Annotated in this window: 99 protein-coding genes, 3 pseudogenes and 1 riboswitch (1 of these 103 running past the window's edge); of the genes and pseudogenes, 63 read left to right on the plus strand and 39 right to left on the minus strand. The window is 63.4% G+C overall.

All coding sequences use genetic code 11. The annotated features are described in order from the left end of the window. On the minus strand, window positions 1-724 hold a 724-nt coding region (locus tag NKI31_RS07700; RefSeq protein WP_352651065.1), incomplete at its 3' end, for an IS256 family transposase. A 271-nt stretch (window positions 725-995) separates the two neighbouring features. Between NKI31_RS07700 and NKI31_RS07705 the strand changes: the two genes are divergently transcribed. Genes NKI31_RS07705 through NKI31_RS07715 form a run of 3 tightly spaced genes read left to right on the plus strand, consistent with a single transcriptional unit; the run spans window position 996 to window position 3,647 of the window. Beyond that, the gene (locus tag NKI31_RS07705) at window positions 996-1,562 is read left to right on the plus strand and encodes a sigma-70 family RNA polymerase sigma factor (RefSeq protein WP_023725917.1); all 567 of its coding nucleotides are present in this window, start codon (window positions 996-998) and stop codon (window positions 1,560-1,562) included. A gap of 14 nt (window positions 1,563-1,576) precedes the next feature. Next, complete coding sequence (locus tag NKI31_RS07710; RefSeq protein WP_023715514.1) at window positions 1,577-2,245, plus strand: hypothetical protein; 669 nt, start codon at window positions 1,577-1,579, stop codon at window positions 2,243-2,245. Continuing rightward, window positions 2,235-3,647 carry a S8 family serine peptidase gene (locus NKI31_RS07715; protein WP_352651067.1) on the plus strand — a complete coding sequence of 471 codons (1,413 nt, stop codon included), beginning with the start codon at window positions 2,235-2,237 and terminating at the stop codon, window positions 3,645-3,647. Before NKI31_RS07710 ends, NKI31_RS07715 begins: the two co-directional genes overlap by 11 nt. A gap of 26 nt (window positions 3,648-3,673) precedes the next feature. On the opposite strand, the gene NKI31_RS07720 is transcribed toward NKI31_RS07715, so the two are convergent. Continuing rightward, window positions 3,674-5,020: an NAD(P)/FAD-dependent oxidoreductase gene (locus NKI31_RS07720; RefSeq protein ID WP_352651069.1), complete on the minus strand. Its 1,347-nt coding sequence runs from the start codon at window positions 5,018-5,020 to the stop codon at window positions 3,674-3,676. A 165-nt stretch (window positions 5,021-5,185) separates the two neighbouring features. Beyond that, entirely contained in the window at window positions 5,186-6,208 is a 1,023-nt protein-coding gene (locus NKI31_RS07725; protein WP_023684299.1) for a substrate-binding domain-containing protein, read from the minus strand. 364 nt (window positions 6,209-6,572) lie between these two features. Here NKI31_RS07725 and NKI31_RS07730 point away from each other — a divergent pair, with 364 nt between their 5' ends. The 5 genes from NKI31_RS07730 (at window position 6,573) to NKI31_RS07750 (ending at window position 13,197) form a co-directional block, all read left to right on the plus strand. Beyond that, the gene (locus NKI31_RS07730) at window positions 6,573-7,928 is read left to right on the plus strand and encodes an ABC transporter substrate-binding protein (RefSeq protein WP_023690253.1); all 1,356 of its coding nucleotides are present in this window, start codon (window positions 6,573-6,575) and stop codon (window positions 7,926-7,928) included. Window positions 7,929-8,178: 250 nt separating this feature from the next. Further along, complete coding sequence (locus tag NKI31_RS07735; protein ID WP_023668891.1) at window positions 8,179-9,192, plus strand: carbohydrate ABC transporter permease; 1,014 nt, start codon at window positions 8,179-8,181, stop codon at window positions 9,190-9,192. 1 nt (window position 9,193) lies between these two features. Next, the gene (locus NKI31_RS07740; protein WP_023668890.1) at window positions 9,194-10,348 is read left to right on the plus strand and encodes a carbohydrate ABC transporter permease; all 1,155 of its coding nucleotides are present in this window, start codon (window positions 9,194-9,196) and stop codon (window positions 10,346-10,348) included. Between the two features lie 5 nt (window positions 10,349-10,353). Next, the gene (gene bglA / locus NKI31_RS07745; RefSeq protein ID WP_352651071.1) at window positions 10,354-12,018 is read left to right on the plus strand and encodes a beta-galactosidase BglA; all 1,665 of its coding nucleotides are present in this window, start codon (window positions 10,354-10,356) and stop codon (window positions 12,016-12,018) included. A 66-nt stretch (window positions 12,019-12,084) separates the two neighbouring features. Then, window positions 12,085-13,197, plus strand: coding sequence for an ABC transporter ATP-binding protein (locus tag NKI31_RS07750; RefSeq protein WP_352651073.1), 1,113 nt, complete (start codon window positions 12,085-12,087; stop codon window positions 13,195-13,197). Between the two features lie 71 nt (window positions 13,198-13,268). On the opposite strand, the gene NKI31_RS07755 is transcribed toward NKI31_RS07750, so the two are convergent. The 3 genes from NKI31_RS07755 to NKI31_RS07765 form a co-directional block, all read right to left on the minus strand. Further along, entirely contained in the window at window positions 13,269-13,502 is a 234-nt protein-coding gene (locus NKI31_RS07755; RefSeq protein WP_023703630.1) for a DUF680 domain-containing protein, read from the minus strand. A gap of 71 nt (window positions 13,503-13,573) precedes the next feature. After that, on the minus strand, window positions 13,574-13,777 hold the full coding sequence (locus tag NKI31_RS07760) for a DUF680 domain-containing protein (protein WP_023703629.1): 204 nt from the start codon (window positions 13,775-13,777) through the stop codon (window positions 13,574-13,576). A gap of 66 nt (window positions 13,778-13,843) precedes the next feature. Then, window positions 13,844-14,050: a DUF680 domain-containing protein gene (locus tag NKI31_RS07765; RefSeq protein ID WP_023703628.1), complete on the minus strand. Its 207-nt coding sequence runs from the start codon at window positions 14,048-14,050 to the stop codon at window positions 13,844-13,846. A gap of 497 nt (window positions 14,051-14,547) precedes the next feature. Next, a riboswitch (cobalamin riboswitch) is annotated at window positions 14,548-14,749 on the plus strand. Between the two features lie 117 nt (window positions 14,750-14,866). Here NKI31_RS07765 and NKI31_RS07770 point away from each other — a divergent pair. From NKI31_RS07770 to NKI31_RS07805, 8 genes are all read left to right on the plus strand, one after another. Continuing rightward, the gene (locus tag NKI31_RS07770; RefSeq protein WP_023703627.1) at window positions 14,867-16,114 is read left to right on the plus strand and encodes an aromatic ring-hydroxylating oxygenase subunit alpha; all 1,248 of its coding nucleotides are present in this window, start codon (window positions 14,867-14,869) and stop codon (window positions 16,112-16,114) included. Between the two features lie 37 nt (window positions 16,115-16,151). Further along, a complete protein-coding gene (locus NKI31_RS07775; protein ID WP_023703626.1) occupies window positions 16,152-17,252 on the plus strand; it encodes an FAD-binding oxidoreductase in 1,101 nt (366 codons plus the stop codon). Window positions 17,253-17,413: 161 nt separating this feature from the next. Beyond that, window positions 17,414-17,836 carry a PqqD family peptide modification chaperone gene (locus tag NKI31_RS07780; RefSeq protein ID WP_023703625.1) on the plus strand — a complete coding sequence of 141 codons (423 nt, stop codon included), beginning with the start codon at window positions 17,414-17,416 and terminating at the stop codon, window positions 17,834-17,836. 153 nt (window positions 17,837-17,989) lie between these two features. Then, window positions 17,990-19,039 carry a hypothetical protein gene (locus tag NKI31_RS07785; RefSeq protein ID WP_023703624.1) on the plus strand — a complete coding sequence of 350 codons (1,050 nt, stop codon included), beginning with the start codon at window positions 17,990-17,992 and terminating at the stop codon, window positions 19,037-19,039. Then, on the plus strand, window positions 19,036-19,779 hold the full coding sequence (locus NKI31_RS07790) for a glycosyltransferase family 2 protein (protein WP_023703623.1): 744 nt from the start codon (window positions 19,036-19,038) through the stop codon (window positions 19,777-19,779). Before NKI31_RS07785 ends, NKI31_RS07790 begins: the two co-directional genes overlap by 4 nt. A gap of 33 nt (window positions 19,780-19,812) precedes the next feature. Next, entirely contained in the window at window positions 19,813-20,565 is a 753-nt protein-coding gene (locus NKI31_RS07795) for a glycosyltransferase family 2 protein (RefSeq protein ID WP_352651077.1), read from the plus strand. Next, the gene (locus tag NKI31_RS07800; protein WP_245260271.1) at window positions 20,550-21,242 is read left to right on the plus strand and encodes a glycosyltransferase family 2 protein; all 693 of its coding nucleotides are present in this window, start codon (window positions 20,550-20,552) and stop codon (window positions 21,240-21,242) included. Before NKI31_RS07795 ends, NKI31_RS07800 begins: the two co-directional genes overlap by 16 nt. Next, window positions 21,242-22,708 carry a nucleotidyltransferase family protein gene (locus tag NKI31_RS07805; RefSeq protein WP_352651079.1) on the plus strand — a complete coding sequence of 489 codons (1,467 nt, stop codon included), beginning with the start codon at window positions 21,242-21,244 and terminating at the stop codon, window positions 22,706-22,708. Before NKI31_RS07800 ends, NKI31_RS07805 begins: the two co-directional genes overlap by 1 nt. A gap of 45 nt (window positions 22,709-22,753) precedes the next feature. Here NKI31_RS07805 and NKI31_RS07810 read toward each other — a convergent pair whose 3' ends face one another. From NKI31_RS07810 to NKI31_RS07835, 6 genes and pseudogenes are all read right to left on the minus strand, one after another. Beyond that, entirely contained in the window at window positions 22,754-23,494 is a 741-nt protein-coding gene (locus NKI31_RS07810; protein ID WP_352651081.1) for an FAD-binding oxidoreductase, read from the minus strand. Beyond that, window positions 23,491-24,102: a molybdopterin-dependent oxidoreductase gene (locus tag NKI31_RS07815; RefSeq protein WP_352651083.1), complete on the minus strand. Its 612-nt coding sequence runs from the start codon at window positions 24,100-24,102 to the stop codon at window positions 23,491-23,493. Before NKI31_RS07815 ends, NKI31_RS07810 begins: the two co-directional genes overlap by 4 nt. Window positions 24,103-24,232: 130 nt before the next feature. Further along, window positions 24,233-24,454, minus strand: a pseudogene (locus tag NKI31_RS07820) (PDZ domain-containing protein); the annotation flags it as partial. A 24-nt stretch (window positions 24,455-24,478) separates the two neighbouring features. Beyond that, complete coding sequence (locus tag NKI31_RS07825) at window positions 24,479-25,243, minus strand: MBL fold metallo-hydrolase (protein WP_352651085.1); 765 nt, start codon at window positions 25,241-25,243, stop codon at window positions 24,479-24,481. Then, window positions 25,243-26,409, minus strand: a complete 1,167-nt coding sequence (locus tag NKI31_RS07830; protein ID WP_352651086.1) for a diphosphate--fructose-6-phosphate 1-phosphotransferase — start codon at window positions 26,407-26,409, stop codon at window positions 25,243-25,245. Before NKI31_RS07830 ends, NKI31_RS07825 begins: the two co-directional genes overlap by 1 nt. A gap of 99 nt (window positions 26,410-26,508) precedes the next feature. Then, window positions 26,509-27,276 carry a L,D-transpeptidase gene (locus tag NKI31_RS07835; protein WP_023668871.1) on the minus strand — a complete coding sequence of 256 codons (768 nt, stop codon included), beginning with the start codon at window positions 27,274-27,276 and terminating at the stop codon, window positions 26,509-26,511. Window positions 27,277-27,505: 229 nt separating this feature from the next. Here NKI31_RS07835 and NKI31_RS07840 point away from each other — a divergent pair, with 229 nt between their 5' ends. The 3 genes from NKI31_RS07840 to xylB all read left to right on the plus strand — a co-directional run bounded on the left by NKI31_RS07840 (window position 27,506) and on the right by xylB (window position 31,015). Then, window positions 27,506-28,129, plus strand: coding sequence for a LysE family translocator (locus NKI31_RS07840; protein WP_352651088.1), 624 nt, complete (start codon window positions 27,506-27,508; stop codon window positions 28,127-28,129). Between the two features lie 24 nt (window positions 28,130-28,153). Beyond that, complete coding sequence (locus tag NKI31_RS07845) at window positions 28,154-29,479, plus strand: tetratricopeptide repeat protein (RefSeq protein WP_352651090.1); 1,326 nt, start codon at window positions 28,154-28,156, stop codon at window positions 29,477-29,479. Between the two features lie 81 nt (window positions 29,480-29,560). Then, entirely contained in the window at window positions 29,561-31,015 is a 1,455-nt protein-coding gene (xylB, locus tag NKI31_RS07850) for a xylulokinase (RefSeq protein ID WP_352651091.1), read from the plus strand. 191 nt (window positions 31,016-31,206) lie between these two features. Here xylB and NKI31_RS07855 read toward each other — a convergent pair whose 3' ends face one another. Further along, window positions 31,207-31,569, minus strand: coding sequence for a nuclear transport factor 2 family protein (locus NKI31_RS07855; RefSeq protein WP_023715528.1), 363 nt, complete (start codon window positions 31,567-31,569; stop codon window positions 31,207-31,209). Between the two features lie 112 nt (window positions 31,570-31,681). Between NKI31_RS07855 and xylA the strand changes: the two genes are divergently transcribed. Together xylA and NKI31_RS07865 are read left to right on the plus strand one after the other, a co-directional pair. Further along, window positions 31,682-33,007 carry a xylose isomerase gene (gene xylA / locus NKI31_RS07860; protein WP_023684279.1) on the plus strand — a complete coding sequence of 442 codons (1,326 nt, stop codon included), beginning with the start codon at window positions 31,682-31,684 and terminating at the stop codon, window positions 33,005-33,007. Window positions 33,008-33,213: 206 nt separating this feature from the next. Further along, a complete protein-coding gene (locus NKI31_RS07865; RefSeq protein WP_023668865.1) occupies window positions 33,214-33,417 on the plus strand; it encodes a hypothetical protein in 204 nt (67 codons plus the stop codon). A 61-nt stretch (window positions 33,418-33,478) separates the two neighbouring features. Here NKI31_RS07865 and NKI31_RS07870 read toward each other — a convergent pair whose 3' ends face one another. Then, window positions 33,479-34,459 (minus strand): GlxA family transcriptional regulator, encoded by a 981-nt coding sequence (locus tag NKI31_RS07870; RefSeq protein WP_023668864.1) that lies wholly within the window; start codon window positions 34,457-34,459, stop codon window positions 33,479-33,481. A gap of 78 nt (window positions 34,460-34,537) precedes the next feature. Between NKI31_RS07870 and bcoG the strand changes: the two genes are divergently transcribed. The 7 genes from bcoG (at window position 34,538) to NKI31_RS07905 (ending at window position 42,393) form a co-directional block, all read left to right on the plus strand. Further along, window positions 34,538-35,461, plus strand: a complete 924-nt coding sequence (bcoG, locus tag NKI31_RS07875) for a 3-dehydrocarnitine:acetyl-CoA trimethylamine transferase BcoG (RefSeq protein WP_023668863.1) — start codon at window positions 34,538-34,540, stop codon at window positions 35,459-35,461. Between the two features lie 14 nt (window positions 35,462-35,475). Then, window positions 35,476-36,099, plus strand: coding sequence for an HD domain-containing protein (locus NKI31_RS07880; protein ID WP_352651093.1), 624 nt, complete (start codon window positions 35,476-35,478; stop codon window positions 36,097-36,099). Window positions 36,100-36,101: 2 nt separating this feature from the next. After that, window positions 36,102-37,196 carry a carnitine 3-dehydrogenase gene (locus NKI31_RS07885; protein WP_352651095.1) on the plus strand — a complete coding sequence of 365 codons (1,095 nt, stop codon included), beginning with the start codon at window positions 36,102-36,104 and terminating at the stop codon, window positions 37,194-37,196. A gap of 5 nt (window positions 37,197-37,201) precedes the next feature. Then, entirely contained in the window at window positions 37,202-38,365 is a 1,164-nt protein-coding gene (locus NKI31_RS07890; RefSeq protein WP_023694246.1) for an acyl-CoA dehydrogenase family protein, read from the plus strand. Window positions 38,366-38,383: 18 nt separating this feature from the next. Further along, window positions 38,384-40,462 (plus strand): acetate--CoA ligase family protein, encoded by a 2,079-nt coding sequence (locus tag NKI31_RS07895; protein WP_352651097.1) that lies wholly within the window; start codon window positions 38,384-38,386, stop codon window positions 40,460-40,462. Further along, window positions 40,455-41,237 carry a carnitinyl-CoA dehydratase gene (locus NKI31_RS07900; RefSeq protein ID WP_352651099.1) on the plus strand — a complete coding sequence of 261 codons (783 nt, stop codon included), beginning with the start codon at window positions 40,455-40,457 and terminating at the stop codon, window positions 41,235-41,237. Before NKI31_RS07895 ends, NKI31_RS07900 begins: the two co-directional genes overlap by 8 nt. A 214-nt stretch (window positions 41,238-41,451) precedes the next feature. Continuing rightward, entirely contained in the window at window positions 41,452-42,393 is a 942-nt protein-coding gene (locus tag NKI31_RS07905; protein WP_352651100.1) for an alpha/beta hydrolase, read from the plus strand. 6 nt (window positions 42,394-42,399) lie between these two features. On the opposite strand, the gene NKI31_RS07910 is transcribed toward NKI31_RS07905, so the two are convergent. Both NKI31_RS07910 and NKI31_RS07915 read right to left on the minus strand, forming a co-directional pair. Beyond that, window positions 42,400-43,263 carry a hypothetical protein gene (locus NKI31_RS07910; RefSeq protein ID WP_352651102.1) on the minus strand — a complete coding sequence of 288 codons (864 nt, stop codon included), beginning with the start codon at window positions 43,261-43,263 and terminating at the stop codon, window positions 42,400-42,402. A 6-nt stretch (window positions 43,264-43,269) separates the two neighbouring features. Then, window positions 43,270-44,862, minus strand: coding sequence for an ABC transporter substrate-binding protein (locus tag NKI31_RS07915; RefSeq protein WP_352651104.1), 1,593 nt, complete (start codon window positions 44,860-44,862; stop codon window positions 43,270-43,272). A 477-nt stretch (window positions 44,863-45,339) separates the two neighbouring features. Between NKI31_RS07915 and NKI31_RS07920 the strand changes: the two genes are divergently transcribed. The 5 genes from NKI31_RS07920 to NKI31_RS07940 all read left to right on the plus strand — a co-directional run bounded on the left by NKI31_RS07920 (window position 45,340) and on the right by NKI31_RS07940 (window position 55,139). After that, the gene (locus NKI31_RS07920; RefSeq protein WP_502899106.1) at window positions 45,340-47,334 is read left to right on the plus strand and encodes a hypothetical protein; all 1,995 of its coding nucleotides are present in this window, start codon (window positions 45,340-45,342) and stop codon (window positions 47,332-47,334) included. Window positions 47,335-47,344: 10 nt separating this feature from the next. Further along, on the plus strand, window positions 47,345-51,202 hold the full coding sequence (locus NKI31_RS07925; RefSeq protein ID WP_352651106.1) for a DUF7929 domain-containing protein: 3,858 nt from the start codon (window positions 47,345-47,347) through the stop codon (window positions 51,200-51,202). Window positions 51,203-51,505: 303 nt separating this feature from the next. After that, entirely contained in the window at window positions 51,506-52,183 is a 678-nt protein-coding gene (rpe, locus tag NKI31_RS07930) for a ribulose-phosphate 3-epimerase (RefSeq protein ID WP_023689949.1), read from the plus strand. A 494-nt stretch (window positions 52,184-52,677) separates the two neighbouring features. After that, window positions 52,678-53,415 (plus strand): GntR family transcriptional regulator, encoded by a 738-nt coding sequence (locus NKI31_RS07935; RefSeq protein ID WP_352651393.1) that lies wholly within the window; start codon window positions 52,678-52,680, stop codon window positions 53,413-53,415. A 212-nt stretch (window positions 53,416-53,627) separates the two neighbouring features. Next, on the plus strand, window positions 53,628-55,139 hold the full coding sequence (locus NKI31_RS07940; protein WP_352651108.1) for a malonate--CoA ligase: 1,512 nt from the start codon (window positions 53,628-53,630) through the stop codon (window positions 55,137-55,139). Between the two features lie 74 nt (window positions 55,140-55,213). Here NKI31_RS07940 and NKI31_RS07945 read toward each other — a convergent pair whose 3' ends face one another. The 6 genes from NKI31_RS07945 to NKI31_RS07970 all read right to left on the minus strand — a co-directional run bounded on the left by NKI31_RS07945 (window position 55,214) and on the right by NKI31_RS07970 (window position 62,320). After that, complete coding sequence (locus NKI31_RS07945; protein WP_023816378.1) at window positions 55,214-57,268, minus strand: ABC transporter ATP-binding protein/permease; 2,055 nt, start codon at window positions 57,266-57,268, stop codon at window positions 55,214-55,216. 72 nt (window positions 57,269-57,340) lie between these two features. After that, the gene (locus NKI31_RS07950; RefSeq protein WP_023746600.1) at window positions 57,341-58,453 is read right to left on the minus strand and encodes an NAD(P)/FAD-dependent oxidoreductase; all 1,113 of its coding nucleotides are present in this window, start codon (window positions 58,451-58,453) and stop codon (window positions 57,341-57,343) included. A 9-nt stretch (window positions 58,454-58,462) separates the two neighbouring features. Next, on the minus strand, window positions 58,463-59,638 hold the full coding sequence (gene nagA, locus NKI31_RS07955; RefSeq protein ID WP_023746601.1) for an N-acetylglucosamine-6-phosphate deacetylase: 1,176 nt from the start codon (window positions 59,636-59,638) through the stop codon (window positions 58,463-58,465). After that, a complete protein-coding gene (locus tag NKI31_RS07960) occupies window positions 59,635-60,666 on the minus strand; it encodes an SIS domain-containing protein (protein ID WP_023746602.1) in 1,032 nt (343 codons plus the stop codon). Before NKI31_RS07960 ends, nagA begins: the two co-directional genes overlap by 4 nt. Continuing rightward, on the minus strand, window positions 60,663-61,445 hold the full coding sequence (locus NKI31_RS07965; RefSeq protein WP_023746603.1) for a GntR family transcriptional regulator: 783 nt from the start codon (window positions 61,443-61,445) through the stop codon (window positions 60,663-60,665). The genes NKI31_RS07960 and NKI31_RS07965 overlap by 4 nt, the downstream gene beginning before the upstream one ends. Next, the gene (locus NKI31_RS07970) at window positions 61,442-62,320 is read right to left on the minus strand and encodes a glucosamine kinase nucleotide-binding domain-containing protein (protein WP_352651112.1); all 879 of its coding nucleotides are present in this window, start codon (window positions 62,318-62,320) and stop codon (window positions 61,442-61,444) included. The genes NKI31_RS07965 and NKI31_RS07970 overlap by 4 nt, the downstream gene beginning before the upstream one ends. A gap of 199 nt (window positions 62,321-62,519) precedes the next feature. Here NKI31_RS07970 and NKI31_RS07975 point away from each other — a divergent pair, with 199 nt between their 5' ends. The 6 genes from NKI31_RS07975 to NKI31_RS08000 all read left to right on the plus strand — a co-directional run bounded on the left by NKI31_RS07975 (window position 62,520) and on the right by NKI31_RS08000 (window position 69,307). Beyond that, window positions 62,520-63,476 carry an N-acetylmuramic acid 6-phosphate etherase gene (locus NKI31_RS07975; protein ID WP_352651114.1) on the plus strand — a complete coding sequence of 319 codons (957 nt, stop codon included), beginning with the start codon at window positions 62,520-62,522 and terminating at the stop codon, window positions 63,474-63,476. Window position 63,477: 1 nt separating this feature from the next. After that, complete coding sequence (locus NKI31_RS07980; protein ID WP_023668844.1) at window positions 63,478-64,737, plus strand: ABC transporter substrate-binding protein; 1,260 nt, start codon at window positions 63,478-63,480, stop codon at window positions 64,735-64,737. Window positions 64,738-64,968: 231 nt separating this feature from the next. Beyond that, window positions 64,969-65,898: a carbohydrate ABC transporter permease gene (locus NKI31_RS07985; RefSeq protein WP_023696936.1), complete on the plus strand. Its 930-nt coding sequence runs from the start codon at window positions 64,969-64,971 to the stop codon at window positions 65,896-65,898. Window positions 65,899-66,126: 228 nt separating this feature from the next. Further along, window positions 66,127-66,966, plus strand: a complete 840-nt coding sequence (locus tag NKI31_RS07990; protein WP_023819485.1) for a carbohydrate ABC transporter permease — start codon at window positions 66,127-66,129, stop codon at window positions 66,964-66,966. A 250-nt stretch (window positions 66,967-67,216) separates the two neighbouring features. Next, window positions 67,217-68,278 carry a Gfo/Idh/MocA family protein gene (locus tag NKI31_RS07995; protein ID WP_352651116.1) on the plus strand — a complete coding sequence of 354 codons (1,062 nt, stop codon included), beginning with the start codon at window positions 67,217-67,219 and terminating at the stop codon, window positions 68,276-68,278. A 30-nt stretch (window positions 68,279-68,308) separates the two neighbouring features. Continuing rightward, entirely contained in the window at window positions 68,309-69,307 is a 999-nt protein-coding gene (locus NKI31_RS08000) for an ABC transporter ATP-binding protein (protein ID WP_023715542.1), read from the plus strand. A 26-nt stretch (window positions 69,308-69,333) separates the two neighbouring features. Here the strand turns inward: NKI31_RS08000 and NKI31_RS08005 are convergent, their stop codons facing one another. The 5 genes from NKI31_RS08005 to NKI31_RS08025 are packed head-to-tail and all read right to left on the minus strand — an operon-like array spanning window position 69,334 to window position 74,189. After that, entirely contained in the window at window positions 69,334-70,227 is an 894-nt protein-coding gene (locus tag NKI31_RS08005; protein ID WP_352651118.1) for an ROK family protein, read from the minus strand. Continuing rightward, window positions 70,224-71,027 (minus strand): alpha/beta fold hydrolase, encoded by an 804-nt coding sequence (locus tag NKI31_RS08010; protein ID WP_352651120.1) that lies wholly within the window; start codon window positions 71,025-71,027, stop codon window positions 70,224-70,226. Before NKI31_RS08010 ends, NKI31_RS08005 begins: the two co-directional genes overlap by 4 nt. Then, complete coding sequence (locus NKI31_RS08015) at window positions 71,024-71,860, minus strand: sugar phosphate isomerase/epimerase family protein (RefSeq protein ID WP_352651121.1); 837 nt, start codon at window positions 71,858-71,860, stop codon at window positions 71,024-71,026. Before NKI31_RS08015 ends, NKI31_RS08010 begins: the two co-directional genes overlap by 4 nt. Beyond that, window positions 71,860-72,939, minus strand: a complete 1,080-nt coding sequence (locus NKI31_RS08020; RefSeq protein WP_352651123.1) for a Gfo/Idh/MocA family protein — start codon at window positions 72,937-72,939, stop codon at window positions 71,860-71,862. The genes NKI31_RS08015 and NKI31_RS08020 overlap by 1 nt, the downstream gene beginning before the upstream one ends. Before the next feature lie 14 nt (window positions 72,940-72,953). Then, window positions 72,954-74,189, minus strand: coding sequence for an ROK family transcriptional regulator (locus NKI31_RS08025; protein WP_352651125.1), 1,236 nt, complete (start codon window positions 74,187-74,189; stop codon window positions 72,954-72,956). 139 nt (window positions 74,190-74,328) lie between these two features. Between NKI31_RS08025 and NKI31_RS08030 the strand changes: the two are divergent. Next, window positions 74,329-74,508, plus strand: a pseudogene (locus NKI31_RS08030) (ATP-binding cassette domain-containing protein); the annotation flags it as partial. Between the two features lie 77 nt (window positions 74,509-74,585). On the opposite strand, the gene NKI31_RS08035 reads toward NKI31_RS08030, so the two are convergent. Beyond that, a complete protein-coding gene (locus NKI31_RS08035) occupies window positions 74,586-76,388 on the minus strand; it encodes a dipeptide ABC transporter ATP-binding protein (protein ID WP_352514596.1) in 1,803 nt (600 codons plus the stop codon). Between the two features lie 191 nt (window positions 76,389-76,579). Here NKI31_RS08035 and NKI31_RS08040 point away from each other — a divergent pair, with 191 nt between their 5' ends. The 8 genes from NKI31_RS08040 to NKI31_RS08075 all read left to right on the plus strand — a co-directional run bounded on the left by NKI31_RS08040 (window position 76,580) and on the right by NKI31_RS08075 (window position 85,071). After that, complete coding sequence (locus tag NKI31_RS08040; RefSeq protein WP_352624065.1) at window positions 76,580-77,938, plus strand: LLM class flavin-dependent oxidoreductase; 1,359 nt, start codon at window positions 76,580-76,582, stop codon at window positions 77,936-77,938. Window positions 77,939-77,953: 15 nt separating this feature from the next. Then, window positions 77,954-78,730 carry a DUF427 domain-containing protein gene (locus NKI31_RS08045; RefSeq protein WP_352651127.1) on the plus strand — a complete coding sequence of 259 codons (777 nt, stop codon included), beginning with the start codon at window positions 77,954-77,956 and terminating at the stop codon, window positions 78,728-78,730. A gap of 35 nt (window positions 78,731-78,765) precedes the next feature. After that, window positions 78,766-80,409 (plus strand): ABC transporter substrate-binding protein, encoded by a 1,644-nt coding sequence (locus NKI31_RS08050; protein ID WP_352651129.1) that lies wholly within the window; start codon window positions 78,766-78,768, stop codon window positions 80,407-80,409. 37 nt (window positions 80,410-80,446) lie between these two features. Continuing rightward, window positions 80,447-81,406 (plus strand): ABC transporter permease, encoded by a 960-nt coding sequence (locus tag NKI31_RS08055; protein ID WP_031204151.1) that lies wholly within the window; start codon window positions 80,447-80,449, stop codon window positions 81,404-81,406. Further along, window positions 81,403-82,284, plus strand: coding sequence for an ABC transporter permease (locus NKI31_RS08060; RefSeq protein ID WP_352651131.1), 882 nt, complete (start codon window positions 81,403-81,405; stop codon window positions 82,282-82,284). Before NKI31_RS08055 ends, NKI31_RS08060 begins: the two co-directional genes overlap by 4 nt. Before the next feature lie 100 nt (window positions 82,285-82,384). Beyond that, on the plus strand, window positions 82,385-82,870 hold the full coding sequence (locus NKI31_RS08065; RefSeq protein WP_023694218.1) for a hypothetical protein: 486 nt from the start codon (window positions 82,385-82,387) through the stop codon (window positions 82,868-82,870). A 165-nt stretch (window positions 82,871-83,035) separates the two neighbouring features. Then, window positions 83,036-84,475, plus strand: a complete 1,440-nt coding sequence (locus tag NKI31_RS08070; protein WP_023684246.1) for an aldehyde dehydrogenase family protein — start codon at window positions 83,036-83,038, stop codon at window positions 84,473-84,475. 14 nt (window positions 84,476-84,489) lie between these two features. Further along, window positions 84,490-85,071, plus strand: coding sequence for a DUF1349 domain-containing protein (locus NKI31_RS08075; RefSeq protein ID WP_352651134.1), 582 nt, complete (start codon window positions 84,490-84,492; stop codon window positions 85,069-85,071). 19 nt (window positions 85,072-85,090) lie between these two features. On the opposite strand, the gene NKI31_RS08080 is transcribed toward NKI31_RS08075, so the two are convergent. Continuing rightward, a complete protein-coding gene (locus tag NKI31_RS08080; RefSeq protein ID WP_352580438.1) occupies window positions 85,091-85,870 on the minus strand; it encodes a helix-turn-helix transcriptional regulator in 780 nt (259 codons plus the stop codon). A gap of 110 nt (window positions 85,871-85,980) precedes the next feature. Here NKI31_RS08080 and NKI31_RS08085 point away from each other — a divergent pair, with 110 nt between their 5' ends. From NKI31_RS08085 to NKI31_RS08105, 5 genes are all read left to right on the plus strand, one after another. Beyond that, a complete protein-coding gene (locus NKI31_RS08085) occupies window positions 85,981-88,140 on the plus strand; it encodes a hydantoinase/oxoprolinase family protein (RefSeq protein WP_023745192.1) in 2,160 nt (719 codons plus the stop codon). Between the two features lie 12 nt (window positions 88,141-88,152). Continuing rightward, window positions 88,153-90,357, plus strand: coding sequence for a hydantoinase B/oxoprolinase family protein (locus NKI31_RS08090; RefSeq protein ID WP_352651137.1), 2,205 nt, complete (start codon window positions 88,153-88,155; stop codon window positions 90,355-90,357). Then, window positions 90,354-90,839: an acetone carboxylase subunit gamma gene (locus NKI31_RS08095; RefSeq protein ID WP_023668821.1), complete on the plus strand. Its 486-nt coding sequence runs from the start codon at window positions 90,354-90,356 to the stop codon at window positions 90,837-90,839. Before NKI31_RS08090 ends, NKI31_RS08095 begins: the two co-directional genes overlap by 4 nt. 101 nt (window positions 90,840-90,940) lie before the next feature. After that, the gene (locus tag NKI31_RS08100; RefSeq protein ID WP_023668820.1) at window positions 90,941-91,768 is read left to right on the plus strand and encodes an SDR family NAD(P)-dependent oxidoreductase; all 828 of its coding nucleotides are present in this window, start codon (window positions 90,941-90,943) and stop codon (window positions 91,766-91,768) included. 275 nt (window positions 91,769-92,043) lie between these two features. Beyond that, window positions 92,044-93,327: an O-antigen ligase family protein gene (locus NKI31_RS08105; RefSeq protein ID WP_023806171.1), complete on the plus strand. Its 1,284-nt coding sequence runs from the start codon at window positions 92,044-92,046 to the stop codon at window positions 93,325-93,327. A gap of 10 nt (window positions 93,328-93,337) precedes the next feature. On the opposite strand, the gene NKI31_RS08110 is transcribed toward NKI31_RS08105, so the two are convergent. The 3 genes from NKI31_RS08110 to NKI31_RS08120 all read right to left on the minus strand — a co-directional run bounded on the left by NKI31_RS08110 (window position 93,338) and on the right by NKI31_RS08120 (window position 96,662). Next, window positions 93,338-94,429 carry an acyltransferase family protein gene (locus NKI31_RS08110; RefSeq protein ID WP_352651140.1) on the minus strand — a complete coding sequence of 364 codons (1,092 nt, stop codon included), beginning with the start codon at window positions 94,427-94,429 and terminating at the stop codon, window positions 93,338-93,340. Between the two features lie 113 nt (window positions 94,430-94,542). Further along, complete coding sequence (locus tag NKI31_RS08115) at window positions 94,543-95,766, minus strand: polysaccharide biosynthesis/export family protein (RefSeq protein WP_352651395.1); 1,224 nt, start codon at window positions 95,764-95,766, stop codon at window positions 94,543-94,545. 218 nt (window positions 95,767-95,984) lie between these two features. Continuing rightward, window positions 95,985-96,662, minus strand: a complete 678-nt coding sequence (locus NKI31_RS08120; RefSeq protein WP_023668816.1) for a sugar transferase — start codon at window positions 96,660-96,662, stop codon at window positions 95,985-95,987. Between the two features lie 634 nt (window positions 96,663-97,296). Here NKI31_RS08120 and NKI31_RS08125 point away from each other — a divergent pair. Next, entirely contained in the window at window positions 97,297-97,542 is a 246-nt protein-coding gene (locus NKI31_RS08125) for an exopolysaccharide production repressor protein (protein ID WP_352651142.1), read from the plus strand. A gap of 47 nt (window positions 97,543-97,589) precedes the next feature. Here NKI31_RS08125 and NKI31_RS08130 read toward each other — a convergent pair whose 3' ends face one another. From NKI31_RS08130 to NKI31_RS08155, 6 genes are all read right to left on the minus strand, one after another. Further along, window positions 97,590-99,425: an ABC transporter ATP-binding protein gene (locus tag NKI31_RS08130; protein WP_023711265.1), complete on the minus strand. Its 1,836-nt coding sequence runs from the start codon at window positions 99,423-99,425 to the stop codon at window positions 97,590-97,592. A 5-nt stretch (window positions 99,426-99,430) separates the two neighbouring features. After that, window positions 99,431-100,408 carry a phosphoenolpyruvate carboxykinase (ATP) gene (locus NKI31_RS08135; RefSeq protein WP_023738088.1) on the minus strand — a complete coding sequence of 326 codons (978 nt, stop codon included), beginning with the start codon at window positions 100,406-100,408 and terminating at the stop codon, window positions 99,431-99,433. After that, a complete protein-coding gene (locus tag NKI31_RS08140) occupies window positions 100,405-102,324 on the minus strand; it encodes a lasso peptide isopeptide bond-forming cyclase (RefSeq protein ID WP_023738089.1) in 1,920 nt (639 codons plus the stop codon). Before NKI31_RS08140 ends, NKI31_RS08135 begins: the two co-directional genes overlap by 4 nt. 3 nt (window positions 102,325-102,327) lie before the next feature. Next, window positions 102,328-102,702 (minus strand): lasso peptide biosynthesis B2 protein, encoded by a 375-nt coding sequence (locus tag NKI31_RS08145; protein WP_023689984.1) that lies wholly within the window; start codon window positions 102,700-102,702, stop codon window positions 102,328-102,330. A 25-nt stretch (window positions 102,703-102,727) separates the two neighbouring features. Then, a complete protein-coding gene (locus tag NKI31_RS08150) occupies window positions 102,728-102,997 on the minus strand; it encodes a PqqD family protein (protein ID WP_245259933.1) in 270 nt (89 codons plus the stop codon). 164 nt (window positions 102,998-103,161) lie between these two features. Next, window positions 103,162-103,314 (minus strand): lasso RiPP family leader peptide-containing protein, encoded by a 153-nt coding sequence (locus tag NKI31_RS08155; protein ID WP_023684233.1) that lies wholly within the window; start codon window positions 103,312-103,314, stop codon window positions 103,162-103,164. Window positions 103,315-103,800: 486 nt separating this feature from the next. Here NKI31_RS08155 and NKI31_RS08160 point away from each other — a divergent pair, with 486 nt between their 5' ends. The 9 genes from NKI31_RS08160 to NKI31_RS08200 all read left to right on the plus strand — a co-directional run bounded on the left by NKI31_RS08160 (window position 103,801) and on the right by NKI31_RS08200 (window position 114,445). Beyond that, window positions 103,801-104,925 (plus strand): nucleotidyltransferase family protein, encoded by a 1,125-nt coding sequence (locus NKI31_RS08160; RefSeq protein ID WP_023738090.1) that lies wholly within the window; start codon window positions 103,801-103,803, stop codon window positions 104,923-104,925. Window positions 104,926-105,070: 145 nt separating this feature from the next. Further along, on the plus strand, window positions 105,071-106,093 hold the full coding sequence (locus NKI31_RS08165; protein ID WP_023738091.1) for a glycosyltransferase family 2 protein: 1,023 nt from the start codon (window positions 105,071-105,073) through the stop codon (window positions 106,091-106,093). 127 nt (window positions 106,094-106,220) lie between these two features. After that, entirely contained in the window at window positions 106,221-106,616 is a 396-nt protein-coding gene (locus tag NKI31_RS08170) for a cytochrome P450 family protein (protein ID WP_023738092.1), read from the plus strand. 115 nt (window positions 106,617-106,731) lie between these two features. Beyond that, window positions 106,732-107,631: an endo-1,3-1,4-beta-glycanase ExoK gene (gene exoK, locus NKI31_RS08175; protein WP_023738093.1), complete on the plus strand. Its 900-nt coding sequence runs from the start codon at window positions 106,732-106,734 to the stop codon at window positions 107,629-107,631. 55 nt (window positions 107,632-107,686) lie between these two features. Beyond that, window positions 107,687-109,018, plus strand: a complete 1,332-nt coding sequence (locus NKI31_RS08180; protein WP_023668805.1) for a UDP-glucose dehydrogenase family protein — start codon at window positions 107,687-107,689, stop codon at window positions 109,016-109,018. 31 nt (window positions 109,019-109,049) lie between these two features. Further along, window positions 109,050-110,129, plus strand: coding sequence for a glycosyltransferase (locus NKI31_RS08185; protein ID WP_023738094.1), 1,080 nt, complete (start codon window positions 109,050-109,052; stop codon window positions 110,127-110,129). A 223-nt stretch (window positions 110,130-110,352) separates the two neighbouring features. After that, complete coding sequence (locus NKI31_RS08190) at window positions 110,353-111,594, plus strand: glycosyltransferase (RefSeq protein ID WP_023736210.1); 1,242 nt, start codon at window positions 110,353-110,355, stop codon at window positions 111,592-111,594. Between the two features lie 221 nt (window positions 111,595-111,815). Further along, complete coding sequence (locus NKI31_RS08195) at window positions 111,816-112,985, plus strand: glycosyltransferase (protein ID WP_023736209.1); 1,170 nt, start codon at window positions 111,816-111,818, stop codon at window positions 112,983-112,985. Beyond that, complete coding sequence (locus NKI31_RS08200; protein ID WP_023684224.1) at window positions 112,982-114,445, plus strand: lipopolysaccharide biosynthesis protein; 1,464 nt, start codon at window positions 112,982-112,984, stop codon at window positions 114,443-114,445. Before NKI31_RS08195 ends, NKI31_RS08200 begins: the two co-directional genes overlap by 4 nt. A 225-nt stretch (window positions 114,446-114,670) precedes the next feature. On the opposite strand, the pseudogene NKI31_RS08205 reads toward NKI31_RS08200, so the two are convergent. After that, a pseudogene (locus tag NKI31_RS08205) lies at window positions 114,671-115,343 on the minus strand (polysaccharide pyruvyl transferase family protein); its annotated part runs 494 nt beyond the window's last position; the annotation flags it as partial.

Consider the following 115,343-nt stretch of genomic DNA (forward strand, 5'->3'; position numbering starts at 1 on the left):
CCTCGCCGATCGCTGCCACCAGGCCGGCGTGATCGTCGGACACAACCAACTCGACGCCCTTGAGGCCGCGCGCCTTGAGGCCGACGAGGAAGTCCCTCCAGGCCGAGCGGCTCTCGCGATTGGCCATCTCCACGGCCAGGATCTGGCGCCTTCCGTCCCAGTCGATACCGACCGCGATCAGCACCGCCTGGCTCATGACAACACCGGCTTCACGCACCTTCTCGTAGCGCGCATCGAGGATGAGGTAAGGAAACGGCTCTTGAAGGGGGCGCCTGGCAAAGGCAGCGAGGCTCTCGTCCAGCCGCTTGTTGATGGCCGAGATCGACGAGGCCGAGAAGGCATGGCCGCACAGTTCTTCCGTGATCGCCTTCACCTTGCGGGTCGACACGCCCTGCACATACATCTCCGCCAGTGTCGCCACCAAGGCCCGCTCGGAACGCTGGTAGCGCTCGAACAGCTCGGTGGAGAAGCGCCCGGCCCGGTCCTGCGGAACCCGCAGCTCGAGCTTGCCGACCCGCGTCACAAGGGTACGGCCGTAATAGCCCGAGCGATAGCCAAGCCGTTCGGGCGTGCGCTCGCTCTTCGAGGCACCCAGCGCCTCGTCCATCTCGGCCTCAAGCACCTCCTGCATCACCGCACGGAGCACTTCGTGCAATCCATCCGGGTTCGAAAGCAGAATGTCTTTGACGGCAGCGCTGGCGGTCTTAACTTCAGTCTTGGTCATGGTGGCGTTCCTTCGCGGGAATCAGGTGACGTGAACAATCACCAGCCTGCCATGACCGCCCCCTCTCAGCGAATTTGCAGAACTCTCAGCACACTACCGCCCCTCATCCGGCTGCCGCCACCTTCTCCCCGTATAGTGACGGGGAGAAGGGAGACACTCTGGCAACACTCACCTTCTTCGGTTAGCTTCGCCAAAATTCCTTGGCGGAAGGATGAACCTTTTTGAACCGATCGGCGACAGAGCAGACAGGAGCCAGGCGGCTCGACCGGCCATGACGGCAGCGACCGAGACTGATCGCGCGCTTGTCGACCGGGTCGCGAAGGGCGACCGTGCCGCTGTTCGGCTGCTGTTCATGCGTCACCACGCGCGGGTCTACCGCTTCGTGGTGCGCCAGACGGGATCGGAAATGATGGCCGACGATATCGCAAACGAGGTCTTTCTTGAGCTGTGGCGCCAGGCGCCCGGTTTCGAAGGGCGCTCGGAAGTCTCGACATGGCTGCTCGGCATCGCCCGCTTCAAGGCGCTGTCGATGCTGCGCAAGAAAAAAGAAGACTGGATCGATGACGACGATGCGGCGCAGGTTCCCGATGGCGCCGACACGCCGGAAGTCGCCACCATGAAGGAAGACAAGGGCGCCGCCTTGCGGCGCTTCGTCGATGCCTTGCCGGAGGAACACCGCTCGGTGGTCGACCTTGCCTATTACCATGGACAGTCGGTGACGGAGATCGGCGAGGTGCTCGGCATCCCGGTCGCCACCGTCAAGACCCGAATGTTCTACGCCCGCAAGAAACTCGGCGAAGCCCTCAAGGCCGCCGGTTACGACAGGGGGTGGCCATGAGCAATCCTGAAGATATGAGCGCCGCTGAAAAAATGTCACGCCGTGACGAAATGGAAACGCTGCTGCCGTTCTACCTGAACGGCTCGCTGGAAGGCTCGGACCTCGAAGCCGTCGAGGAATGGCTGGCGAGCGATCCGGCGGCGATGGCGGCGCTTGGCGAGGCTGAGGCGGAATTCTCCGGCGCCACCGCCGCCAACGAGGCGATCCGGCCACCGGCCGATGCGCTCAGCCGCTTTGCCAGGGCGCTCGACGCCGAAGCCGGACCGGTCCGCGCTCCCGCGGGCCGTTCCTGGCTGGCGCAGGCACTCGGCCGGTTCACGGCGATGCCGGCCACGGTCGCCTGGGCGGCAGCGGCGGTGCTGCTGGCGTTGGTCGTGGTGCAGTCCTACGTGCAGACCGGCGGCAAGAGCCATGATTTCGAGATTGCCGGCGCCGAGGATGATCTGGCGAAACTGCCGTTCGCGCTGGTCAAGTTCAAGCCGGATGCGAAGATGTCCGACATCGCTGTCTTCCTCGACCAGAACGCGCTGAAGATCGCCGGCGGGCCGGCCGCCTCGGGCGTCTTCCGCATTGCCATCCCGGTCAAGACCGGAGGAGACTACACCAGGCTCGTCGGCCTTATTGCCGCCCAGCCGTTCGCGGAGACTGTGATCGAGGGAAGGAAACCGGTTGATGGCAGCTAGGGCGGTCATTCGATTTGCGGCGATCCTGGTGGCGGCGACGACAATCGTCGCCGTGCCGGCGTCGGCGCAGACCAATGATCCCAATGCCGGCCGGGCCGACTGCACCGACGCGGCCGGAGCGGCGGCTGCCGACTGCCCGAAAGACGGCAATGAGGCCAACGTCGGCGGCGAACCAGGCGCAGTTACCCTTCCGGCCCTGATCGTCGACCTGTTTCCCAGCCCACCGGCTCCCGTAGCGCCCGTGCCGACGCCGCGGCCGTCAGCGCCGCCTGCCGACACGCAGGCCGGGCCACCCGCCGGCGGGGCGATCGTTTCGCCGACCGATCTTGTCGCGACCGCGCCGCGCCGTGCCATCGCCGGCGAGTTCGTGCCCGACGAGGTGCTGGTGACCGTCGACGGCGATGCCGGCGCCGTCCAGCAGATCGCCGCCTCCTTCGGCCTTGAAGTGCGCTCGCAGCGCCAGTCGCGGCTGCTCGGCACCACGCTGGTGCGCTTCGGCATTCCCGACGGCCGCCCGGTCGGCGCCGTGCTGGCGCAGCTGGCCGCCGATGGCCGCACCCTGCGGCGCGAGCCAAACCATATCTATTCGCTGCAGCAGGCGGCCGGCATCGTCAACTATGCCTTCGAGCGCATTCAGCTCGACAACAAGCAAGCCAGTGGCGAAAACGTGCGCATCGCCGTCATCGACACCGGCATAGACGACACCAATCCGGCGCTGTCCGGCGTCATTGCCGACCAGTTCGACGCCATGCCCAACGTGCCGGTCGAAAAGCGTGACCACGGTACCTCGGTCGACGGGCTGATCGCCGGCGTCGGCGCGCTCGAAGGCATGGCGCCCGGCGCCAGGATCTATCACGCCCGCGCCTTCGAGGACGGCAGGTCGACCATGGATGTCATCCTGTCGGCGCTCGACTGGGCGGCGGACCAGAATGTCAGCATCATCAATATGAGTTTCGTCGGCCCCAAGAACGATCTGCTCGCCACCGCCTGCCGCAATGCGCGCGGGCTCGGCATCATCCTGGTCGCTGCTGCCGGCAACAACGGGCCGAAAGCGCCCTATGGCTACCCCGCCGCCTATGACGGCGTGATCGCGGTCACCGCCACCGACGCCAAGGACGGGCTGATGCAGCAGGCCAATCGCGGCGCTTATGTCTTCATCTCGGCGCCCGGCGTCGAGATGGTGGCGCCGAGCGGCGCCGGCTCTGACGTCGTCACCGGCACCTCGTTTGCCGCCGCGATCGTGTCCGGCGCTATCGCCAATTTGATCCACGCTTCACCCGAGCGCTCCGCCGACGACATCGAAAAGGCGCTGGCCGCCACCGCCAGGGATCTCGGTCCGAAGGGACGGGACAATGATTTCGGTTATGGGCTGCTGGATACGAAGGCGGCGGCGAACAAGTAAACCGGGCGAATTTCGCGCCACCCAATTCAGAGCGCCGGACCCAGCCGGACAGGGCTGCCATCATGGAAGCGTGACAGCCGGAAGCGGCTGAGGTCGTGCCCCGTCTGGTTTCCCTGGATCAGGTCGGCAACGACACGGCCTATGCCAGGCCCGATGCCGAAGCCGTGACCGCTCATTCCCGTCGCGACGAAAAGGCCGCCGACTGCCTCAACCCGATCCACGACAGGGACGACGTCCGGCATGGCGTCGATCATGCCGCCCCAGCCTGCCTTCAGGCGAACTGCTTCGAACTGTGGAAAAAGACACCCGAAGTTACGTTCTATCGAACGCAGACCGGCTCGTTCAGGGGGCGGGTTCAGCACTCGCATTTTTTCGAAAGGACTGACGGAATCCGGCGCCCAATCGCGCGGCGTCGACCAGGCGTCAGGGTAGCCTGACGGGGCGAACGGAAAGTAGCGCGTCCCGAACGGATTGTCCCTGAGGGCGGGAAGGTATTTGGTGGCGTGCCGGAATGCGTCGGGCCCCAAATAAAGCAAATGGCTGCCGCCCGCGGCGAGCGTATATCCGCCATCCTGCCTGCGCCGGAACGCGATGTGTTCGTCGGCTGCCGCACCTGCATAGACCTCAGGCATGGGCTCCGTTGCGGCCACGGTTACCCTGACGCTGAGCTGGGGGATGGAGACGCCGTGTCTTCTCAGGAACAGGGATGACCAGGCGCCGCCCGCGACCAGCACGCTGGAGGCCTCGACATACCCCGCCTCGGTCCACACGCCCTTGACCTTGCCGGCCGAGATTTCGAGGGCTCGCGCCGCACAATTCTCGACAATTTTGACGCCTTTTCGCACGGCAAGCCGGGCAAGCGCCGGCACGGCCAACCAAGGCTCCGCCCGCATGTCGGAGGGCGTCGTCATCGCGCCCTTGAATTTGCGTGACATGCCTTTGATGAGCTTCGCGGTTTCATCTGCGTCCAGCAGGCGCGTGTCGAGCGCATGGATCGCTGCGATCTTCATGAACGCTCCGAAGCCGGCCATGTCCTTGTCCGAGTTCGCCAGGTAGGTCACGCCCGTCTGGGTCAGCCCGATGTCTTCGCCGCACTCCTCGGCCAACTGCCGCCACAGGCGAATAGCCTCGATGACGACAGGCAGTTCATCCGCGTCTCGCCCCTGCTTTCGGATCCAGCCCCAATTGCGCGACGACTGTTCGGCCGCAACGCGTCCTTTTTCCAGCAGCGTCACCGCAATGTTCCGCTGCGCCAGGAAAAGCGCCGTCGTCACGCCGATGATGCCGCCACCAATTATGACCACCCCCGACGTTTTCGGCGGTGGGCCAGGATGCCGGATTGGATCCGTTTCGGAGAACGGGAATATGGGCAAGTGGCGCACCCTGAGGACTGGTTGATGGCTCTGGCTTACTGGTTGCCACCCACTCGAAGCCAAATCAAGGACAGGTCCAGGCAGACCGTTGTCCCAACAAAGTCAATCTATCTGCGGGCAACATCCACAAGGGTGAACTTGCCCAGCGGAGCGATGGATTAATCCCTAGACGGGGGCGCCTGCGACCGAACCCCTCACCACCAGATCGACTGGCCAGACCTCGCCTCGCGCCCCTTCTTCCAAGCCGGAAATGCGCGCTGCCAGGCGTTCGGCGATGCGGGCGCCGGCGAGGCGGATCGACGAGCGCGTCGTCGACAGCGGCACGGAAAAATTCTCCGGCTTCAGCCATGGAAAGACGTCGTCATGGGCAATCAACGACAGGTCGCCGGGAATGGTCAGGCCAAGGTCGCGCACCGCGCGCACGACGCCGAGCGACATGATCAGGCTGGAGCAGGCGATCGCCGTCGGCCGCTCGCTCTGTTCGAGCAGGCGCCTGGCGGCGCGGTAGCCGTTCTCCTCGGTCATGGTGAGTGAACAGACATGGCGCTCGCCGAGCGTCAGGCCGCTCGCGGCCAGCGCCCTGCGCATGCCGCGCTCGCGGTGGATGGCGAAGGTCTCGCGGTCGTCGCCATTGATCAGCGCCAGCCGGCGGTGGCCGAGCTGAACCAGCAGCCGGGCGGCGTCGTGGAAGCCGCCCTCATTGTCGATGTCGGTGAAGGGGTAGTCGAAATCGAAGCCTTCGCTGCGGCCATGGACGATGAAGGGAATGCCGAGCGTGTTGACCAGCGCCACTCGCCGGTCGGCCGGGCGCGGCGAGGAGATGTAGACGGCGTCGACCTGGCGGTTGGCGACGATGCGGCGATAGGTGGTTTCCTGGTCGTCGGCATCGGCCGGCGACAGCACTAGGTCGAGCTCGTGCGAGCGGGCATAGTCGCCGAGACCCGACAGGAACTCGACGAAATGCGGGTCGATGTCGACGGAGGCGCCCGTCGGCAGCACATACCCGATCATGCCCGTCTTGCCGGTCGCCAGCCGGCGCGCGCTCGGGTTGGGCCGGTAGCCGTGGCGCTTGGCGGCATCCACCACGCGCCGGCGGGTTTCCTCGTTGACCTCGGGATAGCCGTTGAGCGCACGGCTTACCGTTGTCTGCGACAGGGCCAGCATATGAGAGAGCTGCTTCAGGTTCACTGGGAGGCCTCCAAGCCTCAAAGCGCTTTTAATTTTGAAGCCACGCGGCGCCACAATGGGCGCGGCCGAGCTGGTCGACCATACGCACTGGTCCGGCCAGTTTGAAGCTTAATACGGTGCTGCACCGCCGTAAAACTGTGCTGCAGTGCACTTTACCAAGTCTTGCGGCCCGCAATTAAATCGATTAGCCCACCGCCCTCTTGTCTTCCAGCCGATTCAATGGCCAGATCAAAAAGACCAAAGCGCTTTGGAAGACTCTTCGAAAGGTTGCGGTTCCTTTCTGAACGAGTCACAGTCCTGCAGCGTCGGCGGGCGGAATGGAGGTTCCGCCCGGGTGTATGTGTCCACACTGGGAGGAATACCGATGAAGAAGATGCTTCTGCTTGGCGCAGCGTTTGCCACACTCGCCTTGTCCCTGCCGGCGCAAGCCGAACTGAAGTTCAAGCCCGGGGAAGACAAGCGCTTCAACTGGGCCAATTACGAAGAGCTGAAGAAGGTCGATCTCAAGGGCGAGACGCTGACCATCTTCGGGCCCTGGCGCGGCGAGGACGAAGGCCTCATCCGCACTGTTCTCGAATATTTTCAGGAAGCCACCGGCGCCGAGATCAAATACTCCTCGTCGGAAAATTACGAACAGCAGATCGTCATCGATACCCAGGCCGGCAGCCCGCCCAATATCGCCGTACTGCCGCAGCCGGGCCTGATCCAGGATCTGGCGTCCAAGGGCCTTTTGACGCCGCTGGGCGACGACACCGCCAAATGGATCAAGGACAATTACGGCGCCGGCCAGTCATGGGTCGATCTCGGCACCTTCAAGGACAAGGACGGCAAGCCGGGCTTCTTCGCCTTCCCCTACAAGGCCGACGTGAAATCGCTGGTCTGGTATTCGCCCGACAATTTCGAGGAAGCCGGCTACAAGGTTCCCAAGACCCAGGAAGAGCTCGCCGACCTCGAGAAGAAGATCATCGCCGACGGCGGCACGCCGTGGTGCATCGGCCTCGGCTCAGGCGGCGCTACCGGCTGGCCGGCGACCGACTGGGTCGAAGACATCATGCTGCGCACCCAGACGCCCGACGTGTATGACAAGTGGGTAAAGAACGAGATCCCGTTCAACGATCCGGCGGTGGTCAACGCCATCGACATTTTCGGCAAGATCGCGACCGACGACAAGATGGTCGACGGTGGGGCCAAGGCGGTTGCCGCGACCGACTTCCGCGACAGCCCGAAGGGCCTCTTCTCGGTGCCGCCGAAATGCTACCTGCACCATCAGGCATCGTTCATCCCGACCTTCTTCCCGGAAGGCACAAAGGTTGGACAGGACGCCGACTTCTTCTACTTCCCGCCCTATGCATCCAAGCCCGAGCTCGGCACGCCTGTGCTCGGCGCCGGCACGCTGGCCATGATCACCAAGGACTCGAAGGGTGCACGCGCGTTCATCGAATTCCTGAAAATGCCGCTGGCGCATGAAATCTGGATGGCCCAGGGCGGCTTCGTCACGCCGCTCAAGTCGGTCAACAAGGATGCCTATGCCAGCGACGCGCTGAAGAAGCAGGGCGATATCCTCGCCAATGCCTCGACCTTCCGCTTCGACGGTTCGGACCTGATGCCGGGCAAGATCGGCGCCGGCGCCTTCTGGACCGGCATGATTGATCTGGTCGGCGGCAAGTCGGCGCAGGATGTCGCCACCGACATCCAGAAGAGCTGGGACGCTATCAAGTAGTCAGCTGGCAAGCAGTCAGCTGGCAAGCAGTCAGCTGGCAAGTAACCACTGCCAAGTAATCAGCCGCTTTGGCGGCAAATTCAGGACTTCCTCCACAGACTGGGTCCGGGCCGCTATGGCCCGGATCCGACCGGCGCCTTACGCCGGACCGATTTGCGTTCGTTCGTTTCAGAATAACTTAAATCGGCGCAGAGCCACATCGCCAGGGCTGTTCAAGGCCCGGCCGATCATGCGCAGGGAAGAGGGACCCATGGCTGCTCAGATCTTATCGGCCATTTTTGTCATCATCATCGGCGTCGGCGGCTGCGTCGCCTATTTCTGGGGCGCCAACAAGCTGGTCGACCTGATATTCCCGTCGCGCGGCGTGGCCGGGGCTGCGGCCATCGACAATCTGCGCCGGCAAGGACTGGTCCGTCCGTGGCTGTTCGTCGGCCCGGCGATGATCATCCTCACCGTCTACCTGATCTATCCGGTGGTGGCGACGCTCTGGCTGTCCTTCCTCGACCGCGGCGGCCAGCATTTTGTCGGCTTCGCCAACTATGAATGGGCGTTCGGCGACCGCGAGTTCCGCAACTCGATCCTGAATAACATCATCTGGCTGGCGGTGGTGCCCGCCGCCTGCACCTTTCTAGGGCTGATAATCGCCGTGCTCACGGACAAGATCTGGTGGGGCACAATCGCCAAGAGCCTGATCTTCCTGCCGCTGGCGATCTCCTTCGTCGGCGCCAGCGTGATCTGGAAATTCATCTACGAATATCGCGGCGAGGGCCAGACGCAGATCGGCCTGCTCAACGCCATCATCCAGTATTTCGGCGGCCAGCCGCAGGTCTGGATATCGCTGCCGTTCTGGAACAATTTCTTCCTGATGATCATCCTGATCTGGATCCAGACCGGCTTTGCCATGGTCATCCTGTCTTCGGCGTTGCGCGGCATCCCCGAAGAGACGCTTGAAGCCGCGGTCATCGACGGCGCCAATCCGTTCCAGATCTTCTGGAAGATCATGGTGCCGCAGATCTGGGGCACCATCGCCGTGGTCTGGACGACGATCACCATCCTGGTGCTGAAAGTGTTCGACATCGTGCTGACCATGACCAACGGCCAATGGAACAGCCAGGTGCTGGCCAATCTGATGTTCGACTGGATGTTCCGCGGCGGCGGCGATTTCGGCCGCGGCGCCACCATCGCCATCATCATCATGATCGCGGTCATCCCGATCATGGTCTGGAACATCCGCCAGGCGAACAAAGAGACGGGAGGACATTGAGATGGCCGTCGCGACCGGAAAGTCCTTTGCCAGCCGCTTCGGCGTCCACATCGCCGTGCTTGTCTTCGTCGCCGTCTGGACCGTGCCGACGCTCGGCATCCTGGTCTCGTCGCTGCGCGACAAGGACCAGATCATCGCCTCGGGCTGGTGGAACTCGTTCTCCAGCTCCAGCCAGACTGAAGCCGGCCGCCTGCCGCCGGCCTCGGCGCAGGTCGAGAAGGACGGCAAGTTCGTGCTTGCCGGCAATATCTTCGGCGACGGTGCTGCGCGCAACATCAGCGCCTTCGGCGTCAAGTCGGCGGCACCGACGCAATATCCGGCCGGCACCACTGCCGATCTCGGCGACGGCGTGACCTTGCAGCTCAATGCCGACGGCACGTTCGTCATGAGTTCGCCCAAGGCTTTCGAAGGCGACCGTGGCCAGCGCGTCTATTACGCCTCGTCGGCGCCACCGAAATTCACCACCGACAATTACAAGACCGTGCTGTTTTCGGAGGGCATCGGCCGCTCGTTCATAAACTCGCTGACCGTTACCATCCCGGCGACGGTCATCCCGATCCTGATCGCCGCCTTCGCCGCCTATGCATTGGCGTGGATGCGTTTTCCCGGCCGCGCCTTGCTGATCGCCACCATCATCGGCCTGCTGGTGGTGCCGTTGCAGATGTCCTTGATCCCGCTTTTGAAAATCTACAACGGCGTCGGCATATTCTTCGGTGTGCCGTCGAAAACCTATCTTGGCATCTGGCTGGCGCATACCGGCTTCGGCCTGCCCTTCGCCATCTATCTCCTGCGCAGCTATATTGCCGGCCTGCCGCGCGAGATCATGGAATCGGCGCGCATAGACGGCGCCAGCGATTTCGAAATCTTCGTCAAGATCGTGCTGCCGCTGTCCTTCCCGGTGCTGGCGTCCTTTGCAATCTTCCAGTTCCTGTGGGTGTGGAACGATTTGTTGGTGGCAATGGTTTTCCTCGGTACCGAAGGGGACCAGATCGTGCTGACCGCGAAGCTCAACGCGCTGCTCGGCTCGCGCGGCGGCGACTGGGAAATCCTGACGACATCGGCCTTCGTCACCATTATCGTGCCGCTGATCGTGTTCTTCTCGCTGCAGCGCTATTTCGTCCGCGGGCTGCTGGCCGGCTCGGTCAAAGGAGGTTGAGACTTATGCAAGCCGCTTTGAAGGCGACCTCGAAGCCCGATCTCGCCGTCGATCGCGACTGGTGGCGGGGCGCGGTGATCTACCAGATCTATCCGCGCTCCTATCAGGACTCCAATGGCGACGGCATCGGCGACCTCAAGGGCATCATCCGCAGGCTGCCCTACATCGCCTCGCTCGGCGTCGACGCCATCTGGATTTCGCCCTTCTTCAAGTCGCCGATGAAGGATTTCGGCTACGACGTCTCGGACTATTGCGACGTCGACCCGATGTTCGGGACGCTCGCCGATTTCGACGCGCTGGTTGCGGAAGCCCATCACCTCGGCCTCAAGGTGATGATCGACGAGGTGCTGTCGCACACCGCCGACAACCATCCATGGTTCAAGGAGAGCCGCGCCAGCCGTAGCAATCCCAAGGCCGACTGGTATGTCTGGGCCGACGCCAGGCCGGACGGCACGCCGCCCAACAACTGGCTGTCGATCTTCGGCGGCTCGGCCTGGCAGTGGGACACCAGCCGCCAGCAATATTATCTGCATAATTTCCTGTCCGAGCAGCCGGACCTCAACTTCCACAATCTGGAAGTCCAGGACGCGCTGCTCGACGTCACCCGCTTCTGGCTGGAGCGCGGCGTCGACGGCTTCCGCCTCGACACCATCAATTTCTACTTCCACAGCCAGGGGCTGGAGAACAATCCGCCGCTGCCGCCCGAAGAGCGCAACGACCAGACAGCACCTGCGGTCAATCCCTACAACTACCAGGACCATATCTACGACAAGAGCCGGCCGGAAAACCTTGCCTTCCTCGAACGGTTCCGGGCGCTGCTCGACGAATATCCGGCGGCCGCCGCGGTCGGCGAAGTCGGCGATTCGCAGCGTGGGCTGGAAGTGGTCGCCGCCTACACCGCCGGCGGCAAACGCGTCCACATGTGCTATTCCTTCGATTTCCTGGCGCCGGAAAAGATCAGCGCCGCCAAGGTGCGCCAGGTGCTGGAAGCCTTCGGCAAGGTCGCCAGCGACGGCTGGTCGTGCTGGGCCTTTTCCAACCACGACGTGATGCGTCCGGCCTCGCGCTGGGCCGCCGACGAGGCCGACCCGGCCGCCTATCTGAAGGTTATCTCGGCGCTGCTGATGTCGCTGCGCGGTTCGGTCTGCCTCTATCAGGGAGAGGAGCTTGGGCTGGGCGAAGCCGAGTTGCGGTTCGAGGATCTGCAGGACCCCTACGGCATTCGCTTCTGGCCCGAATTCAAGGGCCGCGACGGCTGCCGCACGCCGATGGTGTGGGATGCAACCGCCAGCAATGCCGGCTTTTCGACGGCCAAGCCCTGGCTGCCGGTGCCGGGCAAGCATTTGTCGCAAGCGGTCAATGTTCAGCAGGGCGACGCGGCCTCGCTGCTCGAGCACTACCGGCGCTTTCTCGGTTTCCGCCGCCAGCATCCGGCCTTGGCCAAAGGCGAAATCGAGTTCATCGAAAGCGAGGGCGACACCGTCGCCTTCACCCGCCGTGAGGGCAATGAGCAGATCGTCTGCATCTTCAATCTGGCCAGCAAGCCGGCCGAGGTCGATCTCGGTGGTCAGGCGCTGCTGCCCTTGGCCGGGCACGGTTTTTCGGGACAATCCGGCACAGGTTCCATCCGCCTCGGCGGCTACGGCGCCTGGTTCGGGCGCATCGACTGAGTTTTTGACGAAACTGGATTTTTTGAGGAAATCCAGGTTCTCTAGGGAAATCACTGGGAGGAAATTATGGCCGATGTCACGCTGAGACAGGTGAAGAAATCATACGGCAATCTGCACATTCTCCACGGCATCGACCTCGACATAAAGTCGGGCGAGTTCATCGTCTTCGTCGGCCCGTCGGGTTGCGGCAAGTCGACCTTGCTGCGGTCCATCGCCGGGCTTGAGGAGATCACCTCCGGCGAGCTGAAGATCGCCGGCGAGGTGGTGAACGACGTGCCGCCTTCCAAGCGCGGCATCGCCATGGTGTTCCAGTCCTATGCGCTCTATCCGCACATGACCGTCTACGACAACATGGCCTTCTCGATGAAGATCGGCAAGGAAAGCAAGGCCGAGATCGACAAGCGGGTGCGGCAGGCCGCCGAGATCCTGCAGCTGACCAAATATCTCGACCGTCTGCCCAAGGCGATGTCGGGCGGCCAGCGCCAGCGTGTCGCCATCGGCCGCGCCATCGTGCGCAATCCGAAAGTGTTCCTGTTCGACGAGCCGCTGTCGAATCTCGACGCGGCGCTGCGCGTCGCGACCCGCATCGAGATCGCCAAGCTCAAGGAATCGATGCCTGCCACGACCATGATCTACGTCACCCACGATCAGGTCGAAGCGATGACGCTCGCCGACCGCATCGTCGTGCTGAAGGATGGCCATATCGAGCAGGTCGGCACGCCGATGGACCTCTACAAGAAGCCCGGCAATCTGTTCGTTGCCCAGTTCATCGGCTCGCCGGCCATGAACATCCTGCCGGCGACAATCGACAGGACGGGCAACCCGACAATCGTCAGCCATGTCGGCGGCCGCAAGGCAACGGTGCCGATCGCAACGCCGGCGTCAGCAAAGGGTGCGGCAGTCAGCTTCGGCGTGCGGCCGGAGGATCTGTCGGCCGCCACCGGCGCGGAATATCTTTTCGAGGGCGTGGTGGACTATGTCGAGCAACTCGGCGAGGTGCAGCTTGTCTATGTCGATATCGGCCGCGCTGACCTGCCGTTGGTGACCAAGCTGCCCGGCAATGTCGAGGTCAAGCGCGGGGCAAAGCTGCGACTGACCGCGGATGCCGGGGACCTGCACATCTTCGACGCCGATGGGCACTCCTTCTCGCTCAAGCCGGTGGATGTGAAGGCGGCTTGAGATAGCTGCGTCGTACAGGCATGAAAAAAGAGCGGCGGGCCAGGCCCGCCGCTCTTTTTAAGCTTCGGCTGTTAGTTGTTGCCGAACCGATCCCTGTCGCTGCTCGGCGGGACGAACTTCTGTTGGTCGTTCGACGAGTTCAGCAGCTTGTAGACCGCCGAGTTGGTGCCGGTCGACGAAGTGCGAGTGGTGTCGACGGCAGCGGCCGGCTGGTTGGCGCCATTGGAGCCATAATTGTCGCTGCCGGCAAAGGCAGCGCTCGAAACAGCCAGAACGGCTGCGGTGGCAAGAACGATCTTCTTCATTTTAGTCTCCTGAATTTTTCTGATGCCGCCAGCTGCAGCGGATAAGCCCGCCACGTGCTGGAAACCGGCTTTTAGCGGCCGAAAAGGTTACGGTCGGCACCGTGGGCAGGCGCCTGCTCGGCTGGAGCCGACTTCTCAACCGAAGCCGTATGGCCACTATCGGTCGACGTAATCGCAGGCTGGTTGGCGCCGTTCGAACCGTAGTTGTCGCTGCCGGCGAAAGCGCTGCCGGAGATGGCCAAAACGGCGGCGGCAGCAAGGATGATCCTTTTCATTTCAAATACTCCTGAATTTTTTGGGATCCCGAGAGCGACGGGTTAGCCGCCCTTCTTTGGTCGGGATCAGCGATTGCCGTAGAGGTCGCGGTCGGCGCCCTGAATGACAGGCTGCTTGTCAGCGTGCGCCGGCTTCTGAATGGAAGCCGTATACGAGCTGTCGACCGAGACGGCTGGCTGGTTCGCACCATTGGAACCGTAATTGTCGCTACCGGCGAAGGCGCTGCCGGTGATCGCCAAAACGGCTGCGGCAGTGAGGATGATCTTTTTCATTTTTAGTACTCCAGTTTGTCTGTCCGTCTAGCGGCGTGTCTTGGGAGGAATTCGCGTCGTTCGGACAGCCCCGATGTGGGAAAGCCATAGGCTGGTTTCCAATCACGAAGTTGTTCCGTGTGGACCACGGTCCTGCACCTTGAAATTGTGCCAGGAAGTTCCTCTATGGTCATTTATCGCATTGTTTTCAGTTGCTTATGTCGAACCGAGTGGTTCGCTCCCGTGTCGGTTTCCGGGCCGTCGTTCACACCGCCTGCACGCATTGTCAACAGAAACGAACCGTTCGGTTCGATTAGAGATTGCTAATAGTAACTTTTCGATACCGTTGAGCCCTTTTTGCCCCCGATCGAACTGGATCCGCAGCGATTCGAAACGGCGATGATGGCGTCCAAGAAACGTCTCAGCTCTTTGACCGGCGGCGGGGGGCGTATGCCGCGCGTGTCGCGCCGCATGGATACGATGTCGCTTTCATGCCGACGTCGCGATCGCTGCCGTGATTAGATGATCGCATCTCAGGTGCCGCTTCGTGACGACGCAGCGGAGAATTGGGAAGCCGGTCAGAATCCGGCGCTGCCCCCGCAACGGTGGTGGAGTTGAAGTCGCAACGGGAGACCACTGGGCAAGAGCCTGGGAAGGTGTCGCGATGGTCCGCAAGGACAACTCCAGAGCCCGGAAACCAGCCCGAGATGCATAGACTCGACTGATCGCGGTGGGCGGTCAAGAGGTGGATAGTGCATGTCCGGCGCCGCGCCGGCCTGCGTCCGATCCTTCCTCCATCACCACCAAGTTCAGTCCTTAAACCACGAGGACAGAACTATGGATACGCGCAACGACATGCTGAGGCTCCTGAACGGCCGCAAGCAAGGCTTTTCGCTGGAACAGCCCTTCTACACCGACCCGGACTATTTCAAGCTCGACATGGAGCTCATCTGGTATCGCGACTGGCTGTTCATCGGCCATGATTGCGAACTGCCGAAGCCCGGCAGCTATATCACCGTGCAGATCGGCGATTATCCGGTGGTGCTGGTCCGCGACCAGAAGGGCAACATCAACGCCTTTCACAATTCCTGCCGCCATCGCGGCAGCCGTGTCTGCAACACTGAGAAGGGCATGGCGGCAAAGCTTGTCTGCCCCTATCACCAGTGGACCTACGAGCTTGACGGCCGGCTGCTGTTTGCCCGCCAGATGGCCGACGGTTTCGACAAGAGCCAGTTCGGCCTGAAGCCCGTCGCCTGCGAGAGCGTCGGCGGCTACATCTTCATCTGCCTGGCAAAAGAACCTGCCGACTTTGCCCCGATGCGCGCCATGATAGAGCCCTACCTCAAGCCGCACCGGCTGAATGAAGCCAAGGTCGCCTTCGAGAGCACCATCATCGAGAAGGGCAATTGGAAGCTGGTCTGGGAAAACAACCGCGAATGCTATCACTGCGCCGGCAATCATCCGGAGCTGTGCAAGACATTCCCCGAAGCGCCGACGGTGACCGGCGTGCAGGGCGCCGACAGCGATCCGGAGATGCTTGCGCACTGGGCGAAATGCGAGGCGGCGGGCCTGCCGAGCAAGTTCCGCATCGATCCGGCCGGGCAATACCGCGCCACCCGCGCGCCGCTGCTGCGCGATGCCGTCAGCTACACGATGTCGGGAAAGCGCGCGGTGACGAAGGACCTGTCCGACACTGTTGCCGCCGACCGCATCGGCACCTTGATGCACTACCACTATCCGACGACCTGGAACCACATCCTGATCGACCATGCGGTCACCTTCCGGGTGCTACCGATCAGCGCCACCGAAACCGCGGTGACGACCAAGTGGCTGGTGCACAAGGATGCGGTCGAGGGCGTCGACTACAACCTTGAAGAGCTCACCCACGTCTGGACCGAGACCAACGACCAGGACCGCCGCATCGTCGAGGAAAACGCCTTCGGCATCCTGTCGCCGGCCTATGAGCCCGGCCCCTATTCGGAGCTGCACGAGGGCGGCGTGATCCAGTTCGTCGAATGGTACGCGGCCTTCATCGGCCCGCGCCTTGCCGAAGGCGGCCGGCCGGCGCTGCGCAGCGTCGCGTGAGCTGGAGCAGGCGAAGAGGGACCAGAGGATGAATGCGATGACGGATCTTGGGCTCTATCGCCATCTCGACCAGATGGCGCCGTGGAACGATAGGCTGCAGGTGCTGGAAGTGATCGGCGTCAGCGACGAGGCGCCCGACGTCAAGACCTTCACCTTCCGCTCCGACAACCAGACCTGGTTCCGCTACAAGCCGGGCCAGTTCCTGACGCTGGAACTGCCGACACCGGACGGGCCGCTGATGCGCACCTACACGCTGTCGTCGTCGCCATCGCGGCCGTTTTCGATCGCGGTGACAGTGAAGGCGCAACCGGGCAGCATCGGCACACGCTGGATGTTCGACCAACTGGTGCCCGGCTCGCACGTCAAGGCCTATGGACCGGCGGGCGACTTCTCGTTGCACAGCCACCCGGCGGCCAAATATCTGTTCATTTCGGCTGGCTCCGGCGTGACACCGATGATGTCGATGCTGCGCTGGCTGAACGACTGCGCGCCATGGACCGATGTCGGTTTCGTCAACTGCGCGCGGCGTGCCGAAGAGATCATCTTCCGCAAGGAACTCGAACTGCTCGGCGGCCATATGCCCGGCCTGTCGCTCGGCTTCATGATCGAGGAACGTTCCAGCCGCGAAGGCTGGTACGGCCATATGGGGCGCATCGATGCGATCCGGCTGCCCTTGCTGGCTCCGGATTTCCGCGAGCGCGAAATCTTCTGCTGCGGCCCCGATCCGTTCATGCGCGCCGTGCGCGGCATGCTGGATGCCGCCGGCTTCGACATGACGAAATACCATCAGGAGAGCTTTGCCGCGCCTGTGATGGAGGAAATTCCGGCGCCGTTTGCCTCCCCGGTCGAGGACGGCATCGCTGCACCTGTCGAAGCCGTGACGCCGATCCGCTTCTCGCTTTCGGAGGTCGATGCCGGCTGCGTCGCCGGCCAGACCGTGCTGCAGACCGCGCGCAGCTCGGGCGTGCGGATTCCCGCCGCCTGCGAGTTCGGCCTGTGCGGCACCTGCAAGGTGAAGAAGGTCTCCGGCGAAGTCGAGATGAGCCACAATGGCGGCATCCTCGACCACGAGATCGATGACGGTTTCATCCTTGCCTGCTGCTCGAAACCGTTGTCGGCGCTCGAAATCGAGGCTTGAGCCGGTCGACTTCGCCGCAACGGTCGCCGACGCAGGCGTTGTGTTCGCGGGTCTTTGTCTTGCCAAGCATAGGCCGAGTGATTTAGACGCACTTAGGAAGGGCTGGCAGACCGTGAAACCGGCGCATCCCTTCATGGGCGCATGGAACGGGGGACAGAGCGATGCAACAGCGGGTCTATGGGGTCGCAAGCAAGGACATCGTTTTCGAATCATTCGATGGCGAAGCCGTCGTTCTCGATCTTTCGAACGGTAAGTATTTCGGCTTTTCCGATTCCGGCAGCCGGGTCTGGCAGGCTCTGTCGTCCGGCGTCGCCACTGAAGCGCTGGTCGGAGTTGCCGCGGGCGCCGCAAAAATAAGCCTGGCCGACCTCGAAAGCTTCATTGCCCGACTGCTCGATTTCGGGTTGCTTGCGCCAGCCGAAACACCGGCACAACCGCTTTCGGGCGAGCTGTCGTCTGCGCTTGCTGCCAGCAATGAGCCGCTCAAGGTCGATGTCCACGACGACCTTGCCGATCTCATCATTGTCGACCCGATCCATGAGGTCGAGGAACCTCTCGGCTGGCCGGCGGTGAAACAGGCATAATCGTTTCCCTAAAGCGCGTCGCGTTTGAACGGACTCAGGCGACGCGGTTTAGATCTTTGATTTTATGCATGTCGTCGTCTCAAAACCGGGGCCACCCCGAGCGACATGCATCAGGCGACCCGGCGCAATTCTGGACGCTGGAACAACGAACACATGCCTTTGATCACGCTGCAAACCCTGCCGGATTATGCCCGCCATGTGCTGGCGGCCGCGGAAAGCGCCGCCGCCTTCTATCCCGTTACCGCCAGCGTGCGGTTGCCGGGGCTGGACCTGAGTGTCCACCTCGACCATGGCACGCTGGCGGAAGCCATGAGCCATGCCTTCATACCGGCCCCGGAAAATCCGTCTGCATCTGACGGCTGCCGCATTTTCGTCGCCCACCCGGCCATCGATGGCGTCCCCGCCCCGGCCACCTGGGGCCGAGGCGATTACAACCATCATGCCTTTGCCAACCGGCTGGAAGAGGCCGGATTGCGCGGCAGCTACTATCATGACCTCGACTTTTGGCAGTTCCATGATCCGCAACGCCATGTCGGGGCGCAGCTGATGATGTCGGCCGACGCCTTTCCGCCATGGGAACAAGGGGCGCCGCTGCGCGCCTTCCTGCATTGGGAATATGCGGCGCGCGGCATGCGGCTCACCCATGCCGGCACGCTGGGCATCGATGGCAAGGGCGTCCTGCTGGCGGGCTCCGGCGGTGCCGGCAAATCGGGAACGGTCGTCGCCGGCCTGCTCAATGGGCTCGATAGCGTCGGCGACGACTATGTGCTGATCGACCGGACCGAGGGGGTGACGGCCTATCCGCTGTTTGCCACGCTCAAGCAGGATCCGGAGGGCTTCAAGCGGCTGAAGCTGGAGGGTCGGCTAAATTCGTACCAACCGCTGAACTGGCAAGGCAAGCATGCCTTTCACATCAACGAGGTCGCGCCTCGACCAACTCCTGCAAGTCTGGACATTATTGCTTTGATAGTGCCCCATATCAGGGGAGGTGCGAGAAGCTCGGTCATGCCCATATCGCGCAAGGATGCCATGATCGCCTTGGCGCCGTCAGGAATCGTGCAGATGCCGGGCGAGCGGGAAGCGGGCTTTCGCTTTTTCAGCGAGCTTACCCGCGATCTGCCATGCTACCGGCTGTCGCTGGGGACCGAGCCGCGCGAGATCGCCGGCACGATTGCGGATTTCGTCCTTCGGGGCGCTGCATGAAGTTGAGCATCATTGTGCCGGTCTACAATCGGGAGATCTATGTCGTTTCGACGTTGCGGTCCCTGCTCAGGCAACGCGACGATGCCGATCTCGATATCATCGTTGTCGACGACGGCTCGACGGACAGCTCCGTTGAAGCAGTCCGCGCCATCATGCGGGAAGCGTCGTGCATCCGCCTGTTCCAGCAGGCAAACCAGGGCGTGGCCAACGCGCGCAACACAGGGCTGAGGCAGTTGCTGCCGCAAACCGAACTGGTGTCGTTCCTGGATTCGGACGACGTCTCGCCGGCTGGACGATTCAAGGCTGGCCTACCCCTGTTCGCGGCCGACCCTGCGCTCGAGCTGACCTACTCGCTGATGACGCGCGTCGATCTCATGGACGACGAAACCCTGCAGCCGGCACGGGGCGGCGCAGGTCCCACCGTGCGCGGCGTCAGCCTTAGCGCCGGGATATTCCGCAGGGCACTCATCGACCGTACAGGTGCTTTCGACGAGGAGTTCCGGCAGGGCGAAGACGCCGACTATCTGCTGCGCATTTTCGAAACCAGCCCAAAGCACATTTTTCCCGACACCGTCGCGGTATACTACCGGCGCCACCCCGGCAATTTGACCAAGCAAAGGGATGTGGCGGTGCGCGAATATCTACGTGTAATTCAGAAATCCTTGCGGCGGCGCAAGGCCGATCCGTCGCGGCGCCCGGTCGAGGGGCTTTTCGAGATCAAGCGCCCGGCAGAGTGGTGAAAGAATGAACAGATCACAGCCTGGAATGCGTGCGTGAAGCTGAGCGTGATCATGCCGGTCTACAACCGCGAACGCCATGTCGGCTTGGCGCTGCGCTCGCTGCTGAGGCAGCGCGATGCCGCCGATCTCGACATCATCGTTATCGATGACGGTTCGACCGACAGTTCGGCGGCGGTCGTGCGCTCGCTGATCGCGGAGGCGCCGTGCATTCGCCTTTTCCAGCAGGAGAATGCCGGGGTGACGCGGGCGCGCAACGCGGGCTTGCGGCAGTTGCTGCCGCAGACCGGGCTGATATCGTTTCTCGATTCGGACGACATTTCCCCGCCGGGCCGCTTCAAGGCGGATCTGGCCTGTTTCGACGCAGACCCCACCCTCGAGCTCACCTATTCGCGCATGACGCTGGTCGACGACATAGATGACGATACGCTGGAGCCGACAGCCGACAGCCACTCGATGACGGTTCGCGGCATTCACCTGTCTCCCGCTATCTTCGTCCGGCGGTTGGTCGAACGCATCGGCAGCTTCGACGAGGATTTCCACCAGGCCGAGGACACCGACTATCTGCTGCGCACTTTCGAAAGCGGGCCGAAATTCACGATGCCCGACACTGTTGCGCTCTATTACCGGCGCCATCCCGGCAACATGACCAGGCAGGCCGATGTTCCTTTTCGCGAATTCATGCGCGCCGTCTACAAGTCGATGAAACGGCGCGAGGCCGACCGCTCCTTGCACCCTGTCGACGGCATCTTCGATTTCAAGGAACTTGCGAATTGGCGTTTCCTGTGATGGCCAGCTACGGCGTCGTCATTCCGGCCTTCAACGCGACCGCCACCATCGCCGAGACGCTGCGATCGGTCGCGGCCCAGACGGTCCAGCCCGACGCCATAATCGTCGTCGATGACGGCTCGACCGACGATACGGTCGCGGTGGTCAATTCGCTGGGCATGCCGGTGCAGGTGTTGCGCCAGGACAATGCCGGACCAGGCAGCGCCACCACCAGGGGCATCGCCGCGCTGGCGACGCCCTTCGTCGCCACGCTCGATGCGGACGATCTGTGGCTGCCGACCAAGATCGAAAGGCAGCTGGAGCATTTCGAGCGGTTTCCCGCGACGGCAGGAGTCTTTGCCCACTGGCGGACGTTTCGCGATGACAAGCCCGATGTGCAACAGGACGTGGCCGTGGCGGGCTGGTCGCGCACGACGATGATGATCCGCCGGGAGGTAGCCGAGGCCGTCGGTCCGATCATCGACCCGCAAGGCGGTCGCGGCGACATGGTCGACTGGATCGCCCGTGTCCGCGAGGCGGGCTTTGCGCTTGCCATGCTCGACGATGTCCTGACCTTGCGCCGCATCCGGCCCGACAGCATGTCCTATGGACGCGACCCCGTGCGCGACCGCGGTTATGTCGAAGTCGTAAGGCTGGCCATGCAAAGGCGAGCAGCGAAAAAGGCGAGCGCCGACTGATGGCCAATGCCATGCGCCGTATCGGCCGTCGGTTTCCGGACTATGGTTGGTCATGGCCCACGGGCGGCCTCGACCAGTTGCTGAAGGCCGCATTGCTCCCCGATGAAGAGGCGGCCGGGGGCTATGCGGCGCGCTGGCTCGACGAGAACGATATCGACCATGCTGCTTTCCGCGAGCATCGGCTGCTGGCCGCGATCTCCGACAGGTTCGGCCGCAAGCTCGCTGGGCATCCGGCCTATCCACGTCTTGTCGGCCTGCAAAAGATGCTGTGGACCAAATCGCGACTGGCTGCGCGCGAGGCCGAGCCGGCGCTACAGGCCATGATCGACGCCGGCTGCGCGGTGATGCTTATCAAAGGCGCCAGCCGCATCGCCGTCAACGCGTCGGCGCAGCGCGGCCGGGTGGCGCATGACATCGACATACTGGTGCGCCCGCAGGCCATGATTGCCGCCTTCGATGTGCTTAGCGAACGCGACTGGCAGATCGCCACCGGCGTCAGTCCGCAATATCTGCGCACCAGGCTGGCGTCCTTGCGTTCGATGAATTTTTTCAAGGGCAGTTTCGGCGACATCGACCTGCACCAGCTCGCTTATGACGGGTCGCAGCAAAGCGCGGAAGATGATCTGGCGATCTGGCAGCGGGCGCTGTCAGCCGACTTCAATGGCGTCCGCGTGCTTGTTCCCTCTCCGGCCGACCGCATGGCGCTTGCCATCGCACATGGCGGCCTCGATGCCCACACCCACAGCGACTGGCTGGTCGACTGTGCGGTCGCCATCGAGAGTGGCGCAGTCGACTGGGGCGTGTTCGCCGACATCATCGCCAAGCGGGGCCTCGCCGTCGCCGCGGCGGTGGCGCTCTCCTATCTCTGCCTGGAGATCGGCATTGCGGTGCCGGAGGCCGAACTTGCAAAGACGATTGAGTTGGCCGACCGCGCCGGCCTGTCGCGCTGGTCCTCGGTGCTGCAGGCCAAGCCGCGCACCGATTTCGGCGGCCTCGTTTGGCTGTCGCGCGGCTTTGCCAAGCAGTTGCGCCTCAAACGCAAAAAGGGCCGCCTGCAGCAGCCGACGCCCGCCGTCTGGCGCGGCAGGCCGACATTGCGCAAGGCAAGAGCGACGTCGGCGCCGTTTGCACTTTCCCAGACCCTGCCGCGCCCGGACAGGACTGGAGCGATGGTGCTGGACGTCACCGTCAGGATCGTCGTTCCACCAATCCGGCGCCGCATTGAGATGGAAATCAATGCCGGCGGCGGCCATGTCGCCCGCCTGCGTTCCATAGTGATCAGCCGCGCCGGCGGCGGACGTGTGCTGCGCTTTCGCGGCAAGCTAACGGTGGACGACACCGGCCGGCCTCTGGTGATCGAGGCACGGCCATCGCGCCAGTTCCGCAACTGGGACAATGAGGCCGAAGTCGCCGCCTATGGCGCGCTGCCGTTCCAATTGCTGTCGGCAAGGTTTTCACCCACCTGAGAGCGGGTGGCTGTTTCCATGAAACGGTGAACCACTGTGGCCCTCTCAGACGCCATAGCGCTCGGTGCGGATGATTTCCGCTGATATGCCGGCGTCGATCAGCGCCTGGGCAGCCGCCGAGACGAAGGCGTTCGACCCGCAGACGAAGGCGAGCGCCGGCGGCCGCGGCAGCCGCGTGAGCGCCTGCATGACCATTGCCGTGTCGATGCGCCTCGAATAGTCGGACGGGCGCCGTGCCGCCTCGCGCGTCAGCGTCAGCACCAGCTCGAACCCGTCGCGGCGGTCGCCGAGACCGATCAGATCGTCGCGGAAGATCACCTCGTCCCAGACCCGCACCGAAAACATCAGCTCCACCGGCACCGCCGATTTGCGCAAGGTCCGGTGACGCACCATCGCCATCAGCGGCACGACGCCGGAGCCGCCGCCGACCAGAAGCAGCGGCCCGCCATCCCCATCGGACCAGACGAAATGGCCGCCGAGCGGCCCGCGCAGTTCGATCTCGTCATCGACCGCGGCGATGTCGTGGAAGAAGGGCGAGACTTCACCGTCGTCGAGCTTCTCGATCGCCAGCTCGATCGTGGCGCCGCTCTCCGGCGCCGAGGCGATGGAATAGGAGCGGCGCGCCTGGTAGCCGTCAGGCGCAGTCAGCCTGACATCGACATGCTGTCCGGCGCGATAGGCGAATGGCCGTGACAGCGCGAAGAAGAAACTGGTGACGCGTGGCGTCCGCTTTTCGATCCGGGTGATTTTCGCCGTCTGCCAGGGAGATTGCGGCGCTTCGCTCATGGATCGCCGCTATAGCGCTGCTCGCGCCACGGGTCGCCATAGATGTGATAGCCGCGCAATTCCCAGAAGCCCGGCTCGTCGCGCTCGGTGAACTGCAGCCCGTTCAGCCATTTGGCCGATTTCCAGAAATAGAGATGCGGCACCAGGAGCCGCGCCGGGCCGCCATGGTCGGCCGTGATCGGCTTGCCCTCATAAAGCAGCGCCACCATCGCCTTCCCCGCGGTGAGATCCCTGGCCGGCACGTTGGTGGTATAGCCGTCATAGCCATGCGCCAGCAGGAAGCCGGTCGGCGCTTCGATGCCGGCATCGGCAAGGATGTCGTCGACCAGCACGCCTTGCCAGGCGGTATCGAACTTGGTCCAGGCGGTAACGCAATGGATGTCGCGCGTCATCTTGGTCAAGGGCAGCGCGTTGAACTCGGCCCAGTTCCACTTCTTGATCGGGCGTGGCCCGTGCTTGAGCGTGAACGACCAGTCCTCGGTGCGCACGCGCGGCGTCGGCCCCGCCGACAGCACCGGAAAGCCCTGTTCGAGATACTGACCGGGCGGAATGCGCGCATCGGTCTCCGTCGGAGGCTTTCGACGGGAGGAAAAACCGCGAGTGACCATTTGACTGTCCGTTTTTAGCAGGCCATTGCCGGCCTGCCGTAATGTTCTCGAAGATGTCGCGGCGGGCAATAGGAATTTCGGCGGCCGTGCGGCAGGCCTGTCGGTGGTCCGGCGAGCCTGCCATGATGTCTCAACCGGCGGCGAAGGATACGGCGACGAAGATTTGCGCGTCGCCCCGGTCGACCAAAAGCAGCACCGACTTCCGGCCCGCCTTGCCGGCCTCGGCGATCGCCTGGTTGGCTTGCCGCGCATCCCGCACGGGCGACCGGTCGACGTCGACGATGACGTCGCCCGGCTGCAGGCCGGCATTGGCAGCTGCCGTGTCCGGATTGACGCGCTCGACCACGGCGCCACGCTGGTTCCAATCACAATGTCGTCAGAGGCCTCCGGTGCGTCTGAGATAGGCGGTGGCGATCTCGCGCATGCGGTTGCCGTCGAAGCTGGGCCCGTGGCCGCCATGGCCGAGGCGAACAGGCAGGTCAAGGAGCCGCTGCATGGTACGGCGATAGTCAGGTCGGGAGGAATCCGGCAGGTCGTCGATCAGCGTGGAATCGTAGATGGCGTCGCCGGCAAAGAGCAGGCCGTCCGCCTCGTCGAACAAAGCGATTGAATCCGGCGAATGTCCGGGCAGATGCAGGACGCGGAACTGCCTGTCGCCGAGGTCGACGATGTCGCCCTCGTCCAGCGTGCGCGTCAGCGGCGCCGGCGGGATCTTGTAGTCGGCCGCCGTCCAGCCCGGCGCCGGCAATTTCGAAACGGCGCCGTCGAGTTTGTTGAACATGTAGGCGTAGGTCACCTGATCGTTCATGGTCTCGAAATGCTCGCCACTGTGCCGCGGCCCGGCGCGCAGCGGAAACTCGTGCAGCGAGCCGACATGGTCGAGATGGATGTGGGTGGCGACTACGATGAGCGGCTTGCCCTCGGGCGTGTCGATCTCAGGCGCCAGCGGGCAGATGCCCATGCCGGTGTCGACCAGCAGGTCGGCGTCGCGTCCCCTGAAATGCCAGATGTTGGCGCGCACGAAATCATGCACGAACGGCTCGGTCAGCATCGTCGTGCGGTCGTCGATGATCGTCTTGCCGAACCAGTCGCCGACAACGCGCTCGCCACCAAAACGGGCGCCGCCAAAACGGCCGCCCATCAGACGAAGGGCTTTCCCACCTTGTATTTTTCCGGCACCAGCCGCTTCAGGTAAGCCATGCCCGCTTCCGACAGCTGGTTGACATCGGGCTTCATGAAATCGTCGGGCATATGGCGCGTCTTGCCGGCGACGTTCTTCAGCGGCACCTTCTTCAGCACGGTTTTCGCGCCGTCATATTGCAGCGCCACCGAGCCACCGCCTTCGCCGGCAACGGCAACCGCGAAGGCGCCGGCGTCGAAAGCCTCCTGCGCGTCGACGGCGCTGATCGCGCCGACATAGCCGCGCGGCATGTAGCCAAGCGCATCGACGCGGGCGCGCTTGCCCGGCAGGCCTTCGGCGAGCGCACGTTCCAGAGCTGACGGCAGGTCGCTGCCCGACAATTTGACGTTGCCATGCGCGTCGCGCTCGAGCTTGTCCGGCGGCACCAGGCTTTCGACCAGCGCCTTGCCGTCGGCGGTGCTGACTCCTTCGGAGACGGCAACGATGCAGCGCTTGTGGCGGTCGAGCGTGGCGCGCACGTCGTCGATGAAACCGGCGGCGGAGAACGGCCGTTCCGGCACGTAGACCAGATGCGGGCCGCTGTCGGGATCGAGCTGCCAGGCTGCAGCCGCCGCGGTGAGGAAGCCGGCATGCCGGCCCATGACGATGCCGACATAGATGCCGGGCAATGCGCGGAAATCGAGATCGACGGACAGGAAGGCGCCGGCGACGAATTCGGCCGCCGAGATGAAGCCCGGCGTGTGGTCGTTTTCCTCGAGGTCGTTGTCGATGGTTTTTGGCGCATGGACGAAAGCGATGCTGCCGCCGGCTGCGTCGGTCAGGATCTGCTGCGTGCCCGACGTGTCGTTGCCGCCGATATAGATGAAGGCGTCCGCGCCGGCCTTCTTCAGGCCCTTGAGGATGACCTCGCAATAGGCGGCATCCGGTTTGTCGCGCGTCGAGCCGAGCGCGGCACTCGGCGTGCCGGCGATCAGCCGCAGCCGGTCCTCTGGGATGGCGGAGAGGTCGACATAGTTGCCGTCACGAATGCCGCGCACGCCGTGGAGCGAGCCCAGCACCTTGGCGCCGGGATGGCGCTTGCGGATTTCCAGCGTGGCCCCGACAACCGTCTGGTTGATGACGGCGGTCGGGCCGCCGCCCTGTGCGATGACAAACGTTCCAGCCATGCTCGATCTCTCCCGGCGCTGTGGTTTTCAAGGCACCTTGGCCTAGCTTGCCGCATCGCGCAACGGGAGTTTCCAGCGGCGCCAAACCGCCGCACAGGATCAGACGACCACGACCGGGTTCTTCTTGGAAACGCGGCTGTAGAGGTCGATGATATCCTGGTTGATCAGGCGCACGCAGCCCGACGACATCGCCTGGCCGATGCTCGCCCATTCCGGCGAACCGTGTATGCGGTAGCCGGTGTCCTTGCCGTCCTGGTAGATGTAGAGGGCGCGTGCGCCGAGCGGGTTGGTGAGGCCACCAGGCTGGCCGTTTTGCCATTTCACCAGTTCCGGCTTGCGCTGGATCATCTCCGGCGGCGGCGTCCAGGTCGGCCATTCCTTGCCGTACTGGATGTTGGCGCGGCCGGACCAGCGGAAGCCGTCCTTGCCGATGCCGACGCCGTAGCGGATGGCGTCGCCGCCCTCCTGCACCAGATAGAGCTTTCGCTCCTGCAGATGGACGACAATGGTGCCGGGCGCCTCGCCGGTCTCGTTGACGACGATCTGGCGGCGGAACTCCGGCTTGACCTTCTGATAGGGCACCGCCGGCACTTCGAAGCCGCCATCGTTGAGCGAAGCGTACATGACATCGGGGCCGGTGACGTTCTTGTCGACGCTGATCGCCGGACGGATCGGCCGCACCGAGCCGGTGACCGTGTCATCCAGCTGGAATTGCGGCAGCTCGAGCGTCGACGTGCTGCAGCCGGCCATGCCGAGCAGCGTCATGGCGCCGGCCCCTGACAGGACGAAGCGGCGGGAATAGAGATGTTCGGTCTCGTTTGCGTCGCCATTTGCTGGCGGCGTCACATTCTGCGGCAACTCACGCATGCACCCAAACCCTACGCTGTCGGCGGGAAACACGGTCCGGCCGGATGGCAGGCAGTTTCGCCAAACATGGTTGAAAAACGGTGAAGGCCCAACGACCGGTCTTAAGCCTGTGCCGCCAATAGCCGCAGCGATCTGGCGAAATGGTCCGCCGTGCATTTCTGGGAGAGGGCTCTTTACATTCCTCCGCACACGAGGATTTATCCTTTTCTTTGCGCTCAAGGAGACAAAGATGTCGTTCGAAAACTGGGCCGCCTTCGCCGCCGCCTCCACCGTTCTGCTCATCATTCCCGGCCCGACCATTCTTCTGGTCGTGTCCTATGCGCTGGGCCAGGGCTGGCGCACCGCCTTGCCGATGGCCGTCGGCGTGGCGCTGGGCGACTTCACCGCCATGACCCTGTCGATGCTGGGCATCGGCGCGCTGCTGGCCGCGTCGGCGACCCTGTTCACCATTCTGAAGCTGATCGGCGCCTGCTATCTGGTCTATCTCGGGGTAAAACTGTTTCGCGCCGGCGGCGCGCTCAAAGCCGAACCATGCACAGATGCCGTCTCGGCCGCCAAGATGATGGCGCACGCTTGGCTGGTCACCGCACTCAACCCGAAGAGCATCACGTTCTTTGTCGCCTTCCTGCCGCAGTTCCTCAATCGGGAAGCCGATTTCTGGACACAGATGCTGATCTTCGAAACGACCTTCCTGGCGCTCGCCTTCGCCAATGCCTTCGGCTACGCGCTGGTTGCGGCGCGCGCCCGCAACGTCGTACGCAACCCCAAGGCGATCCGCATCTTAAACCGCACCGGCGGCACGCTGCTGGTCGGCGCCGGGATCGCCACGGTGGCGATGCGCTCGGGCAATTAGGAACTGCGGAGCATCAGGGCCGATATGGCAGTAAGAGATCCATTCGGCCTAATGTTTTCGGGCGCGACCGAGGCCGGGTTTTCACCCTACAGCCAGGCCGTTCATGAATTGCAATGCTTCGTCGGCGACCCGGTCGGCTCCGTTGACCGCGCCATATCGGCGGATCCCGGCTTCGTCATGGCGCATGTCTTCAAGGGGTATCTGTTCGGCCTCGCCACCGAACGCGAGGCAACGGCGGTCGCCCAGGCATGCCATGCTGCGGCACTGCCGCTTGCCGCGACGCCGCGCGAACAGGCGCATGTGGCGGCCCTTGGCCACCTTGCCGAGGGACGCTGGCATGACGCCGCGCGCCTGCTCGAAGATATCGCCATCGACAACCCGCTCGACGCGGTGGCGTTGCAGGTCGGCCACCAGATCGACTTCTTCACCGGCAATGCCCGCATGCTGCGCGACCGTATCGGCCGCGCGCTACCGTCCTGGCAGAGCGGCATGCCAGGTTATCACGCCATTCTCGGTATGCAGGCCTTCGGTCTCGAGGAGATGGGCGACTATATCAGAGCCGAAAGTTTCGGCCGACAGGCGATCGAGATCGAGCCGCGAGACGGCTGGGCGCAGCACGCGGTCGCCCATGTCATGGAGATGCAGAGCCGGCAACGGGACGGCATCGCCTGGATGCGCGCCAACCCCGGGGCGTGGACCAAAGAGAGCTTCCTGCAGGTGCATAACTGGTGGCATCTGGCGCTGTTCCACTACGATCTCGGCGAGACCGACGAGGTGCTCAAACTCTATGACGGGCCGATCTATGGCGAGCGTTCGACGCTGGCGCTGAACATGGTCGATGCATCCGCGATCCTGTGGCGGCTTTATCTCGGCGGTGTCGATGTCGGCGACCGCTGGACAGCGCTCGCCGCCAACTGGGCGCCGAAGGCTGGAGCCGGCAACTACGCCTTCAACGATGCGCATGCGATGATGGCATTCGTCGGCGCCGGGCTCGAAGCGTCGGCCAAGATCTTGCTCGAAGCCCAGCACGAGGCGATGCGCGGCAGCGACGACAATGCCGCCTTTACCCGGGATGTCGGCCAGCCACTGACGGAAGGCATCAAGGCATTCGGCGAGGGCAATTACAGCGAAGCGGTGCGCCTGATTCGACCGATCCGCGCCATTGCCCATCGCTTTGGCGGCAGCCACGCCCAGCGCGATGTGATTGATCTCACGTTGATCGAGGCGGCGTTGCGCGCCGGCGACACGGCGCTTACCCGGGCGTTGACGGCCGAGCGCGCACTGGCCCGGCCGGACAGTCCGCTTTCGGCGCTGTTTTCGCAACGCGCCGCCAATTTGTCAGAGAATTGACCCGCGGCGGATCTTGTTTTAAAAACTGGCAAGCCAGATTTTTTCGAGACCCGAAAAAATTAATGGCAATGGGAGGAATGCATGTATCTCGGCCTCGATCTCGGCACGTCGGGCGTCAAGGCGCTGTTGATCGATGCCGGGCAGAAGATCATCGGCTCCGGCCATGCTTCGCTTGACGTATCGCGGCCGCATCCCGGCTGGTCCGAACAAAACCCCGCCGACTGGATCCGCGCCTGCGAGACGGCCATTGCCGAGCTGAAAGCCTCGCACCCAAAAGAGCTTGCCGCGGTCAAGGGCATCGGCCTTTCCGGCCATATGCATGGCGCCACCTTGCTAGATGCCGGCGACCAGGTGCTGCGCCCCTGCATTCTGTGGAACGATACGCGCAGCCACGCCGAGGCCGCCGCGCTCGATGCCGACCCGCGCTTTCGCCAACTCACCGGGAATATCGTCTTCCCCGGCTTCACGGCGCCGAAACTCGCCTGGGTGAAGAACAATGAGCCCTCCGTCTTCGCCAAAGTGGCGAAGGTGCTTTTGCCGAAGGATTTCCTGCGGCTGTGGCTGACCGGCGAGCATATCTCAGAAATGTCGGACTCCGCCGGCACCTCCTGGCTTGATGTCGGCAAGCGGCGCTGGTCTGCCGAACTGCTCGCGGCGACGTCGCTGGATGAGAAGCAGATGCCGTCGCTGGTCGAGGGCACTGAGAAGGCTGGCGCCCTGCGCGCCGAACTCGCCTCGAAATGGGGCATTGCCTCAGGCATTCCTGTTGCCGGCGGCGCCGGCGACAATGCTGCTTCGGCCTGCGGCATGGGCACGGTCGGCGCCGGCCACGCTTTTGTGTCGCTGGGCACATCTGGCGTGCTGTTTGCCGCCAACGCTTCCTACCTGCCCAATCCGGCAAGTGCGGTCCACACCTTCTGTCATGCCCTGCCCAACACCTGGCACCAGATGGGGGTCATCCTGTCTGCGACCGACTCGCTGAACTGGCTGTCGGAGATTTCAGGCAAGAAGGCCGGCGAATTGACCGCCGAACTTGGCGATGTGCTGAAAGCGCCGAGCGGGGTGTCGTTCCTGCCCTATCTCTCGGGCGAGCGCACGCCGCACAATGATTCCGCCGTTCGTGGGTCCTTCACCGGACTGGCGCATGAGTCGAGCCGCGCGGTGCTGACGCAAGCCGTGCTCGAGGGCGTTGCCTTCGCATTCCGGGACAGTCTCGAAGCCCTGAAGACCGCCGGCACGGATTTGACCCGGGTAACCGCGATCGGCGGCGGCTCGCGCTCGCGCTACTGGCTGAAGGCGATCGCCACGGCGCTGCAGGTGCCCGTGGACATTCCGGCCGACGGCGATTTCGGTGCTGCCTTTGGCGCCGCCCGGCTCGGGCTGATTGCGGCGACAGGGGCTGATCCGCTCGCGGTGTGCACGGCGCCGAGGACGGATGCGACGATCGAACCGGAGGCTGCACTTGGCGGCGCGTATGCCGATGCGTACCAGCGCTACCGGGCGCTGTACCCGGCGATCAAGGGCGTGACCGCGTGAGTCGGCGCGAAGCACCCCCCTCTGCCCTGCCGGGCATCTCCCCCGCAAGGGGGGAGATCGGCAGCGTCGGCGGGTATGCCAGTCTTGTAAGGTGGGTGATTAGCGAAGGCGTGGATGCCAGCCAATCTCCCCCCTTGCGGGGGAGATGCCCGGCAGGGCAGAGGGGGGTGTCTCGCGCCACCCTTAATCGATCACTGCGCCGGCACCTTGTCGAGAAACCCGGTGACGCTCTTCAGGCGCCCATTTTCGATAACACCGATATCGGTGCCTTCGATAACCGACGGCACGCCTTCCGGCCCAAGATTCCACGAGAAGCGGATGCGGTCGCCAAACCCGTCCGGCTGGCCCTTCAGCGAGAACCGGAAGCCGGCGAAGCGCTGCTGTACGCCGTCGATCAGCTTGGCAACGCCGGCATGGCCGTCGCCCTGCATGAGCGGATCGCGGTAGCTGACGTCTTCGGTGAAGGTGGCCTTGAGCAGTTCGGCGCGGCGATCCGCATCGGCCTCGTTCCAGGCGGTGATGTAGTTCTGGGCGATCGTGTTGAGGTCGGTCATGGTCTGTCTCCTTCGTTGAGTGGCTTTGACACGAGGCTTTTCACCCCGAGCGAGAGCGAAACCAATTACGCCTGAGGTAATCAGGCGCGATTATTCGGAGAGGACGAAAAAGATGAGCAGCGGATTTTTCGGCGACATCAAAGCGATCAAGTATGAGGGGCCGGATTCGACCAATCCGCTGGCCTACCGCTTCTACAATCCCGACGAGGTGGTGGCCGGCAAACGGCTGGAAGACCATCTGCGCTTCGCCGTCGCCTACTGGCATTCTTTCGCCTGGCCGGGCGGCGATCCCTTTGGCGGCCAGACCTTCGACCGGCCCTGGTTTCCCAAGGCTGGCGGCGTCGACACGATGGAACTGGCCAAGCTGAAAGCCGACGTCGCCTTCGAGATGTTCTCGCTGCTCGGCGCGCCCTATTTCTGCTTCCACGACGCCGACGTGCGGCCGGAAGGCAAGGATTTCTCCGAAAGTGCCGCGCGGCTCGACGAGATCGCCGACTATTTTGCCGCCAAGATGAAGAAGACCGGCGTCAAGCTGCTCTGGGGCACGGCCAACCTGTTCTCCAACCGCCGCTTCATGTCGGGCGCCGCCACCAATCCCGATCCGGATGTCTTCGCCTATGCGGCGGCGACGGTGAAAAGCTGCATCGACGTCACGAAGCGGCTGAAGGGCGAGAATTATGTACTGTGGGGCGGGCGCGAGGGCTATGAAACGCTGCTCAACACCGATCTTGCCCGCGAGCAGGAGCAGGCTGGGCGCTTCCTCAGTCTCGTCGTCGACTACAAGCACAAGATTGGCTTCAAAGGCACGATCCTGATCGAGCCGAAGCCGCAGGAGCCGACCAAGCATCAGTACGACTACGACGTTGCCACGGTCTACGGCTTCCTCAAGCGCTTCGGGCTGGAGAAGGAAGTGAAGCTGAACATCGAGCAGGGCCACGCGATTCTTGCCGGCCATTCCTTCGAGCACGAGCTGGCGCTGGCCAATGCGCTCGGCGTCTTCGGCTCGATCGACATGAACCGCAACGACTACCAGTCGGGCTGGGACACCGACCAGTTCCCCAACAATGTGCCCGAGATGGCGCTGGCCTATTACCAGGTGTTGCAGGCCGGCGGCTTCAAGACCGGCGGCACCAATTTCGACGCCAAGCTGCGCCGCCAGTCGCTCGACCCGCAGGACCTGCTGATCGGCCATATCGGCGGCATGGATTCCTGCGCACGAGGCCTCAAGGCAGCCGCCAAGATGGTCGAGGACAAGGCGCTGTCGGGTCCGCTGGCCGAGCGCTATGCCGGTTGGAACACGGCCGAGGGCAAGGCGATGCTGTCGGGCAAGCGCTCGCTGGAAGACATCGCCGAGCGCGTGGTGAAGAAGAAGATCGAGCCGCAGCCACGCTCCGGCCGCCAGGAGTTGCTGGAAAACATCGTCAACCGCTACGTCTGAGGGCCGGAAAGCCGATTCGTTGTGCTCAAGGGTGGCTGGATAACATTCCGGCCGCCCCGGAATGGGGTTTGCGCAAGACCCTATCCGACGACAAGGGTTTGCCCTTTGGCGCCCCTCAATGACCTCGCTCTTGCCTTCAAACTGCCGTCACGTATCTCGTATAAGGATGCGGTTGTGGCGGGTGAAAAGGAAGGAGGCGAACCGATATGCAGCATGAACGCGAAATCGACGCCCTGCTCTCATCCGGCGAGACCGGATCGATCATCGACCGGCTGATGGCGCTGCCGCGGCCGACCGACAGCGTGAAAAACGAATGGGATCGTGCTGTCAGCAGCCGATTTGAAGTCCGTCTGGCGAGGCAGATGCGCTCGCAGATGGACGCCGGCAGCGATCGACAGAACGCAGCCTGATCTCCCTTTGTCTGTGCATCTCGTAATCCCAAAACCGCGACACACTTTTGGGCGACATGCATCAACCTCGGCGCAGCCTGACCGGGGCTTCGCCGAACGCTCTTGAAAACGCTCTGGAAAATGCCGCAGCGGACGAGAACCCCGTCCGCCCGGCAATATCCGCCATGGCGATCCGCGTGTCGACCACCAGCCGCCGCGCCGCGCCCAGCCGCAGCCTGAGATAATATGCGCCCGGCGTCTCGCCGATCGACTTGCGAAAAATGCTCTCCAATGTCCGCGCCGTCACCCCGGCGCGTTTTGCCACCGCGTCGATGGTCAGCGGCTGGTCGACATGCGATTCCATCAGCCGGATAGCCTGCGCCAGACGCGGGTCGTAGCCGTCGAGCCGGCCGAGCGAGACCAGCGGCTGCGCGTCGGTCGCGGCGCGCGCCTGGTCGTAGATGAAGACGCTGGCGACATCGAGCGCGACGGCCATGCCGAGCCGGGTGCGGATCAGATGCAGCATCAGGTCGAAGGTCGGCGACGCCCCGCCCGAGGTGAACACCGGTCCGTCGATGACGTAGCGGTCCGGACGCACGTCGACGCCGGGAAAGGCGGAGGAAAAATCCTCCATGTCTTCCCAATGGGTGGTGGCGCTGCGGCCTTCGAGGAGGCCGGCGCGCGCCACCAGCCATGTGCCGGCCTCGACGCCGCCGCAGGCGCGAGCCGCGCGGGCCGCTCGCCGTAATCCGGAAAGCAGAGCCGATGTCGCGTAATTCTGGGTGCCGAAGCCGGCGACGACGACAAGCACGTCGGTCGGCTCGGCCGCATCGAAGCGGCCCCTGACCGCCACCGGCAGGCCGCAGGTGGTGACCGGCGCCTCGCCGGTGACCGAGACCAGTTTGAAATCGAACAGCGTCTCGCCTGAGATGCGGTTGGCGGCGCGCAGCGGGTCGACGGTCGACGCCACGCACATGATGGACGAGCCTGAAAACACCAGCAGCGTCACCTTGAGCGGCGATCGCTCAGCGCGAAAGATGGTCGGCTTTTCGCTTTTGATCACGAGAGCTTCGTAAATTGCAAAACAGTTTCCGGCAAGTCGGTCATTGTTAGGGTCTGTTTCTATGGGGAGGAGATGTCCATGCCGCTCGCGATGAACCGTGAGGTTTTCATTACCTGTGCCGTGACCGGGTCCGGCGGCTCGCAGGACCGCTCCCCGCATGTGCCACGCTCGCCCAAGCAGATCGCCGATTCGGCGATCGATGCGGCCAAGGCCGGTGCCGCCATCGTCCACTGCCATGTCCGCGACCCCGAGACCGGCAAGCCGCGCCGCGATGTCCATCTCTACCGCGAAGTGACGGACCGCATCCGCGCGGCAGAAGTCGATGTGATCCTGAACCTGACCGCCGGGATGGGCGGCGACATGGTGTTCGGCTCACCGGAAGCGCCGCTGCCGCTCAATGAAAAAGGCACCGACATGGGCGGCGCCACCAACCGCATGGAACATGTGCGCCAGTGCCTGCCGGAAATCTGCACGCTGGATTGCGGCACCATGAACTTCGCCGAGGCCGATTATGTCATGACCAATACGCCCGGCATGCTGCGCGCAATGGGCGGCATGATGACGGCGCTCGGCGTCAAGCCGGAGATCGAAGCCTTCGATACCGGCCACCTCTGGTTCGCCAAGCAGCTGGTCGAAGAAAAGGTCTTGAATCCCGACGCGCTGGTGCAGCTCTGCATGGGTGTGCCGTGGGGGGCGCCGGACGACCTCAACACCTTCATGGCCATGGTTAACAACGTGCCGTCGACCTGGAACTGGTCGGCCTTCGCCATCGGCCGCAACCAGATGGCCTATGCAGCCGCTGCAGTGCTCGCCGGCGGCAATGTCCGCGTCGGTCTCGAAGACAATCTCTGGCTCGACAAGGGCGTGCTGGCCACCAATGCGCAGCTGGTCGAGCGCGCCGCCAGCATCGTCACCAATCTCGGCGCCAGGATTTTGGGGCCGGAGGAAGTGCGCAGGAAGCTCAACCTGACCAAGCGGGCGCCGATCGCAGCGGCTGCTTAAGACGGGAGCGGATCATGGCTACCGTCAAATTCACTGCGATGAAGGATGGCGACAGGCAAGACTATGAGTTCCTGACCGCCCATGAGATCGACCATGCCGCCAGGACCGGCGAGCGGCTGCTCGACGCACTGGTGCAACTCGACGAAGGCCTGTCGGGCTACAAGATCACCAGGCTCGGCCATTCGCTGCAAGCGGCGACGCGGGCCTGGCGTGACGGCGCCGACACCGACTGGATCGCCTGCGCGCTGCTGCACGACATCGGCGACATCTACGCTCCCTACAATCACGACGAATACGCCGCTTCGATCCTGAAACCTTTCGTGCGCGAGCAATGCACCTGGGTGGTGGAAAAGCATGGCGACTTCCAGCGGCTCTATTACGCGCATCATCTCGGCGGCAACCGCCATGCTCGCGACCGCTTCGCCGGCCATGCCTATTTCGACGATTGCGACCAGTTTTGCGAACGCTGGGACCAGTCGAGCTTCGACCCGGACTACGACACGCTGCCGATCGAATTCTTCCGGCCCTTCGTGCTCGAAGTCTTCGCCCGCAAGGCCTACGACCCCTCCGTGATCCGCTCCGGCGAGCGCGTGCCTCTCATCGACCCCGAAACCGCCAAGACAAGAACCGGAGCCTGACCATGAGCATCATCAGCAAGGCAGCCGCCATTGGCGGTGGTGTCATCGGCGCCGGCTGGGTGGCGCGGCTGCTGCTCAACGGCATCGACGTGTCGATCTTCGATCCGGACCCGGAAGCGTCACGCAAGGTCTCGGAAGTGATGAAGGGCGCGCGCCGCGCCTACAAGCAGATGGTTCCCGGCGGCCTGCCCAGGGAAGGCAGACTGACCTTTGCCAAGACCATCGCCGAGGCGGTGGCCGACGCCGATTTCATCCAGGAGAGCGTGCCGGAGCGGCTCGACCTCAAACACCGCGTACTGGCCGAGATCGATCTCTACGCGCCGGCCAACGCCATTGTCGGCTCGTCCACCTCGGGCATCAAGCCGACCGACATGCAGGTGGCGATGAAGAAGCATCCGGAGCGTCTGGTTGTCGGACATCCCTTCAACCCGGTCTATCTGCTGCCGCTGGTCGAGATCGTCGGCGGCGAACAGACCTTTCCAGAGGCGATCGAGGTCGCAAAGGAGATCTATGCATCGATCGGCATGAAGCCGGTGGTGATCCGCAAGGAGATCGAGGCCTTTGTCGGCGACCGCCTGCTCGAAGCGGCCTGGCGTGAGGCGCTGTGGCTGATCAAGGACGGCATCTGCACCGTTGAGGAACTCGACGACATCATGCGCTATGGCTTCGGCCTGCGCTGGGCGCAGATGGGCATGTTCCAGGTCTATCGCGTCGCCGGCGGCGAAGCCGGCATGCGCCACTTCATGGCGCAGTTCGGGCCGTGCCTGAAATGGCCGTGGACCAAGCTTATGGACGTGCCGGAGTTCAACGACGAGCTGGTCGATCTTATTGCCACCCAGTCGGACGACCAGGCGCACGGCCTGTCGATCCGCGAACTGGAAAGGATCCGCGACGACAATCTGGTCGCGATCATGGATGCTCTGTCGAAACAGAACAAAGGCAAGGGCTGGGGCGCCGGCGCCTTGCACAAGGACTATACCAAGCAGTTGGCCAAGCTGGCGGCGAAGAAGCCGGCCGCATCCAGGGCCGCAGAAAAGGCCAAGGCATCGAAGCCGGTGAAGAAGGCGGAAAAGCCGAAGAAAAAGAAGAAGGGCTGAGGACCATGGATTTCGGTCTTTCGGAGGAACAGAAGCTCATTGTCGAGACGACGCGCGCGTTCGTCGAGAATGAGCTTTACCCGCATGAACGCGAGGTCGAGCGCACCGGCGTGCTGCGCCGCGAGTTGATCGAGGAGATCAAGGTCAAGGCAATCGAAGCCGGGCTCTATGCGGCCAACATGCCGGCCGATGTCGGTGGCGCCGGCCTCGATACGGTGACCTGGCTGCTCTACGAGAAGGAACTCGGCCGCGCCAACTATGCGCTGCACTGGACCTGCGTCGCGCGCCCCTCCAACATCCTGCTCGCCGGCACGCCCGAGCAGCGCGAAAAGTACCTGTTCCCGTGCATCCGCGGCGAGAAGTGGGACTGCCTGGCGATGACCGAGCCCGGCGCCGGCTCCGACCTGCGAGGCATGAAGGCGACCGCGGTGCAGGACGGCCACGACTGGGTCCTTAACGGCACCAAGCATTTCATCTCCCATGCCGATCTTGCCGATTTCGCGATTTGTTTCATGGCTTCGGGCGAGGAAGAAACGCCGCGCGGCAAGCGCAAGAAGATCACCGCCTTCTTCGTCGACAAGGGCACCAAGGGGTTCACCGTGCGCGACGGCTACCGCAACGTCTCGCATCGCGGCTACACCAACGCCATCCTCGAATTCGACGATTGCCGCCTGCCGGCAAGCCAGGTGCTGGGTGAGGTCCACAAGGGCTTCGACGTCGCCAATTCCTGGCTCGGCGCCACGCGCCTGCAGGTCGGCGCCACCTGTCTCGGCCGCGCCGAGCGGGCGCTCGGCCACGCCATCGAATACTCGGCGCAACGCCAGCAGTTCGGCCAGCAGATCGGCAAGTTCCAGGGCGTGTCGTTCAAGCTCGCCGACATGGCGACCGAATTGAAGGCGGCGGACCTGATGGTGTTCGAAGCCGGCTGGAAGTACGATCAGGGCACCGTCACCGATCAGGACATGGCCATGGCGAAGCTGAAGGCTACCGAAATGCTCGCCTTCGTTGCCGACGAAGCCATCCAGATCCATGGTGGCATGGGGCTGATGGATGACCTGCCGCTGGAGCGCATCTGGCGCGACGCCCGCGTCGAGCGCATCTGGGAAGGCACGTCGGAAATCCAGCGCCACATCATTTCGCGGGCGCTGCTGCGCCCGTTCGGGGCTTAAAAAGAAGAGACGGGGAATATGCACAAGCTTGAACGTCTCCTGCGCCCAAAATCCATCGCCGTGTTCGGCGGGGCGCAGGCCGCTGCCGTCGTCGCGCAATCGATCAAGATGGGCTTTGCCGGCGAAATCTGGCCGGTGCATCCGAACAAGGACGAGGTCGCCGGCCGCAAGGCCTATCGCTCGGTCGCCGAATTGCCCGGGGCGCCCGACGCTGCCTTTGTAGGCGTCAACCGGCATCTCACCATCGACGTGATCAAGGCGCTGGCCGAGCGTGGCGCCGGCGGCGCCGTCTGTTTTGCCGCGGGCTTTCTCGAGACCGAGGCCTATGACGACGATGGCGAGCGGCTGCAGGCCGAACTGGTGGCCGCGGCCGGCCAGATGCCGATCATCGGCCCGAACTGTTATGGCCTGATCAACTACGCCGACGGCGCGCTGTTGTGGCCCGACCAGCATGGCGGCATCCGGCTGCCCGAAGGCGCCAAGGGCGTCGCCATCATCACCCAGTCCTCCAACATCGCCATCAACATGACGATGCAGAAGCGCGGCCTGCCGATCGCCTTCCTGATGACGGCCGGCAACCAGGCGCAGACCGGCCTCTCCGAAATGGCGCTCGGCCTGATCGAGGATGAGCGCGTCACCTCGCTCGGCCTGCACATCGAAGCCTTCGATTCGGTAGCCGGCTTCGAGAAGCTGGCCGCGCGCGCGCGCGAACTGAAGAAGCCGATCATCGCCATGAAGGTCGGTCGCTCCGAACAGGCGCGGCAGGCGACGGTCTCGCACACGGCATCGCTGGCTGGCTCGGACGCTGCCTCGGACGCTTTCCTGCGGCGGCTCGGCATCGCCCGCGTCGATTCCATCCCCGCCTTCATCGAGGCGCTGAAGCTGCTGCATGTCACCGGGCCGCTGCCCGGCTATCGTCTGTCGTCGATGAGCTGCTCCGGCGGCGAGGCCTCGGTGATGGCCGACAGCGCCGAAGGCCGCTGGGTCAACTTCCCGGAGCTCACCAGCAAGCACCGCGCCCATGTCAAATCGACGCTCGGGCCGCTGGTCGCGGTCGCCAACCCGTTGGACTATCACACCTTCATCTGGAACAACGAGCCGGCGATGACCGCAACCTTCACCGCCATGGTGTCGGGTGGCTTCGACCTCAACATGCTGGTGCTCGACTTTCCACGCCCCGACCGCTGCTCGGTCACCGACTGGTGGGCGACGCTGCGCGCCTTCGAATCGGCGCTGAAGACCAACAAGGAGCATGGTGCGATCGTCTCCTCGCTGCCTGAGAACCTGCCGGAGGAATACACCGCCGAACTGATGGCGCGCGGCATGGTGCCGTTGTTCGGCATCTCCGAGGCCATGGATGCCGCAGGTGCGGCAGCCTTCATCGGCTGGGCCTGGGCCGAGCCGCAGGCGCAGTCTATCGACACGTCGGCTGCAGGTGCGGCCGGAGGTGACCATGTCACCCCTGACGAGGCCGAAGCCAAGGCGCGGTTGATCAAGGCCGGCTTGCCTGTGCCGAAGGCAGAACGTGCCGCCAATGCTGTCGAGGCCGTCATCTCATCGATGGCGCTCGGCTTCCCGGTGGCGCTGAAGGCGCTCGGAGTCACCCACAAATCGGAAGTCGGCGCGGTCAGGCTGAACCTCAAGGACGCCGAATCCGTGAGCACGGCGGCGCATGATCTGCTGCCGCTCGGAACCGGCCTCTATGTCGAGCGCATGGTGCGCGACGGCGTTGCCGAACTGATCGTGGGCTTCACCCGCGACCCGATGTTCGGCGCCGTCATGACGCTGGGAACTGGCGGCGTGCTGGTCGAGCTGTTGCGCGACAGCGTGACCTTGATGCTGCCGGCAACGCGCGACGATATCGAGGCGGCGCTACGCGGCCTGAAACTGTTCCCTCTGCTTGAGGGCTATCGCGGCCGGCCGAAGGCCGATGTCGCCGCGGCCATCGACGCCATCGCAGGCATTGCCGGCTTCGTGCAGAAGAATGCCGGCGAGATCGAGGAACTCGACATCAACCCGCTGATCGTCTGCGCCGAAGGCAAGGGCGCCTGGATTGCGGACGCGCTGCTGGTGCTGGGAGAGAAGAAGAATGTCTGACGTCATTTCAACTCGCCGCAAAGGCACCATCCTCGAGGTCACGCTCGACCGGCCCAAGGCCAACGCCATCGACCTCAAGACCTCGCGGCTGATGGGCGAGACCTTCAAGGCGTTCCGCGACGATCCGGAACTGCGCGTCGCCATCGTCAAGACCGCCGGCGACAAGTTCTTCTGCGCCGGCTGGGATTTGAAGGCAGCCGCCGGTGGCGACGCGGTCGACGGCGACTATGGCGTCGGCGGTTTTGCCGGCCTGCAGGAGCTGCGCGACATGAACAAGCCGATCATTGCCTGCGTCAACGGCATGGCGGTGGGCGGCGGCTTCGAGCTAGCGCTGTCCTGCGACCTCATTTTCGCTTCCGACCATTCCTCCTTCGCGCTACCCGAGATCCGCGCCGGGACCTTGGCCGACGCCGCGACGATCAAGCTGCCCAAGCGCATTCCCTATCATGTCGCCATGGACCTTCTGCTCACCGGCCGCTGGATGGATGTGGCGGAAGCGCATCGCTGGGGGCTGGTCAACGAAGTGCTTCCCAAGGACAAGCTCGAGGAGCGCGTCTGGGAGATCGCAAGGCTGCTCGCCAGCGGCCCGCCGCTGGTGTTCGCCGCGATCAAGGAGACGGCGCGGGTGGCGGAGGCGCTGACCTTCCAGGACGCGATGAACCGCGTGACGCGCCGGCAATTGGCGACGGTCGATGCGCTTTATGGCTCGGAGGACAATATGGAAGGGTTCCGGGCTTTTGCGGAAAAGCGCGACCCGGTTTGGAAGGGGAAGTAATTTTTCAGATGATGGCACGAGGCACCCCCCTCTGCCCTGCCGGGCATCTCCCCCTCAAGGGGGGAGATCGGCAGTTCGGACTTCACCGCTCATCCACCAACGTTGGTGATTGGCCAAAGCCTTCGCCACATCTGATCTCCCCCCTTGAGGGGGAGATGGCCGGCAGGCCAGAGGGGGGTGTCCGGGCTCGATCTATCCAGTCGGCGCAGCCAGCATGACCGACTACAAAACCCTCATCGACGCCGAGACCTGGGCCTTCATCGAGAAGACCAACTCCTACTATCCGTCCGACACGATCGACTACACCATCGCCCAGCAGCGTGCGATTTATGACCGGATGTGCCGCGAGTTCTTTGCCGGCTATCCCGATGGTGTGACGGCGGAAACGACTTTCATTGCCAACCGATCACACGACATCCCGATCCGCATCTATCGCAGCGCTACCCCGAACGCGGCGGCGATGGTGCTCTACATCCATGGCGGGGGTTTCATCCTTGGCGGCCTAGACAGCCATGACGATGTCTGCGCCGAGCTCTGCGCCCGCACCGGTTACGAGGTGGGTTCCATCGATTACCGGCTGGCGCCGGAGCATTTGCACCCGGCCGCTTTCGACGATGCTTTACGTGCCTTCGAATGGGCAGCCAAAACCTACGACCGCCCTATTCTGCTGTGCGGCGACAGCGCCGCCGGCAATCTCTGCGCGGCTGTTGCTCACGCAACGCGTGGCCATGCCAAAAAGCCGATCGGTCAGGTGCTGATCTATCCGGGCCTCGGCGGCGACCGTTCGAAGGGCTCGTATGTCACGCACGCCGAAGCACCGATGTTGACCATGCGCGATCTCGAATTCTACAAGCACATCCGCACCGGCGGCGCTGACGGTACTGGTGACATCACCTTGTCGCCGCTCGCCGACACCGATTTCACCAAACTGCCGCCAACCGTGCTGATCACCGCGCAATGCGACCCGCTGTCGTCCGACGGCGAGGCCTACCGCGACCGCATCCTTACCGCAGGCGGACACGCCAGCTGGTCCGAGGAGCCGGGGCTGGTGCATGGCTATCTCCGGGCCAGGCACACGGTCGGCCGTGCCCGCGCCTCCTTCAGCCGCATTGTCGAGGCGGTTTCCGTGCTGGGCAAGGGCGACTGGATCTGGTGATCCGGCTCAACCGCGGACAAAGGCGATCAGTTCCTCAGCCATGCAATCGTTGAATTCCCGACGAAAGCGGTTTTTCTTCAGCCATTCAGGGTTTGAGCCGACGGTCTTGTTGGCATCCACGACAACGCCTTTGCCATCGACAATGAAATAGTCGATGGCGCCGAAGTCTAGGTTGAGCCGCTGCCGCACCGCCAGCACTTCCGGTGGCACGGCGCCGCCCACCTCATTGCTCAGGATTTTTGAGCCGGCGCACAACACATCGTCGTAGACCTGCCGCATGTTGACCTCGGCACCGAGCAGGAACATGTAGCGGTGCTTGACGATGGGCAGGTCGAGCGTATCGAAAGCGAACTTTTCCACCATCAGGCGATTGTTGCGCCATACATCCCGCGGAACCTCGCCGATCGTCTGGTAGACCTTATAGGGCGGGCACAGGCGGTCCTTGTAGCCGGGTTCGAAGAGCTTGCGGATGGCATGCGCGCTCCTGGTCAGGCCGTTGCGATGCTGCCACCAACGCTGCTCTGGTCGGCCCCTGGAGTTGAGGACCGTCTTGACGACAACCGGCCCCTTGTGGCTGTCGCCGGCCTCCAGCTTCAGTGTCGAATAAAGGTGCCGGTGGATGGACAGCGCGCGGCCATTGATGGTGCGGTCGTAGAGGTGGCCGAGACCGCGGTACGTTGGCGGCACGATTGTCAGGTCGACATGCAGAAAGGCCACCGGCGCCCGATCTCGGCCGGCCGGCCGGTCGAGCAGGCGCACTTTCAATCCAGCCTGTTCCAGGTAAGGCAGTAACTGCGCGATGCAATAGCTCCGCACCAGTCGGAAATTGCGCAGGCTCTCTACATAGACATCGAGATCTGCGGCAGACACCGAACGCTATTCCTTGATATCGACGCCCGAGAAATCGTGGTGATCAAAGGGGTCCATGACATAGCCCGTCACCTGTTCGCGCATCGGGATCGAGACCACGGAGTGGGCGATAGCGACCCACGGCATCTGCTCCCTGAAGATCGTTTGCGCCTGCGAATAGAGTTTTGCGCGGGCAGCGGGATCGACGATCCCGGCTGCCTGCTTGAGCAGATCGTCGAAGGCCGGAAAACACCAGTTGGCACGATTGGTGGTGCCGACGCCGGCACAGCCAAGCGGCACCGACAGGAAGTTATCGGGGTCGCCATTGTCGCCGGTGAAGCCGAACAGCATGGCGCCGTCGCGGTCGCGTGACTTCGAGCGGGCAAGGTATTCAGTCCACTCATACGTCACGACTTCCACGGTGACACCGATCTTTGCCAGGTCGGACTGGATCATTTCGGCCATACGCTGCGCATTCGGGTTATACGGACGCTGCACCGGCATCGCCCAGATCTTCATGTGCAGGTCTTTTACGCCGGCATCGGCGAGCCCCTGCCTGGCGGCAGCGGGGTCGAAGACATGATCGGGGCTCGTCTTGTCATAGGCCCAGGAGGTTGGCGGCAGCGGATTGCGTGCGACTTCGCCGGTGCCGCGGAATACGACGTCGACCAGCGCCTGCGTGTCGATGGCAATGGCGATCGCCTTCCTCACCCTTGGATCGTCGAAGGGCTTCTGCAAGGTGTTGAAGGCGAGGTATCCCGTATTGAGGCCCTCCTGCCGCATGACCTTGATTCCGGGCGTCGCCTTGATCGCCTCCAGGTCGGCCGGATTTGGATAGGGCATGAGATCGCATTCGCCGGCGCGCAGCTTTTCCATGCGAATGCTGGCATCGGTGGCAATGGCGAAGACGAGATCGTCGATCTTCGGCTTGCCGCGCCAGTAGTCCGGATTGGCCTTGTAGCGGATGACTGCATCCTGCTGGTAGTCGACAAGCTGGAACGGACCCGTCCCGACCGGCTTCAGCGCCAGGTCGAGAAGCCGCTTCTCTGCGACGAGCTTGTCGGCATATTCCTTGGAAACGACCGAAGCGAAATCCATCGCCAGGTCGGCAAGCATCGGCGAATGCGGCGCCTTCAGCGTCATCACCACAGTATGGTCGTCAAGCTTGCGCCAACCGGCGACAAGATCCGGCATGCCGATGCCGTCGAAGTAAATGTACTGGCGTTTGGCGTAATTGTTGAACGGGTTCTGCGCGTTGGCCTGCCGGTCGAAGGTGAACAGCACGTCATCGGCATTGAAGTCGCGACTAGGCGTAAAGCCCTCGACGATGTGGAATTTCACGCCCTGCCGCAGGTGGAATGTGTAGGTGAGGCCATCGTCGGAAATCTCCCAGCTTTCGGCAAGGCCGGGGCGCACCTTGGTGGTGCCGGGCTCGAAGTCGACCATGCGGTTGTAGAGAGCGGTGGCCGAGGCGTCGCGGGATCCGGAGGCGAGTGCGGGATCGAACGTATCGGGGCTAACCTCGGTGCAGTAGACCAAGGTCTTGGCTAAGGATTGATGGACCGGCAACGCACATGGAAAAAGTGCCGCCAGCAATAGAACGAAGTGCCTGCGTGTCATGATACCCCCCAGGGTTGGGAAGACGCTAGCAGAAGCCGGCACTGACGGTAAGTAAGCCGGCCGGTCTTTCGCGCGCCAAGACTGTTTTCCACCTGAGTTGACACAAGGAATTAGCCGCGCCTCTGTGAAATGGCGGACAGACCCGGCCGCCGTTTTGCATGAACCTTTCTGCTCCAGCCGGCGACTGACGACCAGGCGCCGCATGGTGCGGGCCGGAAAGGATGCCCCATGACCAGGACCCCAGAGGCTCCACGGTCTCCGGGACCAACGCAAGCTCAGCGCGACCACCGCCTTCGGGATGGAGTCGATGCGCTGGGCTTTCGGCTGATTCCGTTGACCCTGCGCAGGAGCAGGCGTATCGTGAAGATGAGGAAAGCAGACAATTCGATCAGGGACGAACGTGCCGGAACGCCGCGCCTTGCCCTGTTTCGCGCGGCCGGACCGGATGTTCCTCCCGAAAACTTCGGGGGGAGTTTTATGTCCTGCGATCGCGGCGCGTCCATGTCGTTTCCAAGCGGTTTCCGCCGTTCGCTCCATCTGGGCGGCGGTTTGCTTGCCCTGGCGCTGAGCGCCACGCTCTGGTTGGGCACAGCCGCCCAAGCGCAGGAAACCCAGATCGTCTATCCTGGCTCGATGGCGGTCACCGGATTTTCCGGCACCGTCATTCCCAATTTCGACTCTGCCGATTCCGAAAGGGGGGGGCTGCCGCCCGGCGTCGACCCGGTCGACGAAACCTTCATCGACACGACGCGCGCCACCTTGCGCGTCTTCGACGTTTCGGCGCTCGGCGGACCGGCTTCCGGCCAGCTCGTCTACACGCCGCCGCCTTTCGAGGTGACGGCCGAACAGATCGGCCAGGTGTTCGCCATTACCTATGATGACGGTGTGCGCGACGGCGTTCCCACGGGCGTCCCCAACCTCTATGCCGGCGCGACCTCGCTGCACGGCATCCGTATCGTCACCCCGGACGAAGATGCCGACGGTCGGCCCGAGCGACAGCGCCGCGGAACCGCAGGCGCCGTCTTCATGGACGGCCAGTTCGGCACCGAAAGCGGTGGCGGTCCGGGCACGATCTGGAAGATCGACGGCATCACCGGCGCGGTCTCCAAATTCGCCGACATTGACACCAACAGCGGTTCCGGCATCGGCGACATCAGCTTCGACAGCAATCACCGCGAGTTCTTCGCCAGCGACCTCGACACGGGCTTCATCCACCGCCTCGACGCCAACGGCACGCTGATCGACACATTCGATCACGGCGTTGCCGGGCGGCCGGCGCATGGGCTGGCTCCCGTCGCCGATGACGGTGCGGTGATGGACATACAGGGTGCTGCCTTCGACTCGGAAGACCCCGACACATGGGGCTACACGCAGGACGAACGCCGCGTCTGGTCCGTCGCCTATCATGGCGGCCGGCTCTATTATTCGGTCGGCGAAAAGGCCGAGATCTGGTCGGTTGGCATTGCCCGCGATGGCAGCTTTGCCGGTGATCCGCGCTGGGAGCTGACGGTCAAGGCCGACAAGGACTACGCCGTCACCGACATCGCCTTCGACAACCAGGGTTTCATGTATCTGGCGCAGCGCGGCCCGGTCGAGAATCGCTACGATTACAGCCAGTTCGCCGATTCCGGCAAGGGCGAGGTCATCCGCTACTGGCGCGAAAACCCGGACGATCCGGCAACGGAATCGGTCTGGGTGGAAGAGCCGCAGGAATATGCGGTCGGCTTCCCGCAAGGCAACCGGCAGTCGGCCGGTGGGCTCGACCTGCAATATGGCTATGACGCCGACGGCAATCTCGACACCGGCGTGTGCACCGACACGCTGGTCAACACCGGCGACAAGCTGCGCGACAACCCGACACTTGCCGACCAACTCGCCGCCGGCGGGCCGCTTGCCGTACACGGCGTGCAGATCACGCCGACGCCGTTGGTCAAGCCGGCCAACGTGCCGCCTTTCGGCTCGTGGTTCGTCGACTTCGACGGCTATTTCGAAGACCCAGAAGTGGAAGGCCATGTCGGCGACGTCGAGGTCTGGCACCCCTGCGAAGGCCGTGCCGGCTATTATGAAGAGATCCCCGGCGGTTATCTGCCGCCGTTTTATCCGCCGGACTTCCCACCGCCCGGCGATCTGCCTCCGTGCATCGATGTCGAGGATGTTCAGTTCTACTGCACGCCTCGCGGCCTCCAGGCCGACCTCTATCTCCATGACCATGCCGGCTTTGGCGGCGATTCGATCAAGGTCCAGCCTTCCAGTGAGACAAAGTCCAGGACACCAGGCGTCGGGGTGACATCACCCCAGTCGCATGCTCCCGGCAAGCCTTACACGGTCGACATCACCGGCCATTCTCCGGGCGACAGAGTCGATGTTGGACTTTGCTTCTACAGGCAGTCCGACAAGGACAAGGGTGGCTACTACCCTTGCTGCAAGATGACTTTGCCGCTCAGAACCCCAGCCGTCAGCTGCGAACGTTGAGGAGGGGAAGATGAAAAATCTCGCACTTTCCCCGACCGCGAAGAGCAGTCAATCCAACGTCATGGAGACCATCATGAAACCCCTGTCATATGCCAGGCGCGGCGCGCGCTGGCTGATGGCGGCCGGTATCGCGGTCGCCATGTTCACCCCTGTGGCAAGCCACGCCGAAGATGCAGTCCCGATCACTCCGGAACTGCGGCTCGACCTGGACAATTCAAAAATCGTCAATCCGAGGCCGGAACGGATCGTGCCGTTCTTCACCAAAACAGGCACACAGAGGAGCTGCGACTACGTCGTCTACTCTCTGAGCTTTGGCCTGCGCGGCGACCCGCAAGGCTTTGCCGACCCAAGCTTTTCGGCCAGGCTGAAGAAACTCCAACTCGACTTCAAGGATCAGCTTCCGCACGGTCTTGCGATCGTCAACGTCAACGTGTCCGGCGACGGCACGGGTGCGTCCGGCGGACCGCTGCCGGGTGCGACAATCAGCACCTCGGCTAATCCGAACGATACGGCGACGGTTTCCGATTTCCGGATTTCCGCCACCGATCTCGACGGCGCTGGGGCTGGCAATGAACGCGTCATCAATTTCAAGATCACCGCCAAGATCGACCATGCGGCGTTTCCTTCGCCGACCATCGTCGACAATCAGGGTGTGATCAAGGTGACGCCGGGCGTCGGCGCGGGGGTCATCATCCCGTCGCAGGATCCGGGCAAGCCCGACGATGGCGACTTCAAGACCGGGGTGAAGACCTCGATCAAGATCGACCTCACCAACTGTGACAAGCGGCCTCCGCCTCCCGACCGGGAATGCTTCAAGGTGGAGCGCGGCACGGTCGATTGCGTGCAAGGCGGCGGCGCCTTCATCTACCACATGCCTGTCGGCCCGGAGATGGGCGGCAAGTGGGTGCAGGTGTCGACGACCACCCCCGGCATCATCATCATCCCCGACACGCAATTGGTGCCGGCGGGCGGCGGCGTGCTGAACTGGAAGATCGTCGGTGCGTCGCCCGGCGACGTCATCCACCTCATCGTCACCGGCATCGAGACCTATGCCGGCCCGAAGGAGGGCTGGGGACTATGCTGCACGCAGACCATCGACATCGTCATCCCGCGTGACTTGAGATGTCCGCCCAAGGACAAGGAACCGGACCTCAAGGTCGAGAAACGCGCCGACGTGACGCGTTGCACGATGGGCGGCGGCTGCGACTTCACCATCAAGGTCACCAATGTCGGCGACGGGCCGTATCACGGCAAGATCGTGCTCGACGAGGTGACGCTGCCGGCCGGCTCGACTCTGGATTCAGGGCCCAATCCGCCCTGGGTATGCATGCCCGGCGTGACCCCGATGACGTGCACCTATCCGGTGACCACGCTCAATCCGGGGGCCTCCATCAACCTCAAGCTCGGCTTCAAGCCGGCGGGTGGTTGGCAAGGCAGCGCGCTGCGCAACTGCGCCACCTATAACTACGGTGCCAGCGGCAAGCCGCTGTTCGGCAGCCAGCAGAACGATCGCGGCTGTGCCTCGATCCCGATCTGCCGGCGTGGCGACCGCGACCGCGATTGCCGGCCCCCGGTCGACAAGAAGGTCGACCTGATCCTGAAGAAGCGTGCCCGAATCCCGGTCTGCACGCCCGACGGCATCTGCTACTTCGTGATCGACATCATCAACAATGGCAGCGTCCCCTATAATGGGCCGCTGACGGTTATCGACAATTACCCGGGCGGCGCGCCGGCCTCTTCGACCTTCGGCCCGTCTCCGCCCTGGACATGCGGACCGAACGGTCCCGGCCAGTTCCGCTGCGACAATGCAGGCATCGTGCTGATGCCGGGCGCCTCGACGCCGATCGTCGTCAAGGCGGTCATGCCGGCCGGCTACCAGTCGGATTCGGTCGAGAACTGCGCGGCGCTGAAGCCCGTCCCCGGTGAGGTCGACCTCACCAACAACAAGGCCTGCGCCAAGGAACGCTTCCGTCATCCCAATGGCGGCAAGCCGACCCTACGCATCACCAAGGTCTGCAATGGCTCGCTCGCCGGTGCGGCGGTGGTTTCCTGCCGCATCACCGTCATCAGCCTTGGCACCTCTGCCCCCACCGGTCCGGTGCGGGTCAACGATGCTGCCACGCTGATATCGGGTGGCGCGCCGGTCCAGATCCAGACCGTCACACCCGACGGTGCGGAATGGGCCTGCGGAGCGGTTCCGGCCAATGCGCTGTCATGCCAGATACCCGGCGCCGCGATGACGCCCGGAACCTCCAGGCACTTCGACGTGACGGTCTTGGCCAATGGCGCGTTCGAGAACTGCGCACGCGGCTCATACGGCCCGGCCCCTGGAGACGACGTCGTCTACCCGATCGGCCAGGCCTGCGCCAAGGGCGGCGGCACGTCCACCATTAGCGTCAAGAAGACCGGCGATGCCGAGTGCCAGCCGGGGCAACCCTGCTCGTTCGAGATCACCATCACCAATGATGGCCAGACCGCCTTCTCCGGTCCGGTCCGCATCGGCGATGCGATCGGGGTGGACGGGCTGGGGCGGCTGCAAGGCGTCGCGATCACCTCGATCGAACCGCCCTTCGGCTGCTCGCCCGAACCGACGACCTTGCCGTTGACCTGCATTGCCAACCTGACGCTCGGCGCCGGGGAAAGCCATGTGCACAAGGTCACCGTGGTCCTTCCCGACGCTCCCTTGGTCAATCTGCGGGGCAACGTCAGCGGCCAGAACTGCGTCGGCGTCTTGTCTCCCGACACTAGGGTGCAAGGCGGCGGCGACGTACTGCCCGGCGACCTGACCAACGTCCAGGGCGATCGCGGCAAGGCCTATGCCTGCCATCCGTTCACCATCAAGCGCGAGGTGAAGAAGGAATGCTCGCCAGGCTTCGTCATGAACGATGCCGGCCGGTGCGTGTGTCCGGAAGGCACGACGTTCCGCAACGGCCAGTGCTCGCCCGACGGCGGCGTCATCATCCAGCCGAAGGATCCGAGGCCCTGCGTGCTGCTCAAGGGCCAGATCCGCACCGAGGATGGACGCTGTGTCTGCCCGCGCGGAACCGAGCTTGAGAACGGCGCTTGCGTCAAGACCGACAAGCCTGGCTGCACCATCCCCGGTTCGGTCCCGACGTCGGACGGCAATGGCTGCTACTGCCCGGAAGGTACGCATCTCGACCGACAGGCAAATGCCTGCGTGCGCGACAAGCAGAAGCCCGAGCAGTGCGGCATACGCGGCCAGGTTCATGACGCCGATGGCGATTGTGTCTGCCCGCGTGGGACAGAGGTGCGCAATGGAGCCTGCCGGCCGATCCGGCCAAAGCCTGAACAATGCTCGATCCGTGGTCAGATCCAAAACGCCAATGGCGATTGCGTCTGCCCGGACGGCACAGAAGTCAGGGGCAAGGTCTGCCGGCCGATCCGGCCGAAGCCCGAGCAGTGCTCGATCCGCGGCCAGGTCCACGACGCCAACGGCAATTGTGTCTGCCCGCGGGGTACCGAGGTGCAAGGCAATGCCTGCCGGCAGAAGAAGCCTGTGCTGGAACAGTGCGACATACGCGGCCAGGTGCACAACAAGCGCGGCGAGTGTGTTTGCCCGCGCGGCACCCAGGTGATCGACGGCGCATGCCGCAAGCCGAGGCCGCAGGTGGGAGACTGCGCCCCGGGCTCGCAGATGGTCGGCGGCCAGTGCGTGCCGATCATCAGGCGGCGCTGCCCCGAAGGCACCGTTGGTCGGTTCCCGAACTGCAGAGCCATCCGGCAGCAGCCGTCGCTCGATCCGACCCTGTTGCTCAATCCAGGTGTCCTTCAGCAGTTCATACCGAAGCGCACGCCGCAGACGCAGGTACAGCCGCAAAGGGATCCGGCGGCCAACTTCAAGCCATAGGATCTGGATACGAGTCAAAATTCAGAGCCCCGTCGGAGCGATCCGGCGGGGTTTTCCTTGGGCGCGCTGCGGCGATCGGGCGGCCAGGTATTGGCCGAACCCGCTGCCGGGCGCAGCAAATACCGACTTTCCCTTTTCGGGATCATGGTCTAGAGCAGTTCATCGTTTCGTGGAAACGCCGAACCGCTCTATCTCTTTGTTTTCACGCAATTCCGGACGGAAAGCCGTTCCCACTTTTCCTGGAATTGCTCTAGCAGTCGTCAAGGCCGCGCCCGCAAACAGGGCGCCCAAAGGGGCCGCATCATGAGCAGGAAGACCCTGATCGCGCCATCGGTGCTGGCGTCGGATTTCTCGAAGCTCGGCGACGAGGTCGAGGCGGTGGCGGCGGCCGGCGCCGACTGGATTCATCTCGACGTGATGGACGGGCATTTCGTGCCCAACATCACCTTCGGCCCGCCGGTGATCAAGGCCATCCGCAACCGCACCAAGGCCTTTTTCGACTGCCATTTGATGATTGCGCCGGCCGATCCTTATCTGGCCGCCTTTGCCGATGCCGGCTGCGACGGCATGACCGTGCATGCCGAGGCCGGACCGCATCTCGACCGCTCGCTTCAGACCATCAAGGATCTCGGCAAGAAGGCCGGCGTATCGCTCAATCCGGCGACGCCGGAAAGTGCGATCGAATATGTGCTCGACCGGCTTGACCTGATCCTGATCATGACCGTCAATCCGGGCTTTGGCGGCCAGGCCTTCATCCCGGCCATGGTCGACAAGGTCAAGCGGGTGAAAGCGCTGATCGGCAACCGGCCGATTCGCATCGAGATCGACGGCGGCGTGTCGCCGGAAACCGCCCACCTGGTCACATCAGCCGGTGCCGATGTGCTGGTGGCGGGCGCCGCCATCTTCAAGGGCGGCAGCGTCGAAGCCTACCGGGCCAATATAGAAGCCATCCGAACCGCGGCCGACCGGGCTGCCGGCTGACATCAGTTCCAGGGCAAGTTCCCGGCTGGTCGGTTCTCCTCGGCCTGATCTCCCTGCCTGATCCTTCGATCTCCCAAAAAGCCGTCAACGGGTGGCAGCCGCAAGGGCATCGCGGCACGCGACAGGATCGCGGCATCCGGCACTAGTTTTGGCCCATAAACCTAGTGGATAACTGCCGAAGGGATCTGCATGCGGGGAGAGGTCAATCCGGCGGCATGACGCGCGTTAAGAAAAAATTATCCGTATTCGGGATCTCGAAGCTGTTTCTCGAGGGCACCTGCCATGCTGGCAGACAAACTTTCTTCAGAAGAACAAGTTTTTCACGATTTTAGTTACTTCCGGCGGATAAGATGCGGTCAACCTTCCTCTTTAAGTCGAATATCGTGATCTTTCGCTTGAGGGGCGGATGCCTTAGGAGTTACAGTAAATTTACAGGGGAAATCGTTTGCTTCGCGAACGGGCTAGCGGAGCATGGGAGAGCTACAGGAGTCATATTGACCTACGGATCTGCCGATGTGAGCGAAGGCGCGGGACCCAAGAGCACACTCGCTAGTACGGTCTATCAACAGCTTCGCGACGATCTCCTGCGCGGCGTGTTTGAAAGTGAAAGCAAGCTTCGTGTCGAATGGGTGGTTTCCCGTTACGGCGCCGGCGCCTCACCGGTTCGCGAGGCCCTCAACCGACTTGCTTCGGAAGGCCTGCTCGGCCGCCACGACCAGCGCGGTTTCTTCATCATGCCGGTCAGTGCCCCGGAACTCGAGGAATTGACGCGCACCCGCTGCTGGCTGGAAGAGCGGGCCCTGCGTGAATCCATTACCAACCGCACCGGCGAATGGGAAGAGCAGCTCGTGCTGGCCTTGCATCGCCTGGCGCGTGCCCCGCGCCGCTTGCCGGAGGACCCGTCCTCGAACAATCCGGAATGGGAAAAGCTGCACCGCGCCTTCCATCGGGCACTGATCGCAGGCTGCCGCTCGCATTGGCTGACCGGCTTTTGCGACCAGCTTTCGGATCAGGCCTCCCGTTACCGGCTGATCTCCCAGGACGGCAGCGAGCGCGACGAAATCAGTGAACATCGGCTGATTGCGGAGCGCACGGTGGATGGCGATGCCGACGGCGCCGTTGAAGCTCTCCTCAATCACTACCGTCTGACGGCAGCCATGTGCATGGAGCGCTTCAACGAAAGCGGCGATCCACGCGTGAGCGCCACCAAGGCGTTGCGCAGCCGCAGATAGAAGCGCTTCCGGTCCGCTATTTAAATCCGCCCGCTATCCAAGTCCGCTTGCCTTCATCTGATCGGCGGCAAACCCGATTTCACGTCTTTGCCGGACGGAGGCGAAATCGTTTCCTTTGTTCCAAGGCCATCCGGCTCTAAATCAAAGGGTAGAGCATTATGTCCTCCGAAAACCGCTTCACACTTTTCGGCATCATGCTCTAGGGAAGGCGCATGACCAATCACCTGTTCGACGTGTTCCGCAGCCGGATTTCAGCCTCCGAGCGCATCCTGATGGCAACCGATGACGGACGCGCAATCGCCTATGGTGACATGCTGGCGCAATCGGCACAGCTGGCACATGCGCTGAGGCATTTCGGCGTCGAGCCGGGCGACCGCGTTGCCGTGCAGGTCGAAAAAAGCCCCGAATGCATTTTCCTTTACCTCGCCTGCCTGCGCGCCGGCGCGGTCTTCCTGCCGCTCAACACCGCCTACACGCTGGCCGAACTCGGCTATTTCTTCGGGGATGCCGAGCCGCGGCTGGTCGTCTGCGACCCGGCCCGCGCCGGCGCTATCGCGCCGTTGGCGCAGGCGTCGGGTGCTGCCACCGTCACGCTTGGCAGCAATGGTGAGGGCTCGCTGACCGCACTGGCGGCACAACAGCCCACGGATTTCGACGCCGTGGCGCGCGGGCCGGACGATCTGGCCGCAATCCTTTACACATCCGGCACCACCGGACGCTCCAAGGGCGCCATGCTCAGCCATGAAAACCTGGCCTCCAATGCGCGCGTGCTGGTCGAGCAATGGCGTTTCACCGGGGATGACGTGCTGATCCACGCGTTGCCGATCTTCCATACGCACGGCTTGTTCGTCGCCACCAACGTCACCCTGATGGCCGGCGCCTCGATGCTGTTCGAGCGGAAATTCGACGCCGGCCGCATCGTCTCGCTCTTGCCCCGCGCGACAGTGCTGATGGGGGTGCCGACCTTCTATACCAGGCTCCTGCAGCAGGACGGGCTGGATGCCCAGGCGGCGAAGAACATCCGCCTGTTCGTTTCCGGCTCGGCGCCGCTGCTCGCCGAAACGCACAAGGCCTGGCGCGAGCGCACCGGCCACGCCATTCTCGAGCGCTACGGCATGACCGAGACCAACATGAACACGTCGAACCCCTATGAGGGCGAGCGTCGGGCCGGCACGGTCGGCTTCCCGCTGCCCGGCGTTTCGCTGCGCATCGCCGACCCTGACAGCGGCGATGCGCTTGGCCAGGGTGAAGTCGGCATGATCGAGGTCAAAGGTCCGAATGTCTTTTCCGGCTATTGGCGCATGCCGGAAAAAACCAAGGCGGAGTTTCGGAAGGACGGCTTCTTCATCACCGGCGACCTCGGCATCATCGACGCGGACGGCTACGTCTACATCGTCGGCCGCGGCAAGGATCTCATTATCTCCGGCGGCTACAACATCTATCCCAAGGAGATCGAGAGCGAGATCGACGCCGTTGCCGGCGTCTTGGAAAGTGCCGTCATCGGAATTGCCCATCCCGATTTCGGCGAAGGCGTCACCGCTGTCGTGGTGCGGGCGCCGGCATCGCGGATCACCGGGGCCGAGATCGTTGGCGCCATTGCCGGCCAGCTGGCCAAATACAAGCACCCGAAGCAGGTGATCTTCGTCGACGAGCTGCCGCGCAACACGATGGGCAAGGTGCAGAAGAACCTGCTGCGCGAGACCTACAAGGGTCTCTACGGCTAATCCATAGCCGGCTAATGTCTTTGCCCAAGCGCTTCGCCTGGACATCTCTGTTCGCGGTTCGGCAGTGGCGCCTTTTACCTGCGCGGCTTTTTCACCCGAGTGCTGGAACCCCACAAAGCGCGGTTCAGCAGGCTGCGTTTGCGCTTGCGCGGGATGAGGTCGACATCGCTGACGAGCTTGGCGCCGCCCTCCCGCCGCTCCAGGGTGATCTTGCGGCTGTGGAAGGCTTCGAGCTCCGCACGATGCGCCACGCTGATGATGGTGACGTCAGGCAGTTCGCGGATCACCGTCAACATCATCGTGTCCTGGCTCTTTTCGTCGAGCGCCGAAGTCGCTTCATCCAGCACCACGATATCGGGGCGATGCAGCAGCAGGCGCGCGAAGGCGAGGCGTTGCTTTTCGCCGCCCGACAGCGTCTGGTCCCATGGCGCCTCTTCCTTGATCCTGCCGGTGAGATAGCCAAGCCCCACCTTGTCGAGGGCAGCCTTGATTTGCTTGATGGTCCACTTGTCCGCCGCCGCGGGATAGGCGACCGCGCGGCGAAGCGTTCCGGAAGGGATGTAGGGGCGTTGCGGCAGCATGAACAGGCGCCTGTCGGTGTGGAAATTGACGCTGCCGCCGCCCCATGGCCACAGGCCCGCGACGGCCCGCACCAGCGTCGACTTGCCTGAACCGGATTCGCCTGAAACCAGCACCCGCTCGCCCGGCTCGATCACGACCTCGGTTTCCTTGACCACGGAGGTGCCGTCGTCGAGTGTCACGGAAAGATTGTCGAGGCTGAGGATGGCGCCGTCTTCGGCTTCGCCTCGGTTGATGCGTCCGAGCGCATCGCTCTGCTCGGCGCGCTCGAGCCCGTCTAGCGACATCATCAGCGAGGCAATGCGCCGCGCGGAGGCGTTCCAGTCGGCGAGGCGCGGATAGTTGTCGACCAGCCAGCCGAACGCGCCTTGCACGATGCCAAAGGCAGACGCCGCCTGCATCACCTCGCCAAGCGTCATCGAGCCTTCGAGGAATTTTGGCGCGCACAAAAGGATCGGCACGACCGGCGCAAACAGGCTCGATCCCTGCGACACCGCCGCCGTGCGCATGTGCTGTCCGGTCAGCAGAGCCCATTGCCTCAGCACGTGGCCGAAATTTCTGTCGATGCCGCTGCGCTCCTCGTCCTCGCCTCCCAGCAAGGCGATGCTCTCGCCGTTTTCGCGCACGCGCGTCAGCGTGTAGCGCAGTTCGGCCTCCGCCTGGTTCTTCCGCTCGGAGAGCTGGACGAAATCGCGGCCGATGACCACCATCGAGGTCGAGGTGATGGCGGCATAGATGATCGCGGTGATGACCAGAAAGCCGGGAATGGTGATGCTCTCACGGCCGATCGGCAGGGTGAGCGCGCCGCCGATGGTCCACAGCACGACGATAAAGGTCGAGGCCGACAGGAACGCGTTGAGGACGCCGGCGGTGAAATCGACCGGCGACTCGGTGGCGATGCGCAGATCCTCGGTCATGCGGGCCTCGGGGTTCTGGTGGTCGCCGCCCACGAGGTTCAGCTGGTAGTAGCGGCCGTTTGCCAGCCAGCGCGCGACGACCCCGGTGGTCAGCCAGGAACGCCAGCGGCGCTGGATCGTCATGCGCAGGTAGACCTGCGCGACGACAAGGCTGCCGCTGCAGATCACCAGCGGCACGAATACGGCGCTGAGGAGATAGACCGTGCGGGCGTTGCGCTGCTCGAGGGCATCGAACATCGAGCGGTTCCAGACGTTGATGCCATACTGGAAACCGATGTTGATGCAGATCAGCAGCAGCACTCCGATCGTCAAAGGCCAGGCGAGCTTGTCGCCATGCCTCCCCCAATAGCCGCGCCCGCTGATCCAGAAACGCCGCAGCAGATATTTCTTGCGCGCCTGCTCGGCCTGCTCCGGCGTCAGCTTGGGATCGGGTTCGACGGCATCCGGCGGCGGCGCAGCCTCGCCAACGGGCTCGGACGCGGCTTCGGCGGCCGATGCTTTTTTCTCGCGCGGCGTGCCCTCGCGCGGTCCATCTCCGCGCGTTTGCCGTGACGGCTTTTCCCGACGCGACTTCGTGGCATCGCGCGCTTCGATGCCGTCGGCCGGTTTCGATTTGGGTTTTGCCTCGGACATATGCCCCGACAACGACCTCCATATCAAAAGGTTTCATGGTATGCGCCTGCCCGACGTTTCAGGAAACGCCCGTCATTGCTGATATAAAAGCCCAACGACATGTTCTGCGATGGCGAGGCTGGCGGTAAGGCCAGGGCTCTCGATGCCGAACAGATTCACGATCTGACCGCCCCCGTGGTCAGCCGGTCCCCGGATGACGAAGTCGGCGGCCGGCTGGCCTGGACCGGACAGTTTCGGCCTGACGCCGGCATATGCCGGTTGCAGGGCGCCGTCCGCCAGGCCGGACCAGTAGCGCCTGATTTCGTCGTAGAAGGCATCGCCTCGTGCGGGATCGACGGTATAGTCGACGCGATCGATCCATTCGACATCCGGGCCAAAGCGCGCGCTCCCCGACATGTCGAGGGTCAGATGCACGCCGAGGCCGCCATGGACTGGCACCGGATAGATCAGCCGCGAAAAGGGCGAGCGACCGGAAAGCGCGAAATAATTGCCGCGCGCCAGCCACAGCGGCGGAACACGGTCTTGCGGGAGGCCTTCGATGCGGCCGGCGAGCGCCTGCGCGTCGAGGCCGGCGGCGTTGATGAAGGCGCCGGTCTTCAAGGTGAAACCCTCGCCATCGGCGTCGCGCGTGTCGATCCGGATGCCGTCGGCTTCGATGCTCGCGCCTGAGACAACGGTGAGCAAGGCGAAAGATGCGCCGGCCGCTTCCGCGTCTCCACGCAATGACAGCATCAGCGCCTGGCTGTCGACGATGCCGGTCGACGGCGACAGCAGCGCGCCGGCGCAGCTCAGCGCCGGTTCCAGGCTTTCGGCCTCTGCGCGCGTCAAAAGCTTGAGGTCACCGACTCCGCATTGCGCCGCGTTGATCTGGATCGCCTGCAGTTTGTCCAACTGGTCGGGTTCGACGGCAACGATCAGTTTGCCGGTGCGATGATGGGCGACGTCGTGCTCGCGGCAATAGGCATAGAGACGCTCGCGGCCGTTGACGCAGAGACGGGCCTTCAGGCTGCCCGGCGTATAATGAAGCCCGGCATGGATGACTTCCGAATTGCGCGAACTGGTGCCGGTGCCGATGGCTGCGGCCTTCTCGACCACCAGCACCTCGCGGCCCGACAGCGCCAGCGCGCGGGCAATGGCGAGGCCGACAACACCGGCGCCAGCGACAACGCAGTCGACATCATGCATAAGTGGACTTTAGCGCGAACTTCCCGCGCCTGCAAAAACCTTGTCGCCGCCGATCCAAACGCCCTTGACGTCGAGGTTGGCTGACAAGGCGACGACATCGGCTGCGGTGCCATTGGCGAAGCGGCCGAGCCGGTGCGCCTGACTGAGCGCTTGCGCGGGATAGAGCGAGGCCATGCGCAGCGCTTCCGACAGGTCCAGCCCGACGATCCTGTGCATGTAGCGGACGGCCGAGATCATATCGAGATCGGCGCCGGCCAGCGTGCCGTCGGCCAGCCTCAGGCTGCCATCCTTGCGATAGATGATGCGGCCGTTGAGGGTGAACGAGGTCATGTCGGTGCCGATCGTCGCCATGGCGTCGGTGACCAGCACGATCCTGCCCGGTCCCTGCTTGGCGCGCAGCGCGATTGCCATGGTGGCGGGATCGACATGGATGCCGTCGGCAATGATCCCGGCCGACAGACAGCCTATGTCAATGGCCGCACCCGCCAGCCCCGGCTCACGGTTGCCGATCTGGCTCATGGCGTTGAACAGATGTGTGACCACGCTGGCGCCGGCATCGGCAAAGGCTCTGGCCGTGGCATAGCCGGTATCGGAATGGCCGAGGCTGACGACGATGCCGGCCTTGGCCAAAGCCGCAACACGGGCGGGCTCCACGGATTCGGGCGCGATCGTCGTCAGCAGCACCGGCAGGTTTTTGCGTGCCGCGACCAGCGCCGCTTCATCCGCATCCGTCATCGGCCGGATCAGCGCCGGGTCATGCGCCCCCTTGCGGGCGACGGAGAGATGCGGTCCCTCGAGATGCAGGCCGAGAAACCCCGGCAGTTTTTGCCGTGCCGCCTCGGTGCCGGCGGCAATGGCCGCGGCGGTGATGTCAGGCGTATCTGTGATCAGCGTCGGCAGCAGTGCGGTCGTGCCGAACGGCGCATGCGCCCGGCAGATTGTTGCCAGCGAGGCGACATCGGGATGGTCGTTGAGCATGACGCCGCCGCCGCCATTGACCTGCAGGTCGACAAAACCCGGCACCAGCATGCCGCCCCCGGCGTCGATGCGGGCAACGCCCGACGGAATGGCGCCGACGGGATGAATGCCTTCGACGACATCGCCGTGCACGACAAGGGCGGCGTTGTCATGCCAGTCGTCGCCATCGAAAATTCGGGCGCCAGTCAGGGCAAAACGGTCGCTCATACGGTTTCCGTCACCTTGCGCAGATTGCGCGGTACGTCCGGATCGAGGCCGCGATGGCGGGCGAAGGCTTCGACGAAGCCGTAGAAGGAGACGATCAGCGTCAGCGGGTCGGTCAAGGGATGACCGGTGGCGACATGCGGCAGCCGCGCCGCGCTCTTGGCTTTGTCCGAGGTTACAAAAACTGCTGCACCCTTGCCGGCAAGGTTGTCGGCAGCCTCTGCCACGGACGGCTCGGAGGCATCGCGGGCGGCGAGCGCCAGCACCGGGAAGCCTGGCCCGACCAGCGCCAGCGGGCCGTGCATGACTTCGGCTGCACTGTAGGCCTCGGCATGCATGCCGCAGGTCTCTTTGAATTTCAGCGCCGCCTCGTCGGCCATCGCCGCCGACGGGCCACGGCCGAGGATGAACAGCGATTGCGGCGTCTCCAATGCGCCGGCCAGCGCCATCCAGTCGCAGGCGATCGCCTTGCTGAAATGCTCGGGCAGGCGGGCAAGGGCGGCCAGCAGTCTGTCGTCGCCGGTGCAATGCGCCATCAGCGCCAGGCCGGCCACCGCCGAATTGACGAATGTCTTGGTCGCCGCGACGCTGCGCTCGGGGCCGGCCAGAATGTCGATGGCAAAATCCGAAGCCCGCGCCAGCGGCGAATCGGCGGTGTTGGTGATGGCGACGGTGAGCGCACCGCCGGCCCGCGCCGTCTCGGCCATGGCGACGATGTCAGGGCTCTTGCCGGATTGCGAGATCGTGAGGCAAGCCGAACCGGCGAGCTTGAGCTTGGCGCCGTAGATCGAGGCGATCGACGGACCGACCGAAGCGACGGCCAGGCCGGCGGTCAGTTCGACGGCATATTTCATGAAGGTGGCGGCATGGTCGGACGAACCGCGCGCGACGGTAACGACGAAGCTCGGATCGCGCTCGCGAATGCCGCGTCCGGCCTCGGTCAGCACCGCCGCCGAGCCATCGAGCAGACGCGCGACGGCTTGCGGAATTTCGTCGATCTCGCGCCGCATATGGGTGGTCTTGGGGATCATGGTCGGCCCTCTTCGCTCGGCCCTGTCAGGCGCAATTCGGCGACGAAATCATAGGCATCGCCGCGGTAGATGGAGCGGGTGAACTCGATCACCTTGCCGCTCGCGAGATAGGAAATGCGTTCGATGTGCAGGCCGGCAATGCCGGATGGCACTTCGAGCAGACGCGCATCGGCGTCGCCGAGGTTGGCGGCCGATATGCGCTGCACCGCCCGCACCGGCCGGTTGCCGGTCAGCTCCAGCGCCGCATAGAGCGACGAGCCTATCCCGGTCGGATCCGGCAGCACGCTGGCCGACAGCGAGGCGCGTTCGATGGCCAGCGGCGTGTCGTTTGCGATGCGCAGGCGCGACACGCGCGCCACCAACTCGCTGGAGGACAGGCCGAGCACCATCATCTCGTCCGGCGAGGGCGGGTAGAGGTCGCGGTCGAGCCAGGCTGAACGCACCGCCATGCCGCGCCTTGCCATGTCCTCGGTGAATGAAGTGAGCCTGGACAGCGACTGCTCGACGCGCTCCATGCGCGGCGCCACGAAGGTGCCGCTGCCGTGGCGCTGCACGAGGATGCCGCCCTTGACTAGGTCCTGCACCGCCTTGCGCACGGTGACGCGCGAAATGTCGGCCTTGGTGGCGATGTCGCGCTCGGAAGGCAGCGCATCGCCCGGCCCGATCAGGCCGCGATTGACGGCGTCCTCGATGCTTTTCCTGAGCTGCAGGTAGAGCGGGGCGCCGCTCTGCGACGACTGCCTCAGCGTGGCGAAGATCTGGTCGGCGGCATCGCTCATCGCGTCGCCTCCGCTTTGACGAAGATGCGGGCCGCCATCTGCACGGCGCCGCCCAGCGCATCGTCGAGCGGCGCTTTCAGCAGCGCCTGGTAGCGCTGGGAAAGGCGCGGCCCATAGAGCGGCGCCAGCCCGCCGAGCAGGCAGAGCGGGGCGTCATCAGAGAGGTCGAGCGCGTGGAGCGACGCCTCGACATCGGCAACCGACTTGTCCACGATCCAGTTGGCGACGCTGTCGCCCTTCTCGGCATGCTCGAAAACCTTGGGCGCGAAGCCGCCGAAATCGCCGGGCTTGGCATTGGTGGTGAACTCGACCACGTCTTCGGGATTGTTGCGGAAAATGGCCATCATGCTGTCGGTCAGGGCTGAGCGCGGCCGGACGCCGTCATGGGCGAGCAGCGTCTGCTCCAGCAGGTCGCGGCCGATCCGGGCGCCGCTGCCTTGATCACCGACCTGAAAGCCCCAGCCGCCGATGGCGCGCGACGTGCCGCCCTTGCGCGCCATATAGGCGGTGCCGGTGCCGAGGATGGCCATGGCGCCGTCACCAGAGCCGACTGCCCCTTCGAGCGCGATCTCGGCGTCCGTCTCGACGCGGCTGATGCTGAACGGCAGGATTGATTCAAGCTGCTGGCGGTAGGTGCCGACATTGGCGCCGGCAAGGCCGAGAATGGCTGGTGTCTGCGGGATCAGGTCCGGATCTTGCCCGGCGGCGATGAAGGCCTGACGAGCAGCCTCGACGATGTGGGTGCGAGCGCCGGTGAGATCGGTGCGGATGTTGGCGGCGCCGCTTTTGGCACGGCCAATGACAACGCCATCGCCTGTCGCAAGGGCTGCCCTGCAGCTGGTGCCGCCGCCGTCGATACCGAGCACGAATTTCACGCGATGTCTCCTCCGGGCGGATAATACCAATAAAATACCAATAGCCAAGGGATTAATTTCCGTTTCAAAAAGATTAAGGCGTATCAGGTTGAAAAACCGGGGAATTTTGCCGGCTCAACGCTTTCCAGTTCGCAATTTCGTTAATGCGTGTGGACAAGTGGTATTTTGTTGGTATTGTTCTTCCATCGGAGGGACAGGGATGGCCGAACCGCGCACCGAAGCGCTTCACAGCAATGCCGAGGGACTGGACATCCAGGCCCCGGACGCCATCCTTTCTTCTTTGGTCAATGCGCAGATCGAGGCCGCCAAGGCTGTGCGCGACGCCATTCCCGCCATCGCCGCCGCAGCCGAAATCATCGCCGGGCGGCTGAACGGCGGCGGCAAGCTCGCCTATGCTGCGGCCGGCAGCTCCGGCCTGATGGCGCTGGCCGACGCGCTGGAGTTGCCCGGCACCTTCGGCATCAAGCGCGAACGCATCGCCATCCTCATCGCCGGTGGCGACGACGCTTTCAGGACCCTGGCCGGCGGACCGGAAGACGACACCGACGAAGCCTCGACGGCAATTGCCGGCGCCGGCATCGGCAAGGGCGACTGCCTGATCGCGATTTCGGCCAGCGGCTCGACGCCCTATGCGGTGCAGGCGCTGAAGGATGCGCGCAGCCGGGGCGCGGCAACCATCGCCATTGCCAACAACAAGGACACGCCCCTGCTCAGGCTGTCCGACGTCGCCATCCTGCTCGAGACGCCACCGGAGGTGATTGCCGGCTCGACGCGCATGGGCGCCGGCACTGCCCAGAAGATCGCGCTCAACATGCTGTCGACGCTTACCGCCATTCATCTCGGCCATGTCCATGACGGCTACATGGTCAATCTCACCGCCGACAACATCAAGCTGCGCGACCGCGCGGCTCGCATCGTCGCCGCTATCAGCGGCCGCGACCGGCAAGACGCCGTGCGGCTGCTCGAAGCGAGCGGCGGCGTCGTCAAGACAGCCATTCTGCTCGCCGCCGGCGCTGCCAACGCCGTTGCGGCCGAGAAGATACTGGAAGGGACCGGCCAGAAGCTGCGGCCAGCCCTTTCCGCGATCGAGGGGAACAAGGGCGCGAAGGCCCCTGTTCTCAAAACCGAACCTGAAAAAGGTCAACAGGGAGACTAGCATGACAACGAAATTACTGACGGCACTGCTTCTCGGCACCAGCATTCTCGGCACCGCCGGGTTGGCTCACGCCGATGACGTAACGCTCAATATCGAAAGCTGGCGCGGCGACGACCTTGCCATCTGGAAGGACAAGCTGATCCCGGCTTTTGAGGCCAAGAACCCGGGCATCAAAGTGGTGTTCGCACCGTCGGCGCCGACCGAGTATGACGCCGCACTCGGCGCCAAGCTCGCCGCCGGCTCGGCTGGCGACCTGATCACCTGCCGCCCGTTCGACAAGTCGCTCGAACTGTTCAAGAAGGGCAACCTTGCCGACCTGTCGGCGCTGCCCGGCATGGAAAACTTTTCGCCCGTTGCCAAGGCCGCCTGGCAGACCGACGACGGCAAGGCGAGCTTCTGCGTGCCGATGGCCTCGGTCATTCACGGCTTCATCTACAACAAGGACGCCTTCGACAAGCTCGGCCTCAAGGTGCCGACGACGCGTGACGAGTTCTTCGCCGCGCTCGACAAGATCAAGGCCGACGGCACCTACATCCCGATGGCCATGGGCACCAAGGACCTCTGGGAAGCCGCGACCATGGGCTATCAGAACATCGGTCCGAACTACTGGAAGGGCGAAGAGGGTCGCGCAGCGCTGATCAAGGGCGACCAGAAGCTGACCGACAAGGACTGGGTTGCTCCCTATGAGGAACTGGCCAAGTGGAAGCCTTATCTCGGCGACGGCTTCGAGGCCCAGACCTATCCGGACAGCCAGAACCTGTTCACGCTTGGCCGCGCCGCCATCTACCCGGCGGGATCGTGGGAGATCGGCCTGTTCAACACCCAGGCGCAGTTCAAGATGGGCGCCTTCCCGCCGCCGGTCGAGAAGGCCGGCGACACCTGCTACATCTCCGACCATACCGATATCGGCATGGGCCTGAATGCGGCGTCGAAGAATGCCGACGCGGCCAAGACCTTCCTGTCCTGGGTCGCCTCGCCGGACTTCGCCACCATCTACGCCAACGCACTGCCGGGCTTCTTCAGCCTAAATTCCACCCCGGTGAAGATGGAAGACCCGCTGGCGCAGGAATTCGTCTCCTGGCGCGACAAGTGCAAGTCGACGATCCGCTCGACCTACCAGATCCTGTCGCGCGGCACGCCGAACCTCGAGAACGAAACCTGGGTTGAATCGGCCAACGTCATCAACGGCACCGACACGCCGGAAGCTGCCGCCAAGAAGCTGCAGGACGGCCTCGACAGCTGGTACAAGCCGGGCAAGTAAGCTCAGGGACAGACAGGGCCCCAAGTGGACGGCCCTGCGTTTTTCGAAGCATCGACTGCGAACGACGGCGCCGCCCCTCATCCGCCTGCCGGCACCTTCTCCCCGTATAGTGACGGGGAGAAGGATCAGCGAAACGCAGGCGCCCCCTCTCCCCGTCCTTCACGGGGAGAGCGTGAGGGTGAGCGCTGCCGTCGAAGGCATTGCTAAACCTGATCGGCGGGGACCGCACTCATGGCCGCACAAACACGACCGAAACGACCGTTCCGCTGGCATATCGGCGTCTTCCTGGCGCCGGCGCTGCTGGTCTATACGGCGATCATGATCCTGCCGCTGGCCGGCACCTTGCAGCTGTCGCTGTTCCGCAATGTCGATCAGCATCAGGTGTTCGTCGGTTTCACTAATTTCCGTACGTTGTTCGGCGACCCCAACTGGTCGGTCGGCTTCTGGAACGCGCTGCGGAACAATACCTGGTTCTTCATCATCCACATGGTGGTGCAGAACCCGATCGGTGTCATGCTGGCGGCATTGCTGTCCAGCCCGAGGCTGAGATTCGCCGCCTTCTACCGCACCGCGATCTTCGTGCCGACCATCCTGTCCTTCGTCATCGTCGGTTTCGCCTGGAAACTGATCCTGTCGCCGTTGTGGGGCGTGGCGCCGCATCTGATGGATCTGGTCGGCCTGAAAAGCCTGTTCACGCCGTGGCTCGGCAAAGAACAATATGCCCTGACCGCGCTCAGCCTGATCTCGGTCTGGCAGTTCGTCGGCATCCCGATGATGCTGATCTATGCAGCCCTTTTGTCGATCCCCGAAGAGGTGATCGAGGCGGCCGAATGTGACGGCATCACCGGCATGTCGCAGTTCTGGAAGATCAAGCTGCCGCTGATCCTGCCGTCGATCGGCATCATCTCGATCCTGACCTTCGTCGGCAATTTCAACGCCTTCGACCTGATCTACACCGCGCAAGGGGCGCTCGCCGGCCCGAACTATTCGACCGATATTCTGGGCACTTTCCTCTACCGCGCCTTCTTCGGCTTTCAGCTGCAGACCGGGGATCCCAATATGGGCGCGGCGATCGCCACGATGATGTTCCTGATCATCCTCGGCGGCGTCTGCGTCTACCTCTTCCTCGTCCAGACGCGCCTGCGTCGCTACCAGTTTTAGAGGGGCAGACATGTTACGGCTAAACACCCCCCTCTGGCCTGCCGGCCATCTCCCCCGCAAGGGGGGAGATTGGCAGCTCTGGCCTTGCCGCTCGTCTTGCAACGTTGGCGATTGGCGAAAGCAGTCGCGGCATCTGATCTCCCCCCTTGCGGGGGAGATGTCCGGCAGGACAGAGGGGGGTGCCTTGGTGCCGACCTCAACAGTCATCGCTCGTCAGGAGACCTTCCAATGAGCACCGCCACCCGTTCGCTGCCCCGTACGGTCGGCGCCCACGCGATCCTTCTGACCTATACGGCGATCGCGCTGTTTCCGGTGATCCTGGTCATCATGAATTCGTTCAAGTCACGCGCCGGCATCTTCAGCGAACCGCTGACGCCGCCGACGCCAAAGACCTTCGACCTGATCGGCTATACTACCGTGATCGGGCAGGGCGACTTCATCCACTATTTTCAGAACAGCCTCGTCGTCACCGTCGCCTCCCTGTTCTTCGTGCTTCTGTTCGGCGCGATGGCGGCGTTCGCGCTGTCGGAATACCGCTTTCGCGGCAACACGCTGATGGGGCTTTACCTCGCGCTCGGCATCATGATCCCGATCCGGTTGGGCACCGTTGCCATCCTGCAATTGATGGTGGCGAGCGGGCTGGTCAACACGCTGACGGCGCTGATCCTGGTCTACACCGCGCAAGGCCTGCCGCTGGCGGTCTTCATCCTCTCGGAATTCATGAAGCAGGTGTCCGACGATCTGAAGAATGCCGGCCGCATCGACGGCCTGTCGGAATACACGATCTTCTTCCGGCTGGTGCTGCCGCTGGTGCGGCCGTCGATGGCGACGGTCGCCGTCTTCACCATGATCCCGATCTGGAACGATCTGTGGTTCCCGCTGATCCTGGCGCCGTCGGAAGAGACCAAGACGGTGACGCTCGGCGCGCAGTTGTTCCTCGGCCAGTTCGTCACCAACTGGAACGCCATCCTGGCCGCACTCTCGCTGGCGATCATGCCGGTGCTGACCCTCTACGTCATTTTCTCGCGGCAGCTGATCCGCGGCATCACATCCGGAGCCGTCAAGTGAGCGGAGCCCTACAAATCTCTGCTGGAGCCTTCACCCTACCCGGCGCTGCGCGCCGACCTCCCCATCAAGGGGAGGTAAAAGGTCGTGGCTTCATTCACGACCGCCAAAGGGCGACTTTCGGAGAAGCTTCTTTGGCAGTGAGGGTGTTCGCGCCAACGTCCTACCTCCCCTCGATGGGGAGGTCGGCGCGAAGCGCCGGGTGGGGTGACACCCTCTCAGAAGGAACAACTGGAACATCTGGAGTACTTAGGTGACCTCTAAATCGCCCCTTCGCGTCGTCGTCGCAGGCCTCGGCAATATGGGCCGCAGCCATGCGCTGGCCTACCACACAAATCCGGGTTTCGAGATCGCAGCACTCATCAACCGCTCCGACGTGCCATTGCCGGAAGGATTGTCGGGCTATGACATCCGTCGTTCCTTCGACGATGCATTGCGCGATGAAAAGCCCGACGTCGCCTGCATCGCCACCTATTCCGACAGCCATGCCGACTATGCGGTGAAGGCATTCGAGGCCGGCTGCCACGTCTTCGTCGAGAAGCCGCTCGCAACGACGGTGGCGGACGCCAAGCGCGTCGTCGCCGCGGCCAAGGCCAACGGCCGAAAATTGGTGATCGGCTACATCCTGCGCCACCACCCGTCCTGGGTCAGGCTGATCGCCGAGGCGCGCAAGCTCGGCGGCCCTTACGTGTTTCGCATGAACCTCAACCAGCAATCGTCAGGCCCGACCTGGCAGACGCATAAGCAACTGATGCAGACGACCTCGCCAATCGTCGATTGCGGCGTGCACTATCTCGACGTCATGCTGCAGATCACCGACGCCAAGCCGGTCGAGGTGCGCGGCATGGGGCTGCGGCTGACCGAGGAAATCGCGCCGACCATGTACAATTACGGCCATCTGCAGGTGCTGTTCGATGACGGTTCGGTCGGCTGGTACGAAGCGGCCTGGGGACCGATGATTTCGGAAACGGCGTTCTTCGTGAAGGACGTGATGTCGCCCAATGGCTGCGTGTCGATCGTCATGAAGGAAGGTGTGAAGTCGGACGACATCGACACCCACACCAAGACCTCGACCATCCGCCTGCACAGCGCTGCGACGGGTGCGGACGGCAAGTTCGCCAGGCCGGACGAGATGCTGTCGATGGACGGCGAACCCGGCCACCAGGACCTCTGCGACCTCGAACAGGCCTTCGTGCTGAAGGCGATCCGGGAAGACATCGACCTGACCCGCCACATGGACGACGCGGTGAAATCGCTCGCCGTCTGCCTTGCCGCCGATGAGAGCGTGCGCAGCGGCGCCCCAGTTAAGCTCTAGTAGGGCAAACTCTAGAACAAGGACGAAGCCGTGGGCTCGCTGGTAATCGAGAATGTGAAGAAGGCCTTCGGGCCGGTCGAGGTGCTGAAAGGCATCAACCTCGAAGTGACCGACGGCGAATTCGTCGTCTTCGTCGGCCCATCTGGCTGCGGCAAGTCAACCTTGCTCAGGGTCATCGCCGGGCTGGAGGATTCGACCTCCGGCAGGGTGGTGATCGACGGCGCCGATGTCTCGGCCACGCCCCCGGCAAAACGCGGCATCGCCATGGTGTTCCAGACCTATGCCTTGTACCCGCATCTGACGGTGAAGAACAATATGGGCCTCGGCCTCAAGCAGGCCGGCACGCCCGCCCCAGAGATCGAGCGACGCATCGGCGTCGCCTCGTCGATGCTGTCGCTGGAACCGTATCTCGAGCGCCGGCCGGCGGAACTGTCGGGCGGCCAGCGCCAGCGCGTCGCCATCGGCCGCGCCGTGGTGCGTGAGCCAAAACTGTTTCTCTTCGACGAGCCCTTGTCGAACCTCGATGCAGCGCTTCGCGTCAACACGCGACTGGAGATCGCGCAGTTGCATCGCCGGCTGAAGGCAACGATGATCTACGTCACCCATGATCAGGTCGAGGCGATGACGCTGGCCGACAAGATCGTCGTGCTCAACGCCGGCCAGATCGAGCAGATCGGCGGCCCGATGGAGCTTTACAATTCGCCGGCAAACGAGTTCGTCGCCGGCTTTATCGGCTCGCCGAAGATGAATTTCATCGACGGCCCCAGATTGGGCGAGACTGCCAAGACCATCGGCGTGCGGCCGGAGCATCTGACCGTGGATCCAAGGTCCGGCGCCTGGAAGGGAACGGTGGTGCACGCCGAACATCTCGGCGCCGACACCAACCTCTATCTCGACTGCGAAAAGGCCGGGCTGATCACGGTCCGCATTTTCGGTGTCTACGACGCCGAGCCAGGTGCGACGCTGTATGCAACGCCGGAGCCGGGTAAAACATACCGGTTTGGGGCGGACGGGAAGACGATCAAGTAATCCTTCGCCGACAGCAACCACGGCGATCACACCGCGCCGAGCAGCACCGCGCCATGGATCGCCGCCTGCCAGCCCAGGGCCGCCCAGCGTATGTCCAGAGGCTCTACAACAAGCGAATGCGGCAGGCTGTCCGCGATGCGCTGCTTGAGCGCCTGGCGGGGATAGGACTTCATGTCGACAATGCCGCCACCGATCAGGATCGCCTGCGGGGAAAACAAAGCGGCTGCCGTTGCGATGGTCACCGCCTGCTGCCAGACGATCTCATCGAGCCATTCGCGCAGCGATGGCGGCTGCCCGGCCGCCGAAAACAGATCGGCCACCGGGATATCGTAGTCTGTCGCGAGTTCGACAAGCGTTGCCCCTGAGGCGTAGGTCTCGACCCGGTTTGGCGGTCCGCTTTCGTCAGGCCAGTAGATCGGCATATGGCCGATTTCCAGCGCCCAGCCGCCGCCCCTGAAAATGCCGTCCTTGCCGAGATAGGCCGCACCGATGCCGGTGCCGAGATAGACCGCCAGCACCTCCTTTTGCCGCTTCACCGCGCCGGCAACGCTTTCGCCCAGCAATTGCAGCACGACGTCGCGTTCGAGCCGCACGGGAACGCGGAGCCGCGATGCCAGTTCCGTACCCAGCCGGATACCGTTCAGTTCGGGAATGTTGGCCGTGTGCAGCACCGTGTCGAAGTCGCGGTCGATGAACCCAGGCACCGTCGCAACGACCCGTGCAGGTTTGAGCCCGGCATCGCGGCAGGCTGCGGTGACCGCATCGGCCAACCCCGCCACAGGCGCGCCCTTGCGCAGTTGCGCGGTCGGGTAGGTGCGGGCGAAATCCACCGGGTGGCCGCGATCGGCAAAGCCAACCTTGACCGACGTGCCGCCGATCTCGACCACGGCGATGGTCTCATCCGTCGTTTTGTCGGTCATGCGAGCGGTTCCAGGAATTCCGAAAGACAGGCGCGGAATTCCAGCCGGTAGGCGGCGCGATCCTGCGATTTGGCTGTGATGGTGCAAAGCCGGGCCGACGGAATGAGTCCGGCCAGCGTCTGTGCGTCCTCCAGTCGATGGACGAGGTCATGGTCATGGCCGATGACAAGAGTCGGCACCGCGATAGCGCGGATGTCCGCCTCGCTCACGCCGGGACCATCGCCGGCGATCGCCGAAAGCAGCCTGCCGAACAGAACCGGGTCCGGGCGAGTGAAGAAGCCTTGCAGGCTGCCGAGATTGTCCGGCGCCAATCTGGCCAGTTCGCCGGCAACAGCGCTGTCATCGAACAGACGCCTGGCGTCTTGGGGCGAATGCCGCATCAAGAGATCGCCGACCACGGCATAGGGCCTCATATTGGCCGGTGCAGCCTGGGATACCCACGCAGGCCGGGCGAGCACCAGCGCCCGCACCCGCGCCGGCCTGTGCACCGCCAGGCGAAGCGCCAGCGCCGCGCCCATCGAGATGCCGCCGACGACGGCCGGGCCGAGGCCGAGATCGTCGGCCAGTGCATCGACGTCCTCGGCAAACGTCGCAACCGAAAGCCGCTCGACCGGCCCGTAGCTGGATCCGCCCTGGCCCCGGCATTCGAGCGTCACCCGCCGGGTCACCGGCAGATCGGGAAACACGTCGGCAACCTGCGCGTCGTCGCCGCCTAGGCCGTGCTGAAAGATGACGGGAAGCCCGGCGCCGACGTCCCGGTAGGCAAGATCGACGCCATCGCGGCTGAAGGTCTCTTTCACGCGCGCTCGCTCGCTTCCAGCACGGTGCGCAGAAAGGCGCCCACGCCGGGCGCCTCGGCCTCTGTCAGGCCATGCGTGATCAGGGGTCCGTCGAAGCCAGCGGCTGTCAGACGGCCGATGAAATGCGGGAAATCGACGACGCCCTGTCCGGCGGCGGCAAAACTGCCATCGGCATTGCGGTCCTTGGCATGGGCCATGCCGATCTCCGCAGCCAGCAGATCGACGGCCTCGTCGATCAGGCGGTGACGCTCCGCGCTGTCCGCCACTTCGAATAGATTGGCCGGGTCGAGCACAATGCGCAGCCGCGCGCTGTTCATCTCGTCGAGCAGCCGGCGAGCGGCCCGCGCGCTGGAGACGACATTGGCCAGTTCCGGTTCGATGCCGAGCTCGATGTCGAAGCGCTCGGCAATCGCGATCGCCGCTTCCATCTCCGTCCGCAGATCGCTCCATGCCGCCTCGCTTGCATTGTCGGGATGCCAGCGCCACGGATCCTGTGCATCCCTTGTGCCGGTGCACAGCGTGATCAGGCGCGTGCCCATGTCAGCGCATGACGCAGCCAGCACCTCCAGCCGAGCAAGACCTGACACACGAACCGAGCGATCCGGGTGGATCATATTGTAGGTTCCAGACACGGCCGCGATCGAAACGCCGGCCTCGCCGCTCGCCTTAGCGACGGACCGGGCCGCGCCGAGCTCAATGCTGTCCGGCATCGACGGCAGTCCAAGGCACGCCATGTTGAACTGCGCCGCCGTGTAGCCGCCGTCCGCGACCGCGCGCAGCACCGGCAAGGCGCCGGTGGTGGCGAAGGTCTTGGCGAAAATCCCAAGCTGCATCACACGACCCCGTCGACATCGGCCAGACGGACGGCGCGGCCGCCGGCAGCGGCCGAGCGGGCGATGGCCGCCATGCCCCTGACCGAGGCGATGCCGTCCTCGATGCTGGCGCCGATCATGGGCGCGCCATTCAGCACGACATCGGCAAAGCCTTCGAGCTGCCGGCGATAGAAGTGGCCATCCGCGCCAAGCGTGCGATGCCAACTGCCATCGGCCTCGCGGAAAATGTCGACCTCGCTGCTCTTGTAGTACCAGGGGTTATACGTCTTCGCGAGAACGCTGCCGTTCTGGCCATAGATCTGGAACCCTTCGTGCCAGTCCATGCGCACGGCGACCGTCAGGTCGAGATGGCCGATCGTGCCGTCGGCGAAGATGGTGGTGATGAACCAGCAATAGGCGCCATAGCGCTCGGTGAGCCGGGCCTCGACCGCCTCGATCGGCCTGTGCAGATGGCGCGCCGTATCGATGAGATGGCTGCCATGCGCCAGCATATAATACTGGCGCAGATCCGCCTTGGGATTGACGGAGGGCTTGCGTGCCTTGGCGCTGGTGATGATGAGCGGCTGCACCGCATCGGTCATCGGGTAGCGGTGGGTGCTGTCGCAATACCAGCCCTTGAATGCCAGACGCTCGCCCATCTCGTTATCTACGAAGGCCTTTGCCGCCTGGATGCCTGGATCGAAGCGCTTCATATGGCCGACCTGAAGCACCTTGCCGCTCTTGTCGAGTGCGGCCCGCAAGCCTTCGACTTCCTCGACCGAAACGCCCAGCGGCTTCTCGCACAGCACATGCTTGCCGGCATCCAGCGCCAGTTCGGCGGCCTTGACGTGGAACGTGTCCGAGGTCGCGATGATGACGGCATCGAGGTCGGGATCGGCCAGCATCTGGCCGTAGTCGGCATAGGATTTTTCGGGCGCGTAGGTCGCGGCCATCCTGTCGCGCAGATCGTCGGCGACATCGCAGATGGCATAGAGGTCGGCGTTGCGCGCCTTGGTGCAGGATTCGAAATGCGCGGCCTGCGCAATCGGGCCGCAGCCGAGCACGCCGACACGCAGCCGCTTTTCGTCTTTGCGAGGCATGGAATCTCTCCTGATTAGCGCGCGGCGAGGCCGCGAAGTTGAAATTGCGGATCGCCCGACAAAGCTGCCTGATGCAGCAGACAGGCAGCGCCCAATGCCGGACCGTCGGCGCCGACGCGCGACAGTTCGACCGTGGGAACGGGATAACCTTCAGCCAGGAAGTCCGAGAGGAAAGCTTCCACCTGTTCGGCGACAAAGGGATAGATGGCATTGACCGAGCCGGAGAGAATGATGCGCTCCGGCTGCAAGGTGCAGGCAAGCGTCGCCAGGCCGCGACCGAACCACAGCGCCCAGTCGCGCGCGGTGGCGACGGCTGCCGGATCGCCGCCGGCCAGCGCTGCGACAAACTCATCCACGCCGGCGCGCCGCCCGCTTATGTGCAAATAGCGCGCCAGCAAAGCATCCTTGCCGACATAGGATTCCAGCCGCCCCGGGCGCTTCGCGTCGAAGACAAAACCTTCGTCGCCAATGCGTAAGTGCCCGATTTCGCCGGCGCCGCCGAGCCGGCCGCGATGCAGCCTGCCGGCATTGATGATGCCGCCGCCGACGCCGTTCTCGATCAGGATGATCAGCGCATCCTCATCGTCCTTTCCCGGCTGCGCCCAGTATGTCTCGGCCACAGCGACGGCATTGGCATCGTTTTCCAAGAGGATTGGAAAGTCCGCGCCAAAGGCAGTGCGCAAAAGCTCCGCCAGATTGACCCCGTGCCAGCCAAGGATGGTGGCATGGTATGAAACGCCATCAGCGGCGGGGAAGCCGGGCACGGCGACATTGAGCCCGTAGGGGCGCGTGCCCGCAGGCAATTGTGAGCGGATCTCGGCGACGAGTTCCCCGATGATGTCGACCGCGGCTTCGGGCGTGCTACCGGGGCCGGCAAATGCCCTAGAGGCGCTCGCACGCCGCGCGCCGGCAAGGTCGACAGTCACGACTGCGATCCAGTTGACGCCGATATAAGCGCCAAGGAAGAAGCCGCCATTGCCGTCGATCTCGACCAGGATACCGGGACGGCCGACCCGACCCTCGCTATCCTGCTCGTCATCCGCTCCATCCGACCGCTCGCGCGCCAGACCGGCTTCCGTCAGCCCCAGCACCAGGGCGCCGGTGGTCGACCGGGTCAGGCCGAGATCGCGTGCGAGCGCCGCTCGGCTCGACGCGCCGGCACGAAACAGCGCCGCAAGTGCCCGCGTTTCGTTCGGCCGAAGATCGGTCGACACCAGCACGTCGTTCTCCACAATTTGTTTGATTGACATACTAATAGAATTTCTAGGCGGTTTGAAAGACCCACGGTTGGGGGCATTGCAACAAATATTCAGCATCCCCAAGCCCATTGACCCAAGTTTCAAACGATGATTTGTGTCAGAAACTTACAAATTTGCATGGGAGGATGCGATGCCGGTTCTAGCGCGTCTCGAACACATCGTGAAGGATTTCGGTGCCGTTCGCGCGCTGGACAACGTCTCGCTCGACATCAATGAGGGCCAGGTTCTCGGCCTGACGGGCGACAATGGTGCCGGCAAATCGACGCTGGTCAAAACCATCGCCGGAAATTTGCAGCCGACGTCAGGCGCCTCCCAAGCCTGTCCTCCGGCCGCATCGGACGGGGGACATCTCCTCGAAGGAAGGCTTGTCAGTTGCCCGCTTCGCAATCAGAGACTGCTTGCGTCTCTCCAGCAGGCGATCAGATGACCGTCGCCGGCCTGCCTGACGGGTGGTTGCGCCTTTCGGCAATCGGGCAGCGCGACAGGACAGCGGGCGGCAAAGGAGCATCCGGAGGTCTCGGCATCGTGTGCCGCGGCGTGGAGCTGAGCCGGAGCCCTCGGCGCCGTCTCATCCGAGGACGCGGCCAGAAGCAGCTTCGTGTAGGGGTGGTTGGGGCCACGGAAAATCTGCTCGGATGACCCCGTCTCGACCAGCCGGCCGCGATAGAGCACGCCGATCCTGTCGGCCATATAGCGCACCACCCTGAGGTCGTGGCTGATGAACAGATAGGTGGTGTCCTTGTCGCGCTGCAGGTCGTTGAGCAAATTGAGCACGGTCGCCTGCACGGAAACGTCGAGCGCAGAGGTCGGCTCGTCCAACACCACGAGCTTCGGCACGCCGGCAAAGGCGCGCGCAATCGCCGCCCGTTGGCGCTGGCCACCAGACAGCGATCTCGGCTTCTGGTCGACGGTCGTAGCGGCAAGACGAACCGAGGCCAGGAGATCGCCGACACCCTGCTTCACCTCGCTGCGGCTAAAGCCGGCGAGCCGCCGCAGCGGACGGCCGAGGATCCTGCCGATCCGCTGGCGCGGATTGAGCGTGCGGTCGGGTGACTGGAACACCATCTGCACGTCGCGGCGTTCGCTCAGGCTTCTTTTCTCGACGCGCGGCGCGACCACGCGGCCGAACAGCTCGACCGTTCCGGCGTTCGGCGTCTGCAGGCCGGCCACGATTCTTGCCAATGTCGACTTGCCGGAGCCGGATTCGCCGATCAGCCCGAACGTCTCGCCCTGGGCTATCTCCAGGTCGATATCGTGCAGGACGGCTTGGGAGCCGAAGGCGTGGCTGATGCCTTTGCAGGCGACGGCGATCGGACGCGCGGCTTCCGGTTGATCGCTGCGGACAGGCTTCGACGGGCCGGTTGTGTGCATCTCGGCCAGCCTGCCGTCGCGCTTGGTGAAGTTGAGCGCCGGGATCGAGGCGATCAGCGCCTTGGTGTACGCGTGAACAGGGTTCTCGAAGACATCGTTGGCGATGCCGCTTTCGACCACCGTCCCCGACTGCATCACGGCCACCCGATCGCAGGCCCAGCGGACCATGTTGATGTCATGGCTGATCAGCAGAACGCTGGTTTTGTGGTCGCGGCGCAAGTCCTGCAGGATGGCGATGATCTCGGACTGGACGCTGGCGTCAAGCGCCGTCGTCGGCTCGTCCAGCACCAGCAGCGACGGGTCGAGCGCAATCGCAATCGCGATGTTGGCGCGCTGCTGCATGCCGCCCGACAATTCATGCGGATAGAGATCGAGCACCCGCTCCGGATTGCTCACCCTGACACGGCTCAGCAGCCCGGCGGCGCGGGTGCGTGCTTCGTCCTGCCGAACCGGGCGATGCCGCATAATCGTCTCGGTGATCTGCCGGCCGATCGTCATGGCCGGATTGAGCGCCGCACCCGGATGCTGGTAGACGGCCGCGATGCGATCGCCCCTTAGCCGGCGCAGCTGTTCGCCGGAGAGATTGCGGATCTCGCGGCCCTGGAACTCGAGCGCCGACGCGGCGATCCGGGCGTTGCGCGGCAGATAGCGCAGAATAGCGAGAGCCACCGAGCTCTTGCCCGATCCGGACTCGCCGACAAGGCCGAGCGCTTCGCCTTCGCCGATGGCAAGCGACACGCCGTTGACGGCCGGATGCGATCCCCGGCGTCCATCATAGGCGACGGTGAGCTGCTCGACGTTCAGAACCGATGACGACATGTCTTGCTGAAACCACTTTCTTTCGGCGCGGTCTTCGAGGGCAATCGCTTCCGCTTTCACGCCGCACAATCTCTATAAAATTACTCGAATTAAGCTGGAGCGCAATCTACCTTTCACCGCTCAGGAGAGATTGTCGCAGCCGGTCGAGGCATCGCGACGGTCCCTTGGAGCAGTTCTGCAAGGAGGCCGACATGGCACGCGACCACATGATCCTCAGCGCGTTTTTCTTCAACCCGCAGGGCGATCATCGTATGTCATGGCGCCATCCGCGCGCGCCCGGCCGCGAAGTGCTCGACTTCGACTTCTACCGCGATCTCGTCCAGTCTGCCGAGCGCGCCAGGATCGATACGATCTTCGTCGCCGACCATGTCGCGATCTGGGATTCCGTACAGAGCGGCGTCGCCCATTACGCCAATGCCCGCCTGGAACCGCTGACGCTGTTGTCGGCGCTTGCCGGCGTGACCAGGCATATCGGCCTCATCACAACCGCCTCGAGCTCCTACAGCGAGCCCTACAATGTCGCCCGCATGTTTGCCTCGCTCGACCATATCAGCAAGGGCAGGGCGTCTTGGAATGTGGTGACGTCGGCCATGGACGAGGAGGCCCGCAATTTCGGCCGCGACGGCAATATCGAGCACGCCTTTCGCTATGAGCGCGCCACCGAATTCCTCGATATCGTCAAGGCACTGTGGGACAGCTGGGAAGACGAAGCCCTGCTTATCGACAAGGCATCGGGCTATTTCGCCGATCCCGACAAGGTCCATGCGATCAACCACAAGGGCCCGCATTTCAAGGTGCGCGGACCGCTCAATGTCTCGCGCCCGCCGCAGGGCCATCCGCTGATCGTCCAGGCCGGCTCGTCCGAAGACGGCAAGAATTTCGCTACCGCGCACGCCGATGCGCACTTTGCCATCTACAGCACCAAGGAAGACGGCATCAAATATAGGCAGGACATCAACGAGCGCCTCGCCCGTTACGGCCGCAAGCCCGAGAGCTTCAAGATCCTGCCGGGCATCTTGCCGATCGTCGCAGCTTCCGAAGCAGAGGGACGCGAGCGGCAGGAGTATCTGCAGAGCTTGCTTCCCGATCGCGTCGGCATCGACCTTCTCTCGAGCTGGAGCGGTGTCGATCTCTCAGTCTTCCCGCCGGACGGCCCGCTGCCGCCGCTGCCGGACGAGAGCACCTTCAATGGCGGCCGCACCTCGCTCAATCGCGTCAAGGAATGGTCGAAGCAGAACCTCACTCTGCGCGAGATCGCTCGCAAGCTCGCCAACAGCGGTTCGGTGCCGACCGTCGTCGGCACACCGAACCAGATCGCCGATCAGCTGCAGGACTGGTTCGAGGCAGGTGCCGCCGACGGCTTCAACCTGATGTTCCCGCTGCTCCCGGAGGATTGGGTGAATTTTGCCGAGCAGGTCGTGCCGGAACTGCAGCGCCGCGGCGTATTCCCCACCGAATATGCGCCGGGGACGCTGCGTGACCGTTTCGGCCTGGCTCGGCCGGCCAACCGCTTCGCCGAACAGCGCGACAATGTGCGCGCCGTATCCTGACTTGGGGCAACTGATATGACCGCAGCGCCAAAACTTCAGCCCCGCGAAGCCACGGCTCCGCAGCTCATCAATGTTCTGCACAGCCCCAAGCGCATTCGGGTCAAATTCGCCGGCCGCACCATCGCCGACAGCCGCAACGTCCTGGTGCTGCGCTCCAACCATTTCCTGCCGATCTATTTCTTCCCGGCCTCCTCGGTGGACCGCTCGCTCTTAAGGCCGTCCGAGCATAGCCAGCGCCATCCCGTCGGTGGCGAAACCACCTATTGGAACCTGGAGACGGGAGAAAAAGCTTCGCCCAACGCGGCCTGGTCGCTTGTCGCGCCGCCGGATGAAAATCTGTCGCCGCTGGCCGGGCGTATCGCCTTCACCTGGAAGGCGGTCGACCAATGGTTCGAGGAGGAAGAAGAGGTCTTCGTCCACGCCCGCGATCCATACGCACGCATCGATGTGCTGCAGAGTTCAAGTCACGTCCAGATCTGGTTCGACGGCGAACTGATCGCCGACAGCCATCGCCCGGTGCTTCTGTTCGAAACGCATCTGCCGACGCGTTTCTACCTGCACCCGGACGATGTCAGGCTCGACCGGCTGACCGCTTCGGACAGCACGACGCGCTGTCCCTACAAGGGCATCGCCTCCTACTGGTCGGGCCGGCGCGCCGACGGCTCGGTAAGCCCCGATGTCGCCTGGAGCTACCGCGATCCCATTGCCGAAATGCCCAAGATCAGGGGCCTCATCGCCTTTTACCCGCAAGCCGTCGACCGCATCCATCTCGACGGCGAACCAGTCGCTTAAGCCATTCAACAGTCATTTCAGACAGGGGTTTCAAAATGACCAAACGCAACGACATCGATACGCTTCGCAATATGTCCGGCGACATCTGGAACGTCGCCGTCGATGAGCACCAGGCCGGCTTCCTCAAGCGCCGCGATCTCCTGAAATACGCAGCCTTGATCGGCCTCACCGGCTTTGCCGCCTCGCAGGGACTTGTTGGTTTCGGGACGGCGCGCGCTGCCGGCGCCGGCGGCACGGTCCGCGTTGGGCTCGGACAGCCGACCAAGGCGATCGATCCCGTCTCCATCACCGATCCGGCCAGCATCGGCGTCATCAGCCAGGTCGGCGAATATCTCATCCTCGACGATCCCAAGGACGGTCTGCAGCCCAAGCTCGCTCTGTCGTGGGAGGCCGACGAGACGGCCAGCCGCTGGACCTTCAAATTGCGGCCGGGCGTGAAATTCCACGACGGCCGCACCGTCACCGCCAAGGATGTGGTGGCGAGCTTCGAGCGGCTGGTCGATCCGGCCAGCGGTTCGTCCGCTTTGTCGGCCTATAAGGGCATCCTGTCCAAGGGCGGCGCCAAGGTCGTCGACGACCATACAGTCGCCTTCGATCTCGACGGGCCCAACAGCAACTTCCCCTTCTATGTCTCGTCCGACGTCTACAATGCCGTCATCCTGCCGGCCGACTATGCCGGCGATTTCGAGAAGAATTTCAACGGCACCGGCCCGTTCAAGCTCGAATCCTTCCGCCCCAAGCAGGGCGCCAGCTTCGTGCGCAACCCTGACTATTGGGGCGACAAGGCGCTGCCCGACCGCGTCGAAATCAAGTTCTTCGACGACGAGCAGGCGCAGGTGCTGGCGCTGCAGGCCGGCCAGCTCGACGTCATCCCGAGCACGACCCGACTGGAACTGGCGATCGAGGGCAATCCCAACTTCAAGCTGCTCAGCGTGCAGGCAAGTTCGCATGACGAGGTGCATCTGCGGACCGACCAGGCGCCGTTCACCGACAAGCGCATTCGCCGCGCCTTGGCGCTCACCATCGACCGCGAGGCGGTGGTCAAGGGCTTGCTCAAGGGCCGCGCCATCGTCGGCAACGACACCCCGTTCGCGCCGATCTTCCCCTCGGCCGATCCGTCGGTGCCGCAGCGCAAGCAGGACATCGCCGAGGCCAAGCGCCTGCTTGGCGAAGCCGGCGTGCCGAACGGCTTCCCGGTGACGCTGACCACCGAGCGCGCCTATGACATTCCCGATTATGCCGTGCTGATCCAGAATTTTGCCAAGAAGGCCGGCATCGACATCAAGCTCAACGTGCTGCCGCAGGACGCCTATTATGGCTCGGCGAAATTCGGCTCGTCGCCATGGCTCGATTCCAATCTCGGCATCACCGATTTCGGCCATCGCGGCACGCCCGACATCTTCCTCAACGCGACGCTGAAGAGTTCGGGCGCCTGGAATGCGGCGCATTTCAACAACCCGGCCTATGACGGGTTGCTGCTCGAATATGGCAAGGCCCGCGACCTTCAGGCGCAACGCCTTGCGGCGGGCAAGATCCAGACCTTGCTGCTGGACGAGACGCCGCTGATCATCAGCTACTTCTCGCAATACAGCCGCATCGTCTCGTCGAAGGTCGAGGGCGTCCGCTTCACGGCGATCTCGCATCTGCTGCTCGATCGCGTGACGTTCGCCCAGGCATGATTGCGAGACGTCCAGCCACTCCGGGCACTAAAATCCGATGCTGACCGGCCGCACTGTGTCGGTGCGGGCAGCCTCGCTTCTGCTCACGCTGTGGCTGGTCAGCATGCTGGTGTTCTTCGCCGGGCAGGTTCTGCCCGGCGATGTCGGTCGCCTCATGCTCGGGCCGTTCGCCGATGCCGAGGCCGTCGCGGCGCTGAACAGGCAGCTCGGCGCCGACCAGCCGGTGCTCGTGCAATACTGGCACTGGTTCAGCAGCGTGCTGTCAGGCGACTTCGGCACCTCCCTGTCGCTGCGTCTGCCGGTGGCGCCCTTCGTTCTGGAAAGCCTCAAGCGCTCGGCGGCCCTTGCCGGAATTATCCTCGTCTTTCTGCTGCCGCTGGGCATCGGCGCCGGCATCGTCGCCGGTCTCAACCAGGGCCGCTTTATCGACCGCCTGATCGTACTCGCCGGCGTGTCCTTCGGCATCGTCCCGGACTTCGTCTCCGGCCTGCTGTTGCTCATCGTCTTCGGCCTGTGGCTGAACTGGTTCCCGATCACCGGCGCTGCTCCCGATGGCGCAGGGCTGTGGGTCAGTGGCTATTATCTGATCCTGCCGGCGCTGCCGCTGGTGCTGAACCTCGCCGGCTACATCGCCCGCATGACGCGGGCCGGCGTGATCGAGGCGCTGGCCGCCGACTATACGCGCACCGCCGTCCTGAAAGGCCTCGAGCGGCGCGAAATTCTCGTCCGGCACGTGCTGCGCAATGCGCTGACCCCGACCATCGCCGTGCTCGCGACCCAGACCGGTTACATGCTTGGCGGGCTGGTGGTGATCGAAGCGCTGTTCGGCATACAGGGTCTCGGCAATCTGGTGCTCAACGCCGCCAAGTCGCGTGACTTCCCGATGCTCGAAGCCGGCGTGCTGGTCATGGCGACCATCTTCGTGCTGTCGGCCGCGGCAGGCGATCTCGTGAATGCCTTGCTCGATCCGCGGCAGCGCCGCCGTGTGTCGCCATGATGGAACTGATGGGATTGCCGGAGCGCCGTACGCTGCGCTGGCGGGCAGCAAGTCGCATCCGCGAGACTGTTTCGCAGCTGCCGCCCTCGGTCATCATCGGCTCGCTGATCCTGCTGTTCTGGGTCGGCTGTGCCGTGTTCGGCAGCCTGTTTGTGCCCTGCGATCCCTATGCCGAGGATTTCCTCGTCATGCTGGCGCCGCCCGACGCCGCGCACTGGTTCGGCACCGACCAGCTCGGTCGTGACGTGCTGTCGCGCATCGTCGTCGGCTCGCGTGACATCCTGCTGGTCGCGCCGGCAGCAACCCTGCTCGGCGTAGCCGCCGGCAGTGTGCTTGGCCTCGTGCTCGGCTATTTCGACGGGCTGATCGACGCCATCGGCGCCAGGCTGCTCGACACGCTGATGGCTTTTCCCTTCATCGTGCTCGTCACCATGACGCTGGTCGCGCTCGGGCCGTCCAACCTCACCGTCATCCTGGTGATCGGCATCGCCTATGCGCCGCTGGTGGCGCGAACGGTGCGCGCCGCCGTGCGCGAACAGCGCGACCGCGACTATGTCAGCGCCGCCCGTCTCGGCGGCGAGAGCGCTCTTGCCATCATGTTCCTCGAGATCCTGCCCAATGTCAGGGAAACCATCCTCATCGAGCTGGTCACAAGGCTTGGCTACGCCTTCTTTTCGATCGCCACGCTGAGCTTCCTCGGCCTCGGCATCCAGCCTCCCTCAGCCGATTGGGGACTGGCGGTCGCCGACGGCTACGGCTTCCTGACCGGCGGCAAATGGTGGGTGGTGATCTTCAACTCGGCGGCCATCGTTTCGCTTGTCATGGCAACCAATCTGATCGCGCAAGGCATGGGCGCCTTCGAAAACAGCGATCGGTGAAGAGCGCAACGCTCAGCAAAGCTGACGCGCAATCGCGGACCGTGCGCTAAAATCATTCCTCGTGATTCGGCTCTGACAGGGCCTCAAAGCAAGGAACGGCATGAGCAAGGCCCTCATTACATTCGCATTGGTCGCGGTGCTCACCGCATTGCTCATGGCGCTCAGCCTGGCGGTGGCCAGGCACGGCTATCCCTATGGCGCGATCGGCGTGCGGCGGCTGGACGGTATTGCCGATGCCGGCTCGTTCCTGCCGCTCGCCGCCGTCTATTTTTTCGGCGCCATGCTGATGATGATCCTGCCGATCCGCGCCGCCGGCATCGTCTTGACCCATGCTGCGGATGCGCTGTTCTGGGCGGTGATTGCCCTGTTCGCCACAATTGTCGGCTGTCTCGTCGCCCGCTGGGCTTTCGGCCAGAGCAGCGTGCTGTGGGCGCTCCTGAACTGGCGTTTCCTGTTCGCCGCGGCCATCGTTGGCAGCCATTTCACCATGAACGAGCTGCGCCGCAACATCCTGCTCAGGAGCTTGTTCTTCGTCATCTTCGCCGCGGCGACGCTGGCTTGCCTGTTCTGGACTTTTCCGACCTGACAGGGCCGCTTCATATTGTCCATCTTGAGGTCGCGGCTTTCATAGCCGCGCGCCATCGGCTATCCAGTCCGCAGCTAGATTTCAGCCCTCACAGTGTCGTCATTTGTCTGATAAATAATTCAGGCATACGGCACCCCCAGCGAACCAATACAAGGAAACCGCGACATGAGCCTGTTTCGTAAAAATCTGATCGATGGCGAGTGGGTGGGCGAGGCCGGCTCGCGCAACATCAATCCCTCGAACACGGGCGATGTCGTTGGCGAATATGCCTCGGCCGGCGCCGAACAGGCAAAGCAGGCCATAGCGGCGGCCAAAGCCGCCTTCCCGGCCTGGTCGCGTTCGGCGCCGCTGGTGCGCCACGCCGTGCTGAAAAAGGCGTCGGACGAGATCATGGCGCGCAAGGACGAGATCGGCCGCGCGCTGTCGCGCGAAGAGGGTAAGACGCTGGCCGAGGGCATTGGCGAGACCATCCGCGCCGCCCAGATCTTCGACTTCTTCGCCGGCGAGACGCTGCGCCTGTCGGGTGAATTGGTGCCCAGCGTGCGCCCGGGCGTCGGCGTCGAGATCACCCGCGAAGCCGTTGGTGTGGTCGGCATCATCACGCCGTGGAATTTCCCGATCGCCATTCCCACCTGGAAGATCGCGCCGGCGCTCGCCCACGGCAACACCATCGTCTTCAAGCCGGCCGAACTCGTTCCCGAAAGCGCCTGGACCATCGTCGACATCCTGCACCGCGCCGGCCTGCCGAAAGGCGTGCTGAATCTCGTGATGGGCAAGGGCTCGGTGGTCGGCCAGGCCATGCTTGACAGCCCCGACCTCAACGCCATCACCTTCACCGGCTCGGTCGGCACCGGCAAACGCGTCGCCGCCGCAAGCGTCGAGCATATGCGCAAGTTCCAGCTCGAAATGGGCGGCAAGAACCCGATGGTCGTGCTTGATGACGCCGACCTCGCCACGGCGGTCGAATGCGCCATCAACGGCGCCTATTTCTCGACCGGCCAGCGTTGCACGGCCTCTTCTCGCCTGGTGGTGACCGAGGGCATTCACGACCGCTTCGTCGCCGCGCTCAAGGAGCGCCTGGAAAAGCTCGTCATCGGCGATGCGCTCGACACCAAGACCCAGATAGGACCGGTCGTCGATGCGAGCCAGCTCAAGCAGGACGAGGATTACATCGCCATCGGCAGCAAGGAAGGCGCCAACCTCGCTTTCGGCGGCGAGCGGCTCGATCGCGAAACGCCCGGCTTCTACCTCAGGCCGGCACTGTTCACCGAGAGCACCAACGCCATGCGCATTTCGCGCGAAGAAATCTTCGGGCCGGTCGCCAATGTCATCCGTGTCAAGGATTATGACGAGGCGCTGGCGGTTGCCAATGACACCCCCTTCGGCCTGACGTCCGGCATCTGCACCTCGAGCCTCAAGCATGCCACGCATTTCCGGCGCAACTCCGAAGCCGGCATGGTGATGGTCAATCTGCCGACGGCGGGCGTCGATTTCCACGTCCCGTTCGGTGGTCGCAAGGGCTCGAGCTACGGCCCGCGCGAGCAGGGCCGCTATGCCGCGGAATTCTACACCACGGTAAAGACGGCCTATACATTTGCCGGCTGATCGCGGGGGAACCGATGACGGCGGCGAAAGAGGACCTGACCTGGCTCAACCCGCCGCCGCATCATGTTGTCGGCGACGACACGGTGCATGTGCGCACCGGCAAGGAAACCGACTTCTGGCGCGAGACCTTTTACGGCTTCTGGCGTGACAATGGCCACTTCCTCTACCGGCCGGTCGAGGGTGATTTCAGCGCCGAGGTCACCGTAAAGGGCGACTACAAGGTGCTCTACGACCAGGCCGGGCTGATGCTGCGGCTGAGTGAAACGCACTGGATCAAGGCCGGCATCGAATACACCGACGGGCTGGCTTACTTTTCGGTGGTGGTCACCAACGACACCTCGGACTGGTCGCTGCTCAGCATTCCCACCGGCCCCGACGGCGTGCGCATCCGGCTGACCCGCCATGCCGAGGCGATCCGCATCCAATATCTTGATACCACCGATGGCAAGTGGAAGCCGGTGCGGCTGGCTTATTTCCCGATCTCCAAATCCGTCGATGTCGGCATGATGTGCTGCTCGCCGCAGCGCGAAGGGTTTGAGGTAACATTCTCCGGCTTTACTGTCGGCCCGCCGATTTCCAAGCAATTGCACGACTGACGGACATATCGATGGCGGACTAACCGTCTGCCCGATGCTGGAAGAACTGCAAAAACAGCTCCCGTTCGGTGGTTATGTCGAGCTTCTCGTAGATGCGGCGGCGGTGGTTCTTCACCGTGCCGACGGCGATGCCGAGCCGTTCCGCGATGTTGGCGGTCGGATGTCCCGCCAGGATCAACTGCACCAATTCCCGCTCGCGCAGCGACAGCTCCGGCCACAGGCTCGCCGGGATGGTCGGCTCCTGCCGGGGCGAGGCGCCGGGGCCGGTCGGCGCCGATGTGCGGGAGAATTCCGTCCCCCGCGCCTCAATGTCGAGTGCATGCAGCGCCTCGAACACCGGCAGCCGCTCGTCCAGCAGGGCGATCTCGCTCTCCTTGAAGGTGGAGGTCGAGCGGTCGAGGAAGATGCCGAGGCACCAGTCGCCGCCATCGGCCAGCATGATGCCGACCTCATCGCAGATTTCCGACTGCGCCAGGAAGCCGGCTATGTACTGGCCGCGCTTGGCCTCGTCATCGGCAAGCCGCTTCAGCGGCAGGATGCCCAGCCTCTGCTCACGCCGCCACGAGGCATAGAACGGGTCGAAGACGTAGTAATTGTCGAGATAGCGCCGGACCATCTCGTCGGAGAAGCGCCGGTGCTTGATGAATTCCGGCGTCTGCGTCGCCGAATATCGTGTCACGGTGACGAGATCGTGCTCGATATCGGCGCCGATCAGGTCAATCAGGCAGTCGACATGCCTGTCCGTACCGGTGGCGGCAATCGCCCTGGCGAGCGGCCCCCAGATATTGCCCATGCGCATGCCCTTTTCTCGGCGATCCCGGTCCGGCGGTCATTGTGTCTTTTGGCATATGGCGCAAGGCCGCCCAAGGAATCTAGCTTGAGCCATCCTAGAGCAATCCCGAGGCGACCGTGACCCAACCCAACCTCACCAGCCCCATCGTCGGCAATCCAATCGTCATCGGCATCGACGCCGGCGGCACCATGACCGACACGATCCTTGTCGATCAGGACGGCCACTTCAAGATCGGCAAGTCGGCAACCACGCCGAAGAACGAGGCCGAAGGCTTCCTCGCATCGGCCGAAGACGCGGCGGATGCCTGGGGCATCTCGCTGGAGCAGCTGTTCTCCGGCGTCAACGTCGTGCTCTATTCCGGCACCGGCATGCTCAACACACTGTTGTCGCGCACCGGGCGCCGGCTGGGCCTGATCACCACCAAGGGTCTCGAAGACATGATCCTGATGGGTCGCGGCCTGCAGGCCTGGGCCGACTATTCCTATGCCGACCGGCTGCATGCGGTGACGCACCACCATCCCGATCCGCTGGTGCCGCGCCGTCGCACCCATGGCGTCACCGAGCGCATCGACCAGTTCGGCGACATCGTGCTGCCGCTCTACGAGCATGAAGTCGCGATTGCGGCCAGGAAGCTGATTGCCGACAAGGTCGAGGCGATCTGCATCATGACCATCTTCTCGCACGTCAATCCGGTGCACGAAAAGCGCATCGCCGAGATATGCCGCGAGGAGGTGCTGAAAGCCGGCGCCGACATCCTCATCTACACCAGCCACGAGGTCCGCCCGGTCATCCGCGAACAGTCGCGGCTGAACTCGGTGCTGATCGAAGCCTACGCGACGTCGCGCGGCCGCAAGCAGCTTAGGGGTATCGAGGACGTTTCGAAAAAATACGGCTTCAAATACGGCGTGCAGACGCTGCTGTCCTTTGGCGGCCTGACCTCAATCAACCATCCGCGCCTGCACGAAACCATGATTTCCGGCCCGATCGGCGGTATTCTCGGCGCGGCCTATGTCGGCAAGCTCATCGGCAACGACTCCCTGATCTGCTCGGACATGGGCGGCACCTCCTTCGACATGGGCGTCATCTCGCGCGGCCAGACGCGGATCGAGAACGAGCCGCTGATGGACCGTTTCAAGCTCAACGTGCCGACGCTGCATCTCGACACGATCGGCGCCGGCGCCGGCATGATCCTCAAGGTCGACCCGCTGACCAAGAAAGTCTCGCTCGGGCCGGAAAGCGCCGGTTCCGACCCCGGCCCCATCTGCTTCGCCAAGGGCGGCACTGAACCCACCATCGCCGATTGCGACGCCATACTAGGCCGCCTCAACCCGTATTATTTCCTCGGCGGCAAGGTCGTCTTGCAGGTCGAGAAGGCGCGCAAAGCGTTTGAGGAAAAATGCTCCAGCATCCTTGGCGTCGGTGTCGAGGAGGCTGCCGAAGGCATGATCGACATGCTGGAAGCCGATGCCAACAACGCGCTGCGCCGGGTCATCTCCGGCCAGGGCATCCATCCCTCGGAATTCACGCTGCTGTCCTATGGCGGCTCGGGTCCGCTGCATCTGGCCGGCTGCTCCAGGGGCATCGGCTTCAAGGACATCATCACCTTCCAGTTTGCCGCCGCCTTCTCGGCCTTCGGCTGCACCACCGCCGATTTCATGCGTCGGCATTCGGTCTCGACGCAGCACGACATCGGCGCCCGCGCAAGCGATGACGAGCTGCTCGCTTTCGGCAAGAAGGTCACCGACGTCTGGAATGATCTCACCAAGGCGGCGGTCGACGAGATGATCAGCGACGGCCATATCAGAGACAAGATCAAGACCGTGCCGTTCCTGATGATGCGCTACACCGGCCAGCTCGAGGATGTCGAGGTCATGGCACCGCTTGCCGAGGTCAATTCGGCTGACGACATGCGTAGGGTCATCGACGAATTCGAGGCGGTCTACGCCAAGGTCAACCATCGCGTTTCGCGCTATGGCGAAGCCGGCTTCACCATCACCGAGCTCGGATTGATCGCCACCGCCGACAAGGTCAAGCCGGTGCTCTTGAAGCGCCCGCTGGGCAAGTCGGCCCCGGCAGCAGCGCACAAGGGCGTGCGCGAGGCCTATATCGGGGGACGCTGGCACAAGGCCAATCTCTACGAGATGGACCTACTGCAGCCCGGCCATGAGGTGATCGGTCCGGCCATCATCGAACATCCCGCCACCACGCTCGTTGTTCATCCGCAGGACCGTGTCCACGTCGATGAGTGGACGCTGCTGCATTACACCCATTCTTGAAAGGGCACCGCCATGTTGGACAGACCTGCCTCGGCCCTGCGCCTTCGCGAACGGCTGCTCGATTCAGAACGGCTGATGGAAGAGACCGGCTGCTATGACGGCATCACCGAGCTCACGCTACGCAACCAGGACCCGCTGAAATTCGAGACGCTGCACACCAAGCTGCGTGCCTATTGCGTCTCGGCCCGCGAAATGGCCCGCCGCATCTCGGCCTCGCCCGGCGTGCGCGAAGTCGGCGAAATGGTGGTGGCGATCTATACGCCCGAGGGCGATGCGATCGCGCTGTCCAACGGCATCATGGTCCACGTCCACACGATGAGCCGCTTCATCAAATGGATGATCGGGAACAATTACGAGGAAAACCCGAAGATCCGCGAAGGCGACATCTTTGCCAACAACGATGCCTTCATCGGCACAGTGCAGGTGCCCGACGTCATGGACGTGGTGCCGATCTTCCATGAAGGCACGCTGGTCGGCTGGGCCGGTGCGGTCTGCCACGAGCTCGAAGCCGGCGGCATCACGCCCGGCGGCGACGTCTGCCTGGCGCAGGAGCGCTTCACCGAAGGCCTGTTCGTCTGCGCCGAGAAGATCGGCGAGAATGACGAGATCCGCCGCGACTACGTCATCCGCTGCGAGCGCAATCTACGCATGCCGATCTACTGGGTGCTCGACGAGAAGGCCAAGGTCGCCTCCTGCATCGACATGCGCGAAAGCGTCAAGCAGCTGATCTCGGAGATCGGCCTCGACTACTGGATGAAGGTATCGAAGGAGTTCATTGAGGAGGGTCGTCGTGCCCAGCTCGCCCGCACCCGCCAGCTCACCGTGCCCGGCATCTATCGCGGCCACACCTTCTATGGCCATGTCACGACGGGCAAGCCCGGCTTCCAGCTGCTTGGCGATCCCGACTGGCTCTACAACATCCCGATCGAGATGGAGATCACCACCGACGGCAAGATCACCATGGACTTCGAGGGCACGCAGCCCTGGGGCTACCATTCGATGAACTGCACGCCGGCCGGCATGGATGGCGGCATGTTCGTCACCTTGACCCAGCACATGAATTTCGAGGGCCTGGTCAATGACGGCGCCTGGATGGCGACCGAGCTGAAGCTGCCGCACGGCACCTGGACCAACCCCGACAATGAGATGGTGGCGACCGCCACATCCTGGGCGCTGCTGCTGCCGGCCTATGGCGTGTTCCAGCGCCTTTTGTCGCGCGGCTTCGTCGCGCGCGGCTTCGTCGAGGAAGCCTTCGTTGGCCAGGTCAACAGCCCGATGATCGAGATGGGCGGCGAAAGCCAGTACGGTACGCCGTTCGGCATGGCGCATTTCGAATGCGCCGCCGCCGGCTCCGGCGCGCTGGCCATCGCCGACGGCCTCGACACCGCCTATGTCGGCTGGAATCCGGAATCCGACATGGGCAACATCGAGGTCTGGGAACAATCGATGCCGATGGTCTATATCGGCCGCTCGATCGTCCCCAATTCAGGGGGCGCCGGCAAATATCGCGGCGGCTGTTCCTTCGTCTCGACCTGGCTGATCAACAAGACCTCGCACCTGCGACTGCACACCTCGGAACACTCCTCGCGGGTATTCGACAATGGCGGCATGTGCGGCGGTTATCCCGCGCCGACCTGCCAGAAGCATCGCGCGGTGCGCAACTCCAACATCCACGAACTGGCGGCAAAAGGCGAACCGCTCGCGCATGCCCCAGGTATCGATCCGCATGTCTCCGACTACGAGAAGAACATCGGCGGCGACCATGCCGTGGTCGAAGGCCCCTACATCACCTCGCCGCACAAGTCGGGGGACATCTTCAGCCATTCCTACAATGGTGGCGGCGGCTACGGCGACGTGCTGGAGCGCGATCCGGTCAAGACCGCCTGGGATGCCGAGAACGGTTTTCTCACCCGCCAGGCGGCGATCCAGATTTTCGGCATCGTGCTGAAGGACGACGCCGAGGGTTATCCGGTTGCCGATATCGACGCCACCGTCGAACGTCGTGCCGCCATGCGCAGAGAGCGTCTGGCCAAGGCGATCCCGGTTTCGGACTGGATCGCTGCCGAACGCGGCCGTGTCGAGAAGGCCGACTTCGCGCCCGAGGTGAAGAAAATGTATGCCAGCGCGATCAAGCTATCGTCGCGCTTCACCAGGGATTTCAGTGATTTCTGGACCGTCGACGCCAGATCGATCTTCATGCCGGGAGCAAAGCCATGACCTCATACAGCAAGGAAGTCCTCGGCGATCTCTCAGCCGGCAAGCTGCCCTGGCCGCAGACAAAGCGCATCATGAGCGCCTACAAGGACGACGACCGCTTCTTCAAGATGCTCGCCGTCTATCAGGACCGTGTCGCATGGAAGGACCCGATCCTGCTGCCGGTCTCGGATCACCTCTTCATCTGCCAAAGCGGCGATGAACGGATCACCCGCTGCGAATGCGGCCACTCCTTCGGCGACTACCGCAAGAACTGGAAGCTCAAGGCTGCGATCAACGTGCGAAACACCGAGGAAGCGCTGCGCGAGATCTATCCCAACAGCGATATCCCCGATCCGCAATGGATGGAAATTCGCGAATTCATCTGTCCACAATGCGGCACCATGCACGAAGTGGAAGCGGCGGCGCCGGGCTACCCGATCGTCCATGATTTCGAGCCAGATCTCGAAGGCTTCTACCGCGAGTGGCTGGGCAAACCGCTTTAGCGAAACTCGATGTTACGGCCGCGTTGCCGGCAAGGTAGCGCTCCTAGCCGGCGACGGACTATGAATAAACGCATCGTACGTCGCATCGGAGACTGCCCACCATGACAGACCTTTCCGGCCGCAGCGCCATCGTCACCGGCGGGTTTTCCGGCATGGGTTTCGCCATTGCTACGGCCCTGGCGCAAGCCGGCGCCAATGTCGCCGTCGGCTCCTACATCGCGCCCGCCGGCGCCGACAGATCCGACGCCGCCTACTATCCCGGCGCCGATGAACTCGAGGGCGTGCGGTTGGCCCTGTCGGCACACGGCACCAGGGTTTGTGCCGCCCATCTCGATGTCCGCGACAGCGAGGTGACCAACCGGTTTGCAGCCGACGTGCAGGCCGCCATCGGCCCGGCCGACATACTGGTCAATGCCGCGGGCACCACCGCCGAACAGCCGGTCTGCGGCCATTCCGACGCGCTGTGGGACAAGATCGTCGACACCAATCTCAGCGGAGCGTTCCGCGTCACGCGAGCTGTGCTGCCCGGCATGATCGAGCGCGGCTGGGGCCGTATCGTCAACATCGGCTCGACGGCGGCTTCCGTCGGCTGGAAGGACAACCCGGCCTACTGCGCCTCGAAGGCCGGGCTGCTCGGCCTTACCCGCTGTGTAGCGCTGGAAGGCGCCGCGCACGGTGTCACTTGCGTCATGATCAGCCCGACCTGGGTCGAGACCGAACTGATGCGCCGCAACGTGGCGCAGGTCGTCGAGCGTGAGGGCAAGGGCAGAACCGCCGAGGAAGCGATGGCCGAGATCGCCAAGGGCAATCCCCAGCAGCGCATGCTGCAGCCGCAGGAAATCGCGGCTCTAGCCGTGTTCCTGTGCTCGGATCTGGCCAAGGGCATCACCATGGAAAACATCCAGGTCACCGGCGGAGCGCTGTGGTAGCGGCCACAGTTTGAATTTTCGAACGAGCGAGCCGCATTAACGCCATTTGTCGGTTGCATGGTCGTTTTGGCCCTGCCTGCGGCAACTTTACCCCTCGCGGCAAATTTACCATTGAGTGACAGGCGATAGAGGTTATATTGTGCACTGCACAATGGATGCCCGCTGATCGGGGTCCGGCAAGGGCAGGTTCCGGCGATCGCGCATGACGCAGAAAAGCCGACCATGGGCGCTTCAGCCCAGCCGAAAGGCGGCAGCATGAGAAATCCGGTACGGATATGAAGATCCCGAAAGCCATTCTGATCGATCCGGACAACAACAAGGCCTATGCCGCCTTCGCCGTTGCGGTGTCGGTCTTTGCCTTCGCCTACTCCACCAATTTCGGCCAGATCCTGATCCTCGCCTACTATCTGGTATGGCTGCCGCTGCTGTTCGTCGATTACCGGCGTTTCGCCCGCGATCTCTCCAGCGCCTGGCTGCCGCTGCTGTTTGCGGCCTATGTCTGCCTGTCGCTGTTCTGGTCACAAGCGGCCGGCACCAGCGCGCGGGCGGGGCTGCAATATTTCTCCCACATGCTGTGCGCCTACATCGCGGCGCGCACCATCAGCACGCGCACGCTGGTGCTGGGCTCGCTGATCGGCATCTTCATCGTGCTGCTGTATTCGCTGAAGGTTGGCGCCTATGCGCTCGACACTATCGACGGCACCACCAATTTCGTCGGCGCCTTCGGCTCCAAGAACCAGATCGGCTTCTTCGCCTCGCTCGGCATCTTCTTCTGCTTCGCTTTTCTGGCCTTCTACCGGCGCAACTGGATGAGCTTCGTCTGGACCGCGCCGATCATCCTGCTGTCGGTCTATATGCTGGCGATCGCCCACTCGGCGACGTCGGTCGCTTCGCTTCCGGCGGTGATCGGTGTCGTTGCCTTGCTTGCCATGAGCAAGGTTCTGTCACGCCGCTACCGCCGCGTGCTGTTCGTCGTCGGCGCTACCGCGCTGGTCGGCGGTGTGATGGCTGCGCTGAACCTTGGCCTGCTCGATGTCGTGCTCGGCATCTTCGGCAAGGATTCGACGCTGACCGGCCGCACCTATCTCTGGGAACAGGGCTGGGCCGCCGCGCAGCAGCGTCCGGTGCTCGGTTATGGCTATGCCGCCTACTGGATCCAGGGTTTTGCCGATCCGGAACGGCTCTGGGCCGAGTTCTACATCTCCACCCGCACCGGCTTCCATTTCCACAACACCTATATCGAGACGCTGGTCGAGCTCGGCTTCATCGGCGTGACGATGCTGGCGCTGATCATCCTGCGCTCCTTCTGGGGCCATGTTTCGAAGGTGGTGTTCGGTGACTGGAGCGCCGATTCAGTGGTGCTCGCCGGCGCGGTCGGCATGATGCTGATCCGCTCCTTCTTCGAGGTCGAGATCCTCGGCCCCTATTTCATGGCCTCGTTCATCGTCTATTACGGCCTGTTCAAGCTGCGCCCGGTGCCGCTCGCCAGGGCAAGGCGGGCCTATGTTCCGGTGCCGGACGAGAACACCGCCAACGGCCGCATGCCGGCGCGCGTCTGACTTGCTTATCTCACGCGACGGCGCGCTTGCGCAGCATCAGCCGCTGCAGGAAGCGGCGCAACGGCTCGTCATAGACGCGCGTGGCGATGTCGGCGATGACGATGACCGAAACCGCCATGACGATGCCGAACCAGGGATGATGCGCGAACGGGTCGATCGCTGCGGCCTTGCCCGCCCCGGCGATGATCATCAGCAGCGGCGTGTGGATGATGTAGATCGGGTAGGAAATCCGCCCCAGCCAGCCATAGAGGCCTGACAGGCGCGGCGCCGTCGGCGCAATAGTGCCGACCACCACCAGCGCCGGGAAAACAAAGACGACGCAGGCGAGATCGTAGGCGACGCGCGCGCCGCCGGCCGGCGCGATGGCAAAGACGATGAGCGTCAGCGCGATCGCACCCTCGACCCACCAGCCGCGCCGCAGGAAGCCGAGCCCGCTTTGATAGCGTGTCATGGACCGGCAAAGCAGCACGCCCAGGAAGAACGAGAAACAGACGCGCGGCAGGCCGCTGATGATGGTCGAGCCGGTCATGCCGAAGTCGAGCGTGCCGGCAATGATAGAGACGACCACCAGCAACACCAGGCTGACGGCGATGAGCGTGCTCAGCACGCGTTTCGTCAGCAGGAAGAAGACGGCGACATAGGCTATGTTGACGATCAGCTCGAAGAACAGCGACCACGACGCGGGGTTGAGCGGAAAGATCGTGTGATAGGCATCGCTGACCAGCGGGATGAAGAACATGCCGGTCGTCAGCATGGTGCCGATCTCGGAGATCGGCATGTATTCCGCCGGAATCAGCCGGTTCTTGACGACGAGATAGAAGAAACCGAGCAGCGTGCCGGCGAGGTAGAGCGGGTAGAGGCGTATCAGGCGGATCGCCACGAACGTGCCGAAGCCCATGCCGTTTTCGATCTTGCGGTCATAGGCATGCGCGATAACGAAGCCGCTGAGCAGGAAGAACAGGTCGACCGCCAGATAGCTCGACGGCAGCACCTTGCCGGCGGCCAGGAACGGCGAGAAGTGGTAGAGCATGACGCTGATCGCCGCGACGCCGCGGATGGCATCGAGATTGAGATAGACGTGGCGCGGGGCAGCGGGCTGCATTTTTGCCTCAAGCGGTCGAAAACGGAAGTTCCCGCCCGCACCCTGGCGCGAACGAGCCGAACTTGTTCATCCCGCCCCTCCGTCGTTCCGGTCTAGCTGAGCGAGACAGGAACTTACTGGCTGGCCGTCGGCGCCAGCTTCACCTTGATGACGTCGCCCGGCAGCACCGGTGTATCTTCCTTGGCATCTATCTCGCTGGTCTTGCCGTCGGTCACGCGCACCAGCGAATAGATGAGCGCCGGCTCTTCATTGTTGTTTGTGATGGCGGCGGTCGTGGCCGGGTCCGATGCCTGGGCCATCAGGCCCTGTTGCATGTTGACCCTGAGTGCGGCTTCGTTGAGGTCTGCTTCGACCTGCTGCCGGTCGGCGGCAAGTCTCGAGTTCAACGTGTTCTGGGCATCGATGGCATCCTGCGTCGCCTTGCTGACCGACTGCTTGGCGGTGAGGATCGCCGTCTCATAGTCCAGGATCTTGCCCTGCAGATCGGTGACCGACTGTTGCGAGGAAAGCAGGCGTGCGTTGGCGACCAGGCCCTTTTGCGCCAGCGGACCGATACTGTCCGCCTGCTGCTGCGCCAGGTCGACCTGCTTTTGCTGGTTGACGATCTTTTTCTGCAGCGCCTCGATTTCGGACTGCAGGACCCCTTTCAGATCGTCAAGCGCCTGCAGCTTCAGCTTCAACGCTTTCTGGTCGGAGATCAGGATCTGCATTTCGTCGGAGACGATTGTCGCCAGGCGCGGGTCGCCCTCGACTTCCTTAGGCGCCTCGAAACTCTCCTTGCCGGCGAGATCGGCATCGATGCGGGCACGCTTGACGATCAACCGCACGCGCTGGTCGTCATAAATGTCGAAATTGCCCTTGGCGGTGATCAGGTCCTTGCCGAGCTGGGTGCCGTAATCGGCGTTGCGCCGGATGCCGCCGGCGATGCTGATCGCCTTGAGCACGTTCAGCTCCGGCACATAGGGAAACTGGCCAGGCGTCTGGATCTCGCCCGAGATGTAGAACGGCCGGAACTGCACCATTTCCACCGAGGCTTCGGGCTTGTCCGACAAGGCAAGCTTGCGCTGCAGGGCGACGCTGATCGCGGCCGCAACCTCCGACGTGGTCTTGCCGGCGGCCGGCAGTTCGCCGACGAACGGCACCGACAAATTGCCGGCTGGACCGACCGAATATTCGCCGTTTACCGCCGACCAGTCACGGAACGTGCCTTCCACCGTCTGCCACTCGGCGACGCGGATGTTGAGCTTGTCTTGCGAGCCGAGCCGGTACTCGTCGGCCATGGCCGGAACCGCGAGCGACAGAGCGAGGCACGTGGCGACGAGCCGTGCCGGCCGCATCGGGCCGGCAAGGCGAAAATACGCTGATATGTCTGTTTTCAACTGAACGTTTCCGATCCGTTTTGGCCCCATCCGCCCGATAGGCCTGCTGCCGAGTGCCTCCTTCGGAACCTGGCAGAATACTATGGCTGCAATGCGAGACCGGCCCATCACCGAATAGCTTTGGACCGGATTGGCTTCGGGCCGTACCGGCCCGATTGCTGACCAGTTGCGGTCGGTCAGTAGGAACCGCGCGACATCCACACCGCGGGCACGGTCTTGAGGATGATGCGAACGTCTTCGAACAGCGACCAGTTCTCGACATAGTGACGGTCGAACGCGACGCGACTGTCATAGGAGACATCGTTGCGTCCGCTGACCTGCCAAAGCCCGGTCAGGCCCGGCCGCGACTTCAAATAATAGACCGCGGCGCTGCCGTAGATCTCCAGCTCGTCGCGCACCACCGGGCGAGGCCCGACAAGGCTCATGTCGCCCTGCAGGATGTTGATGATCTGCGGCAGCTCGTCGAGGCTGAGCTTGCGCAGAACGGCGCCGACGCGGGTGACGCGCGGATCGTTCTTCAGCTTGCGGGTCGCGATCCATTCGGCGTTGGCTTCCGGATTGGCCGCGAGATAGGCGGCCAGCACACGTTCGCCGTCTTCGACCATGGTGCGGAACTTGAGGCAGGGGAAAATCCGCCCACCGCGTCCGATGCGCTTGTGGCCGTAGAAGATCGAGCCGCCGTCGGAAAGCTTGACCAGAAGGGCCACCATCAGGAACAGCGGGCTAAGCGCCACCAGGCCGACAAGTGAACCGAAAATATCGAAACTGCGCTTCAGCAGCCCGCCGATGGGTGGCGGAAAATCTACGCCGACATGCGAAAATGCCGCATTGGCCGACTTGGCAACGTCCCTCATGCAAAAGCTCCATACGTTGAACGGATGGTTTATGCCACGATACCAAAAAAATGCTGCAGCGCAACACACAATTTCCCATATGGCTGAAATAGTCACGTCAGGAATTGACTAAATAATAAACCCTCCTTGCCCAAATTTTGCCCTTTATGGCGGGTTTGTGACGAATAATTAGCAACCGTAGGAAATGTAATGCCTTTTTTCGGCGGGTTTTGGGCAAATCGTCCTTTGCCGCAGAGGGAACGGCTTTAACTGATTTTCGAATCACTGGCTTTGCTAAATTAATCAAGTAAAATACTAATCAACATTGCAGATTCTACTGTAGTATAAAGCGCATGACGAGTTAGGCCACCACCCCTGCGTGTGCATCGCAGCATGGCAGAGTCCAAGCCGCCGCCAAGCCGAAAATTATTGCTGGTTGCCCTTGCCGTCAGTTTCGCGCCTTAATAGAGTCGCAAATTATTCCTGATAGAGTCTGGATGGGTTGGGAAGGCCGGAAGCAACCGGCCGAAAAAGAGCAGCTAAATAAGCTCGCATGGCGAATGGGGAGATACTCGGGTGGGTAAGTCATCGCTTTTGCATGCTCGGGCCGGTTGACGGGCCGCCGAACATGTCATTACCAAAATTCATCATTGGAATGGTTTTCGCCCTCGCGATCGTGGTCGCGTGGTCCTATGTCGACGGCGCGACGGTCACCACAACGGTGCTTCGCGTCATCGGCTGCGCTGTCCTCATCCAAATCGGTTATTTCCTGCTGGTGTATGTGATGATCGCCAGGAGCGCGCCGACATCGGCCGACAGGGCTCGCGACGCCGAAAGAAGCCCCGGCGCCGACAAGGCGGTTGAAGGCGAGAAGCTCTCGGCGAGGCGCAGCGTGCATTGAGCAGTCTGAAGCCGCAAGGTCGGCCTCGGATCATCTTGCAGCCGGACTCAGCCTGCTTCGGCCGGCTCGGGTTCCGATTGCTCGCCTGAAAGCATTTTCGACAGGCGGCTGCCGGCCTTCGCTTTCAACCTCTGATATTGCCCCACTTCGACGATTCGTCCGTTTTCGACTGCAACCACCCAGTCGGCGAAGGCGATCATCGATGGCCTGTGCGCAATGGTCAGGATCGTCATCGATCCGCGCAAGCCGTCGATCGACTTGGCGATCAGGGATTGGTTCTGCCAGTCGAGCGCGCTGGTCGCCTCGTCGAGAATGAGCAGCGAAGGTTTGCGCAGCAGCGCGCGCGCCAGCGCGATGCGCTGGCGTTCGCCGCCCGAGAGCCGGACGCCGCGGTCGCCGACCACCGTGTCGAGCCGCAACTCCAGCCGCTCGACGAAGTCGGCGCCATGCGCAGCGCGCAGTGCAGTCCACAGCTCCGCGTCACTGGCTTGCGGCGCGGCAAGGCGCAGATTGGCGGCGATCGTATCGTGCAGCAGGAACACGTCTTGCGGCACATACGCCACCTGGTCGCGCCAGCGCCGGCGATTGGCCGCGCCGATCTCGACGCCATCGGCCAGGATCTTGCCCTCGCTCGGTTCGAGCAGGCCAAGCAGCATGTCGGCAAGCGTGCTCTTGCCCGATCCTGACGGACCGATCAGCGCCGTTACCTTGCCGGCGGGAAGGCCAAAGGTCACATCGCTCACCACCGGCTTGCCGCCGGCCTCATAGGCAAAGGAGACATTGCGGATGTTGAGCCCGACATCGAGCGACAGCTTGGCATCCGATTCGAGGTTTGCCGGCTCGCGTTCGGCATCGAAACGCGCCTGCATGTCGCGCATCGAGGCATAGGCCGGCAGATTGATCAGCACCTGCTGCGCCTGCATCTGCATGTCCATGAAACGCGGCGCGATGCGCATGAACACCAGAAGCAAGACTACGATCTCGGCCAGTGAGAGGTTGAAGCGGACCAGGGCGACATAGATGAACAGGCTCAGACCAATGACGCTGGCGACCTGGAACAGCGCGGTGCCGATGGTGCTGTTGCGCACATAGTTGATGTTGTCGGCCTTCATCTTCTCCAGCGTCGCGCGAAGCTGCGCGTAATAGGTCGCCTCGACATTCAGGCTCTTGGCCACCTTGATGCCGCCGAGGAACTCCGAGACCGTTCGGTACTGCTCCTGGCGATTGCTGGTCAAAACCCGGCCGAAGGCGCTGGCTCGTGCCCGAAACGGCTGCAGTGCCAGGAAGGTGACGATGCCGACGACAATGGCAAACGCCGTCATCACTGTCGAAATGAACAGCGACACAACGAGATAACCCGCCAGAAGCACGGCGATCTGCACCAGCATCAGCAGCGAGAACGCCGCCGACTGCACGCGGTCGATATCGCCGGTCAGCGCATGGTCGAGATCGGAGCTGCGCATGCGCGCGAATATCCCCCACCGCGCCTTGCCGATGCTCTCGAACAGGTTCATGCGCAGGCGATTGATGAAGTCGAGCAGCAGCCGCGCCATGTAGACGGATTTGTAGCGGTTGAACGCTGCCTGCAGCGCGACAAGCCCGACCAGCAGGCAAAGCACCGTGGTCAATTGCAGCGTTCCGTCCGGAGCCAGCCAGCGCACCCAGTCGCGGTCAGGCAACCTGACCGCGAAATTCTGCTCGGGTCGCCCGACCAGATGCAGCAGCGGCACCAGAAGCAGGATCGAGATGCCTTCGGTCAGGCTTCCCAGGATCAGGAACAGCAATGCCGTGAAGGTCCTGCGCCCGCCGATCCGGGCCATGGCGGCGCCGAAGCCGGCGACATCGCGGTAAAACGAAAAGCGCAGGATCTGCGATGCGGACATGTCAGTCACCGCGGCCCTTTGTCGGCCGCCAGATCGTTTTCGATCAGGGCGACGGCTTCGCCGATACGGTCGAGCCCGGTGGGCACTTCGAGGCGACAGACGCCGATCTGGCTGGCCAAGGCGGCGCATTGGCGAAGATGTGTCGTGGCAAAATCGCCGACCAGGGCTGGACGGCCGAAACGCGTCACATAGGAAAACTTGATGATTGCCGGCAGGGCGCCGATGCCTGGCAGCGGCGTGATCGCTGCCTTGTCGCTGCGCTCGAGGATATAGATCCGGGTCGCCGGCACCGCGTCTGCCGCAAATCCGGCGTGCAGGCGGTGCTGCATCTTGTCGATCGCCGCATGCACCTGCGGGCGTATCTCTGCCTGTCGGATGGGAAACGCGGCGGCGGCATCGGCGGCGAGCTTCAACTGCGGAAAACCCGGAACGATCATCGGCCGCTCCGTGAGATCGAGCGCCACGACATCGTCGGTCAGCAAGCGATGGCCGGCGCGGATCATCGCGCTCGCCGTCGTCGATTTCCCGGCGCCCTTGTCGCCCATGAAAACAGCGCTTTTGACGCCGACGGCAATGGCGCTGGCGTGCAGGATGAGCAGGCCGCGCTGGTGCAGGAGCAGTGCCATGACCGGACCGAGCAGCGGAAACGCCAGCAGTGCATCGTCGACATCAGGCGCCGGCTCCACCTCGATGCGGCAGGCATCGGTAATCAGGAATGCGCCGACCGTCTGCCATGCCAGATATTGCTGCCGCGCCTCGAAGCGGAAAGCAGTTCCGGTCTCGGGCGAGGGTTTTGGCAAGTCGATCGGGCCGACTGTAATCACCACATCGACCGCCGCCGGCGCGCTCGGCTCCAGCTCGGGCAATTCGACCTGCGAACCGATCGTCAGGCCATAAGCCCTGTAGAAGCGTTGCGCGCGAGCCTTGGGATGGCCGGCATCGCGGATCGCATCGGCGGTGAGTGGCATGTTGGCCAGTGTCATGCTTGGCTCCCGCGCTGTTGCACCTGCCTTAGCCACAGCGACAACGCGATCGAACGCCAGACATACTGGACATCGGGCAGGGTGGCTTCGTCCGGTTGCCGCGCGATGCGGCCATAGGCGGCTGTCACTTCGGGCAAATTGACATAGGGCGCGATCAGCGCCGCATCCGCTACCAGCACCTTGTCGAGGAGATCACGGTGATTGCCGAGCATGCCTTTGACCAGGTTCGAGGTGAAATCGATCTTGTCGCGCCGCCACTGCACCGCCGGCGGCAGGATTCCTTCCATGGCGCGGCGCAACACCGAGCGGCCAAAGCCCTGGTTCAGCTTTTCCGCGCCGGGCAGCGCCAGGCAGAACTCGACCAGCGGCTTGTCCCAGAAGGGGTAGCGCGGCTCGACGCCGAAATTGGCGGCGGCCTTGTCGAGAACCTCGAAGGCGTGCGGCACCATGCCGTTCGACAGCAGCCAGCGATGGGTCAAGGTCTCGCTGGCGCTGACTGCGGGCGGCATGTAGCCGGCCCTGCGGAACCGCTCGACGAGGTCGGTGCGCATCGCCAGGTCCGGATTGATCAGGCCGCGCCAGCTCGTCGCCGGCCGCCCAGTTGGATGGCGCCGCAATTTGCCAAGCACGCGGTTCGCGAACCGCTTGATTCTCGCGATGCGCCAGGCCGGTCCGTAAAGGGTAAGGAACTGGTAGTAGAGGCCGAGCATGCCGTCGCCATAGGTGTTGGAGGCGCTGCGCAGCTCGCGCCACAGCTCCATCCATTTGCCGGCATAGGCGAGTTCGTGCAGATGGCCGTGGCCCTGCGAAACCACCTCGTCGCCGCCATGGCCGTCCAGCAGCACCTTCATGCCCTTGGCGCCGGCGGTCCTGTAGATGTCGCGGGTCAACGACAGGCCGGGCGCCAGGAACGTTTCCTCCTGCTCTTCCAGAATGCGTTCGAACTCGGCGAAGGGCGCGTAGTTGCCGACGGAAATCAAAGTGCCGTCGACCTGCTCCTGTCCAAGCACTGCCTCGATGAAAGGCCGCTCGTCCATCGGCGAACCCTTTTCGAACACCAGCGAGAAGGTCGGCAGCCTCGGCTTGCGCTGCGCGGCATTCTGAAGGCCCGCCACGCAGGCGATCGAGGAGGAATCGAGGCCTCCGCTCAGCATCGCCCCGACCGCAGGCGTGCCGCGCATGCGGTTGCGGACCGATTGCGAAAACAAATGCCGGAATTCCTCGGCCGTATCCGATCGCATCGGCCTTGGCGAGGGTTCGATCTGCCAGTAGCGGCGCAACACCACCTGGTTCCCGGTCACCGTCAGGCTATGGCGCGCGGGCAGGCGGAAGATATCGGCATAGGCAGTCGATTGCGGATTATCGGGCAGCCCGGCGAGGAAGCCGGAAATCTGGTGTTCGCTGATGCGCATGTCGACGCCGCCGACCTCGAGGATCGGCCCGATCTCGGAAGCAAAGACGAAACGCCGGTCGCTTGAATGGTAATAGAAGGGTTTGACGCCGAAATGATCGCGCACGCAAAACAGCTTCTGGCGCTCGGCGTCCCAGATGGCAAAGGCGAAGTCGCCCTGCAGATATTCGGGACAGGCTTCGCCCCAGCGCAGATAGGCGCGCATCACAAGCACGGCGTCGGCAGCCGAATTGTCCCGGATGCCGAGCCTGGCCAAGAGTTCGTCACGGTTGTCCAGCCGGCAATCCGCGGTGATTGCGAGCTTGCCGCCGGCCATGGTCAGCGGGCCGGGGCCGGCTTCATCGGTGGTGTTGAGCCAGGCGTGGCCAAGAACGACGCCCTCGTCGATCCACCACGAACTGCCGTCAGGCGCGCGATGCTGCATGCGGGCAAGCATGCGCTGGATGTCGGCCGCGGCGGCCTGCCTGCCTTCCTGCCTCAGCAGAATTCCGGCGACGCCGCTCATCGCTCACTGGCCGTGGTCGACGAGATGGTTAAACCTGCCAAGCGAGCCGCCGAGCACGATATGGTCGCCGCTGACCAGCCAGGCATGCGCCTTCAACTCGGTGCCGGTATCGCGCTCGATGCCGATGCGGATTTTTGAGGCGTTGCCCTGGCGGGCAAGCAAATACTGGCCGGAAAGCGCTTGGGTCAGACAGCTTGCGCCAGGCACCAGGCGGGCAGCCGCAGCCACGCCCCAGGCGACACGCCTGAGATCGCCGATGTCGGCTGGTTCGCGCGCGTCGAGCCGGGTCACCACGCGGCGCACTTTGTTGTAGGAAAGCAGCGTCAGCCCCAGCCGCACCGCCACGACCACCGCAAGGCAGTGGGCGAGAAAGAGCATCTCCGGCCCGCTCAGTGAGAAAGCTCTAGACAAGTTCCTCATCATGGAGCCTCGCAAGCCCGGCGTCCGCCAAGCCCTTCAACAATCCATCGACATCGGCCTTGCAGCGTTCCGGATCGACATTGTAGCGATCCAGCACGGCGCTGCGGATTTCGGAAATCGGCCGCGGCTCCTGGATCAGCTCCCAGATATAGGCGCCGACGCTGTTCAGGCTGTAATAGATGTTGGACCTCATATCGAGCAGCGCCAGGCCGTTGCCGAATTCGCAGGCCACGGCATCCTTGCTCGCGCTCATCCGATCATGGTCCGTGGGGTTCCAGTCCATTCCTAAACCTCGCTCACAACACCAACGCTTCGGCAATTCCGGACAAAGACGCGAGAGCCGGGGTTTGACCCCCGACTCTCCTTAGTGCGCTCTGTTTGCAGAGTCCGGACTTTGTCACCCCAACGAGAGAAGACTCAGGAGAAGGTGAGTTCGCCGACCGGCGTATGTGCCGGAAACGAGGCGTCGAGTGCCGTAGTACCGCTACCGCCTTGCGTGATGGTCTCGATCGAGCCGTGGACCGTCAGGCTAGGGGTTTCGTACTCATGCTTTTCAACATTCTGTTCCAATTTACTCTCCACTTGTGGACTGGAAGCGGCCTGTCGATTGCCGGCAGCGAGCTATTGCTGCACCGCAATAGCTGCATGGCAGCATTTATGAGTCAAGCCTGATTTACCCGCTGTTAATCAATTCTCGGTTGCGGTAGCCTTCAATGGTGATCAAAACCGCTTGCATTTTCACAGCCTAGGTGATTTCAGCGGAGTGACCGTGGTTCTTAGTTACGTAGCTGATTTTATTACATTAAATTTTCTAGTCGAACGCTCGTCATTTGGGCGCTAGCGCGTGTTCCCACAAGATTGTTGCTGACGTGTCGGGCATAGGCTCCGATCAGGCGACGCCTTGCATCGTTGTACGACCGTGTCGTTAGACGCAGAGGTTGCAGGAAAATTGTCTCCAAGGAAAAAACTGGACGCGGCGCATGAATTTGGCGATGCTTTGCTTCGCACTTGCAATATAACGCGCTTGGCGAATTTTTTGCGGAGATGCTGCAGCAGATGGCCTTGCAGGAAGGGACCTTCGAAAGGTTGCGCGCCGCTGGCTGCGCCGACGAAGTGGCCTATGTGCAGGCGTGCCTGCGGCTGTTCTTCGCCTCCGGGGCGAGCCCCGGCACCGCGCCTGCACCGGCCATCTCCGTTGCCGATGTTTGCGCCATCGCCAGGCTGAACAAGGTCGCCACCTTCATGCTGAAGGCGCTGTCGCGCCCACCGGCGGGCGAGACGCCGCCGGGATTGCTCGAGTGGCTCGACACTTATCGCCGGCGCACGATTGCGATGAACTCGTCCGGCATCATGGATTCGATGGCCATCGACAAGGCGCTGCGCGGCAGCGGCATCGATTTCGTGTTCCTGAAGGGGCCCCTCCAGCAGCAACTGCTCTATGGCGACCATTTCATGAAGCCGTCCGGAGATGTCGACATATTGGTGTCGCCGGCCGGCTTCTTTAGAGCTCGCGATGCGTTGCGCTCGATCGGCTACGAGGTCGCCGGCAAGTCCCGCTCCGTCTGGTGGGTGCGCTTTCTGGGCGAGCAGCACATGGTTCGCAGCCAGGGTCGGAAATTGTCCACCGTCGATCTCCATTACCGGCTCCAGCAGCCGGGATCGCCCAGCCCGCGCGATACGGAAGGGTTCCTGCGCCGCAAGCGCGCGCTTGCGATCGCCGGCTCCAGCGTGCCGTTCATCTCGGCCTCCGACACTTTGCTTCTGTCCTGCATCAGTGTCGCAAAGGCGCTGTTCAACCGCGAGCCATGCGCGGGCTATGTCTGCGATATCCGGGCCGCTGCCAGTCGGCTGAGCGAGGCCGAGCAGCAGACTGTGCTCGACTACGCGGCCGAGCAGGGGCTGGCCGACACCCTGCTGCTGGGCCTGCGCGCCGCCGATGTGCTGCTTGGAGGCGCCGGCACGCTGCTGTCGGATCGGGCCACCAGGATCCTGTCACGCATCGGCAATGAAGACCTGTTCCACATGGTCATCGCGCCGTGGCTGTCGTCGCTCAGATGGCCGCAACGGCGCACCGTTTTGTGGGAATTGTGCGGCCGCGAACCTGTCCGCTACCTGACCGAGGCCGGCTGGGCCGCGTCAGCCGACCTCAGCCGGCGGATTTTCGAGCGGGAAAGCCGGTGACGATGAGGGTCGTCATGCAGCAGGCAGAAAACGTTCCGTCCCGATCCGCTGGGGATGGATCATGGGAGGATGGATCGGGGTCCGGCGCCGCGCGCCGGGAGGGCGAGGGGCCTCGCGACACTTTACGCAATCGAAAGGCCATCCTATGTCCATGACAGAATCCCGGGTCTGCGTGATCATCGCGGCGCGCAACGCGGCCCGGACCATTCCCGCAGCCATCGCCTCGGCGCTGCGCGAGCCGGAGGTGGCGGAAGTCGTTGTCGTCGACGACGCCTCCACCGACGACACCGCAAAAGTGGCCAGCGCTGCCGACGATGGCAGCGGTCGGCTTTCGGTCATCCGGCTCGACGTCAATCGCGGCCCGTCCTTCGCTCGCAATGCCGCCATTGCCGGGTCGAAATCGCCTTTCATCAGCATTCTCGACGCCGACGATTTCTTCCTTCAGGGACGGTTTCGCCAGCTGTTTGCCAGCACCGACTGGGATTTCGCCGCCGACAACATCATGCTGATCCGTGACGATACGGCGACCGACATCTCTAAGATCGTCGCTCCGTCCTTTTCGGCGGACCCGGAATTCCTCGACTTCGAGCGGTTCATCGAGGGCAACATCTCCAGACGGCGTGTCCAGCGCGGCGAACTCGGCTTTCTCAAGCCGGTGATATCAAGAGCTTTCCTCGACAGGCATGGGCTGCGTTACGACGAGAACCTGCGTCTCGGCGAAGATTATGAACTGTACGCCCGCGCCTTTGCCCTTGGCGCACGCTTCAAGGTCATCCGTTCCTGCGGCTATGGCGCGATCGTGCGCGCCGATTCGCTGAGCGGGCGCCACAAGACACAGGATCTGAAGCGCCTCGCCGATGCGGATCTGGCACTGCTCAAGATCGACAGCCTGCCGGAAGGCTCCAAGGCCCTGCTGCGCAAGCACGAGCGGCATGTGCGTGACAAATACCGGCTGCGCAATTTTCTCGATGTGAAGGCCGAGCGCGGCATGGCGTCTGCGGCCGCCTACGCGCTGGCCAGCCAGTCGAACTTCATTCCCATCGTTGTCGGCGTGGCCGCCGACAAGCTCGATGCGTTGTTTCGCCACGCCGGTCTGCCCCCGCGGCAGCAGCCGGTGCCGCCCTTGCGCTTCCTCATGGCCGCTACCAGCACGGCGGCGCAAAAGTAGGCTCCGCCAAGTCCGGGACGGCGGCCGCAAGGCTGAAAAAATTGCCTTTCTGAAACTCGGAGGTTGCCTACACGCCCCGACGATGGCACTGTATGTTGCGGTGCAGCAATTTTGGAAGGCCAACCGGATGGCTTCAATTTTCGGCTTCAGGTCCAGGGACCCAGCGCGCGACAAGCAGACCGATCTGGCGCGTTTCGACCGTCTGGCAAAGCTGTTGGATCAGATCACGGCCGAGATTGCGGCCGAGAAGACCGGGTTGGAGGCCCGCTACCGGTCGAAGTCCACCAACGCGGCCTTCCTGGTCGAGTCGATGGAGAACGGCTCGGCGTCGGCAAGCAAGCTGTCGGAAGTCGGCGAGCTGACGAAGTCCATCCTGAACTGCGAACAGCGCATCGCCGAGCTGGTGCGCCAGACGAGCCGGATGAAGGAACTGCGTCATTCACTCGACGCGATCGTCGGCGAGGATGGCCAGAGTTCTGATTCGCACGGCGAATATGTCAAATCCGCAGGTCGCTTCGGCTGAACACGGTCACACGAGACACAGAAGAGAAAGTTCGGGGACGGAGGATCGGCCCGTTGGCAATGTGGGCCAATCGTTGACTTTGGGTTGGGGCGGAACAGCACAAAGGTGAATTGATATGAACGCAGATCCGAAGACGACGCCCATGGCGGCAATCGATGCCATGATTTCCGCGCGGCCAAATCGGCCAATGCGTCTTGTAAACCCAACGCGTCTTCTATCCGTTGGTGCGCTTCTGTTGTCGGCAGCCGCAGCTCTGCTCGGCGCCGCGCACCCCTCCCGCGCCCAGGACACCTCCCCGGAGATGCAAAGCGCACCGTCCTTCGTTGACGATTTCAAGAGTTTCGATCGTTCGCGCTGGTATGTCTCCGACGGCTGGTCGAACGGCAATCACCAGAACTGCACCTGGTCGAAAAGCCTGGTAAAACTTTCCGACAACATGCTGACGCTCGGCTTCGAAAAGCGCAAACTGAAGGACCGCGAGTTCGCCTGCGCCGAGATCCAGACCAAGCAGCGCTTCGGCTATGGGACCTATGAAGCACGGATGAAGACCGACACCGGATCCGGTCTCAACGCCGCTTTCTTCACCTATATCGGCCCTGCCGACAAACAGCCCTGGTATGAGATCGACTTCGAGGTGCTGACCAAGGATACATCCAAGGTGCAGGTCAACAGCTACATCGCCGGCAAGCCCAAGAACGAGAAGCTGGCCGAGGTCGAAGGCGGCGCCGACAAGGGCTTCAACGACTATGCCTTTATCTGGGAAAAGGACCGGCTGCGCTGGTACGTCAACGGCAAGCTGGTCCAGGAGGTGACCAATCCCGAGCAATTGCCGACCCACTCGCAGAAGATATTCTTCAGCCTCTGGGGCAGCGACACGCTGAAAAACTGGATGGGCGCCTTTTCCGACCCCGGCCGCCAGGTGACGATGCAGGTGCAGCGCGTCGCCTTCACCGCGCTCGGCCAGCCGTGCCAGTTTCCGGAATCGCTGGCATGCAGTGTAAGCAGCATAAAGTAGATCTGAACCGGCCCGGCCATATAAGGCCAAAGGGCGTGAACAGGAATTAACCCGAATGAATTTGACGGTCTTTGGAATTGGCTATGTCGGTCTCGTGCAGGCCGCGGTGCTGGCGGAGGTCGGGCACCAGGTGGTGTGCGTCGATGTCGATGAAAAGAAGGTCGAGCGGCTCAACCAGGGCCTGGTGCCGATTTTCGAACCGGGACTGGAGGCCCTGGTCAAGGAGAACCACGCCGCCGGCCGCATCAAGTTCACCACCGATGCCGCCGCCGGCGTCAAGCATGGCGAGATCCAGATGATTGCGGTCGGCACGCCACCCGGCGAGGACGGTTCGGCCGACCTCAAATATGTGCTGGCGGTGGCCGAGACCATCGGCCGCGAGATGGACGGTCCCAAGATCGTCGTCGGCAAGTCGACCGTGCCGGTCGGCACCTGCGAAAAGGTGAAGGCCAAAATAGCCGCGACGCTGAAGGCGCGCGGGCGCCAGGACCTGGCTTTTGACGTCGCTTCCAATCCTGAGTTCCTCAAGGAGGGTTCCGCCGTCGCCGACTGCATGAAGCCTGACCGCATCATTGTCGGCACCAACAGCGAGGGCACCGAGGCGGTGATGCGCGAGCTCTACGCGCCGTTCAACCGCAACCACGAGAAGATGATCGTGATGGACGTGCGCAGCGCCGAATTCACGAAGTACGCCGCCAACTGCATGCTGGCGACCAAGATCTCCTTCATGAACGAAATGGCCAATCTGGCCGAGCAGCTCGGCGCCGACATCGAGGAGGTACGCAAGGGCATCGGCTCGGATCCGCGCATCGGCTACCACTTCATCTATCCCGGCCTCGGCTATGGCGGTTCGTGCTTCCCCAAGGATGTCCGCGCGCTGATCAAGACCGCCGAAGGTGTCAAGTTCGACGCCAAGCTGCTGCGCGCCGTGGAGGAGCGCAACAATGCCCAGAAGTCGGTGCTGTTCGACAAGGTGCACCGTTATTTCAAGGGCAGTCTCAAGGGCAAGACCTTCGCGCTCTGGGGCCTCGCCTTCAAGCCCAACACCGACGACATGCGCGAGGCGCCGGCGCGCGTCCTGATGGAGGCGCTGTGGCAGGCCGGCGCCAATGTGCAGGCCTACGATCCCGAGGCGATGCAGGAATGCCAGGCCATCTACGGCCTGCGCGACGATCTGCTTTTGTGCGGCACCAAGGAGGCGGCGTTGCGCGGCGCCGACGCGTTGCTGATCGCCACCGAGTGGAAGAGTTTCCGCGCCCCGTCCTTCGACGCGGTGAAGGATGCCCTGACCACGCCGGTCATCTTCGATGGCCGCAACCTCTATGATCCCAAGGTCATCGCCCGTCACGGCATCGAGTATTTCTCGATCGGCAGGATGGCGGCGTGAAGGCAGGGCGGCACAACGCGGAGCCAGGTTCATGAAAGTTCTGTTTGCAGGCGGCACCGGCTACCCGCCGCAATTCAGCGGGGGCGTCCAGTCGAGCACCCACCACTTGGTCGAGCAATTGCGCGAAAACGGTCACGAGGCATCCGTTCTGGCAGCGCTGTTCGGCGACGGCATGTTCGGCTTCCGGGCGCGCGCCAAGATGAAGCTCCTTCGTCAGCGCGCGGTCATCGACAATTTCCCGGGCTATCCGGTTGTACGGGCGTGGTTCCCCTGGGAAGCGGCCGGCTTCGCCGTCAAAAAGTTGAGGCCGGATGTCGCGGTCGTGCAGTGCCACAATTCGGTGCCGATCGGCAGAGAGTTGCAGAGGCTTGGCGTGCCGCTGACCGTCTATCTGAGGAATGTCGAATTCGACGAATTGGCCGGCGATCTGCGTGAGCTCCATTCGGCGGTCTATATCGCCAACTCCGAGTTCACCGCGCGCGCCTATAAGGCAAAATTCGATATCGATTCGACGGTTATTCCGCCGACCATCAATCCCGCGTTCTACAGCACACCGACGACCGGTGAATTTGTCACGCTCATCAATCCATATGAGGAAAAAGGCTTCGATCTTGCGGTGCGCATTGCCGCCGCCTGTCCCGAGATCCCGTTCCTGTTCGTCGAAAGCTGGAAGCTCGACGACGATCATCGAGCCCGGATCGAAGCAACAATCTCTCCCCTCCAGAACGTCAAGCTGGAAAGCCGCACCAGCGACATGAAGACGGTCTACGGCCGCACGAAAATCCTGCTTGCGCCCAGCAAATGGGAAGAAGCCTGGGGCCGGGTGGCCTCGGAAGCGCATTGTAGTGGCATTCCCGTGGTCGGCTCGCGGCGCGGCGGTCTGCCGGAAGCGATCGGCGCCGGCGGCGTGGTACTGGACTACGACGCCCCGCTCGCCGACTGGGTCGCAACGGTCAGGCGGCTGTGGAGCGATGAGGCCGAGTACAAGCGGCTGTCAGCGACAGCACGTCAGTTTTCGGAGCGGCGGCAAATGAACCCCGACAGCCAGTTCGCAACGTTCATGGGCGTTCTCGACCGCGCAAGACGTGTCGGTTTGGAGCGCGCAGCCTAAACGCGTCGTGTTGCATTTCAGCTGAGACGCTGCACGACCGTGGTCGCGCAAAGTTCCCGTTAGCCAGGTCCAGGCGTCGTGCGCCCGTCCGGATCACTTTTAATTGCTGCAGTGCAATATTTTGTGGCGCTGCAGCAATCAACGTGTATTCTGCCTGTCTACATTAGGGCTTGTGCGATATGGACCACTTGGTTCGAGCAAGCCCCAACCTTATGGGCGGGTCATGCGCGTGGGCTTTGTCGTCGGCGAATTCCCTCTGCTTTCGGAAACCTTCGTCGTGGACCAGATGGCTGGGCTGCTGGCGCGGGGCTTTCAGGTCGAAGTGGTCTGCGAAAAGATGCAAGGTGACCACCGAATTGACCGGCAAAGCGAGCCGATGGCGACGCTGCTCGCCAGAACCCGACATTGGTGGCGATGGGCCGCTGTAATCAGCAAATTTGTACAGCGTCTGCCGCCGCGTTTGCGATACAAGGCCTCGACCGTTCTCGACATCGCCTTTGCACGCCGCCTGAACCGCTGCGACGTGATTGTCGCCCACTTCGGACAGAACGGCGAGAGAGCAGCCGCACTGAAGAAATGGAAGGTGCTCAAACCACCGATCATAACCATCTTTCACGGCGCGGACGTGGCGATCCCGGCGCGGCAGGCAGTGCTCGCGACACAATATGCCGGGCTGACCAAGCATGGGACCCTGAACCTGCCCGTCAACGATTACTTCCGCACGATGCTGCTGGAAGCCGGCCTGTCCCAGGCGAGCACGACGGTCCACCATATGGGAATTGACACCCGCGAAATCGGCTATCGCTGGGAATCGTGGGAAGGCACCCAACTGGTCGTGACGACGGTTTGCCGCCTGGTCGAAAAGAAAGGCGTCGAGTTCGCCTTGCGAGCCCTGGCCTCCCTCAAGGCCTCCCAGCCGCAGCTAGACTGGCGTTACGACATTGTTGGCGACGGTCCTCTGCGGATGAATCTGGAGAAGCTGGCCGTAGAGCTGGGCTTGGCTGGTCGCGTAACATTCCTCGGCAGCCTCCCTCACGCAGAGGTGAAAAGACGGCTTCGCATGGCGCATCTCTTTTTGCTGCCAAGTATCACTGCCAGCGACGGGGATATGGAAGGCATTCCGGTCGCGCTCATGGAGGCCATGGCCGCCGGATTGATTGCGGTCAGCACGTATCATTCGGGAATCCCGGAGCTCATCAAGGATGGGGAGACGGGGTTGCTTGCGCCCGAGCGAGATATTTCAGCGCTTGCCGGCAAGCTTACCTGGGCCGCGGAGCACCCGACCGAATGCGAGCGTATCGCGCTTGCCGCACGCCGCAAAGTCGAGGAGGACTTCAACGCAGATGTTCTGAATGAACGTTTTGCGCAGATCGTTACCCAACTGGCCACATCGAGCCCTGCGCATGCACCCACCGGTCATGTCGGCGTTTCCGAGGGCTTGGCGGATCCTTCATCTGCCGGCTGACACTGCTCCTCTGCGTTTGATCGGCAGGCACGCCAAGCTGAGGGAAATCTTGCTACACTGCACCAAAAATGTTGCAGTGCAGCAAGACCTGTACTAACGTTCCTGCGGGTGGGCCAACAGCGGTAGAATTCCATGCTGCATGTCTTGTGCTTCCGCCACCCTGTCTTCGGCCCGGCTTTTGTCAAAGGGACACCGGCTCCCCGGACGAGCGCATCCTGCCGATGAAGATCTGCTTTGTAGTCGACAAGTTTCCCTCATTGTCCGAAACCTTTGTTCTCGACCAGATAGCCGGATGCCTTGAGCGCGGCATGGAAGTCGGCGTCGTCTGCAACGAGACGTCCTTCGGCAGGGACAGCAACATCGATGATCCGCGCTGGCAGGCGTTGCCAGGAAAGGTCGTATGCTGGTGGGGTGGCCTGGGTCGCTATCGCCCGCTGCTCAGGAAGTGGTCCGGCAGGTTCTGGGACAAGCTCTCGACCGCCATCGACATTGCTCATGCGCGAAAACTGCAGGGCGCCGACGTCATCGTTGCCCATTTCGGCAACAACGGCATGCGCGTGGCCCGCGCGATCAAGCGCGGGAGGATTTCCGCTCCCCTGGTGACGATATTTCACGGCCGTGATGTCGGCGAACCGCTGCATGACAATACGCTCGCGCGCTACAAGATTGTGTTCGAAAAGGGCGTTCTTCAACTGCCGGTGAATGCGTTTTTCCGCGATGCCTTGATTGAGGTCGGTGCATCGCCGGAGCAGGTTGTGGTTCACCATATGGGGGTGCGGCCGAGTGACATCGACTATCGGTGGCGTTCATGGGAGCAGGCTACGCTCTCCTTCATCTCGGTCTGCCGCCTGACTGAAAAGAAGGGCATCGAATATGCGCTTCGCGCGCTTGCTGGCCTGCCGCGGCGAGACTGGATCTACTCGGTGATCGGCGGCGGAGAACTTCTCGAGCAGTTGAAGGGGATCGCCGCAGAGCTTGGCATTGCCGACAGGGTGAATTTTCTTGGGCCCCGGCCGCACAGCGAAGTCAAACAGCGTCTGCGCGATGCGCATGTGTTCCTGCTGCCCAGCGTCGGCGCCCGCGATGGCGATCTGGAAGGCATTCCGGTTTCCCTGATGGAAGCGATGGCCGCCGGCCTGACGGTGGTCAGCACGTATCATTCCGGGATCCCTGAACTGATCGATGATCACAAGACGGGTTTTCTCGTGGCTGAGCGGGACGTTGCGGCGCTGACCGGAAAGCTTGCCTGGATCGCCGAGAATCCGAAGCCGTGTGAAGAGATCGCTCTCGCAGCGCGCAAGAAGATCGAGGCCGAGTTCAACTCCGATCTGCTGAACCAACATTTCGTGGAAATCGCCATGCGGCTTGGCGAAACGAGGTCGCTTGCATGAACGCCAATCCGCCCCCCCAGTTCGGTCGTGTCGCCCTGCGCGGCGGGCTGGTAACCATCGGCGCCCAGGGCTTCAAGATGGCGATCCAGTTTCTCTCCGTCATCGTGCTGGCCCGTCTGCTCGTCCCCGAGGATTTCGGTCTGGTGGCTTCCGTCGGGCCGATCGTGGCCTTCGTCGGGCTGCTTCAGAATCTGGGCCTGCAGCAGGCTGTGGTTCAGCGCAAGGACATCAGCAACCAGCAGCTCAACCAGGTGTTCTGGATCAGCGCGCTCGTCGGGCTGGGTAGTGCCGTGGTAGTGGCCGGCCTGGCGCCTGCCATCGCCGCGTTCTATGGCGATCAACGTATGTCCGGCATCACCCTTGGCTCCGCCCTGCCGCTGCTTCTCGGCAGTCTCGCCGCAGTGCCGCTGGCGTTGATGAACCGGCACCTGCAGTTCGGCCAGCTCGCACTGAACGACGTGATAAGCGCCGCCGCCGGACTTCTGGCCGCCGCGATCGCGGCCTATGCGGGGTTGGGCTACTGGTCGCTGGTCATCGGCCCGGCGGTTTCGGCAGCTATCGCCCTGGCTGCCGCCTGGCTGGTGGCGCGTTGGACGCCTTTGCGGCCGGACCTGAAGGTCGATGCCGATATATTGTCGTTCGGCGCCAACCTGACCGGCTTCAACCTCGCCAACTTCTTCTCGCGCAATCTCGACAACATTCTCATCGGAAAATATTCCGGGGCGATCGAACTCGGCTATTACGACCGCGCCTACAAGCTCCTGTTGTTCCCGCTTCAGAACATCAACCAGCCGCTTACACGGGTCATGGTGCCGCTGCTCAGCCGCATCCACGATGACAAGGCCCGCTTTCGCGATATCTATGTGCGCACCAACTGGATGCTGGCGGCCGTTACCATGCCGGGCATCGCGGCGCTGACGCTGACCTCCAATCAGATCGTCGGACTTCTCTTCGGCGCGGGCTGGGCACCGGTCGCACCGATCTTTGCCTGGCTGGGCATCGCCAGCCTGGTCCAGTCCGTTTCAAGCACGACGGGATGGATATTCATCTGTCAGGGCAAGACGAAGACCATGTTCCATTGGGGCATCTATTCGTCGCTGACGACCGTCGCTGCCTTCGTCGTTGGCCTGCACTGGGGCGCCGTCGGCGTTGCCGCGGCCTATGCCATCAGCGGTTACGTGCTGCGCGTTCCCGTGCTGGCGCTACTGGTCCATCGCGTCGGTCCGGTGACCGCCGCCGACTTCCTGCTCATGCAGGGGCTTTTCATCGCCTCGTCCCTGCTTGCCTGGTTCCTGTACCTGTGGTTGCCGGCGTCTCTAACGGGCCAGTCAGACCTGCTCGCGGTCTTTTTGGCGCTTGCCCTCAACTACGGCATCGGTCTCGTTTTCATGCTTGCCGTCCCGCAGTCGCGACGCGCTTTGTTCACCACCCTGTCCAACGCCGCGCGCAATATCCGCTGAGCGGCCGGCGATCAGCGGCGCCAGCAGGTTTGTGGCCGACATTGCCGAAGCATGTTCTTCGAGCACGGCCTGAAGGCTTGTCTTGCGATAGCGGTCGAGATTTCCCGCAAATCGGCCGAGCTTTTCGCGCGCCTCTTCGGGCGTCACGGTGTCGATGTCGAGCAGCACATCGTCGACACCGATTCGCTTGGCCACTTCCTTGGTTTTGAACTCGTAGGCGATCGGCAGCACCGGCGTGCCGACGCAAAGCGACATGATCATCATATGCATGCGCGTCGCGACGACGAAGTCGAAGCCCTTCACCAGCGCCATCAACTGGTCCGGCGTGTGGAACGAAGCGTCCACTGTCACGTGGCTGGCGATCTCAGGATCGAGCTCGGCAACGATGGCCTGTGCGGTCTTGGAATCGTCATGGGCATATTCCGGCACGCCCTGACACGTGGAGACGAAGGTCACCTCCTTGCCAAGGTCCCTGACAAGAATTGTGGCGATCTCGCGGACCGAATCCAGATAGCGGCGCATGCCGCCCTCACCGTCGCTGACGTAGTTCCAGTGGCGGACCGAAATAGCGACGCGGCCCGTCGACGCCGGCGGCTGGCTGGAAGCGAGACGCTTGCGGATCCTGTCGGTATCGGCCAAGGCGAATACGGCATCGGCCACCACGTGGCACTTGCCGAGATCCTTCACCAAGTCCCGGATATGGGTCCGCGACCGTTCGTCGCGCAACAGGATGAGCGGACTGCGGTCAAAGATCGGGCCGAGCTCCTGGCGGTTGTAACTTTTGTCGAACGGACCGAGGGATTGCGTGAAGAAGACCGGATCCTTGCCAAATACGGCATCGAGCCTGAACTGATTGAGGCGTCGTTCGAGATTGTAGTTCTCGACGAGATAGGTTCCC

This window comes from Mesorhizobium sp. M0659 (genome assembly GCF_040320605.1).
Taxonomy (GTDB): Bacteria; Pseudomonadota; Alphaproteobacteria; order Rhizobiales; family Rhizobiaceae; genus Mesorhizobium.

Bases quoted from the DNA above. Each gene is read 5' to 3' on its own strand.
- NKI31_RS07975 (WP_352651114.1), top strand. From the start codon at position 62,520: ATGGCCGAACCGCGCACCGAAGCGCTTCACAGCAATGCCGAGGGACTG.
- NKI31_RS08115 (WP_352651395.1), bottom strand. From the start codon at position 95,766: ATGCGGCCGGCACGGCTCGTCGCCACGTGCCTCGCTCTGTCGCTCGCG.
- rpe (WP_023689949.1), top strand. From the start codon at position 51,506: ATGAGCAGGAAGACCCTGATCGCGCCATCGGTGCTGGCGTCGGATTTC.
- NKI31_RS08040 (WP_352624065.1), top strand. From the start codon at position 76,580: ATGGCACGCGACCACATGATCCTCAGCGCGTTTTTCTTCAACCCGCAG.
- NKI31_RS07925 (WP_352651106.1), top strand. From the start codon at position 47,345: ATGAAAAATCTCGCACTTTCCCCGACCGCGAAGAGCAGTCAATCCAAC.
- NKI31_RS07855 (WP_023715528.1), bottom strand. From the start codon at position 31,569: ATGACCGACCTCAACACGATCGCCCAGAACTACATCACCGCCTGGAAC.
- NKI31_RS08070 (WP_023684246.1), top strand. From the start codon at position 83,036: ATGAGCCTGTTTCGTAAAAATCTGATCGATGGCGAGTGGGTGGGCGAG.
- NKI31_RS08120 (WP_023668816.1), bottom strand. From the start codon at position 96,662: ATGAGGGACGTTGCCAAGTCGGCCAATGCGGCATTTTCGCATGTCGGC.
- NKI31_RS07990 (WP_023819485.1), top strand. From the start codon at position 66,127: ATGAGCACCGCCACCCGTTCGCTGCCCCGTACGGTCGGCGCCCACGCG.
- NKI31_RS08055 (WP_031204151.1), top strand. From the start codon at position 80,447: ATGCTGACCGGCCGCACTGTGTCGGTGCGGGCAGCCTCGCTTCTGCTC.
- NKI31_RS08025 (WP_352651125.1), bottom strand. From the start codon at position 74,189: ATGTCAATCAAACAAATTGTGGAGAACGACGTGCTGGTGTCGACCGAT.
- NKI31_RS07960 (WP_023746602.1), bottom strand. From the start codon at position 60,666: ATGATCCCCAAGACCACCCATATGCGGCGCGAGATCGACGAAATTCCG.
- NKI31_RS07950 (WP_023746600.1), bottom strand. From the start codon at position 58,453: ATGCATGATGTCGACTGCGTTGTCGCTGGCGCCGGTGTTGTCGGCCTC.
- NKI31_RS08080 (WP_352580438.1), bottom strand. From the start codon at position 85,870: ATGCGCATGGGCAATATCTGGGGGCCGCTCGCCAGGGCGATTGCCGCC.
- NKI31_RS07790 (WP_023703623.1), top strand. From the start codon at position 19,036: ATGAAGTTGAGCATCATTGTGCCGGTCTACAATCGGGAGATCTATGTC.
- NKI31_RS07940 (WP_352651108.1), top strand. From the start codon at position 53,628: ATGACCAATCACCTGTTCGACGTGTTCCGCAGCCGGATTTCAGCCTCC.
- NKI31_RS07945 (WP_023816378.1), bottom strand. From the start codon at position 57,268: ATGTCCGAGGCAAAACCCAAATCGAAACCGGCCGACGGCATCGAAGCG.
- NKI31_RS08015 (WP_352651121.1), bottom strand. From the start codon at position 71,860: ATGCAGCTTGGGATTTTCGCCAAGACCTTCGCCACCACCGGCGCCTTG.
- NKI31_RS08050 (WP_352651129.1), top strand. From the start codon at position 78,766: ATGACCAAACGCAACGACATCGATACGCTTCGCAATATGTCCGGCGAC.
- NKI31_RS08195 (WP_023736209.1), top strand. From the start codon at position 111,816: ATGAAGATCTGCTTTGTAGTCGACAAGTTTCCCTCATTGTCCGAAACC.
- NKI31_RS08130 (WP_023711265.1), bottom strand. From the start codon at position 99,425: ATGTCCGCATCGCAGATCCTGCGCTTTTCGTTTTACCGCGATGTCGCC.
- NKI31_RS07885 (WP_352651095.1), top strand. From the start codon at position 36,102: ATGAGCATCATCAGCAAGGCAGCCGCCATTGGCGGTGGTGTCATCGGC.
- NKI31_RS08145 (WP_023689984.1), bottom strand. From the start codon at position 102,702: ATGCTCTTTCTCGCCCACTGCCTTGCGGTGGTCGTGGCGGTGCGGCTG.
- NKI31_RS08020 (WP_352651123.1), bottom strand. From the start codon at position 72,939: ATGCCTCGCAAAGACGAAAAGCGGCTGCGTGTCGGCGTGCTCGGCTGC.
- NKI31_RS08100 (WP_023668820.1), top strand. From the start codon at position 90,941: ATGACAGACCTTTCCGGCCGCAGCGCCATCGTCACCGGCGGGTTTTCC.
- NKI31_RS07895 (WP_352651097.1), top strand. From the start codon at position 38,384: ATGCACAAGCTTGAACGTCTCCTGCGCCCAAAATCCATCGCCGTGTTC.
- NKI31_RS07740 (WP_023668890.1), top strand. From the start codon at position 9,194: ATGGCCGTCGCGACCGGAAAGTCCTTTGCCAGCCGCTTCGGCGTCCAC.
- NKI31_RS07900 (WP_352651099.1), top strand. From the start codon at position 40,455: ATGTCTGACGTCATTTCAACTCGCCGCAAAGGCACCATCCTCGAGGTC.
- NKI31_RS08160 (WP_023738090.1), top strand. From the start codon at position 103,801: ATGGCCTTGCAGGAAGGGACCTTCGAAAGGTTGCGCGCCGCTGGCTGC.
- NKI31_RS07765 (WP_023703628.1), bottom strand. From the start codon at position 14,050: ATGAAAAAGATCATCCTCACTGCCGCAGCCGTTTTGGCGATCACCGGC.
- NKI31_RS07775 (WP_023703626.1), top strand. From the start codon at position 16,152: ATGACGGATCTTGGGCTCTATCGCCATCTCGACCAGATGGCGCCGTGG.
- NKI31_RS08035 (WP_352514596.1), bottom strand. From the start codon at position 76,388: ATGTCGTCATCGGTTCTGAACGTCGAGCAGCTCACCGTCGCCTATGAT.
- NKI31_RS08185 (WP_023738094.1), top strand. From the start codon at position 109,050: ATGAAAGTTCTGTTTGCAGGCGGCACCGGCTACCCGCCGCAATTCAGC.
- NKI31_RS08065 (WP_023694218.1), top strand. From the start codon at position 82,385: ATGAGCAAGGCCCTCATTACATTCGCATTGGTCGCGGTGCTCACCGCA.
- NKI31_RS08200 (WP_023684224.1), top strand. From the start codon at position 112,982: ATGAACGCCAATCCGCCCCCCCAGTTCGGTCGTGTCGCCCTGCGCGGC.
- NKI31_RS07815 (WP_352651083.1), bottom strand. From the start codon at position 24,102: ATGGTCACTCGCGGTTTTTCCTCCCGTCGAAAGCCTCCGACGGAGACC.
- NKI31_RS08150 (WP_245259933.1), bottom strand. From the start codon at position 102,997: ATGAGCGCGAGCAAGGATGCCGTGGCCTGCGAATTCGGCAACGGCCTG.
- NKI31_RS07730 (WP_023690253.1), top strand. From the start codon at position 6,573: ATGAAGAAGATGCTTCTGCTTGGCGCAGCGTTTGCCACACTCGCCTTG.
- NKI31_RS07805 (WP_352651079.1), top strand. From the start codon at position 21,242: ATGGCCAATGCCATGCGCCGTATCGGCCGTCGGTTTCCGGACTATGGT.
- NKI31_RS08170 (WP_023738092.1), top strand. From the start codon at position 106,221: ATGGCTTCAATTTTCGGCTTCAGGTCCAGGGACCCAGCGCGCGACAAG.
- NKI31_RS07750 (WP_352651073.1), top strand. From the start codon at position 12,085: ATGGCCGATGTCACGCTGAGACAGGTGAAGAAATCATACGGCAATCTG.
- xylB (WP_352651091.1), top strand. From the start codon at position 29,561: ATGTATCTCGGCCTCGATCTCGGCACGTCGGGCGTCAAGGCGCTGTTG.
- NKI31_RS07810 (WP_352651081.1), bottom strand. From the start codon at position 23,494: ATGAGCGAAGCGCCGCAATCTCCCTGGCAGACGGCGAAAATCACCCGG.
- NKI31_RS07780 (WP_023703625.1), top strand. From the start codon at position 17,414: ATGCAACAGCGGGTCTATGGGGTCGCAAGCAAGGACATCGTTTTCGAA.
- NKI31_RS08060 (WP_352651131.1), top strand. From the start codon at position 81,403: ATGATGGAACTGATGGGATTGCCGGAGCGCCGTACGCTGCGCTGGCGG.
- NKI31_RS07965 (WP_023746603.1), bottom strand. From the start codon at position 61,445: ATGAGCGATGCCGCCGACCAGATCTTCGCCACGCTGAGGCAGTCGTCG.
- NKI31_RS08045 (WP_352651127.1), top strand. From the start codon at position 77,954: ATGACCGCAGCGCCAAAACTTCAGCCCCGCGAAGCCACGGCTCCGCAG.
- NKI31_RS07710 (WP_023715514.1), top strand. From the start codon at position 1,577: ATGAGCGCCGCTGAAAAAATGTCACGCCGTGACGAAATGGAAACGCTG.
- NKI31_RS07905 (WP_352651100.1), top strand. From the start codon at position 41,452: ATGACCGACTACAAAACCCTCATCGACGCCGAGACCTGGGCCTTCATC.
- NKI31_RS08140 (WP_023738089.1), bottom strand. From the start codon at position 102,324: ATGAGCGGCGTCGCCGGAATTCTGCTGAGGCAGGAAGGCAGGCAGGCC.
- NKI31_RS07735 (WP_023668891.1), top strand. From the start codon at position 8,179: ATGGCTGCTCAGATCTTATCGGCCATTTTTGTCATCATCATCGGCGTC.
- NKI31_RS08110 (WP_352651140.1), bottom strand. From the start codon at position 94,429: ATGCAGCCCGCTGCCCCGCGCCACGTCTATCTCAATCTCGATGCCATC.
- nagA (WP_023746601.1), bottom strand. From the start codon at position 59,638: ATGAGCGACCGTTTTGCCCTGACTGGCGCCCGAATTTTCGATGGCGAC.
- NKI31_RS08075 (WP_352651134.1), top strand. From the start codon at position 84,490: ATGACGGCGGCGAAAGAGGACCTGACCTGGCTCAACCCGCCGCCGCAT.
- NKI31_RS07785 (WP_023703624.1), top strand. From the start codon at position 17,990: ATGCCTTTGATCACGCTGCAAACCCTGCCGGATTATGCCCGCCATGTG.
- NKI31_RS08180 (WP_023668805.1), top strand. From the start codon at position 107,687: ATGAATTTGACGGTCTTTGGAATTGGCTATGTCGGTCTCGTGCAGGCC.
- NKI31_RS08090 (WP_352651137.1), top strand. From the start codon at position 88,153: ATGTTGGACAGACCTGCCTCGGCCCTGCGCCTTCGCGAACGGCTGCTC.
- NKI31_RS07760 (WP_023703629.1), bottom strand. From the start codon at position 13,777: ATGAAAAGGATCATCCTTGCTGCCGCCGCCGTTTTGGCCATCTCCGGC.
- NKI31_RS07755 (WP_023703630.1), bottom strand. From the start codon at position 13,502: ATGAAGAAGATCGTTCTTGCCACCGCAGCCGTTCTGGCTGTTTCGAGC.
- bglA (WP_352651071.1), top strand. From the start codon at position 10,354: ATGCAAGCCGCTTTGAAGGCGACCTCGAAGCCCGATCTCGCCGTCGAT.
- NKI31_RS07705 (WP_023725917.1), top strand. From the start codon at position 996: ATGACGGCAGCGACCGAGACTGATCGCGCGCTTGTCGACCGGGTCGCG.
- NKI31_RS07825 (WP_352651085.1), bottom strand. From the start codon at position 25,243: ATGGGCGGCCGTTTTGGCGGCGCCCGTTTTGGTGGCGAGCGCGTTGTC.
- NKI31_RS07830 (WP_352651086.1), bottom strand. From the start codon at position 26,409: ATGGCTGGAACGTTTGTCATCGCACAGGGCGGCGGCCCGACCGCCGTC.
- NKI31_RS08135 (WP_023738088.1), bottom strand. From the start codon at position 100,408: ATGACACTGGCCAACATGCCACTCACCGCCGATGCGATCCGCGATGCC.
- NKI31_RS07840 (WP_352651088.1), top strand. From the start codon at position 27,506: ATGTCGTTCGAAAACTGGGCCGCCTTCGCCGCCGCCTCCACCGTTCTG.
- NKI31_RS07835 (WP_023668871.1), bottom strand. From the start codon at position 27,276: ATGCGTGAGTTGCCGCAGAATGTGACGCCGCCAGCAAATGGCGACGCA.
- NKI31_RS07920 (WP_502899106.1), top strand. From the start codon at position 45,340: ATGTCCTGCGATCGCGGCGCGTCCATGTCGTTTCCAAGCGGTTTCCGC.
- NKI31_RS08165 (WP_023738091.1), top strand. From the start codon at position 105,071: ATGTCCATGACAGAATCCCGGGTCTGCGTGATCATCGCGGCGCGCAAC.
- NKI31_RS07865 (WP_023668865.1), top strand. From the start codon at position 33,214: ATGCAGCATGAACGCGAAATCGACGCCCTGCTCTCATCCGGCGAGACC.
- NKI31_RS08095 (WP_023668821.1), top strand. From the start codon at position 90,354: ATGACCTCATACAGCAAGGAAGTCCTCGGCGATCTCTCAGCCGGCAAG.
- bcoG (WP_023668863.1), top strand. From the start codon at position 34,538: ATGCCGCTCGCGATGAACCGTGAGGTTTTCATTACCTGTGCCGTGACC.
- NKI31_RS08105 (WP_023806171.1), top strand. From the start codon at position 92,044: ATGAAGATCCCGAAAGCCATTCTGATCGATCCGGACAACAACAAGGCC.
- NKI31_RS07980 (WP_023668844.1), top strand. From the start codon at position 63,478: ATGACAACGAAATTACTGACGGCACTGCTTCTCGGCACCAGCATTCTC.
- NKI31_RS08005 (WP_352651118.1), bottom strand. From the start codon at position 70,227: ATGACCGACAAAACGACGGATGAGACCATCGCCGTGGTCGAGATCGGC.
- NKI31_RS07880 (WP_352651093.1), top strand. From the start codon at position 35,476: ATGGCTACCGTCAAATTCACTGCGATGAAGGATGGCGACAGGCAAGAC.
- NKI31_RS07915 (WP_352651104.1), bottom strand. From the start codon at position 44,862: ATGACACGCAGGCACTTCGTTCTATTGCTGGCGGCACTTTTTCCATGT.
- NKI31_RS07845 (WP_352651090.1), top strand. From the start codon at position 28,154: ATGGCAGTAAGAGATCCATTCGGCCTAATGTTTTCGGGCGCGACCGAG.
- NKI31_RS08190 (WP_023736210.1), top strand. From the start codon at position 110,353: ATGCGCGTGGGCTTTGTCGTCGGCGAATTCCCTCTGCTTTCGGAAACC.
- xylA (WP_023684279.1), top strand. From the start codon at position 31,682: ATGAGCAGCGGATTTTTCGGCGACATCAAAGCGATCAAGTATGAGGGG.
- NKI31_RS07715 (WP_352651067.1), top strand. From the start codon at position 2,235: ATGGCAGCTAGGGCGGTCATTCGATTTGCGGCGATCCTGGTGGCGGCG.
- exoK (WP_023738093.1), top strand. From the start codon at position 106,732: ATGAACGCAGATCCGAAGACGACGCCCATGGCGGCAATCGATGCCATG.
- NKI31_RS07770 (WP_023703627.1), top strand. From the start codon at position 14,867: ATGGATACGCGCAACGACATGCTGAGGCTCCTGAACGGCCGCAAGCAA.
- NKI31_RS07890 (WP_023694246.1), top strand. From the start codon at position 37,202: ATGGATTTCGGTCTTTCGGAGGAACAGAAGCTCATTGTCGAGACGACG.
- NKI31_RS08125 (WP_352651142.1), top strand. From the start codon at position 97,297: ATGGTTTTCGCCCTCGCGATCGTGGTCGCGTGGTCCTATGTCGACGGC.
- NKI31_RS07985 (WP_023696936.1), top strand. From the start codon at position 64,969: ATGGCCGCACAAACACGACCGAAACGACCGTTCCGCTGGCATATCGGC.